We start from the raw sequence: 115,343 nt of genomic DNA, 5'->3' as shown, positions 1-115,343 counted from the left end.
GGCCCAGCCGGGACGCGGCCGCGTGATCGGGTAAGGGGCCGAGTGCGCCGCGAGTTCCCGGCCGTCCGGTGCGAACGCCGCGACTTTCACCGCGGTCGTGCCGACGTCGATGCCGAGCAGAGCTTCTTCGTGCATGCCACAGGGGTACCAGGAATTCGCTACCGTCGGAGCATGACCTCCGCCGCGGAGAATTACCTGCGCGAGTACCACGATCGCAAACCGGACGCGATGTCCGTGCTGATCGAGTCCGGCCGCGTGGCCGGCGACGGCCGGACGAGTTACGAGGTGCTGGCCGATCGGGTCGCGCCCGCGCGCCGGGTGCTCGATCTCGGCTGCGGCGACGGCGCGTTGCTGGCCGTTTTCGCCCGGCGCGGGGCGGAAAAGCTCGCTGGCGTGGACCTGTCGTCGGGCCAGCTCGGCCTGGCCCGGCAGCGGCCCGAGCTCGCCGGCGCCGAGCTTCATCACGGGCGGGCGCAGGAGCTGCCATTCGAGGACGACAGCTTCGACGCGGTCGTGTCGCATATGGCGTTCATGCTGATGGACCACCCCGAGGAGGTCGCCGCCGAGGTCGCGCGGGTGCTGGTTCCGCGCGGGGCTTTCGCGGTCGTGGTCGGCGGTCCGGAATCGACTGGCGCGACTCCGGTGTTCCTCGAACTGGCTCGGCCGCTGTTCCGCGAGGTGCCGGAGGAACGCCGGGCGACTTACACCGCCGAGCGCCGCACGTCGAACCGCGAGGGGATCGACGAGGTGCTGGCTCCGGCCGGGTTCGCGCCGGTTTCCTGGGAGCAGTACGAGATCGACCTGACCGCCACGCCGGACGAGGTCTGGACGCGGTGCTGTGAATCGTATTACTCGACCGACACCCTCGACGACGCGCAGCTCGCCCAGCTGCGCTCGGCATTCCTCGCCGAAACCGAACACCTGCGCACCGCGGACGGCCGGCTTCCGGCAGGATTGTGCGTCAACCTGGCGAAAACCGAGCTGCTGAAGTGACCGTCCGCGCTACCGTCTCGGGCATGATGACGCCCGCCGAAGAGTTCCTGCGCGAGTTTCACGACCGGAACCCGGCCGCCGCGTCCGAACTGGCCGAGCGCGGCCGGGTCGGCGGACACTCGGTGTACGAGGCGTTCGCCGACCACGTCGGCCAGCCGCGCAGCGTGCTCGACCTCGGTTGCGGAGACGGCGCGCTGCTCGCGGTGCTCGCCGGTCGCGGTACCGAAAAGCTCGCCGGCATCGACCTTTCCGCCAAACAGCTGGACCTCGCGCGCGGCCGGGCCGGGCTCGCCGACGCGGACCTGCGGCCCGGCCGCGCGCAGGAGCTGCCGTTCGAGGACGACAGCTTCGACGCGGTCGTTTCGCACATGGCGCTGATGCTCATGTCCGACGTCGAGAAGGTGGTCGCCGAGACCGTCCGCGTGCTGCGGCCCGGCGGCGCCTTCGTGATCGGGGTGGGCGGCGGCGGGACCGACGCGCTGGAGGTGTTCCTCAAGGTCGCCCGGCCGCTTTTCGCCGTGGTGCCCGAGGACCGGCAGGTGCCGACCTCCGGCGACCCGCGCACCCGCACCCGCGAAGGACTGGACTCGCTGCTCGGTCCGGCCGGGTTCGCACCGGTCGGCTGGCACCAGCTGCTGGTGGACCTGTCCGGCACGCCGGAGGAGGTCTGGCAGACCTGCCACGACACCTACTACCAGGTCGACGCCCTGGACGAGACCCACCTGATGGGGTTGCGGACCGCGTTCAAGGTGGCGTCCCGGCCGCTGGTGGCCCCGGACGGCACGCTGCCGGCCGGGGCACGCGTCAACGTGGCGACGACACAGCTGACCTGACCGGTGCGCCGAACCACTGGGTGAGCGCGGCTCGAAGCGCCTCGAGGTCTGGCTCGGCGGCAGCGGACGACCAGCCGACGTAACCGTCCGGGCGGATGAGCAGCGCGGTCGGCGCGTCGCCGGTTGCCGTGGTCGACACGGTGGTCACGCGGTCTTCCCACGGCGCGGCTGCGTCGGCGAGCACGGCGCCGGGCGTCAGGTCGAGCAGCACCGGGCGGGCGGCCCGGTACGCGGCGGTCAGCGGGCCCGGGTCGGCGAGCGGCAGATCGGGAGCCCAGCGGCCGCTGCTCGGGTCGGTGCCGTAGTGGAGATCCGCGCCGGACATCAGGTCGGCGACATGCTGCCGCACGTCCGGGTACGCCAGCAGTTCGCCGAAGAATTCGCGCAGCGCGGTGACTTCCGGTCCGGGCGCGACGAGCGCGCTCTGCGCCTGGGTGTGCATCACGACGCGTTCGCTGACCGGGCGGCGTTCGGCCTCGTAGCTGTCGAGCAGCCCCGGCGGCGCCCAGCCGCGCACCTCGGCGGCGAGCTTCCACGCGAGATTCGCCGCGTCCTGCAGGCCGAGGTTGAGCCCGGGCCCGCCGATCGCGGAATGCACGTGGGCCGCGTCTCCGACCAGCAGCACCCGGCCCCGCCGGTACCTCTCGGCGATCCGGGTGTTGCCGCCGGACAGCCTCCGCAGCAGGAACGGACCGGGGCCGGACGGCGGTTCGAGCGGAAGATCGGCCCCGAGCACGCGCCGCACGCTCGCGCGCAATTCCGCCATGGTCAACGGATCGTCGTCGGCGAACTCGGCGGCTCCGCGGTGTTCGGTGACTGACAGCGTCGGATTCTCCGGGTCGAACGGGGCGAACACGAACACCCCGGTTTCCGTCCGGTGGTGCTGGAACGGCGGCAGGACGCCGGTCTCCAGTTTCAGTCCGCCGGTCGCGGGGTCGACGAAGGAACGCGGGAGCCGCACATTCGCGCTGCGCGACACTGTTTCGTCCCAGGTGACGCCTGGGAAGTCGATCCCGGCCAGCTTGCGCACGGTGCTGCGTCCGCCGTCCGCGCCGACGAGATAGCCGGCGGCGATTTCGTAAGGCCCGTCCGGTCCCTGCACCCGCACGGTCACCGAGTTCTCGTCCTGGCCGAAGCCGGTGACTTCGTGGCCGCGGCGGAGTTCGGCGCCGAGCGCGCGGACGTGCTCGATCAGCAGCCGCTCAAGTTCGTGCTGCGGCTTTCCGAGGATGTACATCGGGTTTCTGGGCAGATCGGCGAAGGGGACCGGAAACGCGCCGAAGACGAACTGCGGCACCGGCGTGGGTTCCGGGACGCCGGCGAGTTTCTCGAACAGCCCGCGCCGGTGCAGCAGCGGCACGACCTGGCCGACGAGCCCGTTGGCCCGGCGCACCCCGTCCGGCTCGGCGAGCCGTTCGAGCACGATCGGGCGGACCCCGGCGAGGCAGAGTTCGGCGGCGAGCATCAGGCCGTTCGGCCCGGCGCCCGCGATGACGACATCGGACATGGAGATCTCCTTGCGGGATCAGGGAAACACCTCGGCGAGGGTGTCGAACGCCCGGTGCACGATGGAGGCCAGCTCCGCGTGCGGCGCGGTGCGCAGCCACTCCTGGATGACTGTGCGCAGCACGCCGCCGACGGTGGTGGCGATGAGTTGGACGCGGAGATCGTGGACGTCCGCGCCGAGGCGTTCCGCGATCGCCTCGGCCAGTGCTTCTTCGGCCGCGACATTGGCCTTGAGGAATTCGCCCGCCAGCGCGGGTTCGGCGATCATGACCCGGACCCCGGCCGTCCACTGTGGATCGGTGCGGGCGCCGGGAGCGGTGTCGCGGTCGGCGTCGAGCTGAGTCAGCGACGCTTCCCGCAGCGCGGTCCACAACGGCTCCGACGCCGGGCGCGCGCGGAGGTGATCGGCGATCCCGCGGGCCCGGTCCTGGTGCCGCGCGACGATCGCCTCGGCTTTGCTGGAGAAGTAGTTGTTGACGGTGCGCGGAGAAACTCCCGCTTCGCGGGCGATGTCCTCGATTGTCACGTTCGACAGACCGCGCTCGACCGTGAGCCGGACTGCCGCCCAGGAGATGTCCACCCGGGTCTCTTGGCGGCGGCGGTCTCGCAGGCTCGGTCGCTCGGTCATGCGACGACCATAGCCCATTTCTTGCGTTCCACGCAAACTTTGCTCTTCACGCAAGTTAGTGGGACCGAAAGAGGCCCGGGGCGCGAACGCCCCGGGCCACTTCGCGTGTGCCGCGTCAGTCCTTGCCGCTCTTGAACGCGTCCTTCACCTTCTCGGCAGCTTGCTTCAGGTTGCCCTTGCCCTGCTCGGCCTTGCCTTCGGCCTGCCACTGCTCGTTGTCCGTGGCGTTGCCGATGGCTTCCTTGGCGCGGCCCTTGAGTTCCTCGGCCTTGTTCTCGGCTTTGTCGTTCATGGGTCCTCCCTTGTCGTGCCCCTCGCGGTCCGGCTACCCGCTCTGCCGGGCGCCAAACTCACGAAAACGCAGAATCGGCGCTACGCTCAGTGAGCGGCAGCAGCTGCGGGTACGGCGGAGTGACTGCCTCCGCACGTGCCGCGGACCGTCGCGCACGGCGAGGGCGAGACCGCGGATTTCCCTTTACTGTGCCCGTGTTCTGTCCCGTTTCGAAGGAGCCCCGGCCATGCGTCTGTCCACTCGCAACCAGCTCACCGGCACTGTGTCCGCGATCCAGCCCGGTGCGGTCATGACCGTGGTCACGGTTCAGCTCGACGGCGGGCAGTCCGTCGTCGCTTCGATCACCAAAGACGCCGCCGAGGAACTCGAACTCGAGGTCGGCAAGCCGGTGACCGCGCTGGTGAAATCGACGGAGGTCATGCTCGGCGTCGAGTGAGGCGATCAGGGCAGCACCCGGCACAGCGCCGCCAGCGCGCCCGACCACGCGCTCGCCGACGGCGTGCTGAAGCCGATCACCAGCGCGTCGCGGTCCGCGGGCGCTTCGGGATGCCGGAACGCGCCGAGCCCGTGCATGGCCAGCCCCTGCCACGCGGATCCCTGCACCACCGCGTCTTCCTCGCCGGACGGGACGTCCACGAGCACCTGCAACCCAGCGGACAACCCGGTCACCCGCGTGTTCGGGGCGTGCTCGGCCAGCGCCGCGACGAGCTGGTCGCGCCGGCGGCGGTAGTGCAGCCGCATCGCCCGGATGTGCCGGTCGTAACTGCCCGAAGTGATGAACTCGGCCATGGTCAGCTGGTCGAGCACGCCGGAGAACGGATCGCGGTCGCCCTTGGCCTCGGCGGCGGCCCGGGCGATCCGCGGCGGCAGCACCATCCAGCCCAGCCGCACGCCCGGGGCGAGCGCTTTGCTTGTGGTGCCAAGGTAAATCACGTGCTCCGGGTCGAGGCCCTGCATCGCCCCGACCGGGCTGCGGTCGTAGCGGAACTCGCCGTCGTAGTCGTCTTCCAGCACGAGGCCGCCGGTCCGGCGCGCCCAGTCCACCACCGCGGCGCGGCGGTCCGGATGCAGTGCGACGCCGGTGGGGAACTGGTGCGACGGCGTCAGCAACACCGCGCCGACGTCGGGCAGATCGTTGAGGCGTTCGACCCTCGCGCCGTCGGTGTCCACCGGCAGCTGCGGGGTGGCTAGGCCGACCTTCGTGAGATGCGCGCGGTGTACTTGCAGGCCGTACGACTCCACGGCCACTGCTCGCGTTTCGCGCTGCTTCAGTACTTCGGCGAGCACCATGAGACTGTGCGACGTACCGGTGCCGAGCATGATCTGGTCCGGGTGCGCGCGTACGCCACGCGTACGGGCGAGGTACGCGGCTACGGCTTCGCGAAGCTCCGGGCGGCCGTACGGGTCTCCGTAGCCGAACGCGTCGTCAGGCGCGTCGGTAAGAGCGCGACGCGCGGCTTTCAGCCAGTCTGCGCGCGGAAACGCGGACAGGTCGGGTTGGCCGGGGCGTAGATCGTGCACGATCCGGTGGCGCGACGCGGGCTTCGGTACGGCTGGCGCGGGCGCGATCTCGGCGCGTGGGGCAACCCGGGTTGCGGCACCTTGCCGCGCGGTGAGCCAGCCTTCGGCGACCAGTTCCGCGTACGCCTGCGCCACCGTGTTCCGGGCGATCCCGAGATCCGCGCCGAGCGTGCGGCTGGACGGCAGTTTCGCGCCCGGGACGAGCCGTCCGGTGCGGATGGCGTCGCGCAGGGCCTCCATCAGGCCGTCGCGCAGGCGAGGCCCGCGCAGGTCGAGGTGGAGGTCTTCACTCAGCGAACTGGCCCACTCCGCGCGCACGGAAATGGACCATAACAGAGTGCCAATCGCTCGTAGGGTCGAAACCATGACCACTACGGAACGACTTCCAGTACAACCGCCCCGCCTCAAGATGGCGGAGCTGGCCCCCGAGGCGTACAAGGCGATGATCCGGCTCGACGCCGCGACCCGGCACGGTCTCGACCCGGCGCTGCGGCAGCTGGTGCTGATCCGCGCGTCGCAGCTCAACCACTGCGCATTCTGCATCGACATGCACTCGAAGGACGCATTGGCGGCCGGCGAGACGACCGAACGCGTCATCCAGCTGTCCGCGTGGCAGGAGTCGAAGCACTTCTACACGGCGAAGGAGGTCGCCGCGCTGGAGCTGACCGAAGCGGTCACGGTGCTCACCGATGGCTTCGTGCCCGACGACGTCTTCGCGCGCGCAGCCGAGCACTTCGAGGAGGCCGAGCTGGCTCAGCTGATCGCGACGATCACGGTGATCAACGCGTGGAACCGGTTCGCTGTCACGACGCGGATGGTCCCCGGCGAATACGTGCCGGGGAAGCACTGAGCTGGCGGTCTGGACCACTAGGTGGGCAGAGCCGCGCGGTCAGACTGGCGGAGTCGCCAGCCTGACCGCCTTCAGAGAGTGCGCAGCAGCCGAACCGGGTTTTCGATGCAGTCGGCGACGAAACGCAGGAATCCGCCCGCGGTGCCGCCGTCGCAGACCCGGTGGTCGAACGCCAGCGTCAGTTCGGTGATCTTGCGTGCGGTGACCTGACCGTCCACGATCCACGGCCGGTCGATGATCCGCCCGACGCCGAGGATCGCGACCTCCGGGTAGTTGATGATGGCGGCCGAACCGTCCACGCCGAACACGCCGTAGTTGTTCACCGTGAACGTGCCGCCGGTGAGGTCGGCCGGAGCGAGGCGTCCGGCGCGGGCTTGTTCGGTGCGGTCGGCGAGCGCGGCGGACAGGTCTTCGAGGGGGTGCTGGTGCGCGTTCTGGACGACCGGGACGACCAGGCCGCGGTCGGTCTGCGCGGCGAAGCCGAGGTGCACGGCGGACGGGATGACGATCTCGTCGCCTTCCAGATGCGCGTTCAGTTCCGGGAAGCGGCGCAGGCCCGCGACGGCGAACCGGGCGATGAGCGCGAGCAGGCTGATCTTCGGGGCGTGCGGATCGCTGTTGAGTGCGGTGCGCAGCCGCAGCAGTTCGGTCGCGTCGACGTCCACCCAGACGGTCGCCTCGGGGATCTCGCGGCGGGAGCGGGCGAGTTTGTCGGCAACGGTTTTGCGCAGGCCGCGCAAGGGGATTCGCTGCTCGTCCGATGTCGCTGCCCGGGTCTCAGCGGCGGCGATCGCGCGTTCTACGTCGGTGCGGCTGACGATGCCGTCAGTGCCGGTCGGGGTGAGGGTGTGAAGGTCCACTCCGGACTCGCGGGCGAGCCTCCGGACGAGCGGGGAAACGACCCGGATCCGGTCTGAAGCGGACTTTGGGTTCGGGGAGGGAACGGACGCCGGTGCCTTGCTGCCGCGTGGCCGGCGTGCGCGCCGGGTTCGGGTTTGGCTGGTGCCGTAACCGATCAGGACGTTGCCGCTGCCCTCCGGGGTCACGACACCGGGTTCGGCGAAGTCCGCGGCACTGTCCACAGTGATCAGCGGGCTGCCGACGGTCAGCACTTCGCCCGGTGCTCCGTGCAGTTTCGCGACTCGGCCCGCGAACGGCACCGGTACCTCGACGCTCGCCTTCGCGGTTTCGACTTCCACGACGGTCTGGTCCACGGCGACGGTGTCGCCGACCGCGACGTGCCACGCGACGATCTCCGCCTCGGTCAGGCCTTCGCCGAGGTCGGGCAGGGTGAAGACGGCCATCACTTCTCCCCGTCGAGCGGTGCCGCGTCGTCCCACTGGAGGCGTTCGATCGCGTCCAGGATCCGGTCGACGCCCGGCAGGTGGTGCTGTTCCAGATTCGGCGCGGGATAGGGGATATCGAATCCGGCGACGCGCAGGACCGGCGCTTCCAGGTAGTGGAAACAATGCTCGGACAGTTGCGCGGCGACCTCGGCGCCGTAGCCGCAGAATCGGCTCGCCTCGTGCACCACGACCGCGCGACCAGTGCGTCGCACCGAGGCGGCGACCGTTTCCAGATCGAACGGCGCGAGGCTGCGGAGATCGATCACCTCGGCGCGGTAACCATCTTCCGCGGCTGCTTCGGCGGCTTCGAGAGTCGTGCCCAATGCGCCGCCGTAGGAAATGAGGGTGACGTCGCTGCCTTCGCGACGGATCTGCGCTTTGTCGAGTCCGGGGGAGCGGCGTTGCGGGTCGACGGTTCCCTTTTCCCAGTACCGGCGCTTGGGTTCGAGGAAAATGACCGGGTCTGGGCTGTCGATCGCGTCGCGCAGCAAGGTGTAGGCGTCGTCCGGCGTGGCCGGGGTGACGACGCGCAGGCCGGCCGTGTGCGTGTAGTAGACCTCGGACGAGTCGCAGTGGTGCTCGACGCCGCCGATGCCGCCGCCGTAGGGCACCCGGATCACGACGGGCAGTTCGACCTGGCCCTTGGTGCGGTTACGGAGTTTGGCCAGGTGGCTGGTGATCTGCTCGAACGCGGGGTAGGCGAACGCGTCGAACTGCATCTCGATCACCGGGCGCAGGCCGTTCATCGCCATCCCGATCGCGGTGCCGACGATGCCCGATTCGGCGAGCGGAGAGTCGAAGACGCGGGCGTCGCCGAAGCGTGCGGCGAGTCCGTCGGTCACCCGGAAGACGCCGCCGAGCGTGCCGACGTCCTCGCCGAAGATGAGCACGCGCTCGTCCTCGGCGAGTGCGTCCGCGAGAGCGCGGTTGAGCGCCCCGGCGAGGGACAGCGTTGTGTCCAGAGTGGCGGTCATGCCTGGTCCTCGGTGTTCTCGTGCGCCAGTTCGGCGGCTTGCTGTCGCAACGCAGCGGTCGGTTCGGCGTAGACATGCCGGAAGAGGTCCGCGGGGTCGAGTTCGGTGTCGACGTTCATCCGCTCGCGCAACGCGGCTGCTTCCTCTTCAGCACGCGCGTCGATCTCTTGCTGCGTCTTGTCGTCGAGGAGGCCACGGTCGGTCAGGTACTGCTGGAGCCGCCTGATCGGGTCGCGCGTGAGCCACTGTTCCACTTCGGCCTTCGCGCGGTAGCGCGTCGCGTCGTCTGCGTTCGTGTGCGACTCCATGCGATAGGTGACAGCTTCGATGAGCGTCGGTCCTTCGCCGGCCGCGGCGCGCGCGACAGCCTGCTCGACGACAGCGTGTACGGCGGCCGCGTCGTTGCCGTCCACGAGTACGGACGGCATGCCGTAGCCGACGCCTTTGTACGCGAGCGAAGGAGCAGCCGTTTGCTTCTCGAGCGGGACGCTGATCGCGTAGCCGTTGTTCTGTACGAGGAAGACGACTGGTGCCTTCCAGACCGCGGCGAAGTTCAGCGCTTCGTGCGTGTCGCCTTCGCTGGTGGCACCGTCCCCGACGAGAACGAGCGAAACGGTGTCTTCGCCCTTCACGCGCGCAGCGTGCGCGAAGCCGACCGCGTGCAGCGTGTTGGTGGCGAGGGGAGTGCACTGCGGGGCGACGTTGGCGCGGTACGGGTCGTAGCCGCAGTGCCAGTCGCCGCGAAGCAGCGTCAGCACTTCGACGGGGTCAACGCCGCGCGCGACGACCGCCATCGAGTCGCGGTAGGTGGGGAAAAGCCAGTCCTGCGGGCGAAGCGCGAGGATCGCGCCGATCTCGGCGGCTTCCTGCCCGCGCGCCGACGGGTACACCGCGAGCCGGCCCTGTTTGGTGAGGGCGGTGGCCTGGGTGTCGAAGCGGCGTCCGGAAACCATGCCGCGATACAGCCGGACGAGGACGTCGTCCGCGGGCATCGCGAGCGCTGGGTCAGGCGTCGGCGCGCCGCCGGCGGTCACGAGGCCGAGCGGCTCGTCGCTGGGCAGGAAACAGGACGCGGCAGTGCGTTCCGTGGTGGTCACCGACAGCTCCCATCGACGAAGACGAGTAGGCCCTGATACTCGTTCGCGAGCGATCAGAGATCCAGACTTGATTCAGAACTGTGGAATGATGGCCTGATCAATGGGGTTTGGCTGGACGATTGGCTGGTGAGGTGGTGCGGATGTCGCAGCCGGGTGGACAAATGGCCGCGGCGCTGGACGAGGTCGACCTGAAACTGATCGCGGAGCTGAAGAAAGACGGCCGCGCGTCGATGCGCGCCCTGGCTGAACGCGCGCACATTTCGCGGGCCGGGTGCTACACGCGCGTCGAGCGGCTGCACCGCGAGGGAGTGATCACCGGGTACGCGGCGGTCACCGATCCGCGCCGGATGGGACAGGGCCTGGCGGCGTACGTGTACCTGAAGGTCACGCAGAACTCGTGGCGCACGGTGAGCGCGGAACTCAAGCACATCCCGGAGATCGAGCACGGCGGTCTGGTGTCCGGGGACAACGACCTGATCCTGTTCGTGCGGACCCGCGACGCGGACAGCCTGCGGGACTTGGTGTTCGAACGGTTGCAGTCGATGCCGGACGTCCTTTCGACGCACACCGTGCTGGTCTTCGACGAGCTGTGAGTCAGGCCGCTTTGACCAGGTAGACCGCGAGCCGGAACACGCCGGTCGGCTCGAACGGCATCGGCGCGCGGCGGTACCCGGCCCGTTCGTAGAGGCTGATGTTGCGTTCGCTGGAGGCACCGGTGAACAGGACGTACTGCTTCGTCTCCGGCGGCGCGTGGCGTTCGGCGTGCTCGAGGAGGAAACGCCCGAGGCCGCGCCCGGCCAGGTCCGGCGCGACCATCAGGCGGCTGATCTCCCAGCCGCCGTCCTTGACCGTGCGGGCGCGGACCGCGCCGACGAGCCGGTGTCCGTCTCGGACGACCCAGCTGTGCCAGGTCTTGATCGACTCGCGGACCTCGGCGAGGTCCTCCCTCAGCGCGGGATGCTCCAGGGTGTTGTTGAGCAGGGCTTCCTGAACCCAGCAGCACCGCTGGAGCACCATCAGCTCGGCGGCGTCGTCGGGGGTCGCGGGACGCAGGGTCGCGCCGGGGAGGGTTTCGAGGTCCACCTGTCCTGTTCTAGCACTGGATTAAGGCCGGTTCAGGACCCAAGGACGAACTCCGCGCTAAACGGATCGCGGATGGTCACCATGCGTCCGTAGGGGCTGTCCTGCGCTTCGACGATCTTGCCGCCGTGCTCGGCGGCCCGCGCCCCTGCCGCGTCGGCGTCGGTGACGAGGATCAGCGTGCCCCAGGCCGATGCCGCGGCGGTGGAGTCGCCGATGATGCCGCCGATTTCGTGGCCGTCCGGGCGGCGGAGGAAGGTGAAGTCGATGCCGGTCAGGTCGTCGTTGCCGTCGAGGGTGAAGGCGAAGACCGCGCAGTAGAAGTCACGCGCCGGGTTCGGAGCCGGCGTGACCAGGTCGTTGCGCAGCAGGGTGCCGGGTTCGTTGACGAGCCGGGCACCGGGGAGCTGGCGACCTTGCCAGAGTCCGAATCGTGCTCCGGTCGGGTCTTCCGCGACGGCGACGCGGGCGTGCGCTCCTGCGTCGTGTGGTGGGTCGAGGAGCTTGCCGCCGGCTGCGGTGACGGCTTTGGCGGTGCCGTCGCAGTCGTCGGTCGCGAGGTAGACGGTCCAAGCCGGTCGCGAACTGCTGCCTTGGCGGAGCCCAGCGACGGGGAGGTCGCGAAGCAGGCAGTGGTCGCCATCGAAGGTCCAGCCGAGGACAGCGCGGTAGAAGCGTTGCGCGCGGTCCAGGTCGGGCACGGTGAGGTCGATCCAGGTCGGGGTGCCGAGCGGCTGGTTGCGGTCGACGGTGCTCATCGGGGTCCCTTCGTCGGTGATGGCGGTGACGCTAGGGCGGATCGCGGACAGTAACGGTCCTCAACGGCTCACCATGTGGGAGGCGGTGGCCGGGCTTGGTCCGGGCCACGCATTCTGGACAGGGCACCCCGGACCGGAATGGCAGGCACGAATGAGCACCTCCCCGCTCGAGAATCCCCTGTGGGCCGCGTTGAGCGGCCCGCACGCGTCGTTCGCGGAGCAGAAGGGGCAGGTGCTGCGGTATCCGGTGGACGTCTCGCCGTTCCTCGCCGTGCCGGACGAACCGGACGAGCACGTGTGGCACGACATCGCCGACCTCATCGGGCCGGGGGCGTCGACGCTCGTGGTCGGCCGGGTCGGGACGCCGCCGCCCGCGGGCTGGACGGTGGAAGCCGAGTTGCCCGGGGTCCAGATGGACGGTTCGGCCGCCCCGGCCGCCGCCGACCCGGAAGCGGTCCGGCTGACCGAGGCGGACGTGCCGGAAATGCTCGACCTGGTCTCCCGGACGAAGCCGGGCCCGTTCCTGCCCCGGACGATCGCCCTGGGCACCTACCTGGGCATCCGCCGCGACGGCGCGCTGGTGGCGATGGCGGGCGAGCGGATGCACCCGCCGGGCTGGACGGAGATCAGCGCGGTGTGCACGGACCCGGCGTTCCAAGGGCAGGGCCTCGCGGCCCGGCTCGTGCTGGCGGTGGCCGCCGGGATCCGGGAACGCGGCGAGCGGCCGTTCCTGCACGCGGCCGAGACGAACACCGGCGCGATCCGGTTGTACGAGAAGCTGGGGTTCCGGCACACCCGGAAGATGCAGTTCGGCGTTTATCGGGCTCCTTCGGCGTAGTCGTCGGTCGGGTGGGCTTTCGTGGGGCTGCGGTGCGCTGAACACTGCGGTGCTTGGGATGAAGCAATGTCGGCTGCTGGCGAAGGGCTTCCTCCGGCTAGGGGTCGGCGTGACTGTCCATTGTGGATCTAGGGGGAGTTAGGGGTCGTTGCGCGCGCTGAGGCGCGGCTAGCGTGGGTCGGCGAAGAAGGATCCCGTGGCCGGGTCGTCCCGGCGCACACGTCGGAAAGGCGGTGGGACGACATGACGGGTAGCGCGCATTCCGACGAGGACAGCTGGTTTCGCCGCTTCCACACGTCGCCCGAGGCGAAGGCAAGGCTGGTGTGCTTGCCGCACGCCGGAGGTTCGGCTCCGTTCTACTTCCCGGTTTCGCGGGCGCTGACGCCGGACATCGAGGTGCTGGCGGTGCAGTACCCGGGCCGCCAGGACCGGCGGCACGAGCCGTTCCTGACCACGATCGACGCGCTGGCCGACCGGATCGCCGACCTGCTGCGCGGCCGCGACGACCTGCCGCTCGCGCTGTTCGGGCACAGCATGGGCGCGATGATCGCCTTCGAGGTGACCCGACGGCTGGAGGCCGCGGGCACCGCGGTGGACACGCTGTTCGTGTCCGGCCGCCGGGCACCGTCGCGGCATCGGAACGAGAACGTGCACACCCGCACCGACGACGGCGTGATCGACGAGCTGCGCCGGTTGAGCGGCACCGAAATGGACCTGCTCGGCGACGACGACGTCGTGCGGATGATCCTTCCCGTGGTGCGCAACGACTACCGGGCCGTGGAGACCTACCGGTACCAGCCGGGCGCGCCGCTGGCCGCCCCGGTGGTCGCGTTCACCGGAACCGCCGACCCGGTCGCTTCGGTCGACGAGGTCCGGTCGTGGGGCGACCACACCTCGGCGGGCTTCGAGCTGGTCCCGCTCGATGGCGGGCACTTCTTCCTGACCCGCCACCAGAACGTGATTCTCCGGTATCTGACCGATCGGCTGGTCGACAAGGGGCGGGCGCATGTCTGAGGCATTGGCGGCGGGATTCGACAGCAGGCTCGAGGAACTGCGCGAGATCAAGGAAGCCACGCGACGCGGTCCCGACGACGCCGCGACCGACCGGCAGCACGACCGCGGCAAGCTGACCGCGCACGAGCGCATCGAGTTGCTTCTCGACCCCGGTTCGTTCACTGAGATCGAGTCTTTGCGCCGACACCGCGCGACGGCCTTCGGCCTCGAACACCGGAAGCCGTATTCGGACGGCGTGGTGTGCGGTTGGGGCACGGTGTACGGGCGCACGGTTTTCGTGTACGCCCACGACTTCCGCATTTTCGGCGGCGCGCTCGGCGAAGCGCACGCGCAGAAGATCCACAAGGCGATGGATCTCGCCGCGGCGGCCGGCGCTCCGCTGGTGTCGCTCAACGACGGCGCCGGTGCGCGGATTCAGGAGGGCGTGACGGCCCTCGCCGGGTACGGCGGGATTTTCCAGCGCAACACCCGGTCTTCGGGAGTGATCCCGCAGATCTCGGTGATGCTCGGCCCGTGCGCGGGCGGGGCGGCGTACTCGCCCGCGTTGACGGATTTCGTGTTCATGGTGCGCGAAACCTCGCAGATGTTCATCACCGGGCCGGACGTGGTGCACGCGGTGACCGGCGAGGAGATCACCCGGAACGGTCTTGGCGGCGCGGATGTGCATGCCTCGACGTCGGGGGTCGCCGCGTTCGTTTACGACGACGAACCCAGCTGCCTGGAGGACGTGCGGTACCTGATTTCGTTGCTGCCGTCGAACAACAACGAGGCGCCGCCGGTCGAGCCGACCGCTGATCCGGCGGACCGTCGCACGGACAAGCTGCTCGAGGTGGTGCCGACCGACGCGGCCCGCGCGTACGACATGTGTGCGGTGATCGAGGAAATCGTCGACGACGGCGAGTTCCTCCAGGTGCACGCCGGTTGGGCGACGAATGTCGTGTGCGCTCTCGCCCGGCTCGAGGGACACGTGGTCGGGATCGTGGCGAACCAGCCGGCGACGCTCGCCGGGGTCCTCGACATCGAGGCGAGCGAGAAAGCCGCACGGTTCGTGCAGACCTGCGACGCGTTCAACATTCCCCTGGTGACGCTGGTCGACGTGCCGGGTTTCCTGCCCGGCGTGGACCAGGAACACGGCGGCATCATCCGGCACGGCGCGAAGCTGTTGTACTCCTACTGCAACGCGACGGTGCCGCGGGTGCAGGTGATCCTGCGGAAGGCCTACGGCGGCGCGTACATCGTGATGGACTCGCGGTCGATCGGCGCGGACGTTTCGCTGGCGTGGCCGACGAACGAGATCGCGGTGATGGGCGCGGAAGGCGCGGCGAACGTGATCTTCCGCCGCGAAATCAACGCGGCCGACGACCCGGACGCGGTGCGACGGCAGAAGATCAAGGAATACAAGACCGAGCTGATGCACCCGTACTACGCGGCCGAACGCGGACTGGTCGACGACGTCATCGAGCCCGGCCGGACGCGCGAGATGCTGATCCGGTCGCTCGCGATGTTGCGGGCCAAGCACGCCGACGTTCCGGCGCGCAAGCACGGGAACCCGCCGATGTGATGGCGGTCCGGGTCGCGCGTCGAGGAACGGGGGATGCGATGGGGTCGGCTGGAGTGGCGGATCCGAGGTTGGGGGTTCGCGCCTCGGTTGACGAGGCGGGTTCCGGTGGCTCGGCTGAGCCGGGGATGCTTGCGGGGCAGGACGGATCGGCTGGGCCGCCCGGCGGTTCTGGTGCGGTCGAGACGCCGGAGGATTCGGCTGGACCCGGTCCGAGTGGAGAGCTTCGCGCGGTCGCATCGCCCGAGGATGTTGGCGGATCGGAAGCGGCGGAACTTCCTGCGGAGCAGCGGCAACTTGCTGGCCTGGCCCCGGACGAGACGCATGGTGAACCGCGCGGGATGACGGCAGGGGACGCAGGTGGGGCCAGGACACAGCTTCCTTCGGCGTCGGGGGAATTCGCTGGCCTGGAATCTGCTCTGGCGCGCGATGTGCGGCGTGCTGCGGTCGCGGGGTGTGTGGACGTGACTGATGCGGCAGCTGTTGCGGCGCAAGGGAATTCGGCCGGGCCGGATCAAGCGCGACGTGCTGCGGAGGAAAAGTCAGCTGCTGTGGCTGGGGTAGAACTCCTCGCGGGACAGAGGGATTCTGCCTTTGGCGCTGACGGGCAGGATCATGCGCGGCGTGGTTCGGTAGCAGGGACTCCGGGTGCGGCTGGAGTGGAAGTCCCCGCAGCTCGGGGAGGTTCGGTTGGCTGTGGGGTTGCCGGGTCGGGTGATGCGCGGCGTGCTCCGGCGGCCGGGTCTGCGACAGGTTTGGAAGTTCCTGCAGCCCGGGGAGGTTCGGATGGCTGGTGGGTTGCCAGGGCGGGTGAGGCGCGGCGTGCTGCGGTGAATGGGTCTGCGAGCGTGACTGGCGCGGAAGCCTCTGCAGGGCAGGGGGATTCGGCCGACTCCGGACCTGCTGAGCCAGCTGCCGCACCGCGCGATGGGGTGGCAATCCCCGCAGTACGTGTTGTGCGGGGGAATCCGGACGACCTAGAACTGGCTGCCCTCCTCGTCGCGCTGGCCGCGGCTGGTCAGGCAGCGGGTAATGGGTGCGAGGAAGCTGCTGTGCCAGCACCTCGGCGACCGTCGGCAAGGTTTGTTCCCGCGACGAGCTGGCGGGCGCGGTAACTCGGCTCGCGGAGGGCGTGAGGGAGCGGGGCCCGGATCGGCGTAGTGAGATGCGGGCTTTCCGCAAGACGGCGGCTGCGCGGAACGTCGGTCTTCGCAGCAACCGGCCCGGGCGAAGGGGCGATCTCGACGGCAAGAGCGATCGGCGGCGGGCGGCGAAAGCCTTGCGCCACAGGAGAACAACTACCTCGTCCGCAACGGACGACACGGGGACAGGTCCAAGATCCATGTCTCCAAGCTACCGCCGCCAGTCGAACATCTGCACGGTATCGATCCGGTGAATCAAGCATGCACCGCGGTACTGTCCAAATAGGTCAGGACGGCGCGGATGCGGCGGTTCTCGTCCCGGCTGGCTTCCAGGCCCAGCTTGGCGAAGATGTTGCTGATGTGGTTTTCGACCGCTCCCTGGGTCACCACCAAAGCCTTGGCGATCGCCGTGTTCGACAGGCCCTGTGCCATCTGGGCCAGCACTTCGGTTTCGCGTGCGGTCAGCGCCTCCAAAGGGTCCCGGCTGCGCGACAGCATCTGCGCGACCACGTCCGGGTCGATGGCCGATCCGCCGCTGGCGACGCGGCGGACCGCTTCCAGGAAGTCCGCGACGTCGGCGACTCGTTCCTTCAGCAGGTAGCCGACGCCGGAGGTGCCTTCCGCGATCAGGTCCACCGCGTAGCTTCCTTCGACGTATTGCGACACCACCAGCACCGGCAGGCCGGGGATTTCCTTGCGGGCGGCCAAAGCCGCGCGCAGGCCCTCGTCGGTGAAGGTCGGGGGCATCCGGACGTCGGCGATGACGAGGTCGGGGCGGTGGTCGCGGATCGCCACCAGCAGGTCGTCGCCGTTGTCGACCGCGGCGGCGGTTTCGATGCCGACGTCCGCGAGCAGGCTTTGCACCCCGGCGCGCAACAGTACTGAGTCTTCCGCGATCACGACGCGCATTTTCTCGCCTCCACAACAGGATTCACCAGCGGACGGGCAGATCGGCCCGCACGACGGTGGGGCCGCCGGCGGGGCTGACGACGGTGAGCACGCCGTCGATCGTGGCGGCACGGTCGGCCAGGCCGGCCAGGCCGCCGCCGGGGCGCATCGAGGCGCCGCCGTGGCCGTTGTCGGTGATCTCGACGACCACGGTGTCGTCGTCGCGGGTCACTCGCACGGACGCGCGGTCGGCGCCGGAATGTTTGGTCACGTTGGTGAGCGTTTCGCTCACGATGAAATAAGTCGTGGTCTCGACAGGTGCGGGCGGACGGGGTTCTACGGTAACCTCGACCTCGATCGGGACAGGCATTCTTGCGGTAAGAGAAGACAACGCCGCGTCCAGGCCGCGATCCTGGAGCACCGGCGGGTAGATCCCGCGCGCGAGGTCACGCAACTCCGAGACAGCGAGTTTGGCGTCGGCGTGCGCGGCGCCGATGAGTTCGCGGACGGCGGCCGGGTCGTCGAGGTCGAGTTTGAGCTGGGCGCGGCCCAAGCTCATCGCGACGGACACCAGCCGCTGCTGCGCGCCGTCGTGCAGGTCCCGTTCGATCCGGCGCCGTTCGGCCTCCACCGCGTCGACTCCGCGCGCACGCGAATTCCGCAGCTGCTGGGTGCGCGCCTCGAGTTGCGCGGTGCGGTTCGGGCCGAGGAACGACGTCGCCAGTTCGCCGTGCATGGTCCCGATCCCCGGGGCCACGAAAATCCCGAAAGGAGGTACCGCGATGGACACGACGCCCGCCACGAATTCCACGATGCCCAACGGAAAAGCGACGAGCACGAAGGCGAATTCGCGCCAGGTGGCGGCGTCGAGCAACCGCGCTTGCCACACCGGGAGCAGGCCCGGTCCGGCCGGTCGGCGGCGGACCGGTTCGGCGATCGCGACGGCGAGCATCCGGCGCGCCCAGCGTCGTTCGAAGGCGCAGTACGAACGCATCAGCGAGGTCGCGACCACCAGAACGGGGATGCCGATCCACAGCATGGTCGTCGCGACCCCGACGAGCATGGTCACCAGGATCAGCACGAACGCGGCGAGCCGGATCGGGAGGCTCAGCACGAGGAACCCGATCGTCCGCATGGTCGGCGGCCGCGTCACGGGCATCGCGCGATCCGTTCCAGTTCCGGCACGAGGTCGTCGAGGGTGGGCGTCGCCAGCATCTCGTCGCGCACCTCGAGCGCACATTCCCGAAAGGACGGTTCCTCCAGCAGCCGGCGCACTCCCGCTCGGACGCTCGCGGGCGTCACGTCCTCGAGGTCCACCAGCAAGCCGTTGCCGCGCTTCACCTGAGCCACCGCCGAACCGCGTTCGCTCCACGTGGTGCCCGGGATGACGAGCTGCGGGACGCCGTTCACGACCGCGTTGCCGATCGTCGCGCCGCCGCCCTGGTGCACTATCGCGGAGCACGAAGCGAGGAGTTCGTTCATCGGCACGAAATCGACCGCGCGGACGTTGTCCGGGATCGTGCGCACGGACGCGAGCTGGCTCGCGTTCAGCGTGGCGATCACTTCGAGGTCGAGATCGGCGAGTCCGTCCAGCAGGTCTCCGACGGAGGTTTCCTCGACGCCGAGCACCTGCCGGTTCGAGATGCCGAGGGTGAGCATCACCCGCGGCCGCTCCGGCTGCTCCAGCACCCACGACGGGATCGCCATCGGCTTGTTCTGCGGCACGAACCGGGCCGGCAGGTAGTCGACGTCCACGCCGTCGTACCGCAGATAGGACGGATGGCAGTCGATGGTCCGCACGCCGTAGCGGAGGGTTTCGTCGTAGTCCGCGCCGAACCGGCCGACCGCGGCGGACATCCACGTCACGAACGGGTCCGGCGACGTGTCTTCCGGACGGCTGGCTCTGAGGTCGCGGTACTGCGCGCCGATGCGGGCGGTCTGGTCGGCGGCGTACATCATCCGCAGGTGCGGCACCCCGAGCGCGTGCGCGACGATCGGCGCGGCGTAGATCATCGGGTCCCACACCACGAGGTCCGGCTGCCACTGCCGGGCGAAGCGGACGAGTTCGTCGAGCAGCGAATCCGGCGTGGTCCAGCGGAACACGTCGACCCAGTGCTCGTACACGTTGCGCACGTACTCGTCGGTGTAGCGCTCGGGACGGCTTTCGGAGATCCGGAAGTCGCCCTGCATCGCGTTGTTGCCGTCGACCTGCAGCTGGCGGTGCCGGGCGATGTCGAGTTCGTCGCCGAACCACATGGCGTCCAACCCGGTTTCGGCGAACGACGCGACCTCGCGCGGGTTGCGCTGCCCGACGAAGCGCACCTCGTGCCCGGCCGCGGCCAGCGCCCAGCCCAGCGGAGCCATGCTGTAAACGTGCGTCCTCGTCGGGAAGACCATCAGCATCACGCGCATCGCGGCAGCTCCGGGATTCGTAGGTGCGGCAGGACAACGGAAACGGTAGGTCCGCGCGGCCGCCTCGCCCACCCGGTAGGGGCCCCTGAATCCGGCGCGGGGAAGGCGGGTTTGGACCGGCTTTAGATGCCCCTTAGGGGCTAGTGGCGCGCGGGCCGCGGCGGATAGACAGGTATCCGGATCCGGCCGCGCCGCGCCGGAGAGGCACGAGGGAAGCGAACGAGGTGATGAGCATGGCCGTGGCGCCCACCGCGAAAGGCTGGGTCCCGTTCGGCGAGCACCGCACCTGGTACCGGATCACCGGGCAACCGGGAGGAGCGGCCCCCGCCGTGGTCGTGGTGCACGGCGGGCCGGGCAGCACGCACGACTACCTGCTGAGCCTGGCCGGACTCGCCGAGCACGGCTTCCCGGTCGTGCACTACGACCAGCTCGGCAGCGGCGGGTCCACCCGGCTGCCGGACGCCGAACCGGGGTTCTGGAATCCGGAGCTGTTCGGCGACGAGCTGGACAACCTGGTGCACCGGCTCGGCATCGAGGACAACTACGTCCTCTATGGACAGTCGTGGGGCGGCCTGGTCGTCGCGCGGCACGCCGCCGAGCGCCCGGACGGCCTGCGCGGGCTGGTGATCGCCAACTCGCCGGCGTCGTACGAGCTGTGGCGCAGCGAGATGGACCGGCTGCGCGCGCTGCTGCCGCCCGGCGTCGACGAGGGCCTGCGGGCGCACGAGGCCGCCGGCACGACGGACACGCAGGAGTACTTCGACCTCATGCGCGTCTTCTACGACCGGCACGTCTGCCGGGTCCTGCCGTGGCCGGCCGACTATCTCGCCTCGTTCATGGAGATGGCCGACAACAACACCGTCTACTCGGTGATGAACGGCCCCAGCGAGTTCACCGTCACCGGCACGCTCGCGGACTATTCGGTGATCGACCGCCTCGACGACATCGAGGCGCCGACCCTGCTCATCTCCGGCGCGCACGACGAGGCCACCCCGGCGACCGTGCAGCCGTACTACGACCGGATCCACGACGTGCGCTGGGAGATCCTCCCGGAGTCGAGCCACGTCCCCCATCTCGAGGAGCCGGAACGGTTCCGCGAAGTCCTGCTGGGATTCCTGCAGGAAGTCCATTCCCCCGCCGAAAGAGAGGTCGCCAGTCATGGATGAGGCCAGCCAGGCCGGATCGGCGGTCGTGTTCCCCGGGATGAGCCCGTGCCGGTTCGTCGACTTCGGCAAGTTCCTGCTCATCAACCCGTTCGCGCGCAGGCTCATCAAGGACGCCGACGACCGGCTGGGCTACTCGCTGGTCGACCGCTTCCGCGAGGCCGAGGGCGACTATTCCGAGTACGCCCAGGTCGGGTTCATGCTCACCTGCGTCGCGCTCGCCGAATGGGCCGAACAGGAGTACGGGATGAGCCCGGACTACTGCACCGGCCCGAGTTTCGGCGAGAAACCGGCCAGCGTGTACGCCGGTTCGCTGACCTTCCCGGACGCGGTGTGGATGACCGCGAAGCTCGCGCGGTGCCTCGAGGAGTTCTTCGCGACCGAGCACACCGACGTCGTGACGCACTCGTTCGTCCGCACGCCGGAGGAGAAACTGCGCGACGCGCTGACCGAACTCGACGGCCGCGGCGAATGGTCGGACATCTCCTGCTACATCGACCACGACTTCTACATGGTCTCGGTGCGGGAGCGGAACCTCGACTGGCTCAAGCAGACCGTGCGGGGCATGGGCGGGCTGTCGCTGTACACGATGCGTCCTCCGCTGCATTCGCGCGCGTTCGGCGCGTTGCGGCGCAAGGCCGAGGACGAGGTGCTCGGCGGCCTCGACTTCCATGATCCCCTCCTTCCGATCGTCGCTGACCAGGACGGTTCGGTGCTGCGGTCCGGCGAGCAGGTCCGCACGATGCTGCTGGACAGCATCGTCGAGCCGCTGCGCTGGCCGGACGTCGTGTCGTCGCTCGAACAGCTCGGCGTGCGCAAGCTGTGGGTGGCCGGGCCGGACACGCTGTTCGGCCGTGTCCGGGCCACGACCAGCCGGTTCGAGGTGACCACGGTGAACCCGCGGCTCGCGCTGCAGCCGCGGCGGCGCGGCGCGGGTCCCTCGCGGGTCAGCTAGCCGGCTGCAGGTGCGACAGCGTCGTCCAGAGGCGTCCGGGGTTCTCGAACGTCTCCAGGTTCAGCGCGTCGTCGGAGAACCGGACGTTGTACTTCTCCTCCAGCACGGCCAGCAGTTCCACGGTGGCGAGCGAGTCGAGGCCGTACTCCTTGAGCGGGGTCTCGGGCTTCAGCGCCTCGTCGGCGGGCAGGAACGGCAGGTACGGACGGAGGACTTCGTCGAAAGAGCTGTCCCACATGGCTACTCCGGTGGCTGGGTCGGGCACTTCACCAGGCAGGGAAACCGACCGCCCGGTTCGGTTTTGAACCTTACCCCGCGCCGCCGTGTCCGGGCGACGCGTCGGGACCCCTATTGCTCATCCGGCCACCAGAAGGCCGACCCCCGACCCGGAACGCAACCGTTGCCGCGAAGCCATGAGGCCGTGACTGTGGTCGGGTCAGCAGCGATCGGCACAGTATGCGGAGGACCACGATGGACACGACGACCACCTCGGGACTGCACGCGCGGTTTCTGCGCGGGCTGGCCCGTTCCGAGTCCCGGCCCGCGGTCAGCGTCGGCGGGCAGTCGCTGACCTACGGCGAGCTGCACGAGCGGGCGCTGCTGTGGGGCGGTGCGCTGGCGGAGTCCGGCGCACGCACGGTAGGGGTGCTAGCTGGGAAGGGCGTGACCGCCTACGCCGGGATTCTGGCCGGGCTGTATGCGGGGGCGACGGTCGTCCCGCTGCGGCCGGACTTTCCGGCGGCCCGGACCGCGCAGATGGTCGAGGCGGCGGAGGTGGACGCGCTCATCGCCGACGAACGCGGCCTGACCGTGGCTCCGCCGGTGAAGACCGTCTTGGCTCCGGAAAGCACCAAGTTGCAGCCGCACCAGGCACTGACCGCGCCGAAGGACGTGCGGGCCGAGGATTCCGCGTACGTGCTTTTCACCTCGGGGTCCACCGGACGGCCGAAGGGAGTCCGGATCGGGCACGGCTCCACCGAGCACTACTTCGGGCTGCTCGACGCGCGGTACGACTTCACGCCGGACGATGTCTTCTCCCAGACGTTCGACCTGAACTTCGACTGCGCGATGTTCGACCTCTTCTGCGCGTGGGGCGCGGGTGCGGAAGCGGTGGTCCTGCCCGCGGCGGCATACCGGAACGTGCCGGCGTTCGTGGCGGAACGCGGCCTCACCGTGTGGTTCTCCACGCCGAGCGCGATCGACCTGGTGCGCCGCACCGGACGGCTCGCCCCGGGCGCGATGCCGGGCCTGCGGTGGAGCTTCTTCGCCGGGGAAGCGCTGACCGTCCGGGACACCGCGGACTGGCGCGCGGCGGCGGGCAACTCCGTGACCGAGAACCTCTACGGGCCCACGGAGCTGACCATCACCGTCGCCGGATACCGGTGGGACGACGAGGAAACGCCGCGGATCGCGGTGAACGGCGTGGTGCCGATCGGCGCGGTGCACGAGGGACACGAGTACCTGCTGCTCGACGAGAACGAGGCGGGCGAGGGCGAACTGGCCATCGCCGGCCCGCAGCTGACGCCGGGCTATCTCGACCCGGCCGACGAGAAGGGCCGGTTCCTCGACCGCGACGGCCGCCGGTTCTACCGCACCGGCGACCGCGTGCGCCGCCTCGGCGGGGACGACCTGGCGTACCTGGGGCGGCTCGATTCGCAGGTGCAGGTGCTCGGCTGGCGCGTGGAGCTGACCGAGGTGGAGCACGCGCTGCGGGACTGCGGCGTGGACGCGGTGGCGCTCGGGGTGCAAGGCGAAAGCGGGACCGAGCTGTTCGTCTTCTACACCGGGCCGCAGCGGCCGGTGCTCGAACTGGTGCGGGCGTTGCGGGCGGTGCTGCCCGAGGGCGTGATCCCGCGGCGGTACGAGCACGTCGAGGCGTTCCCGCTGAATTCCAACCGCAAAATCGACCGGAAGACGCTCGCCGCCCGCGCCGCCGACCTGCTGAGTCCCGTCCCTGCCTGACGCGTCCGTGAAGGGCTCCTTGCGGGAACCAGATTCCTGCGAGGAGCCCTTCACGGCTTTTGCGCGAGGACCGGCAGAGCGCCAGCTAGGGGCCGTTAGGGGTGTGGATCACCGCCTGCGCGCGGATAACTTTCCGACGTCGGGGAGCTGTCCCGCGCAGGCACGGTGATTCTACGAATCCTTTCGGGAGTGGCAGTCGTGAACGAATCCGGTTCTCTCGTCCATGCCCTGCTCGACGCGGCGGCGGCCAGCGCGCCGGACGCCGCCGCGGTGCGCGACCGGACGGGGGTGTGGACGTATGCCGAGCTGGCCGCTTGGAGTCACGCGGTGGAGGCGGTGCTCGCGCGGCGCGGGGTCGGGCGCGGCGATCGCGTCGTGGTGCAGCTGCCGACGGACCGGGCGCTCGTCGCGCTCTTCCACGGCACTTCCCGCCGGGGCGCGGTATTCGTGCCGATCAACCCGGCGATGAAGCAGTTCCACTTCGATTCCGTCGTCGAGAACGCCGAACCGGTGCTGGTCGTCCATTCCGGACAGTTCGCTCCATTGTGGACGGAAGTCGAGAAGGCTTACCGCGAAGCGACGCGCGTCGAGCCCACTGAGGTCGAACTGGACGACGTCGCGGTACTCGTTTACACCTCCGGCAGCACGGCCGCGCCCAAGGGCGTCATCGGGCCGCACCGGCAGGTCACCTTCGCGGCCGGCGCGATCCAGGCGGTGCTCGGCTACCGCCAGGACGACGTCGTCTTCTGCCGGTTCCCGATGTCCTGGGACTACGGCCTCTACAAAGTCCTGCTCTCGACGTTGGGCCGGAGCGAGATCGTGCTGGCCGACGCCGAGTCGGATCTCCGCCTGCTGCAGCGGATGCGCGAGGTCGGCGCGACGGTCGTCCCGATCGTGCCTTCGCTCGCGACGATGATCGCCACGCTCGCCGAGCGCGACAGCGGCGAACCCGCTCCGGTGCGGCTGTTCACGAACACCGGTGCGGCGCTGCCGGATTCGACCATCGAGAAGCTTCGCACCGCTTTCCCCGGCGTGCGGGTCGTCCGGCAGTTCGGCCAGACCGAGTGCAAGCGGATCACCATCATGCCGCCCGAGGAAGACGCGGAGCGGCCGGGTTCGTCCGGCCTTCCGCTGCCCGGAACGACCGTGCACATTCTCGCTGCCGACGGAACTTCGTTGCCCGCTGGGGAAATCGGCGAGATCGTGGCCGCCGGACCGCACGTGATGCCCGGCTACTGGCGCGCCCCGGAGCTGTCCGCGCGAGCCTTCCGCCGCGACGAGGCCACCGGCGAGCTGCGGCTGCACACCGGCGATTACGGCCGGCTCGACGACGACGGCTACCTCTACTTCGAGGGCCGCCGCGACGACATGTTCAAGCGCAAGGGAATCCGGATGTCCACTTTGGAGATCGAGGCGGCCGCGATGGACATCCCGGGCGTGCGCGCGGCGGGTGCGATCCCGCCGAGCGAGACGCGGGACCTGGCGATCTGCGTGGAGAGCGACCTGCCGCCGACCACCGTGCTCAAGGAACTGGCTCAGCGGCTTGAGCCGCAGAAGGTGCCCGCGCTGTGCCACGTCGTGGACGAGTTCCCGCTGACCGCGCACGGCAAGAACGCGACCAAGGAACTCGCCCTGCTGGTGGAAGGTGCCCGCAAATGAGCAAGTACGACGAGCTGGCCGCCCGGTACGGCACGCCGGCTTACGTGTACGACCTGGACGTGACCGCCCAGTCGCGCGATCAGCTGTTCGGGCTGCTCCCGGAGGGGTTCGCGGTCTACTACGCGCTGAAGGCCAACCCGCATCCGGAGATCGCCCGTGAACTGCGCGAGGGCGGTTGCCGTGCGGAGATCAGCTCGACCGGCGAGCTGGCCAACGCGCTGACCGCCGGGTTCGCTGCGGAGGACATCCTCTACACCGGCCCGGGCAAAACCGACGGCGAGCTGGACGCGGCGATCGCCGCGGGCGTCCGGCTGTTCTCTGTGGAATCGCTGACTGACCTGCAGCACGTCGGGGCCGCGGCGCAGCGGCAGGACACCGTCGCGCGGTGCCTGTTGCGGGTGAACACCACGCAGGGCAGCGCGTCGACCGGTATCCGGATGATGGGCCGTCCATCGCAGTTCGGCGTCGACGCCGAGACGCTGCCCGAGCTAATGCCGCTGTTCAAGGCGGTCTCCGGGGCGAAGGTCGTCGGCGCGCACTTCTTCACCATGAGCAACGCGCAGGACGAGGACGCGCTGCTCGGCGAGTACGAGTTCGTGCTGCAGTCCGCCGCGCAGTTACGCCAGGAAACCGGGCTTCCGCTGGAACTGCTCGACATCGGCGGCGGCTTCTCGTCGCCGTATGCGGTTCCGGGCGAGCGCACCGACTACCCGAAGCTGCGCACCGGTTTGGCGCAGCTGCTCGACCTCTACCTGCCCGAATGGCGCAGCGGCGAGGTCGAGCTGGCCTGCGAGTCCGGCCGCTACCTGTCCGGCACCTGCGGGACGCTGCTGGCCGGGGTGGTGAACGTGAAGGAGAGCCGGGGGCACCGGTTCGTCATTCTCGACGCCGGAATCAACGTGGTCGGCGGGCTTTCCGGGATCGGGCGCCTGCTTCCTGCCGCGGTCGGAGTCGAGCAGACGGGAGACCAGCCGGGGCAGCTCGTCGGTCCACTGTGCACTCCGGGCGACTCGCTCTCGAAGACCGCGAAGCTGCCCGAGCTGTCCGCCGGCGACCTGCTTACCGTGCCGAATGTCGGTGCGTACGGCGTCACCGCGAGTCTGATCAGCTTCCTCGGCCGTCCCGCGCCGACTGAAGTCGTGGTCCGCGGCGACGAGGTCGTCTCAGTGTCGCGTTTGGACTACCAGCGAGCCTATGAGGTTTCGCTATGAGCGAGGAAGTCCGCGCATACGGCGGCAGCGTGATCGAGGAGCCGAGTGCGCGCACGGTGATCGTGAGCAGCATGGCGTCGGACTCGCACACCTGGAACCTCGTCTACCTCGAACTTCTCGTGGGGGAACTCGGTTTCGACGTCGTCAACCTCGGCGCGTGCGTGCCGGACGAGTTGCTGGAGGCCGAATGCGTGAGCCGCCGTCCGGCGATGCTGGTGCTGAGCAGCGTCAACGGCCACGGCTACCAGGACGGACTGCGGGTCGTGCAACGGCTTCGGGCGCTGCCGGAGCTGCGCCGGCTGCCGATCGTCATCGGCGGCAAGCTCGGCACCGGTGGTCCGCTGTCGGACGAGCAGACCGCGGAACTGCTGTTCGCCGGGTTCGACGGAGTCTTCGACGAGCAGAACGCCGCCGCGTTCCGGCATTTCGCGGCCACGCTTCCCGGCGGCGTCAGCCAGTTGGAGGGAGCGTGAGCTTCGAGCGGTTCGTCGCGGAACGGCACGCGGCCGGGGAACTGGTCGTGCAACCGCGCATGGGGTTCGACAGTCCGGCGGCGATGCGCGCCGGGCTGGTCGCGACCAAACGCGCGAACGCCGCGACCGTCGGCACGCTCACGCTCGACAGCTACACCCGCGTCCGCGACACCGAATCCGCGGAACACGCGCTGCGCAACGGAATTCCGCTGAACGGCTACCCGATCGTCAACCATCCGCCCGAGGTGACCCGGGCGATGCTCGACGGCCTCGAAGGCCCGGATTTCCCGGTCCAGGTCCGGCACGGTTCGGCCCGGCCGTCAGACATCTTCCGGGCGATGATCGCCGCGGGTCTGCACGCCACCGAAGGCGGCCCGATTTCCTACTGCCTGCCCTACAGCCGCACGCCGCTCGACGAATCCGTGCGGAATTGGGCGTATTGCTGCGAGCTGCTGGTCGACGCCGAGCATCCGGGCGGCCGTCCGCATCTGGAGACCTTCGGCGGCTGCATGCTCGGACAGCTCTGCCCGCCGAGCGAGCTGGTCGCGATCAGCGTGCTGGAGGCGTTGTTCTTCTACCGCAAGGGCGTGCGCAGCATTTCGGTGAGCTACGCGCAGCAGACGAACCTTCAGCAGGACCGGGAAGCTGTCGCCGCGCTGCGCCGGTTGTGCGCCGAGCTGCTACCGGATGCGACCTGGCACGTAGTGATCTACGCCTACATGGGCCTCTTCCCGCGCACGCCGGACGGCGCGATGTTGTTGCTGGGCAAGGCCGCTGAGCTGGCGATGAGCACCGGTTCGGAGCGGCTGATCGTGAAGACCGCCGCCGAAGCGCACCGCATCCCGACCGTCGCGGAGAACGTGACCGCGCTTGAACACGCGGCCGCGTCGGCGCGGGGCATCAAGGCCATCGTGGACGAGGACAACCAGGTTTACCGCGAGGCTTACGCCCTGGTCGACGCGGTCCTCAACAGCCACGCCGATCTCGACCGCGCGCTCGTGGTCGCCTTCAAACGCGGACTGCTCGACGTGCCGTACTGCCTGCATCCGGACAACGCGGGCCAGGCGCGCAGCACGCTCGACGCGGAGGGCCGGCTCGGCTGGTCCGAACTCGGTTCGCTGCCGTTGCGCGGGATCGCCGAACGCGCGCCGAGCGGCCGGATCACCTCGTCGACGCTGATGTCGGCGCTTTCCTACGTCCAGCACACCCACGACACCCAGGCATTGGAGCAGCCGATGACCGCGATCGGAGGGGATTCGCGATGAGCACTCGCCGGACTGTCCGGGCGTATCCGTTCGACATGCACGAGACGTCCGTATCCGAGACCTATCACCAGTTGCAGCACGACGAGCCGATGAGCCGGGTGCAGTTGCCCTTCGGCGAGCAAGCGTGGCTGGCGACGAAGTACGCCGACGTCAAGCTGGTGACCGCCGACCCGCGGTTCAGCCGCGAACTGGCCCAGGGGCTCGACCAGCCGCGGATGCGCCGCCAGCAGATGGGCGACGGCATCATGGGCATGGACCCGCCGGATCACAGCCGGCTGCGCCGACTGGTGATGAAGGCGTTCACCGCGCGCCGGCTGGAGGCGATGCGCGAAAGCGTCCGTACGCTGGTGCATGAGCTGATCGACGCGATGATGGAGAACGGTGCGCCCGGCGACATCGTCGAGGATCTCGCGCGGCCGCTGCCGGTCACGGTGATCTGCAACCTGCTCGGCGTGCCCAAGGAAGACCACACGATCTTCCGCGAGTGGACGCAGGCGCTGGTCAGCGACGCGACGGCGAAGGGCGACGTGCTCGACGTCTACGGCGATCAGCTGGACAACTACGTGGCCGAACTGGTCGCGCAACGCCGCGAGGACCCGACCGACGATCTCCTCGGCGCGCTCGTCTACGCCCGCGACGCCGGGGACAAGCTCAGCGAGAACGAGTTGATCTCGATCGCCGGCGCGGGCTTGCTCACTGGCGGCGTGGAGACGGTTTCCTCGGCTCTGCCGAGCTTCGTGTTCACCCTGCTGACCCAGCCGGAACTGCTCGCGCAGCTGCGGGCGCAGCCGGAAATCATGCCGACCGCGGTCGAGGAACTGCTGCGGTGGGTGCCCATCAACACCGCCGCGATGTTCGCCCGGTACGCCCGTGAGGACATCCGGATCGGCGGCGTCGTGGTGCGGGCGGGCGATCCGGTGCTGCCCGCGCTGCACGCGGCGAACCGCGACCCGGAGGTGTTCGCGAATCCGGACGTCATCGACCTGACCCGCAGTCCGAACCCGCACGTCGCGTTCGGGCACGGCCCGCACCACTGCATCGGGGCGCAGCTGGCCCGGCTGGAACTGCAGGAGGCGCTGAAGGCGATTCTGGAGCGGTTTCCGGAATTGCGGCTGGCGGACGGGCGCGAAGGCGTGAAATGGGAGTACGGGGTGATCGTGCGCGGCCCGTCCCTGCTGCGCGTCGCCTGGTGATTTCCCGCCCCTAACGACGTTTTCTGGGGATCCGGCGCGGCGCGAGCCGGCCATACGATCCGACCGACGACCCATGAATGCTGCCTGGCTACCGCGGTGGAGTGCGCAATGCGTGAGAGTGAGAAGAATCGGGAATCCGGCTTCGCGGAGCGGCTGACGCTTCTGCCGCCGGCGGACCGCGCGGGGTTCCTCGCCGGCGTGGTCCACGACGCGACGCGGGCGGCGCTTCGGGCCGCGCTGCCGGAGGTCCCCGCTGTCCTCGATCCGGAGAAAGCGTTCTCCGACCACGGTTTCGACTCGCTCGCGGCGGTGGAGCTGCACGCGCGGCTGACCGACGCGACCGGGCTGGACCTGCCGGTGACGCTGGCTTTCGACTTCCCGACCCCGGCCGCGGTCGCCCGGTTCCTGCACGCCGAGGTGTTCGGGGCGGAGGAATCCGCCGCGGCGCTGGCCGGTGGCGCGGCGCACGACGAACCGGTCGCGATCGTCGGCATCGGCTGCCGTTACCCGGGCGGCGCGGGGTCCCCGGAAGCGTTGTGGCAGCTGGTCGCCGACGAGGTGCACACCATCTCCGGCTTTCCGGAGGACCGCGGCTGGGACCTCGACCGCCTGTACGACCCCGACCCGGACAAGCCGGGCAGCAGCTACGTGGCCTCGGGCGGATTCCTGCCCGGGGCCGGGGAATTCGATGCCGGGTTCTTCGGCATCGCGCCGCGCGAAGCGTCCGCAATGGACCCGCAGCAGCGGCTGGTGCTGGAAACCGCGTGGGAAGCGTTGGAGCGGGCCAAGATCGACCCGTCCGCGCTGCGCGGCACTCCGGCGGGCGTGTTCATCGGTGCGGAGGCACAGGAGTATGGCCCGCGCCTGCACGAAGCTCCCGATGGCCTCGATGGGTACCTGCTCACCGGCAACGCGCCCAGCGTCGTCTCCGGTCGCGTCGCTTACGCGCTCGGTCTGGAAGGGCCGACGCTGACCGTTGACACTGCGTGCTCGGGTTCGCTCGTCGCGTTGCACTTGGCGGTGCAGGCGTTGCGGCGTGGGGAAACTCAGCTCGCCCTGGCCGGTGGTGTCGCGGTGATGGGCGCGCCCGGCACGTTCACTGCGTTCAGCCGTCAGCGCGGCCTCGCGGAAGACGGTCGGTGCAAGGCGTTCGCCGCGGCTGCGGACGGCACTGGCTTCGCCGAGGGCGTCGGCGTGCTGGTTCTGGAGCGGCTTTCCGACGCGGTCGCGAATGGACACACCGTGCTCGCTGTGGTGCGCGGCTCTGCGATCAACTCCGATGGTGCGTCGAATGGTCTGACCGCACCGAATGGTCCGTCGCAGCAGCGCGTGATCAAGCGCGCGCTGGCCGATGCCGGGCTGGAAGCGTCCGATGTGGACGCTGTAGAGGCGCACGGCACCGGTACCCGGCTGGGCGACCCGATCGAGGCGCAGGCCTTGCTGTCCACCTACGGACAGAACCGCGAGACGCCGCTGCTGCTCGGCTCGATCAAGTCGAACATCGGGCACACGCAGGCGGCGGCGGGCGTCGCGGGCGTGATCAAGATGGTCGAGGCGATGCGGCACGGCGTGCTGCCGAAGACGCTGCACGTGGACGAGCCGACGCCGCACGTCGACTGGTCCGCCGGTGCGGTTGAGCTGCTTACCGAGCAGCGGGAGTGGCCGGAGAACGAACGTCCGCGCCGCGCTGGCGTTTCATCGTTCGGCGTGAGCGGGACCAACGCGCATGTCATCATCGAGCAGGCTCCGGCCGTCGAGACTGCGGAAACCACCAGCGAAGAGCTGCCCGTGGTGCCGCTCGTGGTGTCCGCGCGCAGCGAGGAAGCGCTGAAGGCGCAGGCTACCGCATTGCTGTCCACTGTGGAGAGCAACAACCTGACTGACCTCGGCTTCTCACTCGCCACCACGCGTGCCGCGCACGACCAGCGTGCCGTGGTGGTCGCGGAGGACCTCGCGGGCGCCGTGCGTGGGCTGCAGGCGCTGGCGGCAGGGGAGCAGGACCCGAACGTCGTCGTCGGTGAGCGCACGCCGGGCAAGCTCGCGATGCTGTTCACCGGCCAGGGTTCGCAGCGCCTCGCGATGGGGCGTGAGCTGTACCTGGCGTACCCGAAGTTCGCCGAGGTCTTCGACGAGGCAGTCGACCACCTCGACGTGCAGATGGAGACCCCGCTGCGCGACGTGCTCTTCGGTGACAGCGCCGAGGAACTGAACGAAACGCAGTACACCCAGTGCGCGCTGTTCGCGGTCGAGGTCGCGCTCGCGCGGTTGTTCGAATCGTGGGGCGTTCGGCCGGACATCCTGCTCGGCCACTCGATTGGCGAACTGGCCGCGGCGCACATCGCGGGCGTGTGGTCGCTCGCCGACGCTTGCCTGGTCGTCGCCGCGCGTGGCCGGTTGATGCAGGCGCTGCCGGAAGGTGGCGCGATGGTCGCCATCGCCGCGTCCGAGGACGAGGTCCAGCCGCTGCTGGGCGACCAGGTCAGCCTGGCCGCGGTGAACGGCCCGACGTCGGTCGTCGTCTCCGGCGAGCGCGAAGCGGTGGAAACCGTCGTGTCGGTGTTCCGCATGCAGGGCCGCAAGAACAGCGAACTGCGCGTGTCGCATGCGTTCCACTCGCCGCTGATGGAGCCGATGCTGGCCGAGTTCCGCGAGATCCTCGAGGTAGTCGAGTACGCGGCCCCGGCGATCCCGGTCGTCTCGAACGTGACCGGTCGGATCGCGACTGCGGAAGAACTGTGCTCGCCGGGGTACTGGTTGTGGCACGTCCGCCGCGCGGTGCGGTTCGCCGACGGCGTCCAAGCCCTGGTCGACGCCGGCGTGACGACCGCGGTCGAGGTCGGCCCGGACGCCGTGCTGTCGGCGATGGCCGCTGGCACGAGCGAGGCGATCGCGTTCACCCCCGCGCAGCGCCGCGACCGGCCCGAGGTCGCCACCCTCGCGTCCGCGCTCGGCCGCCTCCACACCCGTGGCGTGGCGATCGACTGGACGGCGTTCTTCGGGCCGGCCCGGGCGGTCGACTTGCCGACGTATGCCTTCCAGCACAAGCACTACTGGCTCACCGCGCCGACCGGGCACGGCGACGCGGCGGACTTCGGCCAGCTGGCGTCCGGGCACCCGCTGCTCGCCGCCGAGATCGGGCTGGCGGGGGACGACGGTCTGGTCCTCACCGGTCGCGTCGCGCTGCGGACGCACCCGTGGCTGGCCGACCACGCGATCGCGGGCACGTCGGTCCTGCCGGGCACCGCGTTCGTCGAGATGGCACTGCACGCCGCTGCTCAGGTCGGCTACGGCGTGGTCGACGAACTGACCCTGCAGGCTCCGCTCGCGCTGCCGGAGGCCGGCGGCGTCGCGCTGCAGACGCTGGTCGGGCCGGACGTCGACGGCCGCCGCACGATCGAGTTCCACTCCCGTCCCGACCACGACGCCGACGCGGCCTGGACCCGGCACGCCGTCGGTGTCCTCGCCGCCGGGCCGGTCGTGGAGCCCGCCCCGCGCGCCGAATGGCCGCCCGCCGGCGCCGAAGTGGTCGCGACGAATGAGCTGTACCCCGAGCTGGCCGAGCAGGGTTACGGCTACGGCCCGCTGTTCCAGGGCTTGCGTACCGCGTGGAAGCGCGACGACGTCGTGTTCGCCGAGGTCGCGCTGCCGGCGACCGGGCGGGACGCGGCGTTCGGCGTCCACCCGGCGCTGCTGGACGCGGTCCTGCACGCCACCGACTTCGCTCCGGGAGAGGCGCGCGAGCCGGGCGAGATCCGGCTGCCTTTCGCGTGGACCGGCGTGCGGCTGCACGCGTCCGGCGCGGCCGAGGTCCGGGTGCGGATCACGTCCCCAGCCACCGGTGGCGTCGCGATCGACGTGACGGACGTGGCCGGTACGCCGGTGCTGTCCGTCGAGTCGTTCCGCTCGCGGCCGGTCCGCGAGGCCGACCTTGGCACCCAGGCGCGCGAACTGCTGTACACCGTGGAATGGACTCCGGTCACCGCGTCGGCGGAGCTGCCGGCGCTGGCGTCGCTGGGTTCGATCAGCGGCTTCGACCTTCCGGTGGTCGACTCGCTGGTGTCGCTGATCGACGTTCCCGAGGCGGTGCTGCTGCCGGTTTCCGTGCCGGGCAAGAACATCGCCGCCGCGGCGAAGCAGACCGCACACCGAGTGCGGACGGTGCTGCAGCAGTGGCTGGAAGGCGACCGCTACTCCGGAGCACGTTTGGTGGTGCTGACGCGCGGCACGCTGGCCGACTCCGCCGTCCGCGGACTCGTGCGGTCGGCCCAGGCAGAGCACCCCGGCCGCGTGGTCCTGGTCGAGGGCGCTGTCACCGCGGAGACCCTGGCCACCGCACTTGGCTCGGGAGAGCCGGAACTGCGAATCGACGGCGACACCGTGTCGGCTGGTCGGATGGTCCGATTGGCGGCCGAGGCCGGCGAGCCGACCTGGCGCGCCGACGGCACTGTGCTGATCACCGGCGGCACCGGCGGTCTCGGTGCTCAGGTCGCGAAGCACCTGGTCACGAAGCACGGTGTGCGCAGCCTGCTGCTGCTGAGCCGACGTGGGCTCAACGCACCGGGCGCGGCTGAGCTGGTCGAAGAGTTGGCAGAGCTGGGGGCGACCGCGAAGGTGGTCGCCTCGGACGTCAGCAAGAAGCGTTCGCTCGCAGCGGCGATCAAGAAGGCTGAGTACCCGCTGTCCGCTGTCGTGCACACCGCTGGCGTGCTCGACAACGCGATGATCGGCTCGCTGACCGCCGAACAGCTCGACGCAGTGCTGGCTCCGAAGCTGGACGCGGCGTGGGCGCTGCACGAGCTGACCGCGGAGCTGGACCTGTCCGCGTTCGTCTTGTTCTCCTCCTCGGCCGGCCTCGCCGACGGGGCCGGACAGGCGAACTACGCCGCGGGCAACACCTTCCTCGACGCACTGGCCGAGCACCGCCACGCCGCTGGCCTGCCCGCCACGTCGCTGGCGTGGGGGCTGTGGGCACCCGACGCCGGTCAGGCGATTGGCATGGGCGCGACTCTGTCCGAAGTGGACCGCAACCGCATCACGCGGCTCGGGCTGGCTCCGCTGACTGTGTCGGAAAGCCTTGCCGCCCTGGACGCCGCACTCGGCACCGGCGTTCCGACGGTCGTGCCGACCCGCGTCGACCGCGCCGCACTGCGGTCGCGTGGCGAGGACGTTCCGGCCGTGCTGCGCGGGCTCGTTCCCGCCGGTCGCCGCCGGATCGCAGCCGCCAGCGGGGAAGTGACGCCGGAGCAGCAGTTCGCCGAGCGGTTCGCGCACCTAGTCGAGGCGGACCGCGACCGCGCGCTGCTCGACCTGGTGCGCACGCACGTCGCGGCCGTTCTCGGCCACGACAGCGCGGACGCGATCAGCCCGGCCCGCCCGTTCGGCGAGATCGGTTTCGACTCGCTGGCCGCGGTGGAACTGCGCAACATCCTCGACTCGGTCACCGGCATGCGGCTGCCCGCGACGCTGGTATTCGACTACCCGACGCCGCGCGCGCTCGCCGAGTACCTGGCGTCGCGGCTCGCCGGGCTGGCTCCGGCACGCCCGATCACTCCGGTCACCACGGCGGACCCGGAGGAGCCGATCGCGATCGTCGGCATCGCTTGCCGCTACCCGGGTGGTGTCGAGACGCCGGAAGACCTGTGGCGGCTGGTGTCCGAGGGCGAGGAAGCGCTGTCCGGCTTCCCGGTCGACCGCGGCTGGAACGTCGACGCGCTGTATGACCCGGAGCCCGGCAAGCCCGGCCACTCCTACGTCAAGCACGGCGCCTTCCTGCACGACGCGGCCGAGTTCGACGCGGACTTCTTCGAGATCAGCCCGCGCGAGGCGGCGGCGATGGACCCGCAGCAACGGCTGCTGCTGGAGGTGTCCTGGGAGGCGTTCGAGCGGGCCGGCATCGACCCAGTCGGCCTGCGCGGCAGCGCGACCGGTGTGTTCGCTGGCGTGATGTACCACGACTGGGGCACCCGCCTCGGCACCGTCTCCGACGACATCGCGGGCTACCTCGGCAACGGCAGCCTCGCCAGCGTCGTGTCCGGCCGGGTGTCGTACGCGCTGGGCCTGGAAGGCCCGACCGTGACCGTGGACACCGCGTGCTCGTCGTCGCTGGTCGCGCTGCACTGGGCGGTGCAAGCGCTGCGGCGCGGCGAGTGCACGCTGGCGCTGGCCGGCGGGGTCACCGTGATGTCCACTCCGGACACCTTCATCGACTTCAGCCGTCAGCGCGGGCTTTCCGCCGACGGCCGGTGCAAGGCATTCGCCGAGGCGGCGGACGGCACCGGTTGGGGCGAGGGCGCGGGCATGCTGCTCGTCGAGCGGCTGTCGGACGCGCGCCGCAACGGGCACCCGGTGCTCGCGGTGCTACGCGGTTCCGCTGTGAACCACGACGGCGCGTCGAACGGCCTGACCGCGCCGAACGGTCCGTCGCAGCAGCGGGTGATCGCCAAGGCACTGGCCGACGCTGGCCTGCAACCGTCCGAAGTGGACGCCGTCGAGGGCCACGGCACCGGGACCACGCTGGGCGACCCGATCGAGGCGCAGGCGCTGCTGGCCACCTACGGCCAGGACCGTTCCGGGGACGAGCCCCTGTGGCTCGGGTCGATCAAGTCCAACATCGGGCACACGCAGGCCGCGGCGGGCGTCGCGGGCATCATCAAGATGGTCATGGCGATGCAGCACGGCCAGCTGCCGCAGACGCTGCACGTCGACCGTCCGTCCACTGTGGTCGATTGGGACACCGGCGCGGTTCGGCTGCTGACCGAGGCCCGGGAGTGGCCGGCCGACCGGCCTCGTCGCGCCGCGGTGTCGTCGTTCGGTATCAGCGGCACGAACGCGCACGTCATCCTGGAGCAGGCGCCGGCGATCCAGGTCGAGCGGCCTTCGGAGACGCAGACGATCGTTCCGGTCGCGCTGTCCGGCCGGTCCGCCGCCGCGGTGCGCGGACAGGCGGCGCGGCTGCGTTCTTGGCTGGCTGAAGGTGTTTCCGTCGCAGAGATCGCGCGTTCGCTGGCGGCGACGCGGGCCTCGCTGGAACACCGGGCAGTGGTGGTTGCCGAGACGGCAGCCGAACTCGCCGACCGCCTCGACGCGCTGGCTGGCGGAGAAGCGCCGACCGGTCAGGTCGTGGACGGGAAGCTCGCCTTCCTGTTCTCCGGCCAGGGCGCGCAGCGGGTCGGGATGGGACGCGAGCTGTACGACGCGTACCCGGCCTTCGCGACGGCGTTCGACGCGGTGTGCGCGGCGATCGACCCGCTGGTCGACGTGCCGTTGCGGGACGTCGTATTCGGCACCACCGAACTAGCCGACCGCGGCCTGCTGGACCAGACGCAGTACACCCAGACCGGGCTGTTCGCGGTCGAGGTCGCGCTGTTCCGGCTCGCCGAATCGTGGGGCTTCCGGCCTGACGCGCTCGCCGGGCATTCGATCGGCGAACTGGCCGCGGCCCACGTCGCGGGCGTGCTTTCCCTGGAGGACGCGGCGAAACTGGTCGCCGCGCGCGGCCGGCTGATGGGCGCGCTGAGCGACCGGCGCGGCGCGATGGTCTCGTTCGCCGCGCCCGAAGAAGCAGTGCGGGAGCTGCTGCGGGGCCACGAGGACGCGGTCAGCATCGCCGCGGTGAACGGTCCGGCCGCGGTGGTCGTCTCGGGCGACGCGGACGTGGTCGCCGAGATCGAGCGGGCGGCTGACGAGGTCCAAACGCGGCGGTTGCGGGTGAGCCACGCGTTCCACTCGCCGCTGATGACACCGATGCTCGACGAGTTCCGCGAGATCGCGACCGGACTGACTTACGAGGCACCTAAGATACCGATTGTCTCGACGGTCACCGGGAAACTCGCCACCGACGACGCGCTGCGTTCGCCGGAATACTGGGTCACCCATGTCCGCGACACCGTCCGGTTCGGCGCTGCGGTCACGACGCTGGCGGAGAGCGGCGTCCAGACGTTCCTGGAGATCGGGCCGGACAGCGTGCTGTCCGCGCTCGGCCCGCAGAGTGTCGACGCCGAGTTCGTTCCGTTCGGCCGGCGCGACCAGGACGAGGTGCGCACCGCGCTCACCGCGGCCGGTCGCCTGCACGTCCGCGGCGCGGCGAAGCTCGGCCAGCTGCTCGGCGACGGCCCGGTCCGGCTCGACCTGCCGACGTATGCCTTCCAGCACAAGCGTTACTGGCTGGACGCGACACCGTCCGGCGACGTCACGTCGGTCGGACAGCAGCCGTTGGCGCATCCGATGCTGGGTGCGGTCGTGGCGCTGTCCGGCTCGGACACCACTGTCCTCACTGGACGGTTGTCCGCCTCGTCGGTGCCGTGGGTCGCGGATCACGTGGTGAAGGGGGCGATCCTGGTGCCCGGCACCGGATTCGTCGAGCTGGCGGTCGCCGCCGGCGACCAGGTGGGTCACCCGACGGTGGAGGAACTGACGCTGCAGGCGCCGCTCGTCCTGCCGCCGGACGGCGCGGTCGCGCTGCAGGTCGTGGTCGGTCCGGCGAACGGCGACCGCCGCCCGGTCACCGTGTTCTCCCGCCCGGTCGAATCGGACGGCGACTGGACGCAGCACGCGCTGGGCACGCTGTCCGCCACCGCACGGCCGGAACCCGCCGGCCTCACCGAATGGCCGCCGGCCGGGGCGACCCCGATCCCGGTCGAGGGCGCGTACGAGCGGCTCAACGAGCGAGGCTATGGCTACGGCCCGGCGTTCCAGGGCCTGCAGGCCGCGTGGCGACGGGGGAACGAGGTGTTCGCCGAGGTCGCGCTGCCGGAACCGGCGGCGTCCACGGCGGGTTCCTACGGTCTGCACCCGGCGCTGCTCGACACCGCGATGCACGCCGACCTCCTCGGCGACCCGAGCGGTTCGACGCTGCTTCCGTTCGTCTGGAACGGCGTCACGCTGCACGCGGTCGGTGCTTCGGTGCTGCGGGTGCGGATCGTGCGGCTGGACGGCGACGAGCTGTCGTCGATCGAGGTCGCGGACGGCGAAGGCAACCCGGTCGCGTCGGTCGAGTCGCTGGTCTCGCGGCCGGTGCGGACCGAACTGGCCGCGCCGGCGGAAACCACGGACGGTTCGCTGCTCAAGATCGGCTGGCAGTCCGTGCCGGTCCCGGCCGCGGAGCCGGGCGACGTCGTCGCGATCGGCCGGGGCCGCGTCGGCGTGGCCGCCACCTACAGCGGGTTCGCGGACCTGCTCGGTGCGGTGGACCGCGGCGAGCCGGTGCCGGGCCTCTTGACGCTCTCGGTGCCCGCCGCGGCCGGCGAGGTGCCGGAGGCGGCTCGGGCCAACGCGACCTGGCTGCTCGCCGAGATCCAGGCGTGGCTGGCCGAATCGCGGCTGGCCGCAACGAAACTCGCCATCGTCACCCAGGCCGCGGTCCCGGCGGGCGGGTCCACTGTGGACGTCACGCAGAGCCTGCTGTGGGGCCTCGCCCGGGCGGCGCAGGCCGAACACCCTGGCCGTGCGGTCCTGATCGACGCGGACGCGGACACGAAGGTCGAGACGATCGCCGCGGTGGTTGCCTCGGGCGAGCCCGAGTCGGCGATCCGCGCTGGTGCGGTACTCGCTCCGCGCTACACCCGGACCGAATCGACCGGAACCACCACGTGGGACGGCACGGTCCTGATCACCGGCGGCACCGGCGGGCTCGGCAGCCTGCTGGCGCGTTACCTGGTCGCCGAGCACGGGGTGCAGAGCCTCGTGCTCACCAGTCGCCGCGGTCTCGACGCACCGGGCGCCGCGCAGTTGGCCGAAGAGCTGACTGACCTGGGCGCGACTGTTCAGGTAGCGGCCTGCGACGTGGCGGACCGGGCGGCGGTCGAGCGGCTGATCAACGACCTGCCGGACCTCGGCGCGGTCGTGCACGCCGCCGGTACCGCAGACAGCGGCGTCTTCGATTCGCTCACTGCGGAGCAGCTTGCCGCGGTGCTGCGGCCGAAGGTCGACGCGGCCTGGCACCTGCACGAGCTGACTGCGGACCGGCAGCTGTCCGCGTTCGTCATGTTCTCCTCGGCGGGCGGCCAAGTGCTGCCGGCCGGACAGGCGAACTACGCCGCGGCCAACGCGTTCCTCGACGGGCTCGCCGAACACCGGCGCGCGGCCGGGCTCCCGGCCACCGCGCTGGCCTGGGGGCTGTGGGCGGAGAACACCGGACTCGGCGGCGACCTCGCCGAAGCCGATCTCGCCCGGATGGCACGCCTGGGCCTGCCCGCGGTGACCGCCGAGCAGGGGCTCACCCTGTTCGACGCCGCCGTGGCCACCGAAGACGCGGTCATCGCGCCGCTGCGCGTGGACGTCCCGGCGCTGCGGGCACGCACCGACGAACTGCCTGCCCTGCTGCGCGGTTTCGTGCCGCCGAAGGCACGGCGCGTGGCGAAGGCGGCCAAAGCGGCGGACAACGCGCTCGCCGACGAACTGGCCGCGCTGGTCGAAAGCGAACGGGACCGGGTGCTGCTCGACCTCGTCCGCACCCAGGTGGCCACCGTGCTCGGCTACGCGGACAAGTCCGAAGTGGACGGAACGCGGGCGTTCAAGGAGCTGGGTTTCGACTCGCTCGCCGCGGTCGAACTCCGCAACCTGCTGGGCACCGCGACCGGCCTGACGCTGCCCGCGACGCTGATTTTCGACCACCCGACCGCCAAGGCCGTCGCGGACTTCGTCAAGGGCAAGCTGCTCGGCGCGGTCGCGAAGACCCCGGCGGCCACGGCCCGGACGAACGCGTCGATGCAGGAACCGATCGCGATCGTCGGCATGGCCTGCCGCTACCCCGGCGGCGTCCGGTCGCCGGAGGACCTGTGGCAGCTGCTGGTCGACGAGGTCGACGCGGTCACCGGGTTCCCGACCAACCGCGGCTGGGACATCGAGGGCATCTACGACCCGGAGCGCGGCAAACGCGGCAAGACGTACGCCAACCAGGGCGGATTCCTGCACGACGCGGCGGAATTCGACCCCGCGTTCTTCGGCATCGGCCCGCGCGAGGCGATGGCGATGGACCCGCAGCAGCGGCTCCTGCTGGAAACCGCGTGGGAGGCCATCGAGCGCGCCGGGATCGACCCGACCGCGCTGCGCGGCAGCCTGACCGGCGTCTTCACCGGCGCGATGTACGACGACTACGGCAGCCGCGCCCCGGGCGCCCCGGCCGACGTCGCCGCCTACATCCCGAACGGCAGCTCCGGCGCGGTCGTCTCCGGCCGGATCTCCTACCTGCTCGGTCTCGAGGGCCCGAGCATGACGGTGGACACCGCGTGCTCGTCCTCGCTGGTCACGCTGCACCTCGCGGTGCAGGCGCTGCGGGCCGGGGAGTGCGGGATGGCGTTGGCCGGCGGGGTCACCGTGCTGTCGCAGTCGGATCTCTTTGTCGACTCCAGCCGCCAGGGCGTGCTTTCGCCCAACGGCCGGTCGAAGTCGTTCTCCGCGGCTTCCGACGGCGTCGGCTGGGCCGAGGGCGCGGGTCTGCTCCTGCTGGAGCGGCTGTCCGACGCGCAGCGCAACGGGCACGAGGTGCTCGCGGTGGTCCGGTCGAGCGCGGTCAACCAGGACGGTGCGTCCAACGGCCTGACCGCCCCGAACGGCCCGTCGCAGGAACGCGTGATCCACGCGGCCCTCGCCGCTGGTGGATTGAAGCCGTCCGATGTGGACGCGGTCGAAGCGCACGGTTCGGGCACCAAACTGGGCGACCCGATCGAGGCGCAGGCGCTGCTGGCCACCTACGGCCAGGACCGCGACCGGCCGCTGTACCTGGGTTCGGTGAAGTCGAACATCGGGCACGCGCAGGCGTCCGGCGGCGCGGCGGGCGTGATGAAGGTCGTGCAAGCGTTGCGGCACAACCTGTTGCCCAAGACGATGCACGTCGACGCGCCGTCGCCGGTCGTCGACTGGACCGCCGGCAACATCGAACTGCTCACCGAACCGCGGCCGTGGCCGCGCAACGGGCACCCGCGTCGCGCCGGCGTCTCGTCGTTCGGCATCAGCGGCACCAACGCGCACATCATCATCGAGGAGGCCCCGCCCGCGCCGGCTGCCGAAAACCGGCGCACCGCACCGGAATTCCCGGCCATCCCGCTGCCGATCGCCGGTTCGGTCGCCCCGGCGCTCGCCGACCAGGCCGCCCGGCTGGCCGCGCACCTGCGGGCGAACCCGGACGTCAGCCTGACCGACATCGGCTACTCGCTGGCCACCGGTCGCGCGGCGCTCGATCACCGCGCGGTGGTCCTGGCGGCCGACCGCGAAGCGGCGCTGAAAGCGCTCGACGGGCTGGCCGAGGGCCGGACCCCGGCGGGCACCGTGTCCGGCACGGTCAGCGCAGCCGACCTGACGGCGTTCCTGTTCACCGGACAAGGCGCGCAGCAGCCGGGCATGGGACGCGGGCTGTACGAGGCGTTCCCGGTCTTCGCCGGAGCGTTCGACGAGATCTGCGGACTCTTCGACGCCGAGCTGGACACCCCGCTCAAGCAGGTGATCTGGGAAGGCTCGCCGCTGCTCAACCAGACCGCGTACACGCAATGCGCGCTGTTCGCGATCGAGGTCGCGCTGTACCGGCTGGTCGAATCGTGGGGCGCCAAGCCGGATTACGTCGCCGGGCACTCGATCGGCGAACTCGCCGCGGCCCACGTCTCCGGGGTGTTCTCGCTGGCCGACGCTTGCTCGCTGGTCGCCGCTCGCGGCCGGCTCATGCAGGCGCTGCCGACCGGAGGCACGATGGCGGCGATCGCGGCCGCCGAGGACGAGGTGCGCGCCTCGCTGCCGGCCGGGGTGGACGTCGCGGCGGTGAACGGGCCGCGGTCGGTGGTCATCTCCGGTCCGGAAGAGGACGTTGTCGCTGCCATGGCGACTTTCTCCGACGCCGGTCGCCGGACGAAGCAACTGGTTGTGTCGCACGCGTTCCACTCGTCGCTGATGGAGCCGATGCTGGCCGAGTTCGCCGTGGTGGCGGAGAAACTGACCTACTCCGCGCCGTCGATCCCGGTGGTCTCGAACGTGACCGGCAAGATCGCGACCGCGGCCGAGCTGTGCTCGCCGCAGTACTGGGTGAGCCACGTGCGGGAAGCGGTGCGATTCGCCGACGGCGTCAACACCTTGCTGGCCGCGGGCGTCACCCGGTTCGTCGAGCTGGGGCCGGACGCGGTGCTCACCGGGATGGCTCGCGAATGCGACACCGCAGTCGCCGACCGGCCGGACCGGGTCGTCCAGGTGCCCGCGATGCGCCGCGGCCGGGCCGAGGTGCCGACCGTGTTCACCGCGCTGGCGACGCTGTTCGCCCGGGGCGCGAAGATCGACTGGAAGGCGCTGTTCGCCGGCCAGGGCGCGTCCACTGTGGACCTGCCGACCTACGCGTTCCAGAACAAGTCGTACTGGCTCGACGCGACGAAGCCGACCGGCGACGTGAGTACTTTGGGCGCGCAGTCCGCCGGACACCCCCTGCTGGGCGCCCTGGTGGAACTGCCGGACGGCGGCGCGGTGCTGACCGGGCGGCTGTCGGTCGCGACGCAGCCGTGGCTGGCCGACCACGTGGTGATGGGCCGGACGATGCTGCCCGGCACCGCGTATGTCGAGCTGGCGATGCACGCCGGGGACCAGGTCGGCTGCGACCTTCTGGAGGAGCTGACCCAGCAGGCACCGTTGCTGCTGGCCGACGACGGGGTCGACCTGCGCGTGGTCATCAGCGCGCCGGACGCCAGCGGCCGCCGGGAGCTGGCGGTGCACTCGCGGACCGAGGCGGGCTGGGTCCAGCACGCCGCGGGCACGCTGGCCAACGGAGCGGCGGCGGACTTCTCGCTGGCCGAATGGCCGCCGTCCGGCGCGGAACCGGTCGACCTGACCGGCCTGTACGACGACCTGGCCGGGCTTGGCTTCGGCTACGGGCCGACGTTCCGCAACCTGCGGGCGATCTGGCTGCGCGAAGGCGAGGTGTACGCCGAGGTCGCACTGCCGGAAGGCACCGCGGCGAACGAGTTCGGCCTGCATCCGGGCCTGCTCGACTCGGCACTCGGCGCGACGGACTTCCTGATCCCGGGCGGGCCGAAGGCGCTGACCGAGACGACGATCCCGTTCGCCTGGAACTCGGTGTCGCTGCAGGCCAGCGGCGCGACGGCGCTGCGGGTGCGGGTCCGGAAAACCGAGAGCGGTTCGTCGCTCGACCTCGCGGACGCCGCGGGCGCGCCGGTGGCTCGGATCGCCTCGCTGGTCACGCGGCCGGTGTCGGAAAGCCAGCTCGGCACGAAGGTGCCGGACTCGCTGTACCGCATCGAGTGGCAGCCCGCTTCGGGCGTGCGGCTGGTGCCTTCGCTGGACGGCTGGGCCGTGCTCGGCACGGACGACCTCGGTCTCGGGGTGCCGCTTCGGACTGAGTCGGGCGGTGCCGAGGTCTTGGTGCTGCCGGTCGGTTCCGGTTCCGGTGACGTTCCCGCTCAGGTGCACCAGGTGGTGCAGGAAACGTTGCGGCACTTGCAGAACTGGCTTTCGGCCGGGGACGGAAAGCTGGTCGTGGTCACTCGCGACGAGCTGGCGCAGGCCCCGGTCTGGGGGCTGGTGCGGGCCGCGCAGGCGGAGAACCCGGGCCGGATCCAGGTCGTCGACCTCGACGCTTCGGCGGAATCGGCCCGGGCGCTGCCCGCGGTGGTCGCGTCCGGCGAACCGGAGGCGCGGGTGCGGAACGGCGAGGTCCGCGTGCCGCGGCTGACCCGGGTCACCGAGGTCGGCGAGCCGCTCGACTGGGACCCGGACGGCACGGTGCTGATCACCGGCGGTGCGGGGCTGCTCGGCGGACTGCTGGCCCGGCACCTGGTCGCTCGCGGCGCCCGGGACCTAGTCCTGACCAGCCGGCGCGGTCTCGATGCACCGGGGGCGCGGGAACTGGTCGACGAACTGGCCGGCGAGGGCGCGAAGGTGACCGTGGCCGCGTGCGACGTCACCGACCGGGACGAGCTGGCGAAGCTGCTCGACACGCTGCCGCGGCTGACCGCCGTCGTGCACGCGGCCGGACAGATGGACAGCGCGGTGCTGAGCGCCCTGACGCCGGAGCAAGTCGAGAACGTGTTGCGGCCCAAGGTGGACGCGGCTTGGCACCTGCACGAGCTGACGGCTGCCCGGGACCTGGCGGCGTTCGTCCTCTACTCCTCGGCAGGCGGTCTGCTGCTCGCGGCGGGACAGGCGAACTACGCGGCGGGGAACGTGTTCCTGGACGCGCTGGCCGAACACCGCGCTTCCCTTGGTCTCCCGGCGACGTCGCTCGCGTGGGGTCCGTGGGAAGGCACCGACGGCGAGGTGGACCTGGCGCACATCGCCCGGTCCGGGGTCGCGGAACTGTCCGCGGCGGAGGGGATGGAGCTGTTCGACGCGGCTCTGTCCGCTTCGACGGCGGTGCTGGTGCCGGTGAAACTCGACCTCAAGGACGCCGACCGCGCGTCGGCACTGCTGAAGGGCCTCGTGACCGCTGCGCCGCGGCGGGCTGCTGTCGCCTCGTCGGCAGAGCCGGAGGCCGGATTCGCCGACAAGCTCGCCACGCTCCCGGCGGACGAGCGGGATTCGGCGACGCTGCACCTGGTGTGCGAGCACACCGCGGCAGTCCTCGGGTACGACGACGCATCGGCGGTCGGGGCCGAGAAAGGTTTCACCGACCTGGGCATCGACTCGCTCGCCGCGCTCGAGCTGCGCAACCGGCTCGGCGCCGCGACCGGGCTGCGGCTGCCCGCGACGCTGATCTTCGACTACCCGAGCCCGCTGCCGCTGGCCCGGCACCTGCTGGCGGAACTGGCTCCCGCTCCCGCCGAGTCCGCGGTTTCGGCGGAAGAACTGAACGGTACTGACGACGCGGCGGCCGCGGCCGCCGCGATGGACCTGGCCGACCTGGTCCGCTCCGCGATGGGCGGCACCGACGAACGGGGTGAATCCCAGTGACCGACAAGTCCGCTCCTTCGACCGAGCAGATCGTCGCCGCGCTGCGGCAGTCCATGACGGACAACGAACGGCTCCGTGCGGACAACCAGCGGCTCGCCGCCCGGCAGTCCGAGCCGATCGCGATCATCGGCATGGGCTGCCGGTACCCCGGCGGGGTGACCACGCCCGCGCAGCTGTGGGACCTGGTGGCCGGCGGCGTCGACGCGATCGGCGAGTTCCCGGCCGACCGCGGCTGGGACACCGCCGCCCTGCACGACCCGACCGGCACCCGGCCCGGCACGACGTACTCGAACGAAGGCGGTTTCCTTTACGACGCCGCCGATTTCGAGCCGGAGTTCTTCGGCATCAGCCCGCGCGAGGCGATCACGCTGGACCCGCAGCAGCGGTTGCTGCTCGAGACCGCGTGGGAAGCCGTCGAACGCGCCGGGATCGTGCCGTCGACCTTGCGCGGCAGCGCGACCGGCGTGTTCACCGGTGTCATGTACCACGACTACGGCGCGGGCAGCAGCGACGGCAGCCTGATCTCCGGGCGGGTTTCGTACACGCTCGGCCTCGAGGGCCCGTCGGTGTCAGTGGACACCGCCTGTTCGTCGTCGTTGGTCGCGATGCACCTTGCCGCGCAAGCACTTCGGCGCGGCGAGTGCTCGCTGGCGCTGGCCGGCGGGGTGACGGTGATGGTCACGCCGGACATGTTCGTGTACTTCAGCGAACAGCATGGCTTGTCCTCGGACGGCCGCTGCAAGGCCTTCGGCAGCGGTGCGGACGGTGTCGGGTGCTCGGAAGGCGCCGGAATGCTGTTGCTGGAGCGGCTTTCCGACGCTCGCCGCAACGGGCACCACGTGCTGGCGATTCTGCGCGGCAGCGCGGTGAACTCGGACGGTGCTTCGAGTGGGATCACGGTGCCGAACGGTCCCGCCCAGCAGCGGGTGATCCGGGCGGCGCTGGCCGATGCTTCGCTGGAACTGTCCGATGTGGACGCCGTGGAGGCGCACGGCACCGGCACCAAGCTCGGTGATCCGATCGAGGCTCAGGCCCTGATCTCCACCTATGGCAAGGCCGCTGCCCCTTCGCGACCGTTGTATGTCGGTTCTTTCAAGTCGAACGTCGGACACACGCAGGCCGCTGCCGGGGTAGGCGGAGTCATCAAGATGGTCGAAGCCATGCGGCGGGGCGTGCTGCCGCCGACCCTGCACGCGGACGAGCCCTCGCCGCACGTCGACTGGTCGGATGGCACCGTCGCGCTGCTGACCGAGACCACCCCTTGGCCGTCGGCCGGACGCCCGCGGCGGGCTGGGGTCTCTTCGTTCGGCATCAGTGGAACGAACGCGCATGTGATTGTCGAACAAGGCGATCCGGTGCCGGAACCTTCCTCGGTCGGCGGCCCAGTCACCTGGCTGCTCTCGGCTTCCTCACCGGAGGCCCTGCGGGCGCAGGCTGCCCAATTGGCCGGGTTCGCTCCTTCGGGTTCTGCCGCGGATGTCGGGCTTTCCCTTGCGACGACGCGAACCCTGAGCGAATATCGCGCTGGTGTGGTGGCTGCCGATCGGGAAGCTGCTGTTCGGGCTCTGGGAGATTATGCAGCAGGCCGGGCTTCGTCCGCGGTGGTCGAAGGCATGGCCTCCACGCGGCGCATGGCGTTCCTCTTCACGGGCCAAGGTGCGCAACGCGCTGGTATGGGTCTCGACCTCGCCGCCGCGTATCCGGTCTTCGCCGCCGCGCTGGACGAGGTCGGTGCTGCGTTGGACCTCGACGTCCCCCTGCGCGCTGTGCTCGCCGACGCGGACCGGCTCGACCAGACCAGCTACACGCAACCAGCGCTGTTCGCGGTGGAAGTCGCCCTGTATCGGCTGTTGGAGTCGTGGGGCATCCGGCCTTCGTACCTGCTGGGCCACTCCGTCGGAGAGATCGCCGCCGCACACGTCGCCGGAGTGCTTTCCCTTGCGGACGCTGGAAAACTGGTCGTCGCGCGGGCCCGGCTCATGCAAGCCCTGCCTGCGGGCGGCGCGATGGTGGCGGTGCAGGCTACCGAGGACGAGGTTCTTCCGCTATCAACCGATGGTGTAGGAATCGCCGCGGTGAATGGCCCGCGGTCGGTGGTAGTGTCGGGGGTCGAAGAAGAAGTACTTGCGGTTGCTGGGAAATTTACTCGAACTTCGCGGTTGCGGGTGTCGCACGCGTTCCATTCGCCGCTCATGGACCCGATGCTGGACGAGTTCGCCGCGGTGGCGCGCACCCTGACGTACTCCGAGCCATCGGTGCCCATTGTGTCCACCGTGGAACTGTCAGCGAAGGTGACGACGCCGGACTACTGGGTGCGCCAGGTCCGCGCAGCAGTCCGCTTCGCCGACGGCGTGCAAGCGCTGGCCGCGGCCGACGTGGACACGTTCGTCGAGGTCGGCCCGAGCGCGGTGCTGACCGCGATGGGCCAAAGCTGCGCTGATGGGGCAGGCGGGCCCGGGAGTGGTGCCGGCAGTGCCAACGCCGCCGCCACTCTTGCGAACGCCACCTTCGTCCCAGTCCTGCGCAAGGACCGAGCCGAAGCGGAGTCGGCCGCCGCCGCGGTCGCGACCCTGTTCACGCTCGGCGGGACGGTCGACTGGGACGCGTTCTACTCCGGCGCGCACGTGGTCGAGCTGCCGACCTACGCGTTCCAGGGCAAGCGCTACTGGCTGGACAACCCGACCGGCGCGCGGGCCCGCGGCGTGGCCGAGGTCGGACAGCGAGAAGCCGCGCACCCGCTGCTCGGCGCGGTGGTCGGCACCGCGGACACGGGCGGGGTCGTCCTCACCGGACGGCTGTCGCTGGCAGCGCAGCCCTGGCTGGCCGACCACGTCGTCCAGGGCAACGCGCTGTTCCCCGGCACGGCGTTCGTCGAGCTGGCCGTGCGCGCGGGCGACGAGGTCGGCTGCGGCCGGGTCGACGAACTCACCCTGGCCGCACCGCTGATCCTGCCGGAACAGGGCGCGGTGCGGCTGCAGGTGACCGTCGGCGCGCAGGAGGCCGACGGCACCCGCGCGCTGGGGATTTTCTCCCAGCCCGAGGACGCCGACGAATGGGTCCAGCACGGCAGCGGCCGGCTCTCCCCGGCAGGTTCGCCGCCCGCGGCGGCCGCGGAATGGCCGCCCGCCGAGGCTACGGAGATCGACGTGACCTCGCGGTACGACGAGCTGGCCGCGCAAGGCTTCGACTACGGCCCGGTCTTCGCCGGTCTGCGCAGAGCGTGGCAAGCCGGCGACGTGCTGGCCGCCGAAGTCGCGCTGCCCGAGCACGCGGACGGCAGCGCGTTCGGCCTGCACCCCGCGTTGCTCGACGCTGCCCTGCACACAATCGGCCTCGCCGGGCCGACCGAGGACAAGCCAGTCCTGCCCTTCGCGTGGTCCGGCGTCTCGCTTTACGCCGGCGGCGCGGCGAGCCTGCGCGTGCTGATCTCGTCGGATGTCGAGAACACCGTCTCACTCACCGCGACGGACGCCTCCGGCGCCCCCGTGCTGCGCGTGGATTCGCTGGCGCTGCGTCCCATCGCGGACGACGCGTTCGCCAACGCCACGCGTTCGGCCGTGGACGATTCGCTCTTCCGCGTCGACTGGATCCCGTGGCAAGGCGACGAGGTCACCGCAGTGACCACCGCGATCCTGGGCACTGACCCGTTCGGCCTCGGCGGCGAGTCCTATGTGGACCTCAACGCCCTGCGCGAAGCCATCCGCCACGGCGCGGTGGTCCCAGACGTCGTCTACGTACCCTTCACTGCCCGGGAAACCGCCACGCCGGAAGGTGCTCGCGCAGCCGTCCATAACCTCCTTTCCTTGACCCAAGCCTGGGTCTCCGAGGATGTTCTGGCCGCTTCGCGCTTGGTCGTCGTCGCGTCCGGCGCGATTGCCACTAGCCCGGACGAGGGCGCGCCCGACCTCACCCACGCGGCACTGTGGGGCGTGATCCGCACCGCGCAACTCGAGTACCCAGATCGATTCATGGTCGTGGACCTGGACAACGGCGCGCTCCCGATCGGCTCGGTGCTTGGCGCGATGTACGCCGATGAACCCGGAGTCGCAGTCCGCGACGGCGCGGTTTTGGTGCACCGTCTGGCAAAGTACGTTCCGTCCGGCACCGCCGCCTTCGACCCGGACGGCACCGTCCTGGTCACCGGCGGTACCGGTGTGCTCGGCCAGTTGATCGCCCGCCACCTGGTCACCGAACACGGCGTCCGCCACCTGCTGATCACGAGCCGCCGCGGCCCCGCCGCTCCAGGAGCCGACGAGTTCGCCGCCTCCCTGACCGAACTGGGCGCGTCAGTCTCGCTGGTCGCCTGCGACCTGGCCTCGCGAGACGCCGTCGCGAAACTCATCGCCGACGTTCCGTCCGACCACCCGCTCACCGCGGTGATCCACACCGCCGGCGTCGTCGACGATGGCGTGCTCCTGTCCCTGACCCCGGAACGAATGGACGCCGTCCTCCGTCCGAAGGTCGACGCCGCATGGCACCTGCACGAACTGACCGCGCACCTGGACCTGTCCGCCTTCGTGCTGTACTCGTCGGCAGGTGGAACCCTAGGCGCCGCAGGCCAAGCCAACTACTCGGCGGCGAACGTCTTCCTGGACGCACTAGCACACCACCGTGCAGCACAAGGCCTGCCAGCCGTGTCGCTCGCCTGGGGCCTCTGGTCCGAAGGCGGCATGTCCGGCGACCTGGCCGACACCGACCTGATCCGCATGGCCCGATCCGGCGTCTTCGGCCTGTCCTTCGCCGACGGCCTGGAACTGTTCGACGCAACAGTCGCCGCCGGCCAACCATCACTGGTACCAGTGCGCCTGGACATGTCGGGCCTGCGCGCCGACGCCCACAGCGTCCCCGCAATGCTGCGCGGTCTGGTCCGAGGCCGCCGCCGAGTCGAGGTCGTCGACGATTCCTGGAACCAGGTACTGCGCCTCTCGGGAGCCGAACGAGTCCGAGCGGCGGTGGACTTGGTCTGCGGCACCGCGGCCGTAGTCCTGGGCCACGAACGCCGAGACTCCGTCGATCCACGAAAGGGCTTCATCGAACTCGGCTTCGACTCGCTCACTGCCATTGAACTACGCAACCGCCTGGACGTCCTCACCGGAATGCGCCTGCCCGCGACGCTGATCTTCGACTACCCGTCCGTACAGGTCCTAGGAGAACACCTGGTCGCGGATGGTGCCCCGTCGGCAGTCGAGGTCCAGTTGGACGCGCTCGAAGACGTCGTCCGAGGCCTGGAACCAGACGAGGTCTCCGGAGTAGTGACGCGGTTGAAGGCGGTACTGGCATCGCTGGCCCCAGACGAGGAAGTGGAAGGAGCCAGCGCAGACGAACTGTTCGCGCTGCTGGACGAAGAATTGGAAGCGCGGTAACGGTTTGGGGGGCCGCCCGCACCTGCTGGGCGGCCCTTTGATCTTTGCTGGATCCAGGCGTACCGAGGGAATCTCCTCGGGCACGGTGCCCACGCGAACTTCTCTGCAATCGCGCGGTTGTGTCGCGAGGACCGTTGCGTTAGACACCAGTTTCCGCGCGCCGTCCGCAAAACCCTCCGCAGTCAGTTTCCCTGGGATCATGCTCAAGTTCGCCGCGTCGCGTGCCTCCGCATTAGCGAACTGGTCCGCTCCCTCGGGAGCACTACTTGCAGCAGCACGACCGCAAGCGTGCGGAGCGTGGTACCGACGCTCTCAAATTGCCTTTGGCCATCGGCCTGCTTGTGCGAAGATCGCGAAGTGCCCGAGCTGACGTATCTGGAGATGACCCATCCAAGCGAGCTGCACCCGTCGACGTCAACCTTCAGCGGACAGGTCCAGTTGAAGCCCATCGACGGAGAAGAGGTCCGCACGCTGACTCTCGCGGTCGGACGCGACTTCGCGTGGCCGAGCCAGCACTGGGACACCCAACAGTGGAACGAATACCTGAGCAACCCAACGATGCGGCACTGGGCTGGCGTGTTCGACGGCGCAGTCATCGGATTGCTCTCACTCAACGTCCGGCAGGCACCGGACATCGAGATCGACTCCTTCGGCCTCGTGCCGGAACGAATCGGCCAGGGACTCGGCGGTCCATTCCTCACTGAGGCCGTCTCGATGACGTGGGGGTTGTCCGCGCAGCGCGTGTGGCTGCACACCTCCAGCGACGACCATCCCCATGCGCTCAAGAACTACCTCGCGCGCGGATTCCGGCCATTCAAGCGACCATGACCGCGCGGCCTTGGTTCAAGCCAGCGCGGCTTGGTCTTTCTCAGAACTAGACCGGGTTCACGCCGGCGGCGGCCACGATTTCCCGCTCCGGACCATAACTTCTTCCTCCGCGGGTGTTGCGCGCGGGAGCGATGTGGTGCGACGGTCGTTATCGCGAAGCACCGCGACGTTCGGCTCGTGCCCGTCGGCGTGGTGCCGTTCGAGTGGGATTCCGGTGAGCTTGGAATGCCCCGTCGCATCGGCTGCGCCGTCTGAGCGCCGTTCCACGGGCATGGCGGGGCCGGAGGGGTCTGCAGGGGCGGCGTGCACTGGGGGAGCAGTGCGTCGAGGAGGCCTCACCGTGGTCCTGCTGGCGGCGGCGTTCGATGTCGATGTCGGACTCGGCGGCTGCACACACCCGCCATTCGCGGCGGGCTCGGGGAATCATCGGGTTACGACTCGGTGGCCATGCCCAGCGAGCACAGGGAACCGGCCAGGGCGATCAGGTCGTAGCGGGTGTCGTCCTCGTTCGTTTCCCACAGGGCGGAGAGGGTGCTGGCGGCCTGGTCGACGTCGCCGTTGTGCTGCTTCAGGGCGATCCACATCGCGGCGGCTACCGGCTCGCATTCGATGTGGCGGTTGGTCGTGCGGCAGGTCAGCTCCAGGTGGCCGTTGGCGAGCATGCGCTGGGTGACGCCGGGGGCGGTGGTGATCGCCATCATGATGGCCTCCTGGTTGAGGGGGTGTTTCCTTGATGTACCTAGTTTCTCGGAACGGAGCTGCGGGAGCCATGGGGTGTGCTCCTGAAGCTTCCCTGGGGTTTCCCCACCCTTATCCCCGGCAGATCCCCGGTTGCCATCCGGCCAGGGTTGTGGTGATCGTCTTCAGGACGGCGTTGAGCTGGTCGTTCAGGTAGAAGTGGCCGCCGGGGAAGGTCTGCACGTGGCTGGGGCCGGTGGTGTGGTCGCGCCAGGCGTCGGCCTCGTCCAGGTCGGTTACCGGGTCCGCGTCGCCGACCAGGACCTGGATCGGGCAGCTTGGTTCCACGCCTGGTTGGTGCCGGTAGGTCTCTACCGCGGTGTAGTCGCCGCGGATCGCGGGCAGGACCATGCGCAGCAGCTCGTCGTCGCCCAGTACGCTGGCGTCGGTGCCGCTCAGTTCCTTCAGGGCGGCGATCAGGCCGTCGTCGTCGCGTTGGTGGACGAACTCGATGCGTTGCGCGGACGGGGCCCGGCAGGCCGAGGCGAACAGGCCGAGCGGGGGAGTGCCCCGCGCCTCCAAGCGGCGGGCCACTTCGTAGCCCACGGTGGCGCCCATGCTGTGGCCGAACAGGGCCAGTGGCAGGTCGGACCAGCCGGCGAGGTCGTCGGCGATCGCATCGGCGATGGCGGCGACCGTGTCCAGGCAGGGTTCGGCGCGGCGGTCTTGCCGGCCGGGGTACTGGACGGCGACCACCTCGAAGTCCTGCCCCGCCGCGGCGGCGGAGAGCGGGAAGTAGGCGGTCGCCGAGCCGCCGGCGTGCGGGAGGCACACCAGGCGCACCCGTGCCCCATCGGCCTGGTGGAAACGGCGGATCCATCGGCTGGTGCGTGCGTTCGCGGGTGTTTCGTCCACTGCGGTCACAAACCCAGGAGTGTTCGGGGCTGGTCGGCACTGGACAACCCCTAGCTGCCTTCGCGCGGCGAGGGAGGGGTGCTCATAGTCGCGGCGCGCAGGGGAGCGGGCGGTGGGTTGTGGGCGGTGTTGCGGAGCGGTTTCTGCTCCGGATCGAGGATGGACGGCGGGATCCAGTGCACGGCACCGTCCCGGAGGACGATTTTCCAGCCGCTGTGGTGCAGGAGGCGGTGGTGGCGTTCGCAGCAGGACGCGAGGTTGTCCAGGTCCGTCGCACCGCCGTGCGCCCAGTGGACGATGTGGTGCGGGGTGGTCCACTTCGGACCGCGGTCGCAGCCGGGGAAGGTGCAGCCGCGGTCTCGGATCGCCAGTGCCCGGCGCTGGGCGTTCGTGGCGGTGCGGGCGGAGCGGCCGAGGTCGAGGACCTGGCCTTCGGTGCCCAGGACAGCGGGATAGACCTTGGCGTCGCACAGGATGCGACGCAGGTGTGACGCGGGCAGGACGGATTCGTCGTCCGTGAAGATCTTCTTCGCGGTGCTCTGCAGGGTTTCCAGGCTGACGGTCACCGTCGCGACTGCTCGTTCGCCCGCCTTGGCCGGAAGGTCCGGGGTGCGTGCTGCGAGGTCGACGATCGCGGCGAGGGCGTCGCCGTGGCGTTCGGCCGGGGTGCGCGGGTCGGGAGTGTCCGGCGTGGTGGCGGGATCCGGCGCGGCCAAGGGGACCAGCAGTTGTTCGATCAGGGTGCCGGTCTCGTGGTCGACGTTGCCGGTGAAGCGGAAACGGCCGTTTTGGGTCCAGTGCCAGCGGAATTCGCGCCAGGGCCGGGCAGCATCAGCGGAACCCAAGCCGGAACCCGAGCCGGAATCTGCACCGGAACCCGAACCGGGGTCCGGTACCGAGTCGGGGTCCAGGCCGTGGTCCACGTCCGGGGAGTCCGGGGAGTCCGGGGACGCGCCGGGTACGTCGGCAGGATCGTTGTCCCAGTAGATCTTCAGCCGGGTCGCGGCGCGGCGGACGATGCTCGGGTTGGCTTGTGCCGCGAGGGTGACCAGGGTGTCTTCGGCGAGGGTGTAGTCCTCCGGGGTGAGCCATCGGGGCGCGTCGGCCAGGAAGTCGGCGATCACCGCCGCGTGCTGGGCGGCGATTTCGCCTGCGGTCAAGGCTTTCCAGGTCAGCGGCAAGGAACCGGTGGCCTGGGCGAGCCGGGAGCGGGCCTCGCGTTGCGTCACGTGCAGGATCGTCGCCAGGTACGCCGAAGTCGAGGCGTAGCCGTCCGGCACGGCACCGCGCGAGTCCAGTTCCCGGATGGCCTCCAGTTGCGCGGCGTAAGCGACGTTCTGCTGTCTTTGGGTGGTCAGGAGTCTGGTGGTCAGGTCCCGGTCTGACAGTTGCCAGGCGGGAAGCGTCGTAGTCGTCGACACCTCTCTATTCTCTCGAACGCACGTTCGACTACGCTATCGCTCGAAGCGGTCAACCCGGACTGCGGAAGCGCCACCAGCAAGATCACTATCCGAAGCCAAACCGCGCAAACGACAGCAGAATTCTGCCGCTCGCCAAACAAGACCCGCGCCGAGCGCGACGCAAGGTGATCGTGATCACCTGATTGAGTGACTTTAGATCGCGGTTGGCTGTGCTTAGGAGGCGGCTGCGACTGTGGCACACGCAGGAAGAATGACCGTTGGGTCGAGGAGCTTGCGATGGGCGTGAACTGGGGGCAGAACCGCCGCACCGAGCCGAATGAAGCAGTGTCCCTCCTCGAGGGTCTGCTGATCGAATGCGATGCGGGGGCAGGAGACACGGTAGTGGTCGGCGGAGGACCGGCCAGCGGGAAAACGCAGGTGCAGAACCAAGTAGTGGCGCGAGCTCGGGAGCTGGGCGTTCTCACCCTCACCGCGGCCGGGGCGGCGGACGAGCGCGATGTCGACGGTGGCGTGCTCGACCAATTGCTGGCCAGTCCGGCGTTGCCGCGCGACGTGCTGGCCGCGGCCGACGGAGAGGACCAGATCGCGGCGTTGTGCAGTGCCTTGCACCGGCTGGCGCGCGAGCGGCCGCTGTTGATCGCGGTCGACGATTTGCAGCACGTGGACGAGACGTCGGCGCGGCTGCTGCTGAGGTTGCAGCGGCGCGCGCGGTCGGCGGCGATGTTGCTGGTGCTGACGCAGCCGGACGGCTGGTATTCCGGCGAGGGTGCCGAATTCGCCGCGCAACCGCACCGATACGTGCATCTCACGCCGTTCACCGTGGAGGCGATCGCACAGCTGGTGGCCGACCACGACGAGGCCGAGCGGATTCACGGGCTGAGCGCGGGGAATCCGTTGCTGGTCAGCGCGTTGGTCGACGCTCGTCGCAGCTCGGTGGACGACGGCGCGGTGTATTCCGATGCGGTGCAACGGCTTTTGCATCGCTACGGTTCGCCGTTGCGCGAAGTGGCGACGGCGATCGCGGTGCTGGACACCGACGTGACGACCGATGCGGTGGCGACGGTCGCGGGCGTGGACCCAGTCGAGGCCGAGGCGTCTGCGGGGATGCTCGTGGAGACTGGGCTGGTCGACGGGGTTCGGTTTCGGCAGCCGGCCGCGGCGGCGGTGGTCGGCGGGCTGCGCGGGTCGGAGAAGGTGCGGCTGCACATCCGGGCCGCTGAGGTGAAGCACGCACGCGGGTTGTCGGCGCCCGAGGTCGCGCGGCACCTCGTGGCGGCGGGTGAAGCGCAGGCGGAGTGGGCGTTGCCGGTGCTGGTCGCGGCGGCGGAGCAGGTGATGCTCGGCGACGACGTCGACTTCGCGACCCGTTGTTTGCAGCTAGCGGCGTCGACGGCCACTGCGTCGTGGGAGCAGCAGATGATCTCGCAGCTGCTGGCCAAGATCACGTGGCGGGTCAACCCCGCGGCAGCCGCCCCGCATCTCGCCGCGTTGCGCGAAGCCGGTTCGCTCGATCAATCCGACCGGATCGCCCTGGTGCGCCAGTCATTGTGGTTCGGTGACCGGGAGACGTTCGAGTCCGCGCTGGTCCGGCTGGGCGATGACCTCGAGCCGCTGCACCCCCGGACGGCTGCGGAACTGACGCTGGCCGCACATTGGCATTACGGCACGGCACCGGCACTGTCGGTCGATGACTCGGATCCCTGGCTGCGCACGGCGACCACACTCGCGTCGGTTTGGCGCGCCGGTGGCAGCGAAGAGACTTCGGTGTGCGCGGAGCGGATTCTGCAGAACTGCCGACTGTCCGACACTTCGCTGGAAGCCCTGGCCACGGCCATTCTCGCGCTCGCGTACGACGGTAAGGCGGAGCGCGCCGAAGGCTGGTGCACTTCGCTGGCCGAGGAAGCCGAGTACCGCGGCGCGGTGACGTGGAAGGCGATGCTTGACGCGCTCGGCGCGAGCCTGCTGCTGCGTCGCGGCGAACCGGCTGAAGCGGCCGAAGCCGCGAGCCGTGCACTTGCGCTGCTTGACGAACCGAACTGGGGCGTCGCGATCACGTACCCGCTAGCCACGATGCTGACCGCGCACACTGCGGCAGGTGCGTTCAAAGCCGCAGCGGCGGTGTTGCGACACGCATTGCCGGAGAACGTGTACACGACACTCGGCGGCGTACGGTTCCTTCGGGCACGCGGGCAGTTCCACCTCGCCACGAACCGCGGGCTTTCCGCGGTGAGCGATTTCCAGCAGTGCCAGCGAATTCTCCGGGACAGCAATCTCGACCTGCCCGCTGTGGCACCGTGGCGGACCGATCTCGCCGAAGCGAACCTGCGGCTGCGCAACCCGACTCTCGCAGTAGAGCTGGCGAAACAGCAACTGGCGGACGCGAAGGACGCGTTTTCGCAGGCAGTGGCGCTGCGGGTGCTGGCGTTCGCGGGCGACAGCGGTGCGCGGTCCGGCCTGCTGAACCGGGCGGCGGAAGCGTTCAAGGAATCCGGCGACCGGCTCGAGCTGGCCCGCACGGTCCGCGCGATCAACCAGCTCGGTCAGCGCGCGGAACGCTCGGCCGGCCTGGTGAAGCCGGTGCAGGTGCCGCGGCAGCCGATGCGTCCGCTGACGCCTCGTCCGGTGGCGTCGAGGCCGGAGCCGCCGCGCGCGGATCCGGACGGACCGGCGGCGACCGCGTTGAGCGAGGCCGAACTGCGCGTGGCCGAGCTCGCGGCACACGGGCGGACCAACCGCCAGATCGCCGAAACGCTGTACATCACAGTGTCCACTGTGGAGCAGCACCTGACCAGGGTGTACCGGAAACTGGGCGTGGCGGGGCGGAGCGCGCTCGCCGGGGAGCTGGCCGGTGCCGGGCAGTGATCGAAAACAGCGAGGGCGGGGCAGCGCTGACCGAGGTGGAACTGCGAGTCGCGGAACTCGCCGCGCAGGGCATGCCGGTGGCGGTGATCGCGGAGGTACTGGGAGTGTCCGCGAACACCGCCACCCGCCACCTGACTGCCGTCTACGTCAAGCTCCGAAACGCGTGAAGGGCCTCTCGCGCGAACTCCGCGAGAGGCCCTTCACCGGAAAGAGGTCAGGAGCGGCGGTCGGCGACCACCGCGTCGATGATGTCGTCCAAGGTGCGCGTCGGCACGAAGCCGATCTGGTTGTACGCGCGGGTGCAGTCGGGGATGCGGCGCTGCATATCCTCGTACCCGTCGCCGTACGCCTCCTCGTACGGCACCTTCGTGATGGTGCTGCTGGAACCGGTCGCGCCGATCACGCGCTCGGCCAGCTGCGAGATGGTGGTCTGCTCGTTGCTGCCGAGGTTGAACACCTTGCCGTACGCGGATTCGTCGGCGAGCAGGTCCGCCAGCGCGGGCACGACGTCGTGCACGTGGCAGAAGCAGCGGGTCTGCTGTCCGTCGCCGAACACCGTGATCGGCTCGCCGGCCAGCGCCTGCGTCACGAAGCGCGGAATGACCATGCCGTAGCGGCCGGTCTGGCGCGGGCCGACGGTGTTGAACGGCCGCACGATCACCGTGCGCAGGCCGTGCTCGACCGCGTACAGGTGGGCGAACGTCTCGTCGAGCGCCTTCGCCTCGGCGTAGGACCAGCGGTTCTTCAGCGGCGACCCGATGATCCGGTCGTCGTCCTCGCGCAGGCCGTCCGCGGTGTTCTTGCCGTAGATCTCGCTCGTCGACGCGACGAGGATCGGGACGTCGTGCCGCAGCGCCGCGTCGAGCATGTTCTCCGTGCCGTGCAGGTTGGTGCGCAAGCTGTCCATTGTCTTGTCGAGGATGGTGAACACGCCCACCGCGGCCGCGAGATGGAAGATCGCGTCGATGCCCGCCATGCACGATTCGACCGCGTTCGGGTCGGTGATCGACCCGCGCACGAACTGGAAGCCGGGGTGCCCGGCGACGCCGGCGAGGTTGTCCAGGGTGCCGGTGCTGAGGTTGTCCAGTGCGACGACCTCGTCGCCGCGGGCCAGCAGGTACTCGGTGAGGTGGGAGCCGATGAACCCGGCGCCTCCGGTGATCAGGTAACGCACAGCGATGTCCTCTCAGTTCGCGAAGAGCGCGCGGTCGAAGCGGTAGGTGGCGTCGATGACGGTCGGGCAGTCGGCGAGCCATTCGTAGTCGTGGCCCGGCTGCACGGTGTGGATGAGCGCGACGTCCCAGTCCTGGCCGTCCGGCTCAGGGACGGTGTCGAGCGAACCGCCGGTCACTCGGACGTTCGGGACCAACGGGTCGTAGTAGCCGACCTTCGCGCCCTTCGCGGCGAGCAGGTCGAGAATGTCCAGCGCGGACGACGAACGCACGTCCTGCACGCCGGGCTTGTACGTCACGCCGACCACCAGCACGCGCGTACCCGCCATGCCCTTGCCCTCGCGAGACAGTGTGTTCAGTACGCGGTCGACAACCTGCTTCGGCCGCTCCGCGATGGCGTGCATCGCCTGGGTCACCAGCGGTGCGTTGCTCTGCGTCGCGCGCAGCTGCCACAGCAGGTAGTGCGGGTCGCACGGGATGCAGTGGCCGCCGACGCCGGGGCCGGGGTGGAAGGCCATGAAGCCGTACGGTTTGCTGGCCGCCGCGTCGATGACCTCGATCGGGTCGATCGAGAAGCCGTCGCTGATCTCGGCGAACTCGTTGGCCAGCGCGATGTTTACCGCGCGGAAGGTGTTTTCGTACAGCTTGGTCATCTCGGCCGCTTCCGGCGAGCTGACGCAGTGCACGCTCGGGGTGAGCACGTTGATCACGCGCTGCGCCATCGCGGTGCACACCGGGGTCACACCGCCCAGCACGCGCGGTGTCTCCGCCTGGGTGTGGGTGACGTTGCCCGGGTCGATCCGCTCCGGGCTGGACGCCACGAACAGGTCGCGGCCGATGGTGAATCCCTTGGCCACCAGCGGTTTCACCAGCAGCCGGTTCGACGTGCCGACGTAGCTGGTCGAGGTCAGGATGAACGTCTGGCCGCGGCGGGCGTTGGCGACCAGTGCCGCGCACGCCGCCTCCAGCGGGCCGAGGTCGGGCATCAGGTACTCGTCGAGCCCGGTCGGCACGCACACCAGCACCGCGTCCGCCTCGGCCATCCGCGCCGAGTCCGTGGTGAGCTGGAAGTCCTCCTGGTGCACGGCTTTCTCGAGCCGGCGGTGGTCGGCTTCGATGAGGTCGACGTCGCCGGAGCGGATCGCGTCGAGCCGGTTCTGCGACAGGTCGATGCCGATCACGCCGACGCCGCCGGCGTGCAGGCCGAGCGCGGTCGGCAGGCCGACATAGCCCATCCCGATGACCGCGACCGAGGTCAGTTCGTTCCGTTCGGCGATGGTCTCGAATTCAGCGACAGTACTGGTCATTCCTGGTCACCCGTTTCTGGATGGGCTGGGGAAAAGCGAGCGGGAAAAGCGGAGGGACCGCCGGTCATCGGACCGTGCGGACGATTTCGAAGGCCTCGGCGAGCCCGGCGCTGACCTGCGAGCCGCGGTATTCGGCCAGGGCGCGGACGCCGCGTTCGCTGCGCGGATTCGGCCACGGCTCGAGTTCTTTCCCGTAGGCGCGCAGTGCTTCGATTTTGCGTTCGAGGTGGCTTTCGTCGAGGAGCTGCCAGAAGTTCGGCCGGAACGTGACCGGAAGCCCGGAGGCCTCGCCGACGTCGGTGGCGGAACGGATCTCGAACGTGCGGACCTCGCGCACCGGGCCCTTGCCCGGCCGTCCGGCGACCCGCGCGGCGCGGCTGACCAGCGCGTGGTCGGTGCTGAGGTCGCACATGCTGGTGGCGAAGACGGTGTCCGGCTCGAATTCGCGGACCTCGCGCTCGACGACCTGGTTCAGTTCGAGGTGGCTGACCGTGTCGAGCCGGTTGTCGCCGAATTCGTGGACTCGCACGCGCTCGATGCCGAGCGTTTTCGCGGCCAGTTCGATCGCGTCGGTGCGATTGGTGACCTCGGCGCCTGCGGCCGAACGCGAACCGTCGTCGTTGGTGAGAATGCAAAGCGAAACGGTGACGCCCTCGTCGGCGAGCCGGGCGATGGTCCCGCCCGCGCCGAGCGTTTCGTCGTCGCCGTGGGCTCCCACCACCAGCAGCCTGCGTGTCAACGTGTGCATACGATTCCCCAGTCCTTGTCCGGGCGGTGAAACCCCCAGCGGAAACGAGCCGTGCGAAATGGCTTGGAACGCCAGCAAAATCTGACATCCGCGGTTGCCTGCGACAACCCCTAAAGACCGTCTAAAGCGGACCTTGGCCGGGCGGGCGGACCGGGGCGGCAGGGGCCGTTAGGGGTGGGTCCGCGCGCGGGCGCGCTCGTATCGTCACGGCGTCGGATGGGCATGCGACGCGGAAGGAACGTGGGCACGTGGGCAACTCCGAAGAGAAGCTGGTCGGTGCGCTCCGGGCTTCGGTGAAGGAAACCGAGCGGTTGCGCGAAAAGAACCGCAAGCTCACCGAAGCCGCACGGGAGCCGATCGCGATCGTCGGGATGGCCTGCCGGCTTCCCGGCGGCGCGGGCACCCCGGAAGCGTTGTGGGAGCTGCTGTCCGGGGGCGTCGACGCGATCGGCGAGTTCCCGGCGAACCGGGGCTGGGACCTCGACCGGCTCTACGACCCGACCGGGCAGCGGCCGGGTTCGAGCTATGTGCGCGAGGGCGGGTTCCTGCACGACGCGCTCGATTTCGACGCCGACCTGTTCGGCATCAGCCCGCGCGAAGCGCTGCTGATGGACCCGCAGCAGCGGCTGCTGCTCGAAACGTCCTGGGAGGCGTTCGAGCGCGCCGGGATCGCGCCGCATTCGATGAAGGGCAGCCCCACCGGCGTTTTCGCGGGCACGATGTATCACAACTATCAGGGCAGCTACGGCTCTTCCGGCGTCATTTCCGGCCGTCTCGCCTACACCTTCGGGCTCGAAGGACCCGCGGTGACCATCGACACCGCGTGTTCGTCCTCGCTCGTCGCATTGCATTTGGCGGTCCAAGCGCTGCGCAACGGTGAATGCACGCTCGCGCTCGCCGGCGGTGTTTCCGTGATGTCCACGCCGCGTACGTTCGTCGAGTTCTCCCTCGACGGCACGCTCGCGCGCAGCGCCCGCTGCCGCACCTTCGCCGACTCCGCGGACGGTACCGGCTGGTCCGAGGGCTGCGGCATGTTGCTGGTGGAGCGGCTTTCCGACGCGCGGCGCAACGGACATCCGGTGCTGGCGCTCGTCCGTGGCACGGCGATCAACCAGGACGGCGCGTCCAACGGCATGACCGCGCCGAACGGGCCCGCGCAGGAGCGCGTGATCCGGCAGGCGCTCGCGAACGCGCGGCTGCGGCCGGACGAGATCGACGTCGTCGAGGCGCACGGCACCGCGACCAAACTGGGTGACCCGATCGAGGCGCAGGCGCTGCTCGCGACCTACGGGCAGGACCGTGAAGAGCCGCTCTGGCTGGGGTCGATCAAGTCGAACGTGGGGCATACGCAAGCCGCGTCCGGCGTCGCTGGCGTGCTGAAGCTCGTGCTCGCGCTGAACCACGACCTGCTGCCGAAAACACTGCATGTCGACAAACCGACCCGGCACGTGGACTGGACCGCTGGCAGGGTCGAGCTGCTGACCGAGGCCCGGCCGTGGGAACGCGGGGAGCAGCCGCGCCGCGGTGCGGTGTCGTGCTTCGGGTTGAGCGGCACCAACGCGCACATCATCCTTGAGGAAGCTCCCGCGCCGGAGACCGCGGAGACCCCGCGTGACGACGCGGCGGTTCCGGTCGTCGTGTCCGGCCGGACGCCGCAGGCCTTGCGGGCACAGGCAAAGCGGCTGGCCGAACACCTTGCGGCGCAGCCGGAACTGGAGCTTCTGGACGTCGCGGCCACCCTGGGCGCGTCGCGGACGCATCTGGACCACCGGGCCGCGGTGCTCGGCAAGTCCATTGAGGACGTCCTGCCCGCGTTGAACGCGCTCGCGAACGGCGAGCTGGGCGCGGTGAGCGGCCTGGCTCGCGGCGAGGCGTCGCTGGCGTTTTTGTTCTCCGGCCAGGGATCCCAGCGGGTCGGGATGGGTCGGCAGCTGGAAGTCTTCCCGGTGTTCGCCGAGGCTTACGCGGCGGCGTGCGCGGAGCTGGACCAGCATCTCGACCGGCCGATCCGCGCGGTGATCGACGGCGACGCGGACGCACTGGCGCAGACCGCGAACACGCAGTCCGCGCTGTTCGCGTTCGAGGTCGCGTTGTTCGGGCTGGTCGAGTCGTGGGGACTCACGCCGGCCGCGTTGTGCGGTCACTCCATTGGCGAACTTGCCGCGGCACACTGCGCGGGGGTGTTCTCCCTGGCAGACGCGGCGAAGCTGGTCGCTGCTCGCGGCCGGTTGATGCAGGCGCTGCCGAAGGGCGGCGCGATGGTGGCCGTCGAAGGAACTCCGGACGAGGTCGCCGCGCACGATCCACAAGGGACGGTCGACCTCGCCGCGGTGAATGGGCCGCGTTCGGTCGTGCTGTCCGGCACCGAGGATGCAGTGCTCGCGGTGGCCGCGAAGTTCAGCGACGCTGGGCGGCGGACGACGCAGCTCAAGGTCTCGCACGCGTTCCACTCGCGACTGATGGAGCCGATGCTCGCCGAGTTCCGTTCGGTCGCGCAGAGCATTGCCTACGCGCAGCCGACCATCTCGGTCATCTCCAGCGTCACCGGCGAAGAGGTTTACGCCGAGCTGACCGACCCGGAGTACTGGGTGCGGAACGTCCGCGAGCCGGTCCGGTTCGCCGACGCGGTCCGCGCACTCGCCGCCGAGGGTGTGAACCGATTCCTCGAACTGGGCCCGGACGCACCGCTGACCGCTGTGGTTCCGCAGTCCGCGGACGAGGCCGTCGCGGTGCCCGCTCAGCGTCGTGACGTTCCCGAAGACGTGGCGCTGCTGACCGCGTTGGCGACTCTGCACGTCCGCGGCGTGGTGCCGGACTGGGCCGCGCACTTCGCCTCGCGCGGCGCGCGGCGAGCGGATCTCCCGACCTACGGCTTTCAGCACCAGCGTTACTGGCTGGAGGTTACTTCCGAGTCCGGGGACGTCTCGTCGATGGGGCTTGACCCGGTCGACCACCCGTTGCTCGGCGCGTCGACATTGCTCGCCGACGCGGACGGCGTGGTGCTGTCCGGCCGCGTGTCGACGGCGACGCACCCCTGGCTGGCCGACCACGCCGTCGGCGGCTCGATCCTGTTGCCTGGCACGGCGTTCGTGGAACTCGCGGTGCGGGCTGGGGACGAGGTCGGCAGCGGCCGGGTCCAGGAGTTGACCCTGCACGCGCCGCTCGTACTGCCTGCGAAGGGTGCCGCGCGGATTCAGGTCCGCATCGGAACTTCGGCCGCGGACGGGACCCGGCCGATCAGTGTCCATTCGCGACCCGACGATCTCGCGACCGCGGCCGGCTGGACCCGGCACGCGGACGGCACGCTCGCGCCTGCTGCCTCCGGAACGAACTTCGACCTCAGCGAATGGCCGCCGGCCGGGGCGGAGACTGTCGACGTCGAGGGCATGTACGACCTGCTGGCCGAGCACGGAATGGCTTACGGGCCGGTGTTCCAGGGGCTGCAGGCGGCGTGGCAGCGCGGTGCGGACGTGTACGCCGAGGTCGCCTTGCCCGAGCAGGAGCGGATCAGCGCCGAGGCGTTCGGCCTGCACCCGGCGGTCTTTGACGCGACCCTGCACGCTGTCGGGCTCAGCGCGGCGGCTGGGGAAGGAACGACGCTGCCGTACGCCTGGTCCGAAGTGGAGCTTTTCGCCACGGGCGCGTCCTCGCTGCGAGTCCACGTGCGACCGACTGGCGAGCAGGCCGTTGAACTGCGGCTGGCCGACAGCGTGGGTGCCCCGGTCGCGCGGGTCGGCACGCTGAAACTCCGGCAGATCAGCGAGGAACAGCTCGCGGCGGCGGCTCCGACTGGTTCCGACGAATTGTACGAAGTGGACTGGGTCCCGACTGCGTTGCCGGACGCTCAGGCCGCTTACGAGGTTTACTCAGCGAAGGCCGGGGACAGCGCGGCTTCGGCGAAGAAGGCCGTCCACAGTGCACTGTCCAAACTGCAGGCGGACGGCAAAGAGAAGCTTCTGGTGGTGATCGGCGACGACCTCGCCGGTGCCGCGGTGGCCGGTCTGGTCCGGTCCGCGCAGGTGGAGAACCCAGGCCGGATCGTCCTCGTCGAGGGCGACGCGACCCAGGAGCAGCTCGCCGCCATCGCGGCGGCGGACGAATCAGCGGTGCGGGTTTCCGGCACCGACGTGCGCGTGCCGCGGCTGGTCCGGGCGGCGCCGGAACCGGGTGAGCCGGTCGACTGGTCCGCTGGGACGGTGCTGCTCACCGGCGGTACCGGGGCGCTCGGCCGGATCGTCGCCACGCATCTGGCCAAGCAGGGTGCCCGGCAGCTGCTGCTGGTCAGCCGCCGTGGCGACCAGGCACCGGGCACCGCGGACCTCGTCGCCGAACTGACTGAACTCGGCGCGGAGACGACGGTCGCCGCGTGCGATCTCACTGACCGCAAGGCCGTGGCGCGGCTGCTGAAGAAGCATCCGGTCGCCGCTGTCGTGCACGCCGCGGGCGTGCTGGACGACGGTGTCCTGCCGTCGATGACTCCGGAGCGGATCGACGGCGTCTTCGACCCGAAGGCGCTCGCGGCCTGGCACCTGCACGAACTGGCTGGCGACGTCAAGGCGTTCGTCACCTTCTCGTCGGCTGCCGGCGTGCTCGGCGCGCCTGGCCAGGCGAACTACGCCGCCGCAAACGCTTTCCTCGATGCCCTCGCCGCGCACCGGCGTGCCGAAGGCAAGCCAGCACACTCGCTGGCCTGGGGGATGTGGGAGTCGGCCGCCGGGATGGCTGGCGAAACGACCGGCAAGCGCGGACTCGGCGCGTTCACCGCGGCCGAGGGACTGGCTCTGTTCGACACCGCGGTCAGCTCGAGCGGCTCGGTTTTCGTCCCGGTGAAGCTCGACTTGCCCGCGTGGCGCGAGGCCGGCGCGGTGCCGGACCTGCTGCGCGGCCTGGTCCCGGCGGCACGGCGTACCGTCTCCGACCGCGAGGCCGGGACCGACTCCCTGCTGGGCAAGCTGGTCCGCCTTCCGGCCGACAAGCGTCTCGACCACCTCCGTGACCTGGTCATCGAGCACGCGGCAGCGGTGCTGGGCCACGCGTCGACGGACGTGATCGACGCCGACCGCGCGTTCAAGGACCTCGGGTTCGACTCGCTGACCGCGGTCGAACTGCGCAACACGCTCAACGAGGTCACCGGCCTGAGCCTCACCGCCACGCTCGTCTTCGACCACCCCACGGCCGGCGACCTGGCCGCGCACCTGCACGACGAGCTGCTCGGCGACCTGGACCCGGACGCGGGCGGGCTGGAGACCACCGCGGCGGGCAGCGACGAGCCGATCGCGATCGTCGGCATGGCCTGCCGGTTCCCCGGCGGCGTCAGCACGCCCGAGGAGCTGTGGCAGCTGGTCGCTGCGGGGCGGGACGGGACCAGCGACTTCCCGACCGACCGCGCCTGGGACATGGACCACTGGCTGGAGCAGGTCGCGCCGGACGGCGGCACGCCGCGCGGCGGTTTCGTGCCGGACGCCACCGACTTCGACGCCGCGTTCTTCGGCATCAGCCCCAACGAAGCCGTCATGATGGACCCGCAGCAGCGGATGTTGCTGGAGTCGTCGTGGATCGCGCTGGAGAACGCGGGCGTGGACCCGTTGGCGCTCAAGGGAAGCACGACCGGGGTCTTCGTCGGCGTGATGCAATCCGATTACGACCCGGGCGACGCGCTCGAACAGGGCGGCGGGGCTTATCGCGGATCCGGCGCGCTGAGCAGCGTGGTCTCCGGGCGAGTCGCGTACGCGTTCGGCCTCGAAGGTCCTGCGGTTTCGGTGGACACCGCGTGCTCGTCGTCGTTGGTGGCCTTGCACCAGGCGACCCAGGCGTTGCGCGGCGGTGACTGCTCGCTCGCGCTGGTCGGCGGGGTCTCGGCGCTCGTGTCGCCGGCTCCGTTCGCGCAGTTCGTCGACGGCGCGGTGGCTCGCGACGGCCGCTGCAAGCCGTATTCGGCCGCGGCGGACGGGTTCGGCTGGGGCGAAGGCGTCGGGGTGCTCGTGATCGAGCGGCTGTCCGACGCGCAGCGCAACGGGCACCAGGTACTCGCCGTGGTGAAGTCCAGCGCGGTTAACGCGGACGGTGCTTCCAACGGTCTTAACGCCCCCAGTGCTCCGGCACAGGAGAAGCTGATTCGACGTGCATTGTCGGCGGCGGGGCTGGCTGCGTCCGATGTGGACGCAGTCGAAGGGCACGGGGCCAGCACTCCGCTGGGCGACCGGATCGAGACCGCCGCGCTGCTGGCTACTTACGGCCGGGAGCGGGCGGCGGACCGTCCACTGTGGCTTGGTTCGGTGAAGTCGAACATCGGGCACACGCAGGCAGCGGCAGGCGTCGCGGGCGTGATCAAGATGGTGCAAGCAATGCGGCACGGAGTGCTGCCCGCGACCTTGCACGCGAGCGAACCGACGCACGATGTCGACTGGGCCGCTGGGACTGTGCGGTTGCTGGACGAGGCTCGGGAATGGCCGGAAGTGGACCGTCCGCGTCGCGCCGCGGTCTCGGCGTTCGGGTACAGCGGGACCAACGCGCACGTGATTCTGGAGCAGGCTCCGGAAGGCGCGGCCGAAGCGGGCGAGCCGGTCGATTCGGGTGGGGTGTTGCCGCCGCTCGTGTTCTCGGCTCGGACGGCGGCGGCTCTTCCGGATCAGGCGCGGGCGTTGCTGGCGCACCTCGACGAGTATCCGGCGCTGGATGTCGTGTACTCGCAGGCCAATCGGCAGCCGTTGTTCTCGCACCGGGCCGCGGTCGTCGGCTCGGATGCAGCTGAACTCCGTGCGGCGTTGGAAGCGATGGCCGCTTCGGACGCTGTGGTGACCGGACGTGCTCGTCCCGGCGGGCGGACCGCCTACCTCTTGCCGGGGCAGGGCAGCCAGCGGGCCGGCATGGGCGCGGAGCTGTCCGCCGCGTTCCCGGTGTTCGCGCATGAACTGGATCGGGTGACGGCGAAGTTCGATCAGCATCTCGGCCGGTCACTGCGCACCGTGATGTTCGCCGAGGCCGGCTCGGTGGACGCGCAATTGCTGGACCGGACGCAGTTCAGCCAGGCCGCGGTGTTCTCCTTCTCGGTGGCGCTGCACCGGCTGCTGGAATCGTGGGGACAGCGGCCGGACGTCCTGATCGGACACTCGGTCGGCGAGATCACGGCCGCGCACCTGGCCGGGGTGTTCTCTTTGGACGATGCGGTGAAGCTGGTGGCGAATCGCGGTCAGCTCATGGCGGAGACCCGGGTTGGTGCGGTGGTCGCGGTCGAGGCCAGTGCGGACGAGGTGCGACCCATGCTCGGCGACGACGTCGCGCTGGCCGCGGTGAACGGGCCGCGCTCGGTCGTGGTGTCCGGGGTGGACGGTGCCGTGCAGGCGATCGTCGAGCACTTCGAGAAGCTTGGCCGCCGGACTAATCGGCTCGCGATCGACTGTGCGGTTCACTCGCCGCTGCTGGACGAGATTCTCGAAGAGCTGGAAGACATCGCACAGGAGCTGACGTTCGAGAAGCCGACTGTGCCGGTGATTTCGACGGTCACCGGTGCCGAAGTAACGGACGAGCTGACCGATCCCGCGCATTGGGTAGCGAACTGCCGAGAGACGGTCCTCTTTGCCGACGCGGTGCGGGCTTCGGCGGCGACGCGTTTTGTCGAGTTGAGCACGAACGGCGTGCTCACTGCGGCGGCGGAAGCGGTGGTCGAGGACGCGGCGTTCGTTCCGGTGCTCCGGCGCAATCGAGGCGAGGTCGCTTCGACGCTCCTGGCGGCTGGGCAGTTGTTCGTCCTCGGCGCGGGGTTGGAGGTCCGGCGGATGTTCGCTGGACGTTCCGCGAAAACGGTTCCGTTGCCGCCGTATGCGTTCCACCGGACGCGGTACTGGCCGTCGGTGGACATGGAGGCTCGGCGGGCTACCGGAACTGGGCTCGGGACGTGGTTCGGGCCCGCGTTGACTGTCGCTGGATCGTCCACTGTGGTCTTGAGCGGCACCTTGCCGGCGGATCAAGCGTTCCCGGTCGCGGGCTTTGTCGAGCTGGCGACTCGGGCAGGGGACGAGGTCGGGTGCGGACGGTTGGCGCGGTTGACCGTCGAGTCGCCGTTCGCGTCCGGTGAGGTGCAGGTGCAGATCGTGGTGGGTGAGCCGGATGCGGCGGGACAGCGGTCGGTTACTGTCCACTCGCGACACGAGGGATCGTGGACTCGGCATGCCGAGGGTGTGTTGGCGGTCGATGACGGTGCCGAGCCGGACAGCCTCGGCCAATGGCCGCCTGCTGGCGCGGAGCCGGTGGCAGCTGAATTGCTCGACGCTGCTTGGTCTGTCGACGGGGTGGTGTTCGGGGAAATCGAGGTCGCTCCGGACGAGCAGTTCGGCCTGTCTCCGGCCGCGCTTGAGGCGGCACTGTCCATTGTGGACGGAGAGCCGGTCGAGTGGCGGGACTATCGGCTGTTCGCGACTGGGGCGGCCAAGCTGCGGGTTCGGTTGACGCCGTTGGGAGACGATCGGGTGGCGGTGTTGTTCGCCGATCGTTCCGGGCGTCCGGTAGCCGCGGCTGAGTCGGTGACCTTGCGGCAGTTGGTGGCTCCGAAAGCGGTGCCGTCGGCGCAGGCAGTGGCGAAGAAGCGGCGTGCGGTTTCGGACGACGTTTCGGCGTTGGAGCTGACTGAGAAGGGGCTGCTGGCGTTTGTGCTGGAGCAGGTCGCTGGGCTGCTGGGCTACGCCGACACTGCTGAGCTGGACGAGGACGCGCATTTTCTGGAGATTGGATTCGATTCCTTGACCGCGGTCGAGTTGCGGAATCGGATCGCCGGGGCGGCGGGGATTTCGTTGCCTGCTTCGATCGCGTTTGATCACGGCACGCCGGCTCGGTTGGCGAAGCATCTGCTGTCCGCGCTGACCGGGCCGGTTGCGCAGGCAGCCGGAGATCCGGTCACCGAAATGTTCTTCGACGCGGTCCGGAATGGGCAGGTGGAGAACGGACTCGCCTTGCTGGAGGCGGCGGCGCAGTTGCGTCCTGTTTTCCGGACGGTAGCTGAGCTGCGGGAAGAGCCGCGGCCGGTGGAGTTGGCGGCTGGGCCGGGTGCGGTGACGTTGCTGGCGGTGCCTACTCCGGCGGGATTGGGCGGCGCTTACCAGTACGCGAAGCTAGCCGCTCGGTTCCGCGGGGTGCGGCGGGTTGCGGCGTTGCCTACGCCCGGGTTTTTGACCGGGGAATTGTTGCCTGCTGACCTGGATGCGTTGCTGGAGGTGCTGGCGGAAAGTGTTCGGCTTGCCGGGGATGGGCCGTTCGCGTTGGTCGGGCATTCTTCCGGCGGGATGCTCGCGTATGCGCTGGCTTCCCGGGTGAATGCGGCTGGGCTTGTTCTACTGGACACGTACGCGATGGATGACGGCGGCGAAGTCGGGGACACCGTTCGGGACATGGCTTCCGGGATGGTCGAGCGGGAAGAGCAGTTCGGGCCGTTTGATCGGGACAAGTTGACTGCGATGGCTTATTACCTTGGGTTGCTGGACGGGGTTCGGTTGCCGGAGGTGGGGATTCCCTCGGTTTTGGTTCGGCCGGATCGGCGGTTTGTCACCGCGGGGGATCCGGCGGAGCGGGCGCAGGAGGATCCCGGGTTGTGGCGGACTACCTGGGATCAGGCGGATGTCGTGGTGACTGTTCCGGGGGATCATTTCAGTATTGTGGAAGGGGATGTGGAGACCACCGCCAAGGCTGTGGAGGGGTGGTTGGGGTCTCTGGGGTGAGTTCGTTGGGACGGCTCGTCGCCTGGCGGCGACATTGCGCCCGGGGGTGGCGTGGGGCACCCCGAAGCTTGATTGTGCTGACGGTCTTGGGGTGCTTGTCAAGGCGGGAAAGCGTGCCTTGACAAGCACCCCAAGACCGCAGGGAGGCTTCGTATCGGGGTGCAGGGTCAGGGCTGGATGCCTCGATGGGTGGGTGCGTCGGTGCGGTTTCGTGGCGCGGGTTCGGTGGGTGGTTGAGTCGGGTTCGCGGCTTTGCGGGGGCTGGGTGGTCCGTGAAAGGCCCCTTGAGGGAATCAGAGTCCGTGAAGGGGCTCCCGACGGACTCGGCGGGCGGAGGCGGGGCGTGCGGGGAACCTTGAGGGAATCAGAGTTCCTCAGGATTCCCCGCACGTACGGGTCAGTCAGGGAGGAGGGCGGCGATTCCGTCCAGGACTCGTTCCAGGGCGAAGTCTTCGGGGGCGGCGGCCGGAAATTCCTGGGCTTCCGCCAGCTCCGCCAAATGTGGGTAGCCGCCTTCGGACAGGCGTGGTTGCAGGAAGGCGCGCACCTCGGCGGCGTGCTCTGTCGACTCCGGGGAGTCCGGGTCGGCGATCGTTCGGCGGCGGTCGGCGGTGGCTCGGACTACGGCGGAGACCAGTTCGGCGCACGACAGGGCGTCTACAGTGGACAGGCCGGTTCCGGTGAAGACGGCCAGCAGTTGTTCGGTCCAGCGCAGGCGGTGCGGGGTGAGGCCCTCGCGGACGTCTAGGAGCCAAGGGCGGGCGGCATAGCGTTTCCTGGCCGCGTCGGCCCACGTGCGGACTGCGGAGCGCCAGTCCAGGCCGACGGGGGCGGGCGGGGGCGGGCCGAAGCCGGCCTCGGCCAGGAGGATCAGCAGTTCGTCTTTCGAACCGACATAGCGGTACAGCGCGTTGGTCGTGAGCCCGAGCGCGGACGCGATGTTCGGCAGCGACGCGGCTGCCAGGCCTTCGGTGTCGGCCAGCTCGACGGCGGCCGCGACCACCGCCTCGACCGTGTGCGACGGCTTCGGTCCTCGGCGGGGGCGCGGGGCGCCCAGCCAGGCGGGGGCCAGGCCGGGCGGCAGGGCTCGGGGATCGGGCTCGATCGGCATCTTTCGCTCCGGTACGTCTTTCAGTAAACTGTGCAAGTCTTACACTGATCTGGTCTGGGGGCGAGCCAACGTGAGCGAGACCAACCGGTTCGGGTTCGGGAAGGTCACCGAGCTGGACCGGAAACTGGCGGCGACCGAGGTCGAGCACGCCCGCTCCGAAGGCGCTTGCGACGGGCCGGAGGCCGCCCGCAGGCTGGCCCGGATCCGGCTCGCCGGGTCGCACGCGGCACTGCGGGCCGCCGTCGAAGGGCGCACCTCGGTTTCGCCGCCTCCGCTGCTGGAGGCCGCGCCGAAGCTCGCGTTCGGGCTCTGGGTGCTGGTCTCCGCGGTGAACGCGCTGATCTGGTTCGGCATCGGCGTCATCGGCGGGCAGTGGGACCCGCTGTGGCTGCTCTGGGTGCTGCTCGGCGGCGGGGTGCTGGTCGCGGGCGTGTGGAGCGTCCGGGACTTCGACCGGCGGACCCGGGCTTCGGCCGGCGAGCCCTCCTGACCACCCCTGCGCGCGGGGCCGGGGTTCCCCGGTCGGCGGAGGTCCGCTAAACTGTGCAAGCCTTACACAATTAATCCCGACTCCGCCGAAGCCGTATTGGGGGGCCTCATGTCGGAGAGCACCGAGAAGACCCGCTCCGGGAGCGGACTCGCTCGCCGTGTCGTCACGATCGCCTGGGCCGCCATCACCGGCGTCCAGTTCGTGATCTGGCTGCTGATGAGTCTCATCAGCATGTCGTTCAAATCGCCGTTTTGGCTGTGGACGCTGGGCGGAGGCGCCATCGTGCTCGCGGTGTGGTGGTCGCTCGACCGCCGCGGTTCCGGGAACGGATCGGAGTGAACGACGTGTCCACCACCACTTCCGTGGCAACGCCCGTCCAGCTGGACGCGGTGCACAAGACCTACGGCCGCGGCGAGAGCGCGGTCGAAGCGCTCGCCGGCGTGTCCGTCGCCTTCCCGGCGGGCACCTTCACCGCGGTGATGGGCCCGTCCGGTTCCGGCAAGAGCACGCTGCTGCACTGCGCGGCCGGGCTGGACACGCCGACCTCGGGCACCGTCACCCTTGTCGGGACCGACCTCAAGGGCAAGAACGAAACCCAGCTCACCGAACTGCGCCGCGAGCACGTCGCGTTCATTTTCCAGTCGTTCAACCTGATGCCCGCGCTGAACGTGGAGCAGAACGTCACGCTGCCCACGCTGCTGGCCGGCCGCACGCCGGACAAGGCGTGGGTGGACCAGGTGATCGCGCGCGTCGGGCTGTCCCAGCGCGTGAAGCACCGGCCCGGCGAGCTGTCCGGCGGGCAGCAGCAGCGCGTCGCGATCGCCCGCGCGCTCGCCGCCCGCCCGGCGGTGGTGTTCGCCGACGAGCCGACCGGCGCGCTCGACACCACCACCGCGCTCGAGGTGCTCGGGCTGATGCGCGAGCTGGTCAGCGCGGGCCAGACCATCGTGATGGTCACCCACGACCCGGTCGCGGCGTCGCACGCGGACAACGTGCTGTTCCTGGTCGACGGCCGGATCGTCACGCAGATGGCCGCGCCCGGCGTCGACGCCGTGGCGAGCACGCTGGCGCACCTGGGCGAGCAAGCGAGGAGGCAGCGGTGAGTTCGCGGCGAGTGGTGCTCGCGCTCGCGCTGTCGAGCCTCCGGTACCGCGCGGCGGCGTCGCTCGCGTCGTTCGTCGCCATCCTCATCGGCTGCGGCCTGCTGATCGCGTGCGCCGGGCTGTTCGAGACGGCGATCGTGCTGAAGGCGGCGCCACAGCGGCTGTCCGCGGCTCCGCTCGTGGTCGGCGGGTCCGCCGGATTCAAGCTGCCGGACGAGGAATCCCAGGTCGTCCCGTACGCCGAGCGTGCGGTGCTGCCGGAGGACCAGGTCGCGAAGATCTCCGCGGTCCAGGGCGTCGGACAGGCGGTGCCGGACGTCTCGTTCGCGACCGTGCTGCTGCACGACGGGGCACCCGCGGAGTCCGGCGCGACTGTCCTTTCTGGACACGGCTGGGACTCGGCTTCGCTCGGCGGCTACAAGCTGACCGAGGGCGCGGCCCCGAACACGCCCGGCCAGGTCGTGCTCGACGCGACCACCGCGTACTCGGCCGGCCTGCACGCGGGTTCGGCCGTCGACCTGGCGGTGAACGGACAGCGGCAGCAGTTCCAGGTTTCCGGGGTCGCACAGCCCGCGCAGACCGTGAAGTCGCCCGCGTTCTTCTTCTCGGCCGCCGACGCCCAGCGGTTCAACCCGCATCCCGGCACGGTCGGGCTCGTCGGCGTTTTCCCGGCGGACGGCGTCGACGCGGGCGACCTGGCGGGCAAGATCTCGGAACAGGTCCCGTCGCTCACCGTGCTGACCGGCGACGACCGGGGTTCGGCCGAATTCCTCGGCGTGAGCGGGAGCCAGCTGCCGCTGATCCTGCTCGCCGCGGTGTTCGGCGGCATGGTGCTCGTCGTGATGGCCCTGGTGGTCTCCGCGACGATCAGCCTCACCGTCCGGCAGCGGCAACAGGAACTCGCGCTGCTGCGGGCGACCGGGGCGACGCCGAAACAGGTGCACCGCATGGTCGTCATGGAGACGATGGCGGTCGGCGCGATCGCCGCGGTGTGCGGGGCGTTCCTGGGCAGCCTGCTCGGGAACTGGATCTTCAGCACCAGCGGCTCGCTCGGCATCGTGCCGGACGAACTCGCCTTCACCCAGGACGTCATCGCGTTCGCGGCCGGCATCGTCGCCACGCTCGCGATCACCTTCGGAGCCGCGTGGTTCGCCGCGCTGGCCGCCGCGCGGGCCCGGCCCATCCAGGCGCTGGCCGAGGCGGCGATCCCGGGCGTCAAGGTGAACGCGCTGCGCCGTACGGGCGCGCTGATCTGCGGCGCGGCCACGGTTCTGCTCGCCGCGACCACGATCTTCATGCCCGCCGACACCGCGTCGGCGATCGGCGGCCCGGCGGTGCTGACCGGTGCGATCGGCGTCGCGCTCCTCGGCCCGGAGATCATCGCCTGGGTGGTGGACCGGTTCGGTCCGTTCGTGCGCCGGGTCGCCGGCCGCGACGCCACGCTCGCGGTCATCAACACCCGGGCGCGGGCCGTCGCGTTCGCCGCGGTGCTCACGCCGATCACGCTCGCCAGCGCGGTCGCGCTCGGCAACGTGTACTCCGAGACCACCGCGCAGAAAGCGCAGATCAGCGCGTACGCCGGGCAGTTGCAGGCGGACGCCGTGGTCACCTCGGCCGCGGGCGGGTTCTCGCCGGACCAGCTCGCACAGATCCGCAGCACGCCGGGGGTTTCGACCTCGTCGCCGCTCGTCACCAGCTCCGGCTGGGTCGAGGACCCCTACGACGGCAACGGGAGCGACCCGTTGCGGCTGCTGGGCGTCGCCGCGCAGGACCAAGGCGGCACTGTGCTCGCCACCGAGGTCACCGAAGGCTCGCTCACTGACCTGCGCGGGAACTCCGTGGCGCTGCCCGCTTCGGTGGCCGACAACCTCGAGGTCAAGGTCGGTTCCAAGATCAAGATGCGGCTCGGCGACGGGGCGCAGGTCCCGGTGACCGTGGTGGCGTTGCTGGACAGCCCGTCCAGCTACGCGAGCATGGTGCTGCCCGCTGACCTGCTGGCCGCGCACACCACCAGCGGCCTGGCGTCGGAGGTGCTCGTGCGGGGCGGGGACGCCAGCGCGCTCGGGTCCGCGTTGTCCGACCGGACGAAGGACTGGCCCGGAGTCACGGTCGGCGACGACAGTGCGCTCGCCGCGAGTTTCCAGGCGAGTGCCGACGTCGAGGCGCTGATCAACTACCTGCTGGCCGTGCTCGCCATCGCGTACGCCGCGATCGCCGCGGTGAACACGCTCTCGGTGGCGGTGCTGGCCCGCCGGCGGGAGTTCGGCGCGCAACGGCTCGCCGGCGCGGACCGCGGGCAGGTACGGCGGATGCTGTTCGTGGAAGGCGGGATCGTCGCGGTGACCGGGCTGGTGCTCGGCATCGTGATCTCGCTCTTCACGGTGATCCCGATGGCGCTCACCACCGGCGAGATCATCCCGTCCGGGCCGGTCTGGGTGTTCCTCGCCGTGGTGCTCGCGATTTTCCTGATCGTGTGGCCGGCGACCGCGCTCTCCGCCCGGCTCGCGATGCGCCGCAACGCCATCGAAGCGGTGAAAATGCCTGGCCAGTAACGGTTTCTAGGGGTACGCCGGGCCGGTCCGGGGTGGATAGTCTCAGCACGACTGTCCGCACCGGGCCGGCCCGGTTTTCGTCGTATCTGGAGTGATCCCCATGCGTGTACTCCTGGCCGCGCCGTCGGCGACCGCTCGTCTGCACACTCTGGTGCCGCTGGCCTGGGCGCTGCGGACTGCTGGGCACGATGTGAAAATCGCCGGACGGCCCGGTTTCGTCGAGGACATCCTCCGCACCGGCTGCGTCGCGGTCGAGCTGGAGGACGGCGACGCGGAGCTGACCGAATCCGCCGCGCTGGCCGAGTTCGCCCGGCTGTGGCGGCCCGCGGTGGTGGTGTCGAACGCGGCCGCCGGAATCGCCGTCGCGCGCGAGGTGGAGGCCAAGGCAGTTCGCGTGCTGGGTCCCGAGGACGCCGAGGCCACTGCGGACCACGCGCTCGATGTCGTGCCGCCTTCCTTGCGGGAGAACAGCTCTCCGGGAGACCCGTTGCGGCATGTGCCGTATTTCGGTCCGGTCGAGGTGCCGACTTGGTTGCGGCGCAAGGCGCGCCGCACGCGCATTCTCTTGTCGCTGACCGATCCCTCTTGGTACGAGCCAGTCTTCGCGGCACTGTCCGAAGTGGACGCAGAGCTGGTCTGTGCGGCGGAACTGCCTGCCGGGCTTGCGTTGCCGCAAAAGGTGAAGCTGGTCGACTCCGCGCCACCGGCCGCCGTGCTGCCGACCTGCGCGGCGGTTGTCCATGACGGGGACGAGTCACTGGCGCTTGCCGCGGTGGCTTACGGACTGCCGCAGCTGTCGTTGACCGAGTCCGCTTTCGGTGCTCGCGTCACCGCTGCGGGTGCCGGAATTTCCGGTGCGGTGGAAGGGATTTCCCGGCTGACCGAGGAAACGCTTCGCGCCGGTGCGGACGCGTTGCGTGCGGAGGTGGCCGCGTTGCCGGCTCCGCGCGCGGTCGCCGCCGCCCTGGCCAGCTGAATGTGGGGCCGCTAGGGGTGGGGGCACGCCGGTGCCGTCGGTAGCGTTCCCGACGTGGCACTTTCCACCCTTTTTCGCGGTTAGGCGGGGCGATTGGCGTGAGTAGCGACTTCCAGTCCGGCGGCGAGAACGAGCGCAAACTGCTCGCATACCTCAAACGCGCGACGACCGATCTTCGCGAAGCGAAGCGGGCGCTGCAGGAAACCCGCGAACGCGACGGCGAGCCGATCGCGATCGTCGGCATGGCCTGCCGGTACCCGGGCGGCGTCACGTCGCCCGAGGACCTGTGGAACCTCATCGCCACTGGAACCGACGCGATCGGCGGCTTCCCCGAGGACCGCGGCTGGCCGCTGGACACGCTGTACGACCCCACCGGCGAACGACCCGGCACCACGAACACGCGCGAGGCCGGTTTCCTTTACGACGCGGCGGAATTCGACCCGGAGTTCTTCGGCATCTCGCCGCGCGAAGCACAGTCGATGGACGCGCAGCAGCGAATCCTGCTGGAAACCTCGTGGACCGCGCTGGAACGCGCCGGGATCGTGCCGGAGACGTTGCGCGGCAGCGAAACCGGCGTGTTCACCGGCGTGATGTACCACGACTACGCCGGACACGCGGCGGCTGGCAGTGTCGTTTCCGGCCGGGTCGCTTACGCGCTCGGCCTCGAAGGACCGGCGGTGAGCGTCGACACCGCGTGCTCGTCGTCGCTGGTCGCGCTGCACTGGGCGGCGCAAGCACTCCGCCGCGGCGACTGTTCGCTGGCGCTGGTCGGCGGTGTCACGGTAATGGCCACTCCGGAGACCTTCGTGTATTTCTCCGAGCAGCGCGGCCTTTCCGACGACGGCCGGTGCAAGGCGTTCGCCGCCGCGGCCGACGGGACGGGCTGGGGCGAGGGCGCGGGCGTCCTCGTGGTCGAGCGGCTTTCCGAAGCCCGCCGCAACGGGCACCCGGTGCTCGCGGTGATCCGCGGCTCCGCAGTGAACTCCGATGGCGCGTCGAGCGGTCTGACTGTCCCTAATGGACCCGCGCAGCAACGCGTGATTCGCCAGGCGCTCGATTCCGCCGGGCTGACGACGGCGGACGTCGACCTCGTCGAGGGACACGGCACCGGCACGAAGCTCGGCGACCCGATCGAGGCGCAGGCGCTGCTCGCGACCTACGGCCAGGACCGGACCGAGCCGCTGTGGCTGGGCTCGCTCAAGTCGAACATCGGGCACACCCAGGCCGCGGCCGGGGTCGGCGGCGTGATCAAGGTCGTGGAAGCGATCAGGCACGGAGTGCTGCCGAAGACCCTGCACGTCGACGCGCCTTCGCCGCACGTGGACTGGTCGGCTGGCGCGGTCGAGTTGCTCACCGAGGCGCGGCCGTGGCCGGAGACCGGCCGTGCTCGGCGCGCCGCGGTGTCGTCGTTCGGCATCAGCGGCACCAACGCGCACGTGATCGTCGAGCAGGCCGAGCCGATCGAGGAAGCCGCTGCACCAGCTGAAGCGCCGGTGCTGGCTTGGCCGGTGTCCGCGGACAGCGCGGACACGCTCGATGCCCAACTGGACCAGCTGGCGGCGGTCGAAGGTTCGCCCACTGACATCGGTTTCTCCTTGGCCACCACGAGGTCCCTGCTTGACCACCGCGCGGTGCTCGTCGGTGCCACTCGCGACGAGCTGCGCGAAGTCCGGGATCGCCGCACCAACGGCCGTACCGCGTTCCTCTTCACCGGCCAGGGCGCGCAGCGCGCCGGGATGGGCACCGAACTCGCCGCGAAGTACCCGGTGTTTGCCGAGGACCTCGACACGGTGTGCGCCGAACTCGATCCGCACTTGGACCGTCCACTGAAGACAGTCCTCGACGATGCCGCCGAACTGGAGCGCACTGGCTTCACGCAGCCGGCGTTGTTCGCCGTCGAGGTGGCGCTGTTTCGGCTGTTCGCGTCGTGGGGCATCAAGCCGGACTGCTTGCTCGGCCATTCGATCGGTGAGCTGGCCGCCGCGCACGTCGCGGGGATTCTCTCGCTCCCGGACGCGGCCGCGCTGGTGGGTGCGCGGGCGCGCCTGATGCAGGCGCTGCCCTCCGGCGGCTCGATGGTGGCCCTGCAGGCGACCGAGGACGAGGTCACGCCGCACCTGACCGGCCAGGTCAGCATCGCCGCGATCAACGGCCCGGACTCGGTGGTGCTTTCCGGCGCGGAGGAGGCGGTCGCCGAGGTGGTGGCGGAGTTCGCCGGACGGAAGTCTTCGAAGCTCAAGGTGTCGCACGCGTTCCACTCGCCGCTGATGGAGCCGATGCTCGCCGAATTCGCCGTCGCGGCCGAAAAACTCACCTACGCGAAGCCGAAGATCCCGATCGTCTCAACGGTCGGCGTCGCCGAGGACCTGTCCACTCCGGACTACTGGGTGCGCCAGGTCCGCGCCGCAGTTCGGTTCCACGCCGGGGTTCAGCAGCTGGTGGACGAAGGTGTCCGGACGTTTGTCGAGATCGGACCGTCCGCGGTGCTCACCGCCGCTGCCCAGCAAAGCTTCGACGACGGCACCTTCGCGTTCGTCCCCGCCCTGCGCAAGGACCGGGACGAAGCGGTCACCGCCGTCACCGCGCTGGCGACGCTGCATGCCCGCGGCGTCCCGGTCGACTGGACCGCGTTCTATCCGGGCGCACGCCGCGTCGACCTGCCGACCTACGCCTTCCGTCGCACCCGCTACTGGCTCCCCGCCGACACAGCCAGCGGCGACGCAACGGAGCACGGCCAGCGCCCCGCCGGGCACCCGATGCTGAGTTCGGTCGTCCACCTGCCCGAAACCGACGCTGTGGTCCTCACCGGCCGTCTGTCTGCCAGCAGCGTCGGCTGGGTCGCCGACCACGTCGTGCTCGGCACGGTTCTCGTCCCCGGCACGGCGTTTGTCGAGCTGGTGCACCGCGCCGCAGAGGAGGCGGGATGCGCGTATCTCGAAGAACTCACCCTCGAAGCCCCGCTCACCCTCACTGAGAGCGCGGCGATCCAGGTCGCCGTCGAGGGTCCGGACGAGAACGGCCGCCGCGCCGTCACCGTCCACTCGCGACCGGACAGAGCGGAAGCCTGGACCCGCCACGCGAGCGGTTTCGTTGCCCCGAAAGCAGATCCGCCTTCGTTCGACCTCACCGAATGGCCGCCCACCGGTGCCCGCAAGGTCGAGCTGGACGACCCGTACGCGACGCTCGCCGACTTGGGCTACGACTACGGTCCGGCCTTCCAAGGCCTGCAGGCGATGTGGCAGGACGGCGACGTCATCTACGCGGAGGTCAAGCTTCCCGACGGTGCCGAGGCCCGCGACTACGGCGTCCATCCCGCTCTGCTCGACGCCGCTCTGCACGCACAACTCCTCGGCCCGGCGCCCGAAGGCGGGGCCGAACCGATGTTGCCGTTCTCGTTCAGCGGCACCACCGTGCACTCGCCGGGCGCGTCGTCGCTGCGGGTCCGGGTCGCCCCGGCGGGCACCGACACGATCACCGTGCAGATCGCCGACGCCACCGGCGGCCCGGTGCTGACAGTCGAGGCACTTGCCGCGCGGGCGCTGAAGGCGGTCCCCACGAAAGACCCGCTGTACCGGGTCAATTGGGAGCCGGTCGCGAACACCGGCGGACAGCACGGCTTCCGGATCCTCGAAGTGTCCACTCCGGAGCGTCGGGTGCCGGAAGCCGCGCGTGCTGTCGCTGCTCAGGTCCTCGCCGCGATCCAGGAGACCCTCGACGGCGACGGTCGGCTCGCCGTGGTCACGCGCGGCGCGGTGTCCGTGCACGGCGAAGACGTCGACCCGGCGCTGGCCCCGGCCTGGGGTCTCGTCCGCGCTGCCGAGGCGGAGAATCCCGGGCGCTTCGCACTGGTCGACGGCGACCCCGACGTCGCGCTGGCCACCGGCGAGCCCGAAACGGCGGTGCGCGCCGGCCAGGTCTTCGCCCCGCGCTTCACCGCGGCCGCCGCGGCACCGGCCGAGCTGAACTGGGACAAGGTCCTGATCACCGGCGGCACCGGCGGACTCGGCGCGGTCGTCGCCCGGCACCTCGTGACCAAGCACGGGGTGCGGAACCTCGTCCTGACCAGCCGTCGCGGCGCGGACGCCCCCGGTGCGGCCGAGCTGAGCGAGGAGCTGGCCGCACTCGGCGCGACGGTTGCGGTGGAGAGCTGTGACGTCACCGACGCGGACTCGGTCCGGAACCTCCTCGCCAAGGTCGGTCCACTCTCGGCGGTCATGCACGCGGCGGGCGTACCGTCGGCCGGTCGGGTCGAGACGCTCACCGAGGAAGAAACCGCCCGCGTCTTCGCCCCGAAGGTCGACGGTGCGTGGAACCTGCACGAGCTGACCGGCGACCTGGACGCGTTCGTCCTGTTCTCGTCGGCCGCCAGCACGGTCCTCGCCGCCGGGCAGGCCGGATACGCCGCGGCCAATGCTTTCCTGGACGAACTGGCCGAACACCGCCGCGCGCAAGGACTCCCAGCGACTTCGCTGTGCTGGGGCGCGTGGTCCGAAGACGGCGGCATGGCGGGCGAACTGTCCGAAGCGGACTTCCGCCGGCTCCGCCGCCTGGGCACGCCGCCGATGGCGACCGCCGAAGCGCTCGCACTCCTGGACGCCTCCCTCGCCTCGGCCGAACCCGTGCTCGCCCCGGTCCGCCTGGACCAGGCCGCGCTGCGCGCTCGGACAGACGACCTGCCGCCGGTGCTCCGGGGCATGGCGCGCCGTCCGGTCAAGAAAGCTCCCGTGTCTCGGCTGGCGACCGTTCCCGAGGCCGAGCGCGAGGAGTACCTGCTCGGCGTGGTGTCGGACCAGGTCGCGGCCATCCTCGGCTTTGCCGGTGCCACGGCGGTCGAGCCGGACCGCGCGTTCCAGGAGATGGGCTTCGACTCCCTCACCTCCGTCGAACTGCGCAACCAGCTCGGCGCGCGCACCGGTCTCAAGCTGACCGCGACCATCGTGTTCGACCACCCGACCCCGGCCGCGCTGGCTCGCCGCCTGCACGAGCTGCTCGGCGCCGGCCGCGGTCCGGCCGAACCCCTGCTCAGCGAGATCGACCGGCTGGAAGCCCTCCTGGGCGGCGCGGCCGGAACGCTGAACGGATCGACCGCGAAGGTCACCGCGCGGCTGGACGCGCTGGTGCGCAAGTGGACCGACGCGCACGCCGGAGCCGCCACCGAAGCCGATCTGGACGAGGCCACCGACGACGAGCTGTTTGCCGTCCTGGACGACGAATTGGGCATCTCATGAACGGGCAGACCATGAGCAACGAGGACAAGCTCCGCGACTACCTCAAGCGTGCGACGGCCGACCTCAAACAGGCCCGCCGCCGGCTGCACGAGCTGGAGGCGCGCGACACCGAGCCGATCGCGATCATCGGCATGAGCTGCCGTTACCCCGGGGGCGTGCGGACGCCGGACGACCTGTGGGACCTCGTCGAGCAGGGCCGCGACGCGATCGGGGAGTTCCCCGCCGACCGCGGCTGGGACCTCGAGGGCGTCTACGACCCGACGCCGGAGCGGCCCGGCAAGACCTACACCCGCCACGGCGGTTTCCTTTACGACGCGGCGGATTTCGACGCCGAGTTCTTCGGCATCAGCCCGCGCGACGCGCGCCGCGCCGACCCGCAGCAGCGGATCCTGCTCGAAGCCTCGTGGGAGGCGTTCGAGCGCGCCGGCCTCGACCCGCACGGACTCAAGGGCAGCTCGACCGGCGTGTACGCCGGTGTGATGTACCACGACTACAGCGGCGGCAGCCCGGACGGCAGTCTCGTGTCCGGCCAGGTTTCCTACACGCTCGGCCTCGAAGGTCCGTCGGTTTCGGTGGACACCGCGTGCTCGTCTTCGCTGGTCGCGCTGCACCTGGCCGCGCAGGGGCTGCGTCGCGGCGACTGCACGCTCGCGCTGGCCAGCGGGGTCGCGGTGATGGGCACGCCGGAGATGTTCGTGGACTTCTGCAGCCGTCGCGGTCTCGCCGCGGACGGCCGGAGCAAGTCGTTCTCCGACGCCGCGGATGGCACTTCGTGGGCCGAGGGTGTCGGGGTACTGGTCCTGGAGCGGCTTTCCGACGCGCAGCGCAACGGGCACCGCGTGCTCGCGCTGCTGCGCGGCTCGGCGGTGAACCAGGACGGGGCCAGCAACGGTTTCTCCGCACCCAACGGTCCTTCGCAGGTCCGCGTGATCGAGGCTGCGCTCGCCGACGCGGGTCTCTCAGTGTCCGATGTGGACGCCGTCGAGGCGCATGGCACCGGAACCGCGTTGGGCGACCCGATCGAAGCCCAGTCGCTGCTGGAAACCTACGGTCAGCGCAGCACCGGCGCGCCGTTGCTGCTCGGGTCGATCAAATCGAACATGGGCCACCCGCAAGCCGCCGCCGGCGTCGCGGGCGTGATCAAGATGGTGCAGGCGCTGCGGCACGCCCGGTTGCCGAAGACGCTGCACGTCGGCACGCCGTCGAAGCACGTCGACTGGACCTCCGGTGCGGTCGAACTGCTCACCGAACCGCAGGCGTGGCCCGAGGTGAACCGGCCGCGGCGGGCGGCGGTGTCGTCGTTCGGCGTGAGCGGGACGAACGCGCACGTGATCTTGGAGCAGGCTCCGGTGGCCGAGGAGGTCGAGTCCGCCTCGGCCCCCGTCTACCCCCTGGCTCTGTCGGCGAAGACGCCCGCCGCGCTGGCCGAATCCGCTGGGCGACTGGCGGAAGTGGACAGTGCCCTCGCGGATGTCGTACACACCCTCGCCACCGGTCGCGCGCCGCTGGAGCACCGCGCGGTCGTTGTCGCGCGGGACCGCGCACAGGCCGCGGAAGCGTTGCGTGCGTTGGCTTCCGGTGCTTCCCGCCCCGACGTGCTCACCGGCACCGCGGACGTGCGTGGCCGGACGGTCTTCGTCTTCCCCGGCCAGGGTTCACAGTGGACTGGCATGGCGCTCGACCTCATCGAGCAGTCCCCGGCCTTCGCTGCCCGGATGTCCGAATGCGACGCCGCGCTGCGGAAGTTCACCGACTGGTCGGTCATCGAAGTCCTCCGGGGCGAGCCCGGCACGCCGCCGGCCGACCGGGTCGACGTCGTGCAGCCAATGCTGTGGGCGGTCATGGTTTCGCTGGCCGCGTTGTGGCGTGCGCACGGCGTCGAGCCGGACATGGTGATCGGCCACTCACAGGGCGAGATCGCCGCCGCGACTGTCTCGGGTGCACTGTCGCTTGAGGACGGTGCGCTGGTGGTTGCGCTGCGGAGCAAGGCGATCGGCGACGTCCTCGGCGGACGCGGCGGCGGCATGCTCGCGGCGGGCCTCCCGGCGACCGAACTGGAGGCGCGGGTCGGTGCGTGGGACGGCCGGATTTCGGTCGCGGCCGACAACGGCGCGACGTCCGCGGTGCTGTCCGGGGACACCGAAGCCCTCGAAGAGCTGCGTGACCAGCTGGTGGCCGAGGACTTCCGCGCGAAGCTGGTCCCGGTGGACTATGCGTCGCACTCGGCGCACGTCGAACACCTCTCGGACCGGCTGCTCACCGACCTCGCCCCGATCCAGCCGAGGCGCGGGGACGTCGCGATGACCTCCACGGTCACCCTCGACGCGGTCGAAGAGTCCACTGTGGATGCCGCGTACTGGTTCGCCAACCTGCGCCGCACAGTCCGGTTCGCCCCGGTCGTCGCGCAGCTCGCCGAAGCGGGCTACACGCGGTTCATCGAGATCAGCCCGCACCCGGTGCTGGCCATGAGCATCCAGGAGACGCTGGACGAGAGCGGGCACGTCGGCTCGGTCGGCGGCACCCTGCGCCGCGACGAGGGCGACCTGACCCGGTTCGCGACCTCGATGGCGGAGTACGCGGTCCGCGGCGGTTCGGTCGACTGGCTCTCCCTTGTCCCCGGCGGCCAGCTCGCCGATCTGCCGACCTATCCGTTCCAGCACAAGCGTTTCTGGCAGGAAGAGGAAGCCGCCGCGGCAGCGCCGGCCACGCCGGTCGCCGACCAGGAGTTCTGGCAGGACGTGACCGGCGGCGACGTCCACGCGCTCGCCGCCCGGCTCGGCGTCGGCACTGGACCGCTCGCCGAGGTCGTCCCGGCGCTGGCCGCGTGGCACAGCCGCCGTACCGAACTGTCCACGGTGGACTCATGGCGGTACCGCGTGTCGTGGTCGCCGCTGTCCGGCGTGGCCAGCGGGTTCACCGGCAGTTGGCTGGTCGTCGTCCCCGCTGGGGTGGCGCAGGCAACCGAACTGGCGGACGCGCTGGCCGAACAGGGCGACGTGGTCCGCTTGGTGGCCGCCGACTACACCCGCGCGGCGTTGGCCGAACTGGTTGGCGAAGCGACCGCAGTCCGTCCGTTTGACGGTGTCCTGTCGCTGCTCGCCTACGACGAGAACCCGACACTCAACACAATCGCGCTGCTGCAAGCCTTGCGCGACAACGAGATCGACGCTCCGGCGTGGGTCGTCACCCGAGGCGCGGTCGCGGTCGACGCCTTCTCCGACGCCGACCCCGAAGCCGCTTCGGTGTGGGGCCTCGGCACCGTGGTCGCCCTGGACCAGCCTGGCAGCTGGGGCGGTCTCGTGGACGTCACCGACGCATCGGACGCGCCGAAGCTCGCCGCGCTCGTGTCCGGCGTCAACGACGAGGATCAGGTTGCGATCCGGCCGTCCGGAGTGTTCGCCAAGCGAATGGTGCGCGCGCCACTCGGCGCGAATGCCCCGGAGCCATGGCAGCCGCGCGGGACCGTGCTGATCACCGGCGGCACCGGCGCGGTCGGCGGCCACGTCGCGCGCTGGCTCGCCTCTCGCGGAGCGGAACACGTGGTGCTGACCAGCCGTCGCGGGCTCGACGCCGAAGGCGCGCGTGAGCTGGTCGAGGAGCTGTCCGGCACCCGAGTCACCGTCGTGGCCTGCGACGTCGCGGACGAGACGGCGCTGGCCAAGGTGCTCGCCGAACACCCGCCGACCGCCGTGGTGCACGCCGCTGGCGTGCTGACCCGCGAACCCGCGTTGGCCGACGTCACGCCGGAGGAGTTCACCGCCGCGATCCGCGCGAAGGTCACCGGTGCCGCGCTGCTCGACCGGCTGCTCGGCGACACCGAACTCGACGCATTCGTCCTGATGTCCTCCGGTGCCGCGGTCTGGGGCACCTCCGGCCAGCCCGCCTACGCCGCGGGCAACGCCTACCTCGACGCGCTCGCCCGGCGCCGTCGCGCGGCGGGGCGTACCGCGACCGCGGTGGCCTGGGGGTCCTGGGGCGGGGGCGGCATGGTCGACGCGGACGCGAGCGACCTGCTGCGCCGCATGGGATTGGCCGAGATGGATCCGCGGCTGGCCGTCGAAGCCCTCGGCCAGGCCCTCGACCACGACGAGTCGCAGCTGGTCGTCGCGGACATCGACTGGTCCGCGTTCGCGCCGGTCTACCAGCTCGCCCGGCCCCGTCCGCTGTTGCGCGGCATCCCCGAGGCCTCGGCCGAGCAGACCGACGCCGAACCGGCGGGCGCGGGCGATCTCGGCGCCCGGCTGGCCTCGCTGAGCCCGGCCGAACAGCGCCGGACCGTGCTGGACCTGGTGCGCGGCGAGGTCGCCGCGGTCGCCGGGTACGACGACGGCGGTGCGGTGGAACCCGCGCGGGCCTTCAAGGAACTCGGCTTCGATTCGGTGTCCGCGGTCGACCTGCGCAACCGGCTCGGCGCCGGCACCGGGCTGAAGCTGCCCGCCACGGTCGCGTTCGACCACGTCAACCCGCAGGCGCTGGCCGAGCACCTGTGGAGCCAGCTGTGCGCGGGCGAAACCGAGGTCCCGCTCGAGGCCGGGCTCGACCGGCTCGAAGCGGCGGCCGCCGCGCTCGACGCCGCCGAGATCGACCGGTCCCGCATCCTGCCCCGGCTGCAGGCGGTCGTCGCCGCGCTGCACCAGACGCTCTCCGGCGGCCACTCCGGTTCCGAAGCGCTCGAAGCGGCCACCACCGACGAACTGTTCGCCCTCATCGACGACGAGCTCGGCGCCTGACCACCCGCCCCTGATTCTGCGACAAGAGGTTCTCCAGATGTCTGACGAAGCCAGGACCGACGAAACCAAGCTGGTCGACTACCTGAAGCGGGTCACCGCCAATCTGCAGGAGACGCGGGCGCGGCTGCGCGCGGTCGAGGCCGCCGAATCCGAGCCGATCGCGATCGTGGCGATGGGCTGCCGCTACCCGGGCGGCGTCCGGTCCGCCGACGACCTGTGGGAGCTGGTCGCGAACGGCCGGGACGCGATCGGGGAGTTCCCCGCCGACCGCGGCTGGGCGCTGGACCGGCTGTTCGACGCCGATCCGGACAGCCCTGGCACGAGCTACGTCTCCCAAGGCGGGTTCGTGCACGACGCGGGCGAGTTCGACGCCCCGTTCTTCGGCATCTCGCCGCGCGAGGCGCTCGCGATGGACCCGCAGCAGCGGCTCGTGCTGGAGCTGGCGTGGGAGACCTTCGAGCGCGCCGGCATCGCGCCGCATTCGCTGGCGAAACAGCAGGTCGGCGTGTTCGTCGGCAGCGGCGGGCAGGACTACTACGACGAGCTGCCGCAGTCCGTGCTCGCGGGCGAGGTCGAGGACTACCTGAGCACCGGCAACGCCGGCTCGGTCATCTCCGGCCGGATCGCGTACGCGCTCGGTCTGGAAGGCCCGGCCGTCACGATCGACTCCGCGTGCTCCTCCTCGCTGGTCGCGCTGCACTTGGCGGTGCAGTCGCTGCGCCAGCGCGATTGCTCGCTCGCCCTGGCCGGCGGCGTGATGATCATGTCGCGGCCCGGCCCGTTCCTCGCTTTCAGCCGGCAGCGCGGCCTGGCGCCCGACGGCCGGTGCAAGGCGTTCTCGGACAGCGCGGACGGCACCGGCTGGGCCGAGGGGGCCGGAACCCTGTTGCTGGAACGGCTTTCCGACGCGCAGCGCAACGGGCACCCGGTGCTCGCGGTCGTGCGCGGCTCCGCGGTGAACTCCGACGGCGCGTCCAACGGCCTCACCGCGCCGAACGGTCCTTCACAGCAGCGGGTGATCCGGCAGGCGCTGGCCAACGCCCGGCTGTCGGCGTCCGATGTGGACGCGGTCGAGGGGCATGGCACCGGCACCACGCTGGGCGATCCCATTGAGGCGCAAGCCTTGCTGGCCACCTACGGCCAGGACCGCACCGAGCCGCTGTGGCTCGGGTCGATCAAGTCGAACATCGGCCACGCGCAGGCGGCGGCGGGCGTCAGCGGCGTGATCAAGATGGTGCAGGCGATGCGGCACGGTCTGCTGCCGCGCACGCTGCACGTCACCGAACCGTCCACTGAGGTCGACTGGTCCTCCGGCTCGGTTGAGCTGCTGCGCACCGAGCGTCCGTGGGCGGCGGGGGACCGGCCGCGTCGCGCGGGTGTTTCGTCGTTCGGCGTGAGCGGCACCAACGCGCACGTCATCCTGGAGGAAGCGCCCCCGGTAGAGACCGCTGCGCCGGTGCCGCCGAGCTGGCCGGACGGCGTCGCGGTTCCGCTGCCGCTCGCCGGCCACGGCAGTGCCGCGCTGCGGGCGCAGGCCGCGCAATTGGTCTCGTCGGCTGCGGCCCCGCTCGACCTGGGCTTTTCGCTCGCCACCTCGCGGTCGCCGCTGTCGCATCGGGCGGTCGTGCTGGCCGAGGACCCGAAGCAGGCCATCGCCGCGCTCGCCGAGGGCGTTGCCAGTCCGGACGTGGTCAGCGGCACGCAGGTCGAAGGGCTGACCGCGTTCCTGTTCTCCGGACAAGGCGCGCAGCGGGCCGGGATGGGGGCCGCGCTGGCCGCCGCGTTCCCGGTCTTCCGCGAGGCGCTGGACGAGGTCTGCGCCGAACTGGACCAGCACCTCGACCGTCCACTCAAGACAGTCCTATTCGACAAACCCCGGCTGATCAACCAGACCGGCTACACCCAGCCCGCGCTCTTCGCGATCGAGGTCGCGCTGTTCCGGCTGCTCGCGTCGTGGGGGATCAAGCCGGACTTTCTGCTCGGCCACTCGATCGGCGAACTCGCCGCCGCGCACGTCGCCGGGATCTTCTCGCTGGCCGACGCCGCCGCACTGGTGGCCGCGCGGGCCAGCCTGATGCAGGCGCTGCCGTCCGGTGGCTCGATGGTGGCCCTGCAGGCGACCGAGGACGAGGTCACCCCGCACTTGACCGACGACGTCAGCATCGCCGCGCTCAACGGTCCCGATTCCGTCGTGCTTTCCGGCGCCGAAGACGCGGTCGCCGCGGTGGTCGCGAAGTTCGCCGGGCAGAAGTCTTCGAAGCTCAAGGTGTCGCACGCGTTCCACTCGCCGCTGATGGCGCCGATGCTCGCGGAGTTCGCCACGGTGGCCCGCGGCCTGACCTACCACCAGCCGGAGATCCCGCTGGTTTCCACGGTCGGACCGGAAGTCGACATGTCCACTCCGGACTACTGGGTGCGGCAGGTGCGTGCCGCGGTCCGGTTCCACGACGGCGTGGAAACCCTTGCCGCGCAAGGCGTCGGACGCTTCGTCGAGGTCGGCCCGGACGGTGTGCTGTCCGCGCTGGTCCGCCAGACGTCCGACGCGCTCGTGGTTCCGGTGCTTCGCAAGGACCGTGACGAACCGGCCGCAGCGCTCACCGCGCTGGCTGAGCTGTTCGTCAGCGGCCTGAACCCGGACTGGGCCGCGGTTTTCGCCGACCGTGGCGCCCAGCGCGTCGACCTCCCGCCGTATGCCTTCCAGCGCAAGCGCTACTGGCTCGACGCTCGCGCCAACCGCGACGAGGTCACCGCGGCTGGGCTGACGTCGGCCGGGCACCCGCTGCTCGGCGCGGCCGTCGCGTTCGCCGACACCGACGGCGTGGTGCTGACCGGCCGGCTGTCCGTCGAGACGCATCCGTGGCTGGCTGAACACCAGCTCGGCGACGCGGTCACCGTGCCCGGCACGGCGTTCCTGGAACTCGTCGTCCGCGCCGGTGACCAGGTCGGCTCCGGCCGGATCGAGGAACTGACCCTGGGCAGCCCGCTCGTGCTGCCCGCCCGCGGCGGCATCCAGGTGCAGGTCACCGTCGGCGCGGCGGGGGAGCGCGATGTCCGGTCGGTCACTGTCCACTCCCGACCCGAGGACGACGACGCCGACTGGACCCTGCACGCGAGCGGCAGCGTCGCTCCGCAGTCGGCCAACGGCGGCACCGAGCTGACCGAATGGCCGCCCGCCGGTGCGGCACCGGTCGCCATCGACGGCCTGTACGACGACTTCGCCGACACCGGACTCACCTACGGCCCGCTTTTCCGTTCCCTGCAAGCAGTCTGGCAGCGCGACGGCGAGATCTTCGCCGAGGTTGCGCTGCCGGATGACAGCGACGCTGACCGATTCGGCCTGCACCCGGCCGCGCTCGACGCGTGCACCCACGCGCTGCGGGTGGCCGGTGGCGGTGACGGAGGCGTCGGCCGGGTTCCGTTCTGCTGGACCGGTGTTGAGCTGCACGCCACTGGTGCCACCGCACTGCGCGTGCGGTTCACTCCGACCACAGAGGACGGTTTCCAGATCGCGCTTGCCGACCCGGCCGGCGCTCCGGTCGCGACGGTCGCGGAGACGGTGTTCCGCGCGTTCTCCGCTCCGGTCGCTGAGCAGGCCGCTCCGCTCTACCGGATCGAGTGGCAGCGTTCGGCGGACATCGAGACCACTGTGGACACTGCGGACACGCAGATCCTGGAGTGTGTCGGCGAATCCGGCACCGCGGCGGAAACCCATGAGCTGACGCACCGCGTGCTGGCCGCGCTTCAGACGTGGCTGTCCGCGGAACACCCCGCGCACGCCCGGCTCGTCGTCGTCACTCGCGGCGCGGTCCCGGCTGCCGGGGACGTCACCGACCTCGCCGCCTCCGCGGTCTGGGGCCTGGTCCGTTCCGCGCAGGAGGAGAACCCGGACGCTGTCGTCCTACTCGACCTCGACGCCGAAACCGCGCCGGAAGCGGTGTTGCCGCAGGTCCTGGCCTCTGGCGAAGCGCAGGCGGCGGTCCGGCTCGGCACCGTCCTGGTGCCGCGGCTCGTCCGCACGACGCCCGAGCTGGAGCGGCCGTACTTCTGCCCGCACGGCACAGTGCTGGTCACCGGCGCGTCCGGCGCGCTGGGCGGGAAACTCGCCCGGCACCTGGTCGCCGAGCACGGCGTCCGCCGGTTGCTGCTGCTCAGCCGCCGGATCACGCCCGCCCTCGGCGAACTGGCCGCCGAGCTGCGCGAACGCGAGGTCGACGTCCGGCTGGAGCGGTGCGATGTCGCCGACCGCGAGGCGCTGGCCGGCGTGCTGGCGTCGCTGCCGGCGGAGAACCCGCTCACCGCGGTCGTGCACGCCGCCGGCGTTCTCGACGACGGGGTGGTCACCGCACTCACCCCGGAACGAGTCGACGCGGTGCTCGCCCCGAAGGTCGACGGCGCGCTGAACCTGCACGAACTCACCCGCGAGATCGCGCTGTCCGCATTCGTGCTGTTCTCGTCGGTCTCCGGCGTGCTCGGCGCGCCCGGCCAGGGCAGCTACGCCGCGGCCAACGCGTACCTGGACGCCCTCGCGGCACATCGGGTCGCGCACGGCCTGCCGGGTCTGTCGCTGGACTGGGGCCTGTGGGGCGAGGTCGGCGGCATGGGCGGCACGCTCACCGAAGAGGAGGTGCAGCGCCTCGCGGCGAGCGGCATCGTGCCACTGTCCACTGCGGAGGGGCTGGCGCTGTTCGACCGCGCCATCGCGGTCCGCAAGCCGACCGCGGTCCCGGCGAAGCTCGACCTGCCGGTGCTGCGCAAGCTTGACCGGCTCCCGCGCACGCTGGAACAACTCGTCGGCCGCACCACTCGCCGGGTTGCCGCCGCTGCTGAGTCCGCTGTGGACTCGTTTGCCGGACGCCTGCTGGGTCTGGCCGAAGAAGACCGTCGCGACGCGGTGCTGGAACTGGTGCGCAGCCACGCCGCCACCGTGCTCGGCTACCGCGCCGCACACGAGATCGAACCGTCGGCGCAGTTCCAGTCGCTCGGCTTCGACTCGCTGACCGCGATCGAACTCCGCAACGGCCTCACCGCGGCCACCGGCCAGCGGCTGCCCGCGACCCTGATCTTCGACCACCCGACGCCGACCGCGCTCGCCGCACACCTGCTCGCGGAGCTGGCCGGTACCGCGGCCGAGGTCAGCACCGTGTCCACTAAGGACACTTCGGCCGAGCCGATCGCGATCGTCGGCATGGCCTGCCGCCTGCCCGGCGGCGTCACCTCGCCGGAACAGCTCTGGGAGCTGGTCGCCGAGGGCCGCGACGCGATCGGGGACTTCCCGGCCGACCGCGGCTGGGACCTCGACGGCCTGCTCGACCCGACCGGCCGTCGACCCGGCACGACCTACGTCGCCCGCGGCGGATTCGTCTACGACGCGGGCGATTTCGACCCGACGTTCTTCGGCGTCTCGCCGAAGGAAGCGCCGATGATCGACCCGCAGCAGCGGCTGCTGCTCGAAGCGTCCTGGGAAGCGCTGGAGCGGTCCGGCATCGACCCGGTATCGCTCAAGGGCAGCCCGACCGGGGTGTACGCGGGCGTGCAGTACCACGACTACGTGGGCGCGAACAGCGCCGGCTCGATCGTCACCGGGCGCGTGTCCTACACCCTCGGCCTCGAGGGCCCGGCCGTGTCGGTGGACACCGCGTGCTCGTCGTCGCTGGTCGCGATGCACATGGCGGCCCAGGCGCTGCGCGGCGGCGACTGCTCGCTCGCGCTGGCCGGCGGCGTCACGGTGATGGCCACGCCGGAGACCTTCGTGGAATTCAGCCGCCAGCAAGGTCTCGCGGCCGACGGCCGGTGCAAGGTGTTCTCCGACGACGCCGACGGCACGACCTGGTCCGAAGGCGTCGGCGTGCTGGTGCTGGAGCGCCTGTCCGACGCCCGCGCCAACGGCCACCCGGTGCTCGCCATTCTCAAGGGCAGCGCGGTGAACCAGGACGGCACGTCGAACGGCCTGACCGCGCCGAACGGGCCCGCGCAGCAGCGGGTGATCCGCGCCGCGCTGGCCGACGCCGGACTGGAGCCGTCCGATGTGGACGCCGTCGAGGCGCACGGCACCGGCACGAAGCTCGGCGACCCGATCGAAGTCCAGGCGCTGCTGGCCACTTACGGCACGCAGACGTCCGCGGACCGTCCGTTGTGGATCGGTTCGGTGAAGTCGAACATCGGGCACACCCAGGCCGCCGCCGGCGCGGCCGGCGTGATCAAGATGATCGAGGCGATGCGGCACGGCGAACTCCCGGCCACGCTGCACGTCGGCAAACCGTCCAGCGAGATCAACTGGTCCACCGGCGCGGTGCGCGTGCTCGCCGAGCCGGTGAAGTGGCTGCCCAACGGCCACACCCGCCGCGTCGGTGTCTCGTCCTTCGGGGTGAGCGGCACGAACGCGCATGTCATCCTGGAGGAAGGCGACCGGCGCGAGGTCACTGGCTCGACCGGTCCGGAGTACGACGGTCCGGTCGCCTGGCCGGTCTCCGGCCGCGGTGCGACGGCGCTGCGCGCCAAGGCCGAGCAGCTGATGTCCTATGTGGACGAGGAACCGGAAGGCAGCCTCGCCGACATCGGTCTCTCGCTGGCGACGACGCGCAGTGCGTTCGACCGCCGGGCAGTGCTGATCGGCAGTCGCTCGCCGCAGTTCGTGCGCGGCTTGGCGGCCTTGGTGGACGAGGAGGACGCACGGGGCGTCGTCCGCGGCGTCGCCACTGGGAGCGGCCGGACCGCCTTCCTGTTCGCGGGCCAGGGTTCGCAGCGCGCGCAGATGGGCACGCAGCTGGCCGCGCGGTACCCGGCATTCGCCGAGGCCTACGACGAGGTGTGCGCCGAGCTCGACAAGCACCTCGACCGTCCGCTGCGCGAAGTGATCGAAAGCGGCGACGGCCTCGACGAGACCCGCTGGACGCAACCGGCCCTGTTCGCGCTGGAAGTCGCGCTGTTCCGCACCGTCCGGTCCTGGGGCGTGAAGCCGGATCTGCTCGCCGGGCACTCGATCGGCGAACTCGCCGCCGCGCACTGCGCTGGCGTGTTCTCGCTGGCCGACGCGGCGAAGCTGGTGGTGGCGCGCGGTGCGCTGATGCAGGCACTGCCGGCCGGCGGTGCGATGGTCGCGATCGACGGGACGCCGGAAGCAGTTCGCGAAGCCGCCGGGGACACGGTGGACCTTGCCGCGGTGAACGGCCCGACCGCCGTGGTGATCTCCGGGGCCGCGGAAGCGGTCGCCGAAGTGGCGGCGAAGTTCGAGCGCACCAAGCAACTCCGCGTCTCGCACGCGTTCCACTCGCGACTGATGGACCCGATGCTCGCCGAGTTCCGTACTGTCGCGGAAGGACTGTCCTATGCGGAGCCGAGGATCCCGATCATCTCGACGGTCACCGGCGAGCCCGCCGACGATCTGACGTCGCCGGAGTACTGGGTGAACCAGGTCCGCGCGGGCGTGCGGTTCCGCGACGCGGTCGCCCGGGCCGCCGCGGACGGCGTGACCCGGTTCCTCGAGGTGGGCCCGGACACCACGCTCACCGCGATGGCCGACGCCTGCCTCGACGAGCGTCCGGACGGGCTCGTGCTCGCGTCGCTGCTGCACAAGGAGCAGGACGAGGCGGTCGCCGCGTTGACCGGGGTCGCGCAGTTGCACGTCAGCGGCGTCGACGTCGACTGGGCAGCGATCTACGCACCGACCGGCGCGCACCCGGTCCCGGTGCCGACGTATCCGTTCCAGCGCCAGCGGTACTGGCTGGAAAGCACCGCCGCCGCGCCGGGCCAGGAAGACCACCCGCTGCTCGGCACCGCAACGGAGCTGGCCGGTGCGCAGGGCCTGCTGTTCACCGGACGGCTGTCCGTCGGCACGCACCCGTGGCTGGCCGACCACGTCGTCGGCGGCTCGATCCTGTTCCCCGGCACCGGTTTCGTCGAGATGGCGATCCGGGCTGGCGACGAGGCGGGCTGCCCGAGGCTGGACGAGCTGACCCTCGAGTACCCGCTGGTGGTGCCCGAGCGGGCCGGCGTGCGGGTGCAGTTCGCGCTCGATGCCGCGGAAAACGGGGTCCGGACGTTCACTGTCCATTCGCGACCGGAAGGCGCCGCGGACGGCGTCCCGTGGACCCGGCACGCCACCGGACGCCTCGCCAAGGCGGGCAGGGCGGAGAAGTTCGACCTGTCCGCCTGGCCGCCCGCCGCCGAGCAGGTGCAGCTTGAAGGCACCTACGAGGAACTAGCCGCTGACGGCCTCGCGTATGGTCCGGCTTTCCGCGGACTCGTCGCTGCTTGGAAGGGCGACGGGGAAGCGTTCGCGGAGATCCAGCTACCCGCCGCGGTGTCCGATGTGGACCGTTACGGCATCCACCCGGCTGTACTCGACGCCGCCTTGCACACCATCGGCGTCTCCGGCGCGGTCGGCGACGAACCGGCGCTGCCGTTCGCGTGGGAAGGCGTCCGGCTGCACGCGGTCGGTGCGACGACGCTGCGAGTGCACGTGAAGCAGATCGGCTCCGGAGCGGCAGCATTGAAGATCGCCGACGGCACTGGCGCGCCGGTCGCCTCGGTGGATTCGCTGCTGCTGCGTCCGATGTCGGCACAGCCTCAGGCCGCCGAAACCGGGGGCGCGGAGTCGCTGTTCCGCCTCGCGTGGGAGCAGACCGACCTGGACGCGGTCCCGGAGGTCACCGACTGGACGGTGGTCGGCGACGACCCGTTCGGTCTCACCGAGACGCTCGGCGCGACCGCCGCGGCCAGCGTCGACGGCGCGTCCGGACTGGTCGTGCTGCCTGCCGCCGGCGACGACGTGCACGCCGAACTGCACCGCGTCCTCGGCGAACTGCAGACGTTCCTCGGCCGTCCGGAGGGCTCGCTGCTGGTGGTCACCCGCGGCGCGGTCGCGGCCGACGCCGAGGAAAGCCCCGACCCGGTCGGTGCCGCGGTGGCTGGCCTGGTCCGCTCGGCGCAGGCCGAGCACCCGGACCGGATCACCCTGGTCGACCTCGGCACCGGAACGCCGAGCGGCCGCACCCTGGCCGCGGTATCGGCGTCGGACGAACCGCAGGTCGCTCTTCGCGCCGGTGCGGTGCTGGTGCCACGCCTGCAGCGGGCGGCCGACGCGGCTGCCGCGCCGGTCTGGGATCCGGACGGCACGGTGCTGATCACCGGCGCGACCGGCGCGCTCGGCGGTTCCGTCGCCCGGCACCTGGTGAGCGAGCACGGCGTGCGGAACCTGCTGCTGGTCAGCCGTCGCGGCGCGGACGCACCCGGCGCGACCGAACTGCGGGACGAACTGACCGAACTCGGTGCCGCGGTCACGCTCGCCGCATGCGACGTGGCAGACCGGACCGCGGTTTCCGCACTGCTGGAAGGAATCGACCTGCGCGGGGTCGTGCACGCGGCAGGCGTGCTGGACGACGGCGTGCTGAATTCCCTTACGCCAGAACGCCTCGACCACGTCCTGCGCCCGAAGGTCGACGCCGCGGCCGCCCTCGACGAGCTGACCCGCGACCGCAACTTGACCGCGTTCGTCCTTTTCTCCTCGGCCGCCGGCGTGCTCGGCGCGCCGGGGCAGGGCAGTTACGCCGCGGCCAACGCCTACCTCGACGCACTGGCGGTCCGCCGCCGACGCGAGGGACTCGCGGGCTCCTCGCTTGCCTGGGGCCTGTGGGGCGGCGGCATGGGCGCGGCACTCGAGGACGCGGACGCCCACCGCATCGGCGAAACCGGCATCACCGCGCTGTCCACGGCGGACGGTCTGCGGCTGCTCGACGCGGCAGCGGGTTCCCCGGAACCTCTGCTCGTGCCGATCGCGCTGGACACCCGGGTACTGGCGTCCTCGGGCGACGACGACCTCCCGGCAGTCCTGCGCGAACTCGCCGGCGCTCGCGGCCGTCGCGCGGCTCAGGACGCGGTGGAGGACACCGAATCGCTGGCGCAGAAACTCGGTGCGCTCCCGCCCGGGAAGCGGGTGCCGACCGTGCTCGCGCTGGTGCGCGCGCACGCCGCCACGCTGCTCGGGCACGCCGGTCCGGAGGCGGTGGAACCGGACCGCTCGTTCAACGAGGTCGGCTTCGATTCCTTGTCCGCCACCGGGTTCCGCAACAAGCTCAGCCTCGTCACCGGACTGAAGCTTCCGGTCAGCCTGATCTTCGACTACCCGACGCCGCGGATCCTGGCCGAGCACCTGGTGTCCGAACTGGCCCCGGCCGAAACCGCGCCGGAACCGTTGTCGGAGAAGGGAATCCGGGACGCGCTGGCGGAGATCCCGCTGGAGCGGCTGCGTTCGGCGGGCCTGCTCGACGGGCTGCTCGAACTGGCGGGCATCCGGATTCCGGAGCAGGCCGAGCACCTCGAAGAGGAGCCGTCCGCGGTGGCCGAGGACACGATCGACGAGCTGGACACCGACGCGTTGATCAGCATGGCAATCGGGGGTGGGGACGACGATTAGCCCACCCCTATCGGGCGCGGCCGGTATTGCCGCTCTCGCGGCCGCTGTGGCCCACTTGATCCCGACAGTTTCCCCGCTTGACCGAACCGAGGAGAGGTAACCCGATGGTCACCGGCTACGCAATCGAAGCACGGGGGCTGCGCAAGTCCTACGGCGATGTCGACGTCCTGGAAAGCGTCGACCTCAGCGTCGAGCGGGGCACGATGTTCGCGCTGCTGGGCCCCAACGGCGCCGGCAAGACCACGACGGTGCGGATCCTCAGCACCCTCCTGGAGGCCGACGGCGGCACCGTGACCGTGAACGGGCACGACGTCGCCAAGCGCACCCGCAAGGTCCGCGAGCAGATCGGCCTCACCGGACAGAACACCGCGGTCGACGAACTGCTCACCGGACGCGAAAACCTGGAAATGATGGGGCGGCTGTTCCATTTGCCGATCGCGCGGGCGAAGGAGCGGGCCACCGAACTGCTCGCGCAGTTCGACCTCGTGGAGGCGGGAGAGCGCCCGGTCAAGACTTACTCCGGCGGCATGCGGCGCAGGCTGGACCTCGCGATCAGCCTGATCACGTCGCCGCCGGTGCTGTTCCTCGACGAGCCCACCACGGGTCTCGACCCGCGCAGCCGCTCGGCGATGTGGGACGCGATCCGCAAACTCCTCGACGGCGGCACCACGGTCCTCCTCACCACGCAGTACCTCGACGAGGCCGACCAGCTCGCCGACCGGATCGCGGTCATCGACAAGGGCCGCGTCGTCGCCGAGGGCACCGCGACCGAGCTGAAGCGCCGCGTCGGCACCGAACGGCTCAAGCTGACCTTCGCGTCGGACGCCGAGGCGGGCCGCGCGCAGCAGGTCACCGGCGGCGTGCTGCTGGAGGAGGCGGTCAGCGTCCCGATCGACCATCCCGGCCAGGTGCGGGCGACGCTCAACCGAGTCGCCGACGCCGGGCTCGAGCCCGCCGGGATCGAGCTGTCCGAACCGACGCTCGACGACGTGTTCCACACCCTCACCTCAACCGCGGGAGCGAAGTGATGACCCAGACCTTGTCCAGGGAAACCGAGGGGGCGCGGATCCCCGCGGCGCCCGAAAGCGCCGGGCTCGCCTCGGTGCTGTCCGACTTCCGCGTGCTGATCGGGCGCAACGTCAAGCACATCACGCGGAACCCGGAGATGCTGCTGCAGGCGGTGTCGCTGCCGGTCGTGCTGCTTCTGCTGTTCCGCTTCATGTTCGGGCCCGCGATCAACGTGCCCGGCATGGCCTACATCGACTACCTGGTGCCCGGCCTGCTGGCGATCAGCATCGGCTTCAACTCGACGACCACCGTCGTCGGCGTCGCCGCGGACCTCACCCAGGGCCTCGTGGAACGCTTCCGCTCGATGCCGATGTTCGGCCCCGCGGTGCTCGTCGGCCACGTCGCCGCGGGGATGCTGCGCAGCCTCGTGTCGTTCGTGATCATGGTGGCGATCGGTTTCGCGATCGGCTTCCGCCCCGGCGGCAGCGCACTCGGCTGGCTCGCCGCGATCGGACTGCTGGTCCTGTTCGCGGCCGGCGTTTTCTGGCTGGCGGTGCTGCTCGGTTCGATCTCGAAGACGGTCGAAGGCGCCGGCGGTCTCGGCATGATCCTCGTCTTCGTGCCGTACGCGTCCAGCGCTCTCGTGCCGACCCAGGCGATGCCCGGCGTGCTGCGCGTGATCGTGGACAACCAGCCGTTCACCGTGCTGATGGACGCGGTGCGCGCGCTGATGAACGGCACCCCGGCCGGCGGCACGGCGTGGCTCGCGCTCGCCTGGTGGGGCGTCATCACCGTCGCGGCCGCGTTCCTGGCGGTGCGCAAGTTCAACCGGCGCACCAAGGGCTGAGCTGTTTTCCCCGAAGGGCGACCCGCCTCCGCGCGGGTCGCCCTTCCGTCGTGCCTAGGGGACCCCGAGTCCGCTAGGTCGGCTTTAGATCGTTCCGGCACTCTCTGTGGAGTAGAGAGGACCACTGCGTGAAGTGAGGTGGCGACATGCCTACCCGGGTGATGGAAAAGCCGGTCGATCCCGTGGCCGCGTGGCTGGCCCCGCTGTCGGACGACCCGGCCGGCGCGGTCGCGTTCCTCTCGGAAGTAACCGACCGCGTATCGCGCCGCCCCGGCTCCGGCCGAGTCCTGGTCCCCGGCGGCGGCCCGGTCGCGGACGCACTGGCCGGCGAAGGCTACGAGGTCCACCTCGAACCAGGCCCGCGCTTCGACGCCGGCTACCTGGGCGCGGACGTCCTTTCCCGCCTGCCGGACCAGCGAGACCAGCTGCGCGCGATCGGCCGCTACAGCCGCCTTTTGCGCCCCGGCGGCGCCCTGGTAGTCCAGGGCCGCCACCCGGATCCCGCCTGCTGGACCGCAGACGCCCGCGTCCGCGCGGTCGACGACATACGGCAAATCGTGCACCTGGCCGACGCCTCGCTGCCCCTGCGCTACGTCTGGCCCGCGGAACTGGACCTGATGGCCGAACTGGCCGGCCTGGCGTTGGACAGCAGATGGGGCGGCTGGTACGGAGAACCAGTAACCTGCGGCGGTTTCGTAGTCTCGGTCTACCGCAGCTAGGGAGGACGTGAGGGGAACCCAGATTCCTCCAGGGTTCCCCTCACGACCAACCCAGCGCCGCCCCAGACAGACCGCAGCCAGCGCACTCAACTCATCGAGGCACCCAGCCCTGGCCCTGCACCTCGATACGAAGCCTCTCTGCGGTCTGAGGGTGGTTGTCAAGGCACGCTTTCCCGCCTTGACAACCACCCTCAGACCGTCAGCACAATCGGGCTTCGGGGTGCCCACCGCGACCAACGCGGCACAGCCGCGAAAACGACCCGGCCCCGCCAAGACGGAAGACCGGGCCGAACCCGAACCGGATGAGAGATCAGACCGCGTCCGACATCTCCCCGACAAGAATGCTCTGATGCAGCTTCCGCAACGAACTCCCCGGCTCGATCCCCAGCTGCTGCACCAGATTCTGCCGCGCCGAGGCGAACGTCTCCAACGCCTCCGCCCGCCGGTTGGACCGAGCCAGCGCGGTCATCAGATACTCGGTGAACGTCTCCCGCAGCGTGTGCTCCTTCGCCAGCGCGGACAGCTGCCCGACGACCTCGCGATGGCGCCCGATCAACAGCTCGGTCTCCATCAGCAGCTCAAGGCACCCGAGCCGGCTCTCCTCCAGCAGCGTCGCGTAAGCCTGCACATCGGACGAGTCGGTGAACCCGCCGAACGCCGCGCCACGCCACAGATTCGTGGCCTCCCGCAGCACCTTCGCCGCCTGCCCGTAGCTGCGGTCCCAGTGCAACGTCCGCCCCTGCTCGTAAAGCCGGGTGAACCGGTCAGCGTCCAGCTCGTCGATCCCGACGTGCAACGAATACCCTCGCGGACTCGTGACCACCGGGCTTTCTTCCGCATCCTTGCTGGTGCCGCGCAACAGTTTCCGCAGCTGCGACACGTACACGTACAGCGCGGCACTCGCCCGCGCCGGCGGATGCTCGCCCCAGATCTCGCCGATCAGGTGCTCCGCGGTGACCACCTGGTTGTTCTTCGCCAGCAGCACGGACAACAGGGTCTCGATCTTGCGGGCCCGCGGGGCGGAGACGCCGGGCCGGCCGCTCACTCTGATCTGTCCGAGAATTTCGTAGTTCAGCATGACTGCCCTCCGGTGTCTCTCGCGCCGGACCCGTCCGGCGGCGCCCCCAGCGCCGCTGCCTGCCGGTCCGAGCCGGGTCCACCACTGGACCATAGCAAACCGGGAGGTCGGTTTTCAAGATAAAACCGGGAGGTTGGTCTGTTTCGATCTTGAAGTGGCCGATGTGGCCAGGTAATCGGGTCGAAAGGGTGGTAAACCGGGCGGTCGGTATGTCATGATGAGGCGGTCGGAACGCACGCCGTGCCGTTCCCGGCGCGAGACGATGGGGAAGACGGTGACTAAACAGGCCCGCGCGGAGGTGACCCGGCTCTTGCTGCTCGACGCCGCGGCGGTGCTGTTGCACCGCGACGGCTACGCGGCCACGAGCATGGTCGACATCGCGCGCGAGGCGGGCGTGACCAAGGGCGGCCTGTATTTCCACTTCTCGTCGAAGGACGAGGTCTGCGACGAGGTGCAGTCGGCGGCCGTCGCGGTCCTGCACCAGCACGTCGCGCGAGCACGCGGACGCCGTCCGCATCTGCGCCGGCTGGCCGACTTGAGCCGGGCGCTGATGGGTTGGCTGGCCGACGACGCGAAGGTGGGCGCGAGCTTCCGCCTAGCCCGCGAAATGGGCTCGAACGATCCCCGCTTCGTGGCCTTCGTCCGCGCCTGGCTGGGCCAAGTGCGCGCACACATCGCCGCGGCGCACAGCGCGGGGGAGCTGAGCCCGCACGTCCGCCCGGACATGGCAGCGCTGCTGGTTGTGGTGACCTGCGTCGGCCTGGAATCGGCGGCCGCGAGCGGCACCATCCCGCCGGGCACGGACCTGGCGAGCACACTCGCCGAACTCTGGCGCGTGATCGAGGCTTCGCAGCCAGCGGGTTCGACTGCCGAGGCGACAGGCACCTGAGTTGCCCCGGCGCGGACGTCCGGGTCGGAGAATTCCCGCTCCGCAGCAGGCTCGGGCAGACAAACCAACCGTCCGCCCTGGTTCGCCGCGGGATCGGCGAGCCCGGAGAGGTCGAGGCTTCGCGGCCTGCGGATTCGACCGCCGAGGCAACGGGCACCTGACCTATCCCCCTGCGGAGAACCGGATCGGAGCATTTCCGCGCCGCGCGGGCCCGAGCGGGCAAACCAACCGTCCGCCCTGGTTTGCCGTGGGATCGGCGAGCCCGGGCAGATCGAGGCTTCGCAGCCAGCGGATTCGACCGCCGAGGCAACGGGCACCTGACCTATCCCGCTGCGGACGCCCGGGTCGGAGCGTTCCCGCGCCGCAGCAGGCCCGAGTAACCATCAGTCCGCCCTGGTTTGCCGCGAGATCCGCCAGTCCGGACCGGTCGAGTTCCGGAAACCCTTTGGCCGAGCAGCACCCGCACCCCGCCCCGGCAAACAGACCGGCCGTCCGGTTTTCGTCCGGACGGCCGTTGTCTCATTCGGGGTCGGCGGGAGCTGTCCCGGCCGGATCGAACTTGTGCAGCCGTCGCGGTGGCACGACCGCCGCGAGAATCATCTGCCACATGAACGTGAGCCGTTCGTGCAGGTCCGTGCGCCCGGTCAGCACCTGCGAGCTGAGCTGGCTCCCGGTGAACGACGCGACCACGTACTGCGCGAGATCGTGCGCGTTGACGTCTTTCCGCACGTCGCCGGCCGCTTTCGCGGCGAGCAGCATGCCGTGCACGGTGTCGATCCACTGCTTGTAGGCGTTCGCGGCCGGCGCGACGAACGAGCCCTGTTCGATGACCAGCCGGATGCCGGCGCGCACGCGCACGTCGGAGCGGAGGCTGTGCCCGATGTTCTGGCTCAGGTCGATGGCCGCCTGCAGCCCGGGGTTTTCGAAGTCGGCGAACGGGGTCTGCACGCTGAACTGCTCGCGGATCAGCTCGTCCGCCAGCTCTTCCTTGGACTTGAAGTGAAAGTACAGCGCGCCCTTCGTCACCCCGGCCTCGGCGAGGATGTCCGACAGGCTCGCACCGAGAAAGCCGACCGCGTCGAACCTGGACGCGGCCGCGTCGAGGATGGCCTTGCGGGTCTGCTCCGCGCGTTCCTGGCGAGCCACTGCGCACACTCCTTTCGGGAAGCCGCGGGCCGGTTCCGGCCACGCTGACACGCCAGTCTACCTCTGCCCCGGCCGGCAAAGCCAGAGAAAAAAACCGGTAGGTAGGTATGGTTTTGTCCGCCCGTTTCCGCTAGAAATGTGGTGGGGGTACTGGGGAAGTTCTTTTTTCTGGGAGGACCGACATGGTCGGTACGTTGTTAGAGGAGTCTGTCAGAAGAACCTTCATCACCGATGGCGAAAGTTCGCCGGGCGGACGCCCGGTCGACTTCCAGCAGACGATCCCGCGCAATCTCGTGCACCGCGCGGCCGTTTCGGAAGTTTTCGTCACTGATCTGAACATCGTGGGCGAGGGCCGGTTCGAAGTCGGCGCGCAGTGGCCGCGCCGGCACGGGTTTTTCGGCCCGTGCGCGCCGGGTTCGCACGACCCGATGCTGTTCGCCGAAACCTGCCGCCAGGCAGGACTGCTGATCGCGCACCGCGCCTATGGCGTTTCGCTCGGCACCGCGTTCATCTCCGACCACAAGGTCAGCTCGGTCACCGCCGAAGGGCTGGCCACCGCCGGGCGGCCGATCGACGTGGTGCTGCGGGTGAGCGCGCACGAACCGGTGTTCCGCAAGGAAAACCTCGTCGGCATGCGGACCGATTTCGGCTGCTTCCGCGACGGCGAACTGATCGGCACCGCGTCGGAGAGCTGGCGCTGCGTGTCCCCGGCGGTCTACCGCCGCCTGCGCGGCGACCACTTCGCGGCGACGCCGTTCCAGGCGTGCGCGCTGGACACGGTGGAACCGGTGCTCGTCGGCCGGGACCGCAAGGGAGATGTGCTGGTCGCGGACACCGCGCTGGCGGGAACCTGGTCGCTGCAGTTCGATCCGGACCATCCGGTGCTGTTCGACCATTCGACGGACCATGTCCCGGGCATGGTGCTGATGGAAGGCGCGCGGCAGGCGGCCCTGCTGACGCTCGGCGACCCGCAGGCGCTGCCGCTGCGTTCGGATTTCGAGTTCTCCGCCTACGTCGAGTTCGACTCCGAATGCCTGCTGGTGGCGGAGGAACTCGAACCCGACGCGGACGGGTGCCGGCTGGTGCGGGTGGTGGCGGAGCAGAAGGGCCGCTCCGTCGCCTCCGGCACCCTGGCGATGCGCAGGTCATGACTGCCGGCCTGGGGGCGGACGGCAGGACCGGGGAAATCCTCGTCACCGGAGCGACCGGGTTCATCGGCTCGGCGGTGCTGCGGGCGTTGCTCGCCCGCGGCGCCCCGGTGCGGGTGCTGGCGCGCGGTGCGGTGCCGGGGTGGATCACGCGATCCGGCGTGCGGATCCACCGCGGCGACCTCACCGACGCCGCCGGGCTGGCCGGGGCGTGCACGGGCGTCACGACGCTCGTGCACGCCGCGTCCCGGATCGGCGGCACCGAAGGGGAATGCGCCGAGGTCAACGATCGCGGCACGGCCCGGCTTCTCGCGGAGGCACACCGCGCGGGCACGCGCCGCGTCGTGTACCTCAGCACCTGTGCGGTCTACCGCGACGGCGAACATCGAGGCGCGCCCGAGGACACGCTCGAGCTCGGGCCCGCCTCGGCCACCAGCCGCACCAGGCTGGCCGGAGAACAGCAGGTCCGCGCGGCAGGCGGGATCGTTCTGCGGCCGCACCTGGTGTACGGCGACGGCGACCGGCACGTGGTCCCGGCGCTGGCGAAGTGGCTGAGGACGGTGCCCGCGTGGGCCGACGGCGGGAGGACTCGCACCTCGGTGGTCTCGTCGCGGGATCTCGCCGCTGTGCTCAGCGCGTTCGCGCTGGACCCGGCGCTGGGCAGGCCCGGCGAGGTGTTCCACGTGGCCGACCCGGAACCGGTGCGGATGCGCGAGCTGCTCGAAGCCGTCTGCACCCTGCTTGACCTGCCAGTTCCCGCTTCGGACGTGCCGTTGCGCGAGCACCGGGCACGGATGCCGTGGCTCAGCGAGCACCAGTGGTCGCTGCTCACGAAGGACCACTGGTACGACAGCGGCAAGGTCTGGCAGGTCACCGGAGTGCCGCCGGGGCCGGGAATCGGCGTCCGGTTGGCCCAATCCCGGAACTGGTATCGGGAATGCCTGGCAATTCCGCAAGCGGGCTGAAGATCCAATTCGCGGAAAGTGATCGAACGAATTCATTCGGCGATAACGGCGAGCGGCCGTCCGGGAAATTCGTCCCGGACGGCCGCCGTCGTTTCCGCGGAGTTCATTTCGGTGGCGGCGAGCGCGGGCGGGGCGCGAAGATGATCGTCATGTCCCGACGCGAGCTAGTCGTGCTGGGCTCGGCGAGCCAGACGCCGACCCGGCACCGCAACCACAACGGCTACCTGCTGCGTTTCGACACCGACGGCATCCTCTTCGATCCGGGCGAGGGCACCCAGCGGCAGATGATGTACGCCGGCGCGACGGCGAGCGAACTCACCCACCTGTGCGTCACCCACTTCCACGGCGACCACAGCCTCGGCCTCGCCGGCGTCATCCAGCGGCTGTCGCTGGACAACGTCGCGCATCCGGTGCGCTGCCACTACCCGGCGTCCGGGCAGGAGTACTTCGACCGGCTGCGGCACTCGACGTCGTTCCACGAACGCGCCGAACTGGTCCCGCTGCCGATCTCCGCACCGGGTCCGCTCGGCGGCGCGCTGTCGGCGTATCCGCTGGAACACCGCATCGACTGCTTCGGCTACCGCTACGCCGAACCGGACGGAATCCGGATGCTGCCGGACGCGCTCGCCGCGGCGGGCGTTCAAGGCCCCGCCATCCGGAAACTCCAGGCCGACGGCGTGCTCGAGACCGCGCACGGCGTGGTCCGGCTGGAGGACGTGAGCGTGCCGCGCCGGGGTCAGGTGGTCGCGTTCGTGATGGACACGCGCCTATGCGCGGGCGCGTTCGCCTGCGCGCGCGACGCGGACTTGCTGATCGCCGAATCGACCTTCCGTGCCGACGACGCCGAACTTGCCTCCCGCTACGGCCACCTGACCAGCACCGACGCCGGTCGGCTCGCCGCCGAGTCGGGGGCCCGGAAGCTGCTGCTGACGCACTTCTCGCAGCGCTATCCGTACGAGGAGGCGGACCGGTTCCGCGACGAGGCCGCGAAGGTGTTCGACGGGGAGATCCACGTGGCGCGGGACCTGGACGTGGTGCCGCTGCCTCCGCGCCGGTGAGGCGCGACGGTCCGGCAGAATCGCGGGATGCCGCACCCGGTCCCCGCTGACCTGCTGGAAATCGCCGAAACACTCGTCCCGGACGCGCCGATCGGCTCCACTCGCCTTGCTACGCAAGGAAATATGCACCACGTCGTGCTGGTGCCCGGGGTCGCCGCGGTGCGGATCAGCCGGCGCTCCGATTCCGCCGCCGAACTGCCGCGCCGGGTCGCGATCCTGCGCGCGGTCGCGGCGGCCGGCCTGCCGTTCGCCGTGCCGGAGCCGCTGACCCCGGTCACCACCTTCGGAGACCGCGCGGCCGTAGCGGTCTCGTGGATCGACGGAGCGGGACTGCCGGAAGGCGTCGGCGATCCGGCGGCGTTCGGTCCGCTGTTGACCGCACTGCGCGAGGTGGAGATCTCGCCGGCGCTCGAAGCGGTTCTTCACCGGCCGCGCCGATATGCCAACGGCCTGGGTTGGGCTGAGCTGGTCGAGGACGTCATTCCCCGCTTACCCCGGAGGTGGCAGGACGGCGTCCGGCAGCGGCTCGACACGCTGCTGGCGCTCGACGAAACCCCGGCCCGGCTCGTCCACGGGGACCTCGGCGGCAGCAACGTCCACTTCGGCGCGGACGGCAAGCTGGCCGGCGTGCTCGACTGGGACTTGGCCAGCCTGTCCGACCCCGCGATCGACGCCGCGCTGGTCGCGACCTGGCATGGCTGGGACGTGCTGCGCGCGGCCGCCGACGAGGAGACCTACCGCCGCGCCCAGGTTTGGAACGACCTCATCGGCGTCGAACACCTTCACGCTGTCTTCGCGGGGAAGCCGCTGACCAGCGTCGATGGCTTCGTTCGCGCTGTCGTCGCCTGGCTGGAGGCACGCGGCTAGCCGCACCCTTCGAACTTTCTCGAAGATTTTTTGGCTGCCTTGTCGGATCGGGCCGCTGGGGTTCGTAGCAAGGGTGAAGCCGCCCGAGTGGGGCGACCCCGAAGCGAAGGAACCACCACCATGAAGCTCACGACCGTGACCCAGCTGACCGTCGACGGCGTCGTGCAGGGCAACGGCGGCGCGTCCGACGAGGACCGCCGGAACGGATTCGAACGCGGCGGATGGGCGCTCGGCAAGGGCGACCAGGAAACCCTGGCGTTCATCAACGAGACCTACCAGCGCGCCGACGCTTTCCTGTTCGGCCGGCGGACGTACGACCTGTTCGCGGGCTCGTGGGGCTCGATGCGCGTCGAGGACGCCCCGGGCCGGGAGCCCATCCTGCGGGCGCTGAACGAACGGCCGAAGTACGTGGCCTCGACGACGCTCACCGACCCGAAGTGGTCCGGCACCACCGCGCTCACCGGAGACTTGGCGGCCGCCGTTGCGGACCTCAAAGCCCGGCCGGGCGGAGAACTGCAGGTGCACGGCAGCGGCACCCTGGTCCGATGGCTGCTGGAGCAGGGCTTGGTCGACGAGATGATCTTCCTGGTGATCCCGGTGGTCGTCGGACAGGGCAAACGGCTCTTTCCGCGGAACGGCCCGGATCTGGCGCTGGATCTGGTTGAGTCTCGGGTGGACACCAAGGGCGTGACGATCCAGGTCTGGCGCCCGGCCGGGCGTCCGCAGTACGCGGGCCGCTGACCTCGACAACGACGGGAGAATCGGATGCAGTACCTGCTTTCCGTGGTCCACGACCAGCCCACGCTCGCCACGCCGGAGGAAGACGCCGCGATCGACGTCTTCAACGAACGGCTCCAGAACGAAAACCACTGGGTCTTCGCCGGCGGCCTGGCCGCCCCGGAAACCGCGACCGTCCTCGACAACCGCGGCGGCGCGGGGATGGTCACCGACGGCCCTTTCCTGGAATCCAAGGAGTACCTGGCCGGTTTCTGGATCATCGAGGCACCGGACCTGGACGTGGCGCTCAAACTCGCCGCCGAGGGGTCGAAGGCGTGCAACCGCAAGGTCGAGGTGCGGCCGTTCCGGTGAACGACGTCGGCGAGGCGATCACCCGCGCCCACCGCGAGGAGTGGGCCCGGGTGGTCGCCGGTTTGACCAAACGCTTCGGCGACCTGGACATCGCCGAAGAAGCCGCCGCCGAGTCGTTCGCGACCGCGGTCGAACGATGGCCGGCCGACGGCGTCCCGCCCAACCCCGGCGCCTGGCTGACCACCACCGCGACCCGCAAAGCCATCGACCGCATCCGCCGCGAAAACAAACGCGACGACAAACAACGGGAGGCGCAGCCGGTGTATGACAGCACGCCTCCCCACCACATCGAGGACGACCGTCTCCGGCTGATCTTCACCTGCTGCCACCCGGCGTTGGCCGCCGAATCCCGGGTAGCGCTGACCCTGCGCATGGTCGGCGGCCTGACCGTGCCGGAGATCGCCCGCGCCTTCCTGGTGCCGGAAACCACCATGGGGCAACGGATCACGCGCGCGAAAGCCAAGATCAAGGCCGCCCGCATCCCGTACCGAGTGCCCGCCGCCGAGGACCTGCCGGCCCGCGTGTCCGGCGTTCTCACGGTGCTTTTCCTGGCCTTCAACGAGGGCTACCTGGCCACCGGTCCCGACACCGATCCCGTGCGCCAAGACCTGACCGCCGAAGCGATCCGCCTGACCCGCCTGATCCGCGCCCTGCTCCCGGACGATGGCGAGGTGACCGGATTGCTGGCCCTGATGCTGCTCACCGAGGCCCGCCGCCCCGCCCGCGTCTCCGCCGCCGGCGAACTCGTCGCCCTGGACGAACAGGACCGGGCGCTGTGGGACGCGGCGCTGATCGCCGAAGGCCACCGGCTGGTACGCGAACGCATGGCCAGCGGCGTCGCCCCGGGCCGGTACCAGATCTTGGCCGCGATCAACGCGGTGCACACGTCCGCGCGGGACATGCGTTCGACGGACTGGTCGCAGATCCTCGCCCTCTACGACCAGCTGGTCCGCATCGACCCGTCCCCGATCGTCGCCCTGAACCGAGCCATCGCAGTCGCCGAACTCGACGGTCCGGAGGTGGCGTTGTCCGTGGTGGACCAGCTCGTGGACCGGTTGGCGGGGTATCACCCGTTCCACGCCACGCGTGCCGACCTGCTGCGCCGGTTAGGCCGACCTGAGGACGCGCGAGCGGCTTATGCGCGCGCGATTGAGCTGGCAGGCAATACTGCGGAGACCGCGGCGCTGTCCCGTCGGCGAGACGAGCTGGAGTAGTGGGTTTTCGCGAGAGCCTCGTCCGAAGTCCTTGCCAGACAGCGGCTTCGGATGCGTGCCGGAAATCTTGGCACGAAATGTCGCAGCCGTAGGGTAATCTCGCGGCATGCTCATCGAGGTGGACAGAGGCTAGCCGCCGGGCTCTCGGCGGCGTACCGGCCGACGAGTGCTCTGGCTACGACTCTCTCCCACCTTCCCTTTTTCGCGCTTTGGCGTGCGTTCCGTCGTGCGCTCGATCGTGGACGAAGGGACCCGATGACGCTCAGGAGCACTCATGACGCACGATCTGCCGCGTCCCCCGTTCAACCCAGAACTCGCCGCGGTCCTGCCGGCTCTCGACGGCCGCGTGCCGGTCGGCATGACGGCGGACCGGCTGCAATACTACCGGAACCTCCCTTTCCCCAGCGTCGAAGAACAAATCGGCGACCGCCCGGTCCGTTGCACGCATCACGCGATCACCGGTTACAGCGGCGCGCGGATCGAGGTGTCCGTCCTCTCCCGCGTGGACCACGAGACTCCCGGCCCCGGCATCTACCACCTGCACGGCGGCGGCATGGTTATGGGAGACCGGTTCGCGGCGGCAGGCCCACTGATCGACTGGGTGCTGAAGCACGACGCGGTAGCCGTCACTGTCGAGTACCGGTTGGCTCCGGAGCATCCCGACCCCGTGCCCGTCGAAGACTGCTACGCGGGTTTGCGCTGGACGGCCGCCAACGCGGAAGCCCTCCGCTTCGCCCCGGACCGCCTGGTGATGTTCGGCGGCAGCGGCGGCGGAGGCCTCGCCGCCGGCACCGCATTGCTGGCCCGCGACCGCGGCGGGCCGGCCCTGCTCGGCCTGCTGCTGCAATGCCCGATGATCGACGACCGCAACGAGACGGTGTCGTCGCGCCAATACGACGGCACCGGCGTCTGGGACCGGACAAGCAACGTGACCGCGTGGACAGCAGTCCTAGGCAACCGCCGCGGAACGGCCGCCGTCTCGCCCTACGCAGCGCCCGCCCGAGCCACCGACCTGAGCGGCCTCCCGCCCACCTTCATCGACGTAGGCGCGGCAGAGGTCTTCCGAGACGAGGCGGTCGCCTTCGCGAGCGCGATCTGGGCAGCCGGAGGCGACGCAGAACTCCACACATGGGGCGGCGCGTTCCACGGGTTCTACGACCTAGCCCCAGAATCCGCACTGGCACAAGCCTGCCTCGCGGCACGCGAGTCGTGGCTCGAGAGGTTGCTGGCCCGCCCGACGTCGTAGCGGATGGCGCGCTGCCCTGACGAGGCGGTCAGGGTGGCGCGCTGCCCTGACGAGGGACGAGGCCGTCGGGCGGCGCGCCGCCTTGGCGAGGCCGTCAGGGTGGCGCGTTGCCCTGCCGGAGCCGCCGGGGTGGCGAGCTTCTCGCGGCGCGTAATCGACGGCGCGGTTGACCGGCGTGTTCCACGACGTCGCGCCGAGGTTCGCGCCTGAGTGAGACGCGTGCCGTCGCACACGAATGCTGACTCTAGCGACTGCCGGGAGCCCGAGCCCGCAGCAGACGGCGCGGCATGCCAAAGTCACCGCGACGGTCGTGCACCTTGCTGGACAACACGATCAACTTCGCCACCGACCTCCGGCCCAAGACCCCGCGGAATTTCACGCTGGCGCACGCAGGCCGCAGCTCGCGGCTCTCGACTGCGAGCCCCACCTCCGACCGCCGCGCGGCACTCCGCGTCGCAGCGGCCGCACAACCCTGCTGGGCCGCGCAATCATGCCAGGGCCGCACGACCTTGCTGGGGCCGCCGGGTTGCCGGTGCTGCGCCACCTTGCTGGTGCCGCCCGGTTGCCGGTGCTGCGCGACCTTGCTTGGGATCGCTCGACTGCTGGAGCCGCGCAACTCTGCTTGCGCCGCGCCACCCTGGCGGGGTTGCCCGGCTGCCTGTGCCGCGCCACCCTGGCGGGTTGCCCGGCTGCCTGTGTCGCGCGACCTTGGTGTGGTCGCCTGGCTGCCTGTGTCGCGCCACCTTGGTGTGGTCGGCTAGCTGCCGGTGCTCCGTGACCTTGCTATGGCCCGGTTGCTGGTGTAGCGCGATCTTGCGCCGCGCAACTCTGCTTGCGCCGCGCCACCTTGCCAGGGCCGCCCAGCTGTCGGCACCGCGCAACCCTGTCAGGGCCGCCCGCCGAGGCCGCCCGGACGGTGTGCACCCCGCCGGACAACCTGACCGCCAATACCCGCCAGCCCGCACGTCACCGTGCGCTACTTGACACAGACTCCAACCAGAACCTCCTCCATCCAGCGCTACCTCCGACTACCACCAGTCGACATTCACCTCCGCAAAACCCAGCACTCACCTCCCATCAACGCCCGCCGCCGACCACTCCAAGATCATCCCACCCGCCACCGACAATTCCGGGCGGCGTGTCGCCAGCCGCCTGGCCAGAACCCGTCGAAACCCGTGACAGACTGCCGGGCGATGTACACGCCGTCTGATCTCGCTGACCTGCTCGAATGCGAGCACCGGAGCATCCTGAAGCAGGCGCTGGCGGCGGGGATACCCGGCGCGCCGCGTCCCACTTCCGCACCCGATCGGCTGGCGGTGAAGCACGGGCGGGAGCATGAGGCGGCCACGCTCAAGCAGTTGCGCAGCGAGCGGACGCAGGTCGTCGAGATCGAGGAGCACGATCCGGTCCTGGCCGCAAAGGCGACCGAGGAAGCGCTGCGCGCGGGCGCGCCCGTGATCTACCAGGCGGTGTTCCACGACGGGGAGTTCTCCGGCCGCGCCGATTTCCTGCTGCGCGACGACCAAGGCCGCTACGAGGTCTACGACACGAAGCTCGCCCGGCACGCCAAGCCGTCCGCAGTCGTGCAGCTCACCGCGTACGCCGACGCTCTCCGCCGCGCGGGCTGGCCCACCGGACCGGAGATGCATCTGCTGCTGGGCGACGGCAGCAAGCGCAGCCTCCGCGTCGACGACTTCCTCCCGCTCGTGGACCGGCTCCGCGACCGGTTGCAGGACCGTCCGCCGCAGCTGCCGGACCGGATCTGGGCCGACGAGCGTCCGGCGTGCACCGGGTGCGCGTTCGCCGACCACTGTTCGTCCGCGCGGGAGGCCGACCGCGACCTGTCGCTGGTCGCCGGGATGCGCAGCGAGCAGCGGCGCAAGCTGGTGACCGCCGGGCTCGGCACCATCGACGCGCTCGCCGCCGCGGAGCCGGAGGACCGCCCGCGCGACATGTCCGAGGGCACGTTCGCGTCATTGCGCGCGCAGGCCGCGATCCAGGTCCGGCAGGACGAAACCGGTGAGCTGGCCTACGAAATCATCGCTCCGGACGCGCTCGCCGAACTGCCCGAGGCCAGCCCCGGCGACGTCTTCTTCGACATGGAAGGAGACCCGTACGCCCTGGCCGGCACCGGCCTCGAGTACCTCTTCGGCGCGGTCACCACGGACGGGCGCTTCACCCCGTTCTGGGCACACTCGCGCGCGCAGGAGAAACGAGCGTTCGAGGAGTTCATCGACTTCGCCACCGCAAGGCTCGCGGAACACCCCGACGCGCACGTCTACCACTACGCGCCGTACGAGGTCACGGCGATCAAGCGGCTCGCCGCCGTGCACGGCACGCGGGAAGAAGCCGTGGACGAGCTGCTGCGCAGCGGCGCGATGATCGACCTGTATGCCGTGGTACGCAAGGCTTTGCGGGTAGGACAGCGGTCGTATTCGATCAAGTATCTAGAACCACTGTACATGCCGGAAGCCCGCGCTGGCGAGGTAAAAACGGCGGTGTCGAGCATCGAGGCGTACGAGGATTACCTGACGCTCTCGTCCGCGGGAAACACCGAACAGGCCGAAGAAGTCTTGCGCGGCATCGCGGACTACAACGAGTACGACTGCGTCTCCACCTTGCGGCTGCACGAATTCCTCCACCGCGTGCGCACCGAGGCCGGAATCGACCTGGCCGAACCGGACCCCGAGTCCGAAGTGGACGCTCTGCTCCGCCGCACCGAAGAAGAGGAAGCCGCCCAGCGCCGGGCCGAACGGGCGGCCGCGATGGCCGCGTTGGTTGACCCGCTCCTCGACGGCCTCCCTGACGATCCCGCGGATTTCACCCCTGACGACCACGCCCGCGCGCTGCTGGCCGCCTCCGTCGGCTACCACCGTCGCGAGACGAACCCGGCGTGGTGGGAGTTTTTCCGGCAGCTGGCGGCCCCGCTCAGCGACCTCGAAGTGGACACGACCTGCGCGGTTCCGGTGTCGGTGACCGCGGGCGAGTGGGTGCCGCCGTCCGGCCGGTTGCGCACCGCGAAACGTACGCTGGTCGTGCGGTGCGACCCGGACCGTCCGCATCCGTTCGCGCCTGGTGACGACGTGCGTTTGCGCTACGGCGCCGACGCACGTGACGCGAAAGTCGTGTCCGCGACCGCCGTCGAAGTGACGCTGGAGGAAAGCAGCGCTCCGGACCGGACGTCCAACGACCTTCCCGCAGCCGTCCTGCCGGGCAGCCCAGTGCGTCCGTCTCCGAAGGACGAGGCGGTGGCCGATCTCGCCCGGCTGGTAGGGGAAACTCTGCCTGCGCTGCCTGCACACCCCGGCGTCGACCTGCTGCGCCGCATCCCCCGATTGCGCGGCGGATTGCCCGAACCGGGCGAAGATTTGGTTGCCACCGTAATCACCGCGGTCGACCAGCTCGACGGGTCCGTGCTCGCCGTCCAAGGCCCGCCCGGAGCCGGAAAGACTTACCTGGCTGGGAAACTCATCGCGCATCTGGTGCGTTCGGGGCGGACGGTCGGCGTCACGTCGAACAGCCACAAAGCGGTCGAGAACGTGCTCTCGGCGGCCATGGAAAACGCGCCGGAGATGGCCTGCGCCAAGCGCGCGAAGCGGACGCCGGACCCAGCTTTGCCTTGGGAGCAGCCAAAAAACAACACCGCACTGGTACGCTGGCGCGAGGAACACAACACCGGTCACCTCGTCGGCGGAACGGCCTGGACCTTCGCCAACGCTGCCGTGCGCGAGGAACCCTTCGACGTTCTCGTGATCGACGAAGCCGGCCAGTTCGCCCTCGCGGACGCGTTGGCGGTGTCGATGTGCGCGAAAAATCTGGTGCTGCTGGGAGATCCGCAGCAGCTGCCGCAAGTCGTGCAGGGCACGCATCCGGCAGGCGCGGAGGCTTCGGCGCTGGGCCACCTGATCGGCGAGGCCGACATCATCCCGCCGGAGCTGGGCTATTTCCTCGACCTGACGCGGCGCATGCATTCCGCCGTCTGCGCGTCGGTCTCGAATCTGTCCTACGCGGGCCTGCTGCACTCGCACCCCAGCGCGGAACGCTCGATCGAAGGTTTTCCGTCAGGTCTCTATCTGGCGTCGGTCGAGCATCGCGGGAACACGACGCGTTCGGTGGAGGAAGCCGAGCAGGTGGTCTCGGTGATCAAGTCTCTGCACGGCCGGTTGTGGGAAGGCCGACCGCTCACGGACGCCGATTTCCTTGTCGTAGCCCCGTACAACCTGCAGGCGCGAGTCGTGACGCGTGCTCTGTCCGACGCCGGCTTCGGCGACGTCCGAGTCGGCACCGTGGACCGGTTTCAGGGCCAAGAAGCACCCGTTGTGGTGACGACCATGACGTCCTCGTCGGCGGTAGACTTGCCACGAGGCCTCGATTTTCTCTTGTCCCGTAATCGGTTGAACGTCGCGCTGTCCCGCGCGCAGTCTGTTGCTGTCCTGGTGTGCTCCCCGAAGCTGCTCGAGGCCGACATCCGGACGGTGGACCAGATGCGACTGGTTTCCGGAATGCTCGGGTTGCTCCGCGACGCCCGCGAGTGGATCGGCTGAGCCCGGCGGTTGATGGCGGGGCGGAGGCGTCTGCGGGTGCGGTCGGTCGGTTGGCGCTGGCCGGGTGCCTGTCGTGGTGGGCCTGTTGTGCTGGGCGTTTGGTCACGGGCGGGTGTGCCGGTCTCGCGGTGCGGTCGTTGGGGATTGCGCGGGTGCCTGGGTGGCGGTGCGGGCGTTTGCGCGGTGCGGGCCTTCGTGTGCGGACGGACTGTGTCGAGTGGTTAGCCGTTGGCGTGGGTGCCTGGTGACGGTGCGGTCGTTTGCGCCGCGGGCGTTCGTGGCGGACTGGCTGGGGCGGCGTTTACTCGTTGGCGCGGGTGCTTGCGCGGCGGAGTTTGTTCGGGCCCGCGTGGCGGTTCGGTCGTGTGTGGCGTGGGGTCTGCTCAGGGTTTGGTTGACACCTCACCTGTGAGGCTTCGGCCTCGCCTGGAAGGAT

The 115,343-nt window shown here is 70.3% G+C and carries 65 protein-coding genes and 2 pseudogenes (1 of these 67 running past the window's edge); 44 read left to right on the top strand and 23 right to left on the bottom strand.

The window, feature by feature from the left end; all coding sequences use genetic code 11:
* On the bottom strand, positions 1-135 hold the 5' portion of the coding sequence (locus tag L942_RS22830) for a xylulokinase (protein ID WP_037363933.1). 1,296 nt of this gene lie to the left of the window's left edge; only the first 135 of its 1,431 coding nucleotides appear in the window; it begins with the start codon at positions 133-135; its stop codon lies beyond the left edge, outside the window.
* 36 nt (positions 136-171) lie between these two features.
* Here L942_RS22830 and L942_RS22825 point away from each other — a divergent pair, with 36 nt between their 5' ends.
* Together L942_RS22825 and L942_RS22820 are read left to right on the top strand one after the other, a co-directional pair.
* Positions 172-993 carry a class I SAM-dependent methyltransferase gene (locus L942_RS22825; protein ID WP_037363931.1) on the top strand — a complete coding sequence of 274 codons (822 nt, stop codon included), beginning with the start codon at positions 172-174 and terminating at the stop codon, positions 991-993.
* A gap of 23 nt (positions 994-1,016) precedes the next feature.
* Positions 1,017-1,826: a class I SAM-dependent methyltransferase gene (locus L942_RS22820; RefSeq protein ID WP_037364124.1), complete on the top strand. Its 810-nt coding sequence runs from the start codon at positions 1,017-1,019 to the stop codon at positions 1,824-1,826.
* On the opposite strand, the gene L942_RS22815 is transcribed toward L942_RS22820, so the two are convergent.
* The 3 genes from L942_RS22815 to L942_RS22805 form a co-directional block, all read right to left on the bottom strand.
* Entirely contained in the window at positions 1,798-3,333 is a 1,536-nt protein-coding gene (locus tag L942_RS22815) for an FAD-dependent monooxygenase (RefSeq protein WP_037363930.1), read from the bottom strand. The two genes, L942_RS22820 and L942_RS22815, sit on opposite strands and share 29 nt — an antisense overlap.
* A gap of 18 nt (positions 3,334-3,351) precedes the next feature.
* Positions 3,352-3,960, bottom strand: coding sequence for a TetR/AcrR family transcriptional regulator (locus L942_RS22810; protein WP_037363928.1), 609 nt, complete (start codon positions 3,958-3,960; stop codon positions 3,352-3,354).
* A 115-nt stretch (positions 3,961-4,075) separates the two neighbouring features.
* Positions 4,076-4,252 carry a CsbD family protein gene (locus L942_RS22805; protein WP_037363927.1) on the bottom strand — a complete coding sequence of 59 codons (177 nt, stop codon included), beginning with the start codon at positions 4,250-4,252 and terminating at the stop codon, positions 4,076-4,078.
* A gap of 226 nt (positions 4,253-4,478) precedes the next feature.
* Here L942_RS22805 and L942_RS22800 point away from each other — a divergent pair, with 226 nt between their 5' ends.
* On the top strand, positions 4,479-4,688 hold the full coding sequence (locus L942_RS22800) for a TOBE domain-containing protein (protein ID WP_037363926.1): 210 nt from the start codon (positions 4,479-4,481) through the stop codon (positions 4,686-4,688).
* A gap of 5 nt (positions 4,689-4,693) precedes the next feature.
* On the opposite strand, the gene pdxR is transcribed toward L942_RS22800, so the two are convergent.
* Entirely contained in the window at positions 4,694-6,091 is a 1,398-nt protein-coding gene (gene pdxR / locus L942_RS22795; RefSeq protein ID WP_037363924.1) for a MocR-like pyridoxine biosynthesis transcription factor PdxR, read from the bottom strand.
* A gap of 46 nt (positions 6,092-6,137) precedes the next feature.
* Here pdxR and L942_RS22790 point away from each other — a divergent pair, with 46 nt between their 5' ends.
* Entirely contained in the window at positions 6,138-6,623 is a 486-nt protein-coding gene (locus L942_RS22790) for a carboxymuconolactone decarboxylase family protein (protein WP_037363921.1), read from the top strand.
* Positions 6,624-6,694: 71 nt separating this feature from the next.
* Here the strand turns inward: L942_RS22790 and L942_RS22785 are convergent, their stop codons facing one another.
* From L942_RS22785 to pdhA, 3 genes are read right to left on the bottom strand one after another with little or no spacing between them, the layout of a single operon-like run.
* Positions 6,695-7,927 (bottom strand): dihydrolipoamide acetyltransferase family protein, encoded by a 1,233-nt coding sequence (locus L942_RS22785; RefSeq protein WP_037363918.1) that lies wholly within the window; start codon positions 7,925-7,927, stop codon positions 6,695-6,697.
* On the bottom strand, positions 7,927-8,943 hold the full coding sequence (locus tag L942_RS22780) for an alpha-ketoacid dehydrogenase subunit beta (protein ID WP_037363915.1): 1,017 nt from the start codon (positions 8,941-8,943) through the stop codon (positions 7,927-7,929). Before L942_RS22780 ends, L942_RS22785 begins: the two co-directional genes overlap by 1 nt.
* On the bottom strand, positions 8,940-10,040 hold the full coding sequence (pdhA, locus tag L942_RS22775; RefSeq protein WP_037363912.1) for a pyruvate dehydrogenase (acetyl-transferring) E1 component subunit alpha: 1,101 nt from the start codon (positions 10,038-10,040) through the stop codon (positions 8,940-8,942). The genes L942_RS22780 and pdhA overlap by 4 nt, the downstream gene beginning before the upstream one ends.
* A 140-nt stretch (positions 10,041-10,180) precedes the next feature.
* Here pdhA and L942_RS22770 point away from each other — a divergent pair, with 140 nt between their 5' ends.
* Positions 10,181-10,633, top strand: a complete 453-nt coding sequence (locus L942_RS22770; RefSeq protein ID WP_235079332.1) for an Lrp/AsnC family transcriptional regulator — start codon at positions 10,181-10,183, stop codon at positions 10,631-10,633.
* A gap of 1 nt (position 10,634) precedes the next feature.
* Here the strand turns inward: L942_RS22770 and L942_RS22765 are convergent, their stop codons facing one another.
* Both L942_RS22765 and L942_RS22760 read right to left on the bottom strand, forming a co-directional pair.
* Entirely contained in the window at positions 10,635-11,123 is a 489-nt protein-coding gene (locus L942_RS22765; protein WP_106964985.1) for a GNAT family N-acetyltransferase, read from the bottom strand.
* Positions 11,124-11,155: 32 nt separating this feature from the next.
* On the bottom strand, positions 11,156-11,878 hold the full coding sequence (locus L942_RS22760; protein ID WP_037363907.1) for a VOC family protein: 723 nt from the start codon (positions 11,876-11,878) through the stop codon (positions 11,156-11,158).
* A 151-nt stretch (positions 11,879-12,029) separates the two neighbouring features.
* On the opposite strand from L942_RS22760, the gene L942_RS22755 reads away from it, so the two are divergent.
* The 4 genes from L942_RS22755 (at position 12,030) to L942_RS44980 (ending at position 16,403) form a co-directional block, all read left to right on the top strand.
* Complete coding sequence (locus tag L942_RS22755) at positions 12,030-12,716, top strand: GNAT family N-acetyltransferase (protein ID WP_037363904.1); 687 nt, start codon at positions 12,030-12,032, stop codon at positions 12,714-12,716.
* Positions 12,717-12,959: 243 nt separating this feature from the next.
* Positions 12,960-13,730 (top strand): thioesterase II family protein, encoded by a 771-nt coding sequence (locus L942_RS22750; RefSeq protein WP_037363901.1) that lies wholly within the window; start codon positions 12,960-12,962, stop codon positions 13,728-13,730.
* Positions 13,723-15,291: an acyl-CoA carboxylase subunit beta gene (locus tag L942_RS22745; protein WP_037363899.1), complete on the top strand. Its 1,569-nt coding sequence runs from the start codon at positions 13,723-13,725 to the stop codon at positions 15,289-15,291. The genes L942_RS22750 and L942_RS22745 overlap by 8 nt, the downstream gene beginning before the upstream one ends.
* Positions 15,291-16,403: an acyl-CoA carboxylase epsilon subunit gene (locus L942_RS44980; RefSeq protein WP_326929355.1), complete on the top strand. Its 1,113-nt coding sequence runs from the start codon at positions 15,291-15,293 to the stop codon at positions 16,401-16,403. Before L942_RS22745 ends, L942_RS44980 begins: the two co-directional genes overlap by 1 nt.
* 282 nt (positions 16,404-16,685) lie before the next feature.
* Here L942_RS44980 and L942_RS22735 read toward each other — a convergent pair whose 3' ends face one another.
* Genes L942_RS22735 through L942_RS22725 form a run of 3 tightly spaced genes read right to left on the bottom strand, consistent with a single transcriptional unit; the run spans position 16,686 to position 19,730 of the window.
* Complete coding sequence (locus L942_RS22735) at positions 16,686-17,339, bottom strand: response regulator transcription factor (RefSeq protein WP_037363892.1); 654 nt, start codon at positions 17,337-17,339, stop codon at positions 16,686-16,688.
* A 22-nt stretch (positions 17,340-17,361) separates the two neighbouring features.
* Positions 17,362-18,477 carry a sensor histidine kinase gene (locus L942_RS22730; protein WP_037363889.1) on the bottom strand — a complete coding sequence of 372 codons (1,116 nt, stop codon included), beginning with the start codon at positions 18,475-18,477 and terminating at the stop codon, positions 17,362-17,364.
* Entirely contained in the window at positions 18,468-19,730 is a 1,263-nt protein-coding gene (locus L942_RS22725) for a nucleotide disphospho-sugar-binding domain-containing protein (protein WP_037363887.1), read from the bottom strand. The genes L942_RS22730 and L942_RS22725 overlap by 10 nt, the downstream gene beginning before the upstream one ends.
* A 233-nt stretch (positions 19,731-19,963) precedes the next feature.
* On the opposite strand from L942_RS22725, the gene L942_RS22720 reads away from it, so the two are divergent.
* Complete coding sequence (locus tag L942_RS22720; RefSeq protein ID WP_037363884.1) at positions 19,964-20,896, top strand: proline iminopeptidase-family hydrolase; 933 nt, start codon at positions 19,964-19,966, stop codon at positions 20,894-20,896.
* Complete coding sequence (locus L942_RS22715) at positions 20,889-21,848, top strand: ACP S-malonyltransferase (RefSeq protein ID WP_037363882.1); 960 nt, start codon at positions 20,889-20,891, stop codon at positions 21,846-21,848. The genes L942_RS22720 and L942_RS22715 overlap by 8 nt, the downstream gene beginning before the upstream one ends.
* Here L942_RS22715 and L942_RS22710 read toward each other — a convergent pair.
* A complete protein-coding gene (locus L942_RS22710; RefSeq protein ID WP_037363880.1) occupies positions 21,841-22,086 on the bottom strand; it encodes a phosphopantetheine-binding protein in 246 nt (81 codons plus the stop codon). The genes L942_RS22715 and L942_RS22710 overlap by 8 nt on opposite strands.
* A gap of 233 nt (positions 22,087-22,319) precedes the next feature.
* On the opposite strand from L942_RS22710, the gene L942_RS22705 reads away from it, so the two are divergent.
* The 9 genes from L942_RS22705 (at position 22,320) to L942_RS22665 (ending at position 51,678) form a co-directional block, all read left to right on the top strand.
* A complete protein-coding gene (locus L942_RS22705; RefSeq protein ID WP_037363878.1) occupies positions 22,320-23,810 on the top strand; it encodes an AMP-binding protein in 1,491 nt (496 codons plus the stop codon).
* 189 nt (positions 23,811-23,999) lie between these two features.
* Entirely contained in the window at positions 24,000-25,469 is a 1,470-nt protein-coding gene (locus L942_RS22700) for an AMP-binding protein (protein ID WP_235079331.1), read from the top strand.
* Positions 25,466-26,680, top strand: a complete 1,215-nt coding sequence (locus L942_RS22695; RefSeq protein ID WP_037363876.1) for an alanine racemase — start codon at positions 25,466-25,468, stop codon at positions 26,678-26,680. Before L942_RS22700 ends, L942_RS22695 begins: the two co-directional genes overlap by 4 nt.
* Positions 26,677-27,153 (top strand): cobalamin B12-binding domain-containing protein, encoded by a 477-nt coding sequence (locus L942_RS22690; RefSeq protein WP_051166164.1) that lies wholly within the window; start codon positions 26,677-26,679, stop codon positions 27,151-27,153. The genes L942_RS22695 and L942_RS22690 overlap by 4 nt, the downstream gene beginning before the upstream one ends.
* Positions 27,150-28,418 carry a methylaspartate mutase gene (locus tag L942_RS22685; protein ID WP_037363873.1) on the top strand — a complete coding sequence of 423 codons (1,269 nt, stop codon included), beginning with the start codon at positions 27,150-27,152 and terminating at the stop codon, positions 28,416-28,418. Before L942_RS22690 ends, L942_RS22685 begins: the two co-directional genes overlap by 4 nt.
* Entirely contained in the window at positions 28,415-29,611 is a 1,197-nt protein-coding gene (locus L942_RS22680; RefSeq protein WP_037363871.1) for a cytochrome P450, read from the top strand. Before L942_RS22685 ends, L942_RS22680 begins: the two co-directional genes overlap by 4 nt.
* Positions 29,612-29,719: 108 nt before the next feature.
* Positions 29,720-45,487: a type I polyketide synthase gene (locus L942_RS22675; protein WP_037363868.1), complete on the top strand. Its 15,768-nt coding sequence runs from the start codon at positions 29,720-29,722 to the stop codon at positions 45,485-45,487.
* Positions 45,484-50,850 carry a type I polyketide synthase gene (locus tag L942_RS22670; protein WP_037363865.1) on the top strand — a complete coding sequence of 1,789 codons (5,367 nt, stop codon included), beginning with the start codon at positions 45,484-45,486 and terminating at the stop codon, positions 50,848-50,850. Before L942_RS22675 ends, L942_RS22670 begins: the two co-directional genes overlap by 4 nt.
* A gap of 357 nt (positions 50,851-51,207) precedes the next feature.
* Positions 51,208-51,678, top strand: coding sequence for a GNAT family N-acetyltransferase (locus L942_RS22665; RefSeq protein WP_037363862.1), 471 nt, complete (start codon positions 51,208-51,210; stop codon positions 51,676-51,678).
* 431 nt (positions 51,679-52,109) lie between these two features.
* Here the strand turns inward: L942_RS22665 and L942_RS22660 are convergent, their stop codons facing one another.
* The 3 genes from L942_RS22660 to L942_RS22650 all read right to left on the bottom strand — a co-directional run bounded on the left by L942_RS22660 (position 52,110) and on the right by L942_RS22650 (position 54,692).
* The gene (locus tag L942_RS22660; protein WP_051166163.1) at positions 52,110-52,379 is read right to left on the bottom strand and encodes a hypothetical protein; all 270 of its coding nucleotides are present in this window, start codon (positions 52,377-52,379) and stop codon (positions 52,110-52,112) included.
* Positions 52,380-52,488: 109 nt separating this feature from the next.
* A complete protein-coding gene (locus L942_RS22655) occupies positions 52,489-53,271 on the bottom strand; it encodes a thioesterase II family protein (RefSeq protein ID WP_051166162.1) in 783 nt (260 codons plus the stop codon).
* A 50-nt stretch (positions 53,272-53,321) separates the two neighbouring features.
* A complete protein-coding gene (locus L942_RS22650; RefSeq protein ID WP_051166161.1) occupies positions 53,322-54,692 on the bottom strand; it encodes an HNH endonuclease signature motif containing protein in 1,371 nt (456 codons plus the stop codon).
* 276 nt (positions 54,693-54,968) lie between these two features.
* Here L942_RS22650 and L942_RS22645 point away from each other — a divergent pair, with 276 nt between their 5' ends.
* A complete protein-coding gene (locus L942_RS22645) occupies positions 54,969-57,554 on the top strand; it encodes a helix-turn-helix transcriptional regulator (protein WP_037363858.1) in 2,586 nt (861 codons plus the stop codon).
* Positions 57,551-57,721, top strand: coding sequence for a LuxR C-terminal-related transcriptional regulator (locus L942_RS43085; RefSeq protein ID WP_081655178.1), 171 nt, complete (start codon positions 57,551-57,553; stop codon positions 57,719-57,721). Before L942_RS22645 ends, L942_RS43085 begins: the two co-directional genes overlap by 4 nt.
* A gap of 47 nt (positions 57,722-57,768) precedes the next feature.
* Here L942_RS43085 and L942_RS22640 read toward each other — a convergent pair whose 3' ends face one another.
* The 3 genes from L942_RS22640 to L942_RS22630 form a co-directional block, all read right to left on the bottom strand.
* Positions 57,769-58,728 (bottom strand): NAD-dependent epimerase/dehydratase family protein, encoded by a 960-nt coding sequence (locus L942_RS22640; RefSeq protein ID WP_037363856.1) that lies wholly within the window; start codon positions 58,726-58,728, stop codon positions 57,769-57,771.
* Between the two features lie 12 nt (positions 58,729-58,740).
* Positions 58,741-60,033: a nucleotide sugar dehydrogenase gene (locus L942_RS22635; protein ID WP_037363853.1), complete on the bottom strand. Its 1,293-nt coding sequence runs from the start codon at positions 60,031-60,033 to the stop codon at positions 58,741-58,743.
* A gap of 64 nt (positions 60,034-60,097) precedes the next feature.
* A complete protein-coding gene (locus tag L942_RS22630) occupies positions 60,098-60,781 on the bottom strand; it encodes a PIG-L deacetylase family protein (RefSeq protein ID WP_037363851.1) in 684 nt (227 codons plus the stop codon).
* Between the two features lie 266 nt (positions 60,782-61,047).
* Between L942_RS22630 and L942_RS22625 the strand changes: the two are divergent.
* Positions 61,048-70,488: pseudogene (locus tag L942_RS22625) on the top strand (SDR family NAD(P)-dependent oxidoreductase); the annotation flags it as partial.
* 397 nt (positions 70,489-70,885) lie between these two features.
* Here the strand turns inward: L942_RS22625 and L942_RS22620 are convergent.
* On the bottom strand, positions 70,886-71,599 hold the full coding sequence (locus L942_RS22620) for a TetR/AcrR family transcriptional regulator (RefSeq protein ID WP_037363846.1): 714 nt from the start codon (positions 71,597-71,599) through the stop codon (positions 70,886-70,888).
* A 70-nt stretch (positions 71,600-71,669) separates the two neighbouring features.
* Between L942_RS22620 and L942_RS22615 the strand changes: the two genes are divergently transcribed.
* From L942_RS22615 to L942_RS44975, 11 genes and pseudogenes are all read left to right on the top strand, one after another.
* Positions 71,670-72,089: a hypothetical protein gene (locus L942_RS22615; protein WP_037363844.1), complete on the top strand. Its 420-nt coding sequence runs from the start codon at positions 71,670-71,672 to the stop codon at positions 72,087-72,089.
* Positions 72,090-72,197: 108 nt separating this feature from the next.
* A complete protein-coding gene (locus tag L942_RS22610) occupies positions 72,198-72,428 on the top strand; it encodes a hypothetical protein (RefSeq protein WP_037363841.1) in 231 nt (76 codons plus the stop codon).
* 23 nt (positions 72,429-72,451) lie between these two features.
* Complete coding sequence (locus L942_RS22605; RefSeq protein WP_235079330.1) at positions 72,452-73,192, top strand: ABC transporter ATP-binding protein; 741 nt, start codon at positions 72,452-72,454, stop codon at positions 73,190-73,192.
* Positions 73,189-75,744, top strand: a complete 2,556-nt coding sequence (locus tag L942_RS22600) for an ABC transporter permease (RefSeq protein ID WP_051166158.1) — start codon at positions 73,189-73,191, stop codon at positions 75,742-75,744. Before L942_RS22605 ends, L942_RS22600 begins: the two co-directional genes overlap by 4 nt.
* 100 nt (positions 75,745-75,844) lie before the next feature.
* Positions 75,845-76,720: a nucleotide disphospho-sugar-binding domain-containing protein gene (locus tag L942_RS22595; protein WP_037363838.1), complete on the top strand. Its 876-nt coding sequence runs from the start codon at positions 75,845-75,847 to the stop codon at positions 76,718-76,720.
* A gap of 218 nt (positions 76,721-76,938) precedes the next feature.
* Positions 76,939-81,948, top strand: a pseudogene (locus L942_RS22590) (SDR family NAD(P)-dependent oxidoreductase); the annotation flags it as partial.
* Positions 81,945-86,678 carry a type I polyketide synthase gene (locus L942_RS22585; RefSeq protein ID WP_235079329.1) on the top strand — a complete coding sequence of 1,578 codons (4,734 nt, stop codon included), beginning with the start codon at positions 81,945-81,947 and terminating at the stop codon, positions 86,676-86,678. The pseudogene L942_RS22590 and the gene L942_RS22585, both read left to right, overlap by 4 nt.
* Before the next feature lie 10 nt (positions 86,679-86,688).
* Positions 86,689-97,089 (top strand): type I polyketide synthase, encoded by a 10,401-nt coding sequence (locus L942_RS22580; RefSeq protein WP_081655176.1) that lies wholly within the window; start codon positions 86,689-86,691, stop codon positions 97,087-97,089.
* A 104-nt stretch (positions 97,090-97,193) separates the two neighbouring features.
* Positions 97,194-98,117, top strand: a complete 924-nt coding sequence (locus L942_RS22575; protein WP_037363832.1) for a daunorubicin resistance protein DrrA family ABC transporter ATP-binding protein — start codon at positions 97,194-97,196, stop codon at positions 98,115-98,117.
* Complete coding sequence (locus tag L942_RS22570) at positions 98,117-98,944, top strand: ABC transporter permease (RefSeq protein ID WP_081655175.1); 828 nt, start codon at positions 98,117-98,119, stop codon at positions 98,942-98,944. Before L942_RS22575 ends, L942_RS22570 begins: the two co-directional genes overlap by 1 nt.
* Before the next feature lie 146 nt (positions 98,945-99,090).
* Positions 99,091-99,663 (top strand): hypothetical protein, encoded by a 573-nt coding sequence (locus L942_RS44975; RefSeq protein WP_200862889.1) that lies wholly within the window; start codon positions 99,091-99,093, stop codon positions 99,661-99,663.
* Between the two features lie 310 nt (positions 99,664-99,973).
* Here L942_RS44975 and L942_RS22560 read toward each other — a convergent pair whose 3' ends face one another.
* Positions 99,974-100,741 (bottom strand): AfsR/SARP family transcriptional regulator, encoded by a 768-nt coding sequence (locus L942_RS22560; RefSeq protein ID WP_051166156.1) that lies wholly within the window; start codon positions 100,739-100,741, stop codon positions 99,974-99,976.
* A 274-nt stretch (positions 100,742-101,015) separates the two neighbouring features.
* On the opposite strand from L942_RS22560, the gene L942_RS22555 reads away from it, so the two are divergent.
* Positions 101,016-101,630, top strand: a complete 615-nt coding sequence (locus L942_RS22555; protein WP_235079325.1) for a ScbR family autoregulator-binding transcription factor — start codon at positions 101,016-101,018, stop codon at positions 101,628-101,630.
* Between the two features lie 519 nt (positions 101,631-102,149).
* Here L942_RS22555 and L942_RS22550 read toward each other — a convergent pair.
* Positions 102,150-102,776 carry a ScbR family autoregulator-binding transcription factor gene (locus L942_RS22550; protein WP_037363828.1) on the bottom strand — a complete coding sequence of 209 codons (627 nt, stop codon included), beginning with the start codon at positions 102,774-102,776 and terminating at the stop codon, positions 102,150-102,152.
* Positions 102,777-102,970: 194 nt separating this feature from the next.
* Here L942_RS22550 and L942_RS22545 point away from each other — a divergent pair, with 194 nt between their 5' ends.
* The 9 genes from L942_RS22545 (at position 102,971) to L942_RS22505 (ending at position 114,907) form a co-directional block, all read left to right on the top strand.
* Entirely contained in the window at positions 102,971-103,927 is a 957-nt protein-coding gene (locus tag L942_RS22545; protein WP_235079323.1) for a ScbA/BarX family gamma-butyrolactone biosynthesis protein, read from the top strand.
* Positions 103,924-104,889 (top strand): NAD-dependent epimerase/dehydratase family protein, encoded by a 966-nt coding sequence (locus tag L942_RS22540; protein WP_037363823.1) that lies wholly within the window; start codon positions 103,924-103,926, stop codon positions 104,887-104,889. The genes L942_RS22545 and L942_RS22540 overlap by 4 nt, the downstream gene beginning before the upstream one ends.
* 149 nt (positions 104,890-105,038) lie before the next feature.
* Positions 105,039-105,947 (top strand): ribonuclease Z, encoded by a 909-nt coding sequence (locus tag L942_RS22535; protein WP_037364091.1) that lies wholly within the window; start codon positions 105,039-105,041, stop codon positions 105,945-105,947.
* Between the two features lie 27 nt (positions 105,948-105,974).
* Positions 105,975-106,814, top strand: coding sequence for an aminoglycoside phosphotransferase family protein (locus L942_RS22530; RefSeq protein ID WP_037363820.1), 840 nt, complete (start codon positions 105,975-105,977; stop codon positions 106,812-106,814).
* A 120-nt stretch (positions 106,815-106,934) separates the two neighbouring features.
* Positions 106,935-107,555 (top strand): dihydrofolate reductase family protein, encoded by a 621-nt coding sequence (locus L942_RS22525; protein ID WP_037363815.1) that lies wholly within the window; start codon positions 106,935-106,937, stop codon positions 107,553-107,555.
* Positions 107,556-107,579: 24 nt separating this feature from the next.
* Complete coding sequence (locus L942_RS22520; RefSeq protein WP_037363812.1) at positions 107,580-107,903, top strand: YciI family protein; 324 nt, start codon at positions 107,580-107,582, stop codon at positions 107,901-107,903.
* Positions 107,900-109,117, top strand: a complete 1,218-nt coding sequence (locus tag L942_RS22515; RefSeq protein WP_037363809.1) for an RNA polymerase sigma factor — start codon at positions 107,900-107,902, stop codon at positions 109,115-109,117. Before L942_RS22520 ends, L942_RS22515 begins: the two co-directional genes overlap by 4 nt.
* A 274-nt stretch (positions 109,118-109,391) precedes the next feature.
* Entirely contained in the window at positions 109,392-110,363 is a 972-nt protein-coding gene (locus L942_RS22510) for an alpha/beta hydrolase (protein ID WP_037363807.1), read from the top strand.
* Between the two features lie 1,193 nt (positions 110,364-111,556).
* Entirely contained in the window at positions 111,557-114,907 is a 3,351-nt protein-coding gene (locus L942_RS22505; RefSeq protein ID WP_037363804.1) for a TM0106 family RecB-like putative nuclease, read from the top strand.
* Positions 114,908-115,343: the final 436 nt, after the last annotated feature.

The sequence above is a fragment of the Amycolatopsis orientalis DSM 43388 genome, from assembly GCF_000411975.1.
Classification (GTDB): Bacteria; Actinomycetota; Actinomycetes; order Mycobacteriales; family Pseudonocardiaceae; genus Amycolatopsis; species Amycolatopsis orientalis_D.
Note: the sequence above shows the minus strand (reverse complement) of the source record. Positions and strands in the feature narration are given on the sequence as shown.

Excerpts from the sequence above, each read along its gene's own strand:
- L942_RS22575 (WP_037363832.1), top strand. The coding sequence starts at position 97,194 with ATGGTCACCGGCTACGCAATCGAAGCACGGGGGCTGCGCAAGTCCTAC.
- L942_RS22750 (WP_037363901.1), top strand. The coding sequence starts at position 12,960 with ATGACGGGTAGCGCGCATTCCGACGAGGACAGCTGGTTTCGCCGCTTC.
- L942_RS22730 (WP_037363889.1), bottom strand. The coding sequence starts at position 18,477 with ATGCCCGTGACGCGGCCGCCGACCATGCGGACGATCGGGTTCCTCGTG.
- L942_RS22510 (WP_037363807.1), top strand. The coding sequence starts at position 109,392 with ATGACGCACGATCTGCCGCGTCCCCCGTTCAACCCAGAACTCGCCGCG.
- L942_RS22530 (WP_037363820.1), top strand. The coding sequence starts at position 105,975 with ATGCCGCACCCGGTCCCCGCTGACCTGCTGGAAATCGCCGAAACACTC.
- L942_RS44975 (WP_200862889.1), top strand. The coding sequence starts at position 99,091 with ATGCCTACCCGGGTGATGGAAAAGCCGGTCGATCCCGTGGCCGCGTGG.
- L942_RS22735 (WP_037363892.1), bottom strand. The coding sequence starts at position 17,339 with ATGCGCGTCGTGATCGCGGAAGACTCAGTACTGTTGCGCGCCGGGGTG.
- L942_RS22780 (WP_037363915.1), bottom strand. The coding sequence starts at position 8,943 with ATGACCGCCACTCTGGACACAACGCTGTCCCTCGCCGGGGCGCTCAAC.
- L942_RS22560 (WP_051166156.1), bottom strand. The coding sequence starts at position 100,741 with ATGCTGAACTACGAAATTCTCGGACAGATCAGAGTGAGCGGCCGGCCC.
- L942_RS22675 (WP_037363868.1), top strand. The coding sequence starts at position 29,720 with ATGCGTGAGAGTGAGAAGAATCGGGAATCCGGCTTCGCGGAGCGGCTG.
- L942_RS22820 (WP_037364124.1), top strand. The coding sequence starts at position 1,017 with ATGATGACGCCCGCCGAAGAGTTCCTGCGCGAGTTTCACGACCGGAAC.
- L942_RS22705 (WP_037363878.1), top strand. The coding sequence starts at position 22,320 with ATGGACACGACGACCACCTCGGGACTGCACGCGCGGTTTCTGCGCGGG.
- L942_RS22815 (WP_037363930.1), bottom strand. The coding sequence starts at position 3,333 with ATGTCCGATGTCGTCATCGCGGGCGCCGGGCCGAACGGCCTGATGCTC.
- L942_RS22540 (WP_037363823.1), top strand. The coding sequence starts at position 103,924 with ATGACTGCCGGCCTGGGGGCGGACGGCAGGACCGGGGAAATCCTCGTC.
- L942_RS22745 (WP_037363899.1), top strand. The coding sequence starts at position 13,723 with ATGTCTGAGGCATTGGCGGCGGGATTCGACAGCAGGCTCGAGGAACTG.
- L942_RS22710 (WP_037363880.1), bottom strand. The coding sequence starts at position 22,086 with ATGTGGGACAGCTCTTTCGACGAAGTCCTCCGTCCGTACCTGCCGTTC.
- L942_RS22645 (WP_037363858.1), top strand. The coding sequence starts at position 54,969 with ATGGGCGTGAACTGGGGGCAGAACCGCCGCACCGAGCCGAATGAAGCA.
- L942_RS22690 (WP_051166164.1), top strand. The coding sequence starts at position 26,677 with ATGAGCGAGGAAGTCCGCGCATACGGCGGCAGCGTGATCGAGGAGCCG.
- L942_RS22570 (WP_081655175.1), top strand. The coding sequence starts at position 98,117 with ATGACCCAGACCTTGTCCAGGGAAACCGAGGGGGCGCGGATCCCCGCG.
- L942_RS22525 (WP_037363815.1), top strand. The coding sequence starts at position 106,935 with ATGAAGCTCACGACCGTGACCCAGCTGACCGTCGACGGCGTCGTGCAG.
- L942_RS22770 (WP_235079332.1), top strand. The coding sequence starts at position 10,181 with ATGTCGCAGCCGGGTGGACAAATGGCCGCGGCGCTGGACGAGGTCGAC.
- L942_RS22505 (WP_037363804.1), top strand. The coding sequence starts at position 111,557 with ATGTACACGCCGTCTGATCTCGCTGACCTGCTCGAATGCGAGCACCGG.
- L942_RS22660 (WP_051166163.1), bottom strand. The coding sequence starts at position 52,379 with ATGATGGCGATCACCACCGCCCCCGGCGTCACCCAGCGCATGCTCGCC.
- L942_RS22715 (WP_037363882.1), top strand. The coding sequence starts at position 20,889 with ATGGATGAGGCCAGCCAGGCCGGATCGGCGGTCGTGTTCCCCGGGATG.
- L942_RS22535 (WP_037364091.1), top strand. The coding sequence starts at position 105,039 with ATGTCCCGACGCGAGCTAGTCGTGCTGGGCTCGGCGAGCCAGACGCCG.
- L942_RS22805 (WP_037363927.1), bottom strand. The coding sequence starts at position 4,252 with ATGAACGACAAAGCCGAGAACAAGGCCGAGGAACTCAAGGGCCGCGCC.
- L942_RS22520 (WP_037363812.1), top strand. The coding sequence starts at position 107,580 with ATGCAGTACCTGCTTTCCGTGGTCCACGACCAGCCCACGCTCGCCACG.
- L942_RS22785 (WP_037363918.1), bottom strand. The coding sequence starts at position 7,927 with ATGGCCGTCTTCACCCTGCCCGACCTCGGCGAAGGCCTGACCGAGGCG.
- L942_RS44980 (WP_326929355.1), top strand. The coding sequence starts at position 15,291 with ATGGCGGTCCGGGTCGCGCGTCGAGGAACGGGGGATGCGATGGGGTCG.
- L942_RS22725 (WP_037363887.1), bottom strand. The coding sequence starts at position 19,730 with ATGCGCGTGATGCTGATGGTCTTCCCGACGAGGACGCACGTTTACAGC.
- L942_RS22810 (WP_037363928.1), bottom strand. The coding sequence starts at position 3,960 with ATGACCGAGCGACCGAGCCTGCGAGACCGCCGCCGCCAAGAGACCCGG.
- L942_RS22620 (WP_037363846.1), bottom strand. The coding sequence starts at position 71,599 with ATGCCGATCGAGCCCGATCCCCGAGCCCTGCCGCCCGGCCTGGCCCCC.
- L942_RS22695 (WP_037363876.1), top strand. The coding sequence starts at position 25,466 with ATGAGCAAGTACGACGAGCTGGCCGCCCGGTACGGCACGCCGGCTTAC.
- L942_RS22630 (WP_037363851.1), bottom strand. The coding sequence starts at position 60,781 with ATGCACACGTTGACACGCAGGCTGCTGGTGGTGGGAGCCCACGGCGAC.
- L942_RS22755 (WP_037363904.1), top strand. The coding sequence starts at position 12,030 with ATGAGCACCTCCCCGCTCGAGAATCCCCTGTGGGCCGCGTTGAGCGGC.
- L942_RS22790 (WP_037363921.1), top strand. The coding sequence starts at position 6,138 with ATGACCACTACGGAACGACTTCCAGTACAACCGCCCCGCCTCAAGATG.
- L942_RS22595 (WP_037363838.1), top strand. The coding sequence starts at position 75,845 with ATGCGTGTACTCCTGGCCGCGCCGTCGGCGACCGCTCGTCTGCACACT.
- L942_RS22635 (WP_037363853.1), bottom strand. The coding sequence starts at position 60,033 with ATGACCAGTACTGTCGCTGAATTCGAGACCATCGCCGAACGGAACGAA.
- L942_RS22800 (WP_037363926.1), top strand. The coding sequence starts at position 4,479 with ATGCGTCTGTCCACTCGCAACCAGCTCACCGGCACTGTGTCCGCGATC.
- L942_RS22760 (WP_037363907.1), bottom strand. The coding sequence starts at position 11,878 with ATGAGCACCGTCGACCGCAACCAGCCGCTCGGCACCCCGACCTGGATC.
- L942_RS22585 (WP_235079329.1), top strand. The coding sequence starts at position 81,945 with ATGAACGGGCAGACCATGAGCAACGAGGACAAGCTCCGCGACTACCTC.
- L942_RS22825 (WP_037363931.1), top strand. The coding sequence starts at position 172 with ATGACCTCCGCCGCGGAGAATTACCTGCGCGAGTACCACGATCGCAAA.
- L942_RS22680 (WP_037363871.1), top strand. The coding sequence starts at position 28,415 with ATGAGCACTCGCCGGACTGTCCGGGCGTATCCGTTCGACATGCACGAG.
- L942_RS22610 (WP_037363841.1), top strand. The coding sequence starts at position 72,198 with ATGTCGGAGAGCACCGAGAAGACCCGCTCCGGGAGCGGACTCGCTCGC.
- L942_RS22720 (WP_037363884.1), top strand. The coding sequence starts at position 19,964 with ATGGCCGTGGCGCCCACCGCGAAAGGCTGGGTCCCGTTCGGCGAGCAC.